At 36.2% G+C, this 115,343-nt stretch carries 118 protein-coding genes, 4 pseudogenes and 4 riboswitches (1 of these 126 running past the window's edge); of the genes and pseudogenes, 82 read left to right on the top strand and 40 right to left on the bottom strand.

Annotated elements, in window-relative coordinates; translation table 11 throughout:
* The first annotated feature begins 156 nt into the window (after window positions 1–156).
* Window positions 157–579 carry an acyl-CoA thioesterase gene (locus BAOM_RS15220; protein WP_127761004.1) on the top strand — a complete coding sequence of 141 codons (423 nt, stop codon included), beginning with the start codon at window positions 157–159 and terminating at the stop codon, window positions 577–579.
* A 782-nt stretch (window positions 580–1,361) separates the two neighbouring features.
* On the opposite strand, the gene BAOM_RS15215 is transcribed toward BAOM_RS15220, so the two are convergent.
* A complete protein-coding gene (locus BAOM_RS15215) occupies window positions 1,362–2,609 on the bottom strand; it encodes an RNA-guided endonuclease InsQ/TnpB family protein (RefSeq protein ID WP_127761003.1) in 1,248 nt (415 codons plus the stop codon).
* Between the two features lie 392 nt (window positions 2,610–3,001).
* Here BAOM_RS15215 and BAOM_RS15210 point away from each other — a divergent pair, with 392 nt between their 5' ends.
* Window positions 3,002–3,310, top strand: a complete 309-nt coding sequence (locus tag BAOM_RS15210; protein ID WP_127761002.1) for a Rieske (2Fe-2S) protein — start codon at window positions 3,002–3,004, stop codon at window positions 3,308–3,310.
* A 24-nt stretch (window positions 3,311–3,334) separates the two neighbouring features.
* Window positions 3,335–3,532 carry a hypothetical protein gene (locus tag BAOM_RS15205; RefSeq protein ID WP_127761001.1) on the top strand — a complete coding sequence of 66 codons (198 nt, stop codon included), beginning with the start codon at window positions 3,335–3,337 and terminating at the stop codon, window positions 3,530–3,532.
* 118 nt (window positions 3,533–3,650) lie between these two features.
* Here BAOM_RS15205 and BAOM_RS15200 read toward each other — a convergent pair.
* Window positions 3,651–4,400: pseudogene (locus tag BAOM_RS15200) on the bottom strand (FUSC family protein).
* A gap of 363 nt (window positions 4,401–4,763) precedes the next feature.
* On the opposite strand from BAOM_RS15200, the gene qoxA reads away from it, so the two are divergent.
* From qoxA to qoxD, 4 genes are read left to right on the top strand one after another with little or no spacing between them, the layout of a single operon-like run.
* A complete protein-coding gene (qoxA, locus tag BAOM_RS15195) occupies window positions 4,764–5,681 on the top strand; it encodes a cytochrome aa3 quinol oxidase subunit II (protein ID WP_127761000.1) in 918 nt (305 codons plus the stop codon).
* Window positions 5,682–5,731: 50 nt separating this feature from the next.
* The gene (gene qoxB / locus BAOM_RS15190; protein WP_127760999.1) at window positions 5,732–7,681 is read left to right on the top strand and encodes a cytochrome aa3 quinol oxidase subunit I; all 1,950 of its coding nucleotides are present in this window, start codon (window positions 5,732–5,734) and stop codon (window positions 7,679–7,681) included.
* The gene (gene qoxC / locus BAOM_RS15185) at window positions 7,678–8,280 is read left to right on the top strand and encodes a cytochrome aa3 quinol oxidase subunit III (protein ID WP_127760998.1); all 603 of its coding nucleotides are present in this window, start codon (window positions 7,678–7,680) and stop codon (window positions 8,278–8,280) included. Before qoxB ends, qoxC begins: the two co-directional genes overlap by 4 nt.
* On the top strand, window positions 8,277–8,564 hold the full coding sequence (gene qoxD / locus BAOM_RS15180) for a cytochrome aa3 quinol oxidase subunit IV (RefSeq protein ID WP_127760997.1): 288 nt from the start codon (window positions 8,277–8,279) through the stop codon (window positions 8,562–8,564). The genes qoxC and qoxD overlap by 4 nt, the downstream gene beginning before the upstream one ends.
* Window positions 8,565–8,709: 145 nt before the next feature.
* On the opposite strand, the gene BAOM_RS15175 is transcribed toward qoxD, so the two are convergent.
* A complete protein-coding gene (locus BAOM_RS15175) occupies window positions 8,710–9,582 on the bottom strand; it encodes a LysR family transcriptional regulator (RefSeq protein WP_127760996.1) in 873 nt (290 codons plus the stop codon).
* A 121-nt stretch (window positions 9,583–9,703) separates the two neighbouring features.
* Here BAOM_RS15175 and BAOM_RS15170 point away from each other — a divergent pair, with 121 nt between their 5' ends.
* Window positions 9,704–10,918 (top strand): MFS transporter, encoded by a 1,215-nt coding sequence (locus tag BAOM_RS15170; RefSeq protein ID WP_127760995.1) that lies wholly within the window; start codon window positions 9,704–9,706, stop codon window positions 10,916–10,918.
* A 322-nt stretch (window positions 10,919–11,240) separates the two neighbouring features.
* On the opposite strand, the gene BAOM_RS15165 is transcribed toward BAOM_RS15170, so the two are convergent.
* Entirely contained in the window at window positions 11,241–12,287 is a 1,047-nt protein-coding gene (locus BAOM_RS15165; RefSeq protein WP_252282528.1) for an FUSC family protein, read from the bottom strand.
* Between the two features lie 268 nt (window positions 12,288–12,555).
* Between BAOM_RS15165 and BAOM_RS15160 the strand changes: the two genes are divergently transcribed.
* Entirely contained in the window at window positions 12,556–13,470 is a 915-nt protein-coding gene (locus BAOM_RS15160; protein WP_127760994.1) for a DMT family transporter, read from the top strand.
* A 296-nt stretch (window positions 13,471–13,766) separates the two neighbouring features.
* On the opposite strand, the gene BAOM_RS24555 is transcribed toward BAOM_RS15160, so the two are convergent.
* On the bottom strand, window positions 13,767–13,919 hold the full coding sequence (locus BAOM_RS24555) for a hypothetical protein (protein ID WP_164853255.1): 153 nt from the start codon (window positions 13,917–13,919) through the stop codon (window positions 13,767–13,769).
* Between the two features lie 198 nt (window positions 13,920–14,117).
* Here BAOM_RS24555 and BAOM_RS15155 point away from each other — a divergent pair, with 198 nt between their 5' ends.
* The 12 genes from BAOM_RS15155 (at window position 14,118) to BAOM_RS15100 (ending at window position 23,098) form a co-directional block, all read left to right on the top strand.
* Window positions 14,118–14,768 (top strand): hypothetical protein, encoded by a 651-nt coding sequence (locus BAOM_RS15155; protein ID WP_127760993.1) that lies wholly within the window; start codon window positions 14,118–14,120, stop codon window positions 14,766–14,768.
* A 204-nt stretch (window positions 14,769–14,972) separates the two neighbouring features.
* Window positions 14,973–15,152 carry a hypothetical protein gene (locus tag BAOM_RS15150; protein ID WP_127760992.1) on the top strand — a complete coding sequence of 60 codons (180 nt, stop codon included), beginning with the start codon at window positions 14,973–14,975 and terminating at the stop codon, window positions 15,150–15,152.
* Between the two features lie 58 nt (window positions 15,153–15,210).
* Window positions 15,211–15,411, top strand: coding sequence for a hypothetical protein (locus tag BAOM_RS15145; protein ID WP_252283547.1), 201 nt, complete (start codon window positions 15,211–15,213; stop codon window positions 15,409–15,411).
* 19 nt (window positions 15,412–15,430) lie between these two features.
* Window positions 15,431–15,817, top strand: a complete 387-nt coding sequence (locus BAOM_RS15140; RefSeq protein WP_127760990.1) for a hypothetical protein — start codon at window positions 15,431–15,433, stop codon at window positions 15,815–15,817.
* A 299-nt stretch (window positions 15,818–16,116) separates the two neighbouring features.
* A complete protein-coding gene (pxpA, locus tag BAOM_RS15135) occupies window positions 16,117–16,881 on the top strand; it encodes a 5-oxoprolinase subunit PxpA (RefSeq protein ID WP_127760989.1) in 765 nt (254 codons plus the stop codon).
* Window positions 16,882–16,977: 96 nt separating this feature from the next.
* A complete protein-coding gene (locus tag BAOM_RS15130; protein WP_127762586.1) occupies window positions 16,978–18,138 on the top strand; it encodes an NRAMP family divalent metal transporter in 1,161 nt (386 codons plus the stop codon).
* Between the two features lie 70 nt (window positions 18,139–18,208).
* Entirely contained in the window at window positions 18,209–19,000 is a 792-nt protein-coding gene (locus tag BAOM_RS15125) for a putative hydro-lyase (protein ID WP_127760988.1), read from the top strand.
* Window positions 19,001–19,023: 23 nt separating this feature from the next.
* A complete protein-coding gene (gene pxpB, locus BAOM_RS15120; RefSeq protein WP_127760987.1) occupies window positions 19,024–19,770 on the top strand; it encodes a 5-oxoprolinase subunit PxpB in 747 nt (248 codons plus the stop codon).
* Window positions 19,767–20,744, top strand: coding sequence for a 5-oxoprolinase subunit C family protein (locus BAOM_RS15115; RefSeq protein WP_127760986.1), 978 nt, complete (start codon window positions 19,767–19,769; stop codon window positions 20,742–20,744). The genes pxpB and BAOM_RS15115 overlap by 4 nt, the downstream gene beginning before the upstream one ends.
* Window positions 20,745–21,185: 441 nt before the next feature.
* Window positions 21,186–21,392, top strand: a complete 207-nt coding sequence (locus BAOM_RS15110) for a Fur-regulated basic protein FbpA (protein ID WP_127760985.1) — start codon at window positions 21,186–21,188, stop codon at window positions 21,390–21,392.
* 138 nt (window positions 21,393–21,530) lie between these two features.
* The gene (locus tag BAOM_RS15105; protein WP_127760984.1) at window positions 21,531–21,857 is read left to right on the top strand and encodes a hypothetical protein; all 327 of its coding nucleotides are present in this window, start codon (window positions 21,531–21,533) and stop codon (window positions 21,855–21,857) included.
* A 488-nt stretch (window positions 21,858–22,345) separates the two neighbouring features.
* A complete protein-coding gene (locus BAOM_RS15100; protein WP_127760983.1) occupies window positions 22,346–23,098 on the top strand; it encodes an IclR family transcriptional regulator in 753 nt (250 codons plus the stop codon).
* Window positions 23,099–23,293: 195 nt separating this feature from the next.
* Here BAOM_RS15100 and BAOM_RS15095 read toward each other — a convergent pair whose 3' ends face one another.
* Both BAOM_RS15095 and BAOM_RS15090 read right to left on the bottom strand, forming a co-directional pair.
* On the bottom strand, window positions 23,294–23,956 hold the full coding sequence (locus tag BAOM_RS15095; protein ID WP_127760982.1) for a DNA alkylation repair protein: 663 nt from the start codon (window positions 23,954–23,956) through the stop codon (window positions 23,294–23,296).
* A 280-nt stretch (window positions 23,957–24,236) separates the two neighbouring features.
* Window positions 24,237–25,148 carry a LysR family transcriptional regulator gene (locus BAOM_RS15090; RefSeq protein WP_252282526.1) on the bottom strand — a complete coding sequence of 304 codons (912 nt, stop codon included), beginning with the start codon at window positions 25,146–25,148 and terminating at the stop codon, window positions 24,237–24,239.
* Window positions 25,149–25,730: 582 nt separating this feature from the next.
* Between BAOM_RS15090 and BAOM_RS15085 the strand changes: the two genes are divergently transcribed.
* Together BAOM_RS15085 and BAOM_RS15080 are read left to right on the top strand one after the other, a co-directional pair.
* Window positions 25,731–26,324, top strand: coding sequence for a hypothetical protein (locus BAOM_RS15085; RefSeq protein WP_127760980.1), 594 nt, complete (start codon window positions 25,731–25,733; stop codon window positions 26,322–26,324).
* Window positions 26,325–26,553: 229 nt separating this feature from the next.
* A complete protein-coding gene (locus BAOM_RS15080) occupies window positions 26,554–26,829 on the top strand; it encodes a YqhV family protein (RefSeq protein WP_127760979.1) in 276 nt (91 codons plus the stop codon).
* Between the two features lie 157 nt (window positions 26,830–26,986).
* On the opposite strand, the gene BAOM_RS15075 is transcribed toward BAOM_RS15080, so the two are convergent.
* Window positions 26,987–28,660, bottom strand: a complete 1,674-nt coding sequence (locus tag BAOM_RS15075) for a ribonuclease J (protein WP_127760978.1) — start codon at window positions 28,658–28,660, stop codon at window positions 26,987–26,989.
* A 164-nt stretch (window positions 28,661–28,824) separates the two neighbouring features.
* On the opposite strand from BAOM_RS15075, the gene BAOM_RS24550 reads away from it, so the two are divergent.
* The 3 genes from BAOM_RS24550 to BAOM_RS15065 all read left to right on the top strand — a co-directional run bounded on the left by BAOM_RS24550 (window position 28,825) and on the right by BAOM_RS15065 (window position 30,576).
* Complete coding sequence (locus tag BAOM_RS24550; RefSeq protein ID WP_164853254.1) at window positions 28,825–28,965, top strand: hypothetical protein; 141 nt, start codon at window positions 28,825–28,827, stop codon at window positions 28,963–28,965.
* 368 nt (window positions 28,966–29,333) lie between these two features.
* Entirely contained in the window at window positions 29,334–29,861 is a 528-nt protein-coding gene (locus BAOM_RS15070; RefSeq protein ID WP_127760977.1) for a sigma-70 family RNA polymerase sigma factor, read from the top strand.
* On the top strand, window positions 29,854–30,576 hold the full coding sequence (locus BAOM_RS15065) for a DUF3600 domain-containing protein (RefSeq protein ID WP_127760976.1): 723 nt from the start codon (window positions 29,854–29,856) through the stop codon (window positions 30,574–30,576). The genes BAOM_RS15070 and BAOM_RS15065 overlap by 8 nt, the downstream gene beginning before the upstream one ends.
* Before the next feature lie 315 nt (window positions 30,577–30,891).
* On the opposite strand, the gene BAOM_RS15060 is transcribed toward BAOM_RS15065, so the two are convergent.
* Window positions 30,892–32,319, bottom strand: coding sequence for an IS4 family transposase (locus BAOM_RS15060; RefSeq protein WP_127762585.1), 1,428 nt, complete (start codon window positions 32,317–32,319; stop codon window positions 30,892–30,894).
* Window positions 32,320–32,554: 235 nt separating this feature from the next.
* Here BAOM_RS15060 and BAOM_RS15055 point away from each other — a divergent pair, with 235 nt between their 5' ends.
* The 4 genes from BAOM_RS15055 to BAOM_RS15040 all read left to right on the top strand — a co-directional run bounded on the left by BAOM_RS15055 (window position 32,555) and on the right by BAOM_RS15040 (window position 35,219).
* A complete protein-coding gene (locus BAOM_RS15055) occupies window positions 32,555–32,926 on the top strand; it encodes a PadR family transcriptional regulator (protein WP_127760975.1) in 372 nt (123 codons plus the stop codon).
* A complete protein-coding gene (locus BAOM_RS15050) occupies window positions 32,878–33,648 on the top strand; it encodes a VanZ family protein (RefSeq protein WP_127760974.1) in 771 nt (256 codons plus the stop codon). The genes BAOM_RS15055 and BAOM_RS15050 overlap by 49 nt, the downstream gene beginning before the upstream one ends.
* Window positions 33,649–34,186: 538 nt before the next feature.
* A complete protein-coding gene (locus tag BAOM_RS15045) occupies window positions 34,187–35,050 on the top strand; it encodes an SPFH domain-containing protein (protein WP_127760973.1) in 864 nt (287 codons plus the stop codon).
* Window positions 35,051–35,063: 13 nt separating this feature from the next.
* On the top strand, window positions 35,064–35,219 hold the full coding sequence (locus BAOM_RS15040; protein WP_127760972.1) for a type II toxin-antitoxin system antitoxin: 156 nt from the start codon (window positions 35,064–35,066) through the stop codon (window positions 35,217–35,219).
* Between the two features lie 139 nt (window positions 35,220–35,358).
* On the opposite strand, the gene BAOM_RS15035 is transcribed toward BAOM_RS15040, so the two are convergent.
* From BAOM_RS15035 to BAOM_RS15020, 4 genes are all read right to left on the bottom strand, one after another.
* Window positions 35,359–36,237, bottom strand: coding sequence for an IS3 family transposase (locus BAOM_RS15035; protein WP_127759246.1), 879 nt, complete (start codon window positions 36,235–36,237; stop codon window positions 35,359–35,361).
* Window positions 36,238–36,245: 8 nt separating this feature from the next.
* Complete coding sequence (locus BAOM_RS15030) at window positions 36,246–36,536, bottom strand: helix-turn-helix domain-containing protein (protein WP_127759245.1); 291 nt, start codon at window positions 36,534–36,536, stop codon at window positions 36,246–36,248.
* A 327-nt stretch (window positions 36,537–36,863) separates the two neighbouring features.
* Window positions 36,864–37,880 carry a DUF4179 domain-containing protein gene (locus tag BAOM_RS15025; RefSeq protein ID WP_127760971.1) on the bottom strand — a complete coding sequence of 339 codons (1,017 nt, stop codon included), beginning with the start codon at window positions 37,878–37,880 and terminating at the stop codon, window positions 36,864–36,866.
* Entirely contained in the window at window positions 37,877–38,446 is a 570-nt protein-coding gene (locus tag BAOM_RS15020; RefSeq protein ID WP_127760970.1) for a sigma-70 family RNA polymerase sigma factor, read from the bottom strand. The genes BAOM_RS15025 and BAOM_RS15020 overlap by 4 nt, the downstream gene beginning before the upstream one ends.
* Before the next feature lie 587 nt (window positions 38,447–39,033).
* Here BAOM_RS15020 and BAOM_RS15015 point away from each other — a divergent pair.
* The 3 genes from BAOM_RS15015 (at window position 39,034) to BAOM_RS15005 (ending at window position 40,788) form a co-directional block, all read left to right on the top strand.
* Window positions 39,034–39,744: a class I SAM-dependent methyltransferase gene (locus tag BAOM_RS15015; RefSeq protein ID WP_127760969.1), complete on the top strand. Its 711-nt coding sequence runs from the start codon at window positions 39,034–39,036 to the stop codon at window positions 39,742–39,744.
* A 92-nt stretch (window positions 39,745–39,836) separates the two neighbouring features.
* Window positions 39,837–40,220, top strand: a complete 384-nt coding sequence (locus tag BAOM_RS15010; protein WP_252282523.1) for a nucleoside 2-deoxyribosyltransferase — start codon at window positions 39,837–39,839, stop codon at window positions 40,218–40,220.
* A gap of 70 nt (window positions 40,221–40,290) precedes the next feature.
* Window positions 40,291–40,788 carry a kinase gene (locus tag BAOM_RS15005; protein ID WP_127760968.1) on the top strand — a complete coding sequence of 166 codons (498 nt, stop codon included), beginning with the start codon at window positions 40,291–40,293 and terminating at the stop codon, window positions 40,786–40,788.
* 491 nt (window positions 40,789–41,279) lie between these two features.
* Here BAOM_RS15005 and BAOM_RS15000 read toward each other — a convergent pair whose 3' ends face one another.
* The gene (locus tag BAOM_RS15000) at window positions 41,280–41,630 is read right to left on the bottom strand and encodes a winged helix-turn-helix transcriptional regulator (protein WP_127760967.1); all 351 of its coding nucleotides are present in this window, start codon (window positions 41,628–41,630) and stop codon (window positions 41,280–41,282) included.
* 124 nt (window positions 41,631–41,754) lie between these two features.
* On the opposite strand from BAOM_RS15000, the gene BAOM_RS14995 reads away from it, so the two are divergent.
* Complete coding sequence (locus tag BAOM_RS14995) at window positions 41,755–42,381, top strand: nitroreductase family protein (protein ID WP_127760966.1); 627 nt, start codon at window positions 41,755–41,757, stop codon at window positions 42,379–42,381.
* Between the two features lie 317 nt (window positions 42,382–42,698).
* Window positions 42,699–43,660: pseudogene (locus BAOM_RS25580) on the top strand (threonine ammonia-lyase).
* Between the two features lie 212 nt (window positions 43,661–43,872).
* Here BAOM_RS25580 and BAOM_RS14980 read toward each other — a convergent pair.
* Both BAOM_RS14980 and BAOM_RS14975 read right to left on the bottom strand, forming a co-directional pair.
* Window positions 43,873–44,751 carry an IS3 family transposase gene (locus BAOM_RS14980; RefSeq protein ID WP_127759246.1) on the bottom strand — a complete coding sequence of 293 codons (879 nt, stop codon included), beginning with the start codon at window positions 44,749–44,751 and terminating at the stop codon, window positions 43,873–43,875.
* An 8-nt stretch (window positions 44,752–44,759) separates the two neighbouring features.
* On the bottom strand, window positions 44,760–45,050 hold the full coding sequence (locus tag BAOM_RS14975) for a helix-turn-helix domain-containing protein (RefSeq protein WP_127759245.1): 291 nt from the start codon (window positions 45,048–45,050) through the stop codon (window positions 44,760–44,762).
* Between the two features lie 315 nt (window positions 45,051–45,365).
* Here BAOM_RS14975 and BAOM_RS14970 point away from each other — a divergent pair, with 315 nt between their 5' ends.
* From BAOM_RS14970 to BAOM_RS14960, 3 genes are all read left to right on the top strand, one after another.
* Window positions 45,366–46,661: an IS110 family RNA-guided transposase gene (locus tag BAOM_RS14970; RefSeq protein ID WP_127760413.1), complete on the top strand. Its 1,296-nt coding sequence runs from the start codon at window positions 45,366–45,368 to the stop codon at window positions 46,659–46,661.
* A 497-nt stretch (window positions 46,662–47,158) separates the two neighbouring features.
* A complete protein-coding gene (locus BAOM_RS14965; protein WP_127760965.1) occupies window positions 47,159–47,539 on the top strand; it encodes a VOC family protein in 381 nt (126 codons plus the stop codon).
* A 337-nt stretch (window positions 47,540–47,876) separates the two neighbouring features.
* Entirely contained in the window at window positions 47,877–48,263 is a 387-nt protein-coding gene (locus BAOM_RS14960) for a DUF192 domain-containing protein (RefSeq protein ID WP_127760964.1), read from the top strand.
* Between the two features lie 352 nt (window positions 48,264–48,615).
* On the opposite strand, the gene BAOM_RS14955 is transcribed toward BAOM_RS14960, so the two are convergent.
* Window positions 48,616–48,837 carry a hypothetical protein gene (locus tag BAOM_RS14955; protein ID WP_127760963.1) on the bottom strand — a complete coding sequence of 74 codons (222 nt, stop codon included), beginning with the start codon at window positions 48,835–48,837 and terminating at the stop codon, window positions 48,616–48,618.
* Window positions 48,838–48,884: 47 nt separating this feature from the next.
* Between BAOM_RS14955 and BAOM_RS14950 the strand changes: the two genes are divergently transcribed.
* Together BAOM_RS14950 and BAOM_RS14945 are read left to right on the top strand one after the other, a co-directional pair.
* Entirely contained in the window at window positions 48,885–49,340 is a 456-nt protein-coding gene (locus tag BAOM_RS14950; protein ID WP_373995302.1) for an ArpU family phage packaging/lysis transcriptional regulator, read from the top strand.
* 173 nt (window positions 49,341–49,513) lie between these two features.
* Entirely contained in the window at window positions 49,514–49,828 is a 315-nt protein-coding gene (locus BAOM_RS14945) for a hypothetical protein (RefSeq protein WP_127760962.1), read from the top strand.
* Between the two features lie 365 nt (window positions 49,829–50,193).
* Here BAOM_RS14945 and BAOM_RS14940 read toward each other — a convergent pair whose 3' ends face one another.
* A complete protein-coding gene (locus BAOM_RS14940) occupies window positions 50,194–50,379 on the bottom strand; it encodes a DUF8096 family protein (RefSeq protein WP_127760961.1) in 186 nt (61 codons plus the stop codon).
* A 133-nt stretch (window positions 50,380–50,512) separates the two neighbouring features.
* Here BAOM_RS14940 and BAOM_RS14935 point away from each other — a divergent pair, with 133 nt between their 5' ends.
* The 3 genes from BAOM_RS14935 (at window position 50,513) to BAOM_RS24755 (ending at window position 52,240) form a co-directional block, all read left to right on the top strand.
* Window positions 50,513–51,049 (top strand): hypothetical protein, encoded by a 537-nt coding sequence (locus tag BAOM_RS14935; RefSeq protein WP_127760960.1) that lies wholly within the window; start codon window positions 50,513–50,515, stop codon window positions 51,047–51,049.
* On the top strand, window positions 51,033–51,350 hold the full coding sequence (locus tag BAOM_RS14930; protein WP_218973843.1) for a hypothetical protein: 318 nt from the start codon (window positions 51,033–51,035) through the stop codon (window positions 51,348–51,350). The genes BAOM_RS14935 and BAOM_RS14930 overlap by 17 nt, the downstream gene beginning before the upstream one ends.
* 521 nt (window positions 51,351–51,871) lie before the next feature.
* Complete coding sequence (locus BAOM_RS24755; RefSeq protein WP_028543322.1) at window positions 51,872–52,240, top strand: DUF6713 family protein; 369 nt, start codon at window positions 51,872–51,874, stop codon at window positions 52,238–52,240.
* A 398-nt stretch (window positions 52,241–52,638) separates the two neighbouring features.
* On the opposite strand, the gene tnpC is transcribed toward BAOM_RS24755, so the two are convergent.
* From tnpC to tnpA, 3 genes are read right to left on the bottom strand one after another with little or no spacing between them, the layout of a single operon-like run.
* Complete coding sequence (gene tnpC, locus BAOM_RS14920; RefSeq protein ID WP_127760959.1) at window positions 52,639–54,228, bottom strand: IS66 family transposase; 1,590 nt, start codon at window positions 54,226–54,228, stop codon at window positions 52,639–52,641.
* A 41-nt stretch (window positions 54,229–54,269) separates the two neighbouring features.
* Window positions 54,270–54,626 carry an IS66 family insertion sequence element accessory protein TnpB gene (gene tnpB, locus BAOM_RS14915; RefSeq protein WP_127760958.1) on the bottom strand — a complete coding sequence of 119 codons (357 nt, stop codon included), beginning with the start codon at window positions 54,624–54,626 and terminating at the stop codon, window positions 54,270–54,272.
* The gene (tnpA, locus tag BAOM_RS14910) at window positions 54,623–54,943 is read right to left on the bottom strand and encodes an IS66 family insertion sequence element accessory protein TnpA (RefSeq protein WP_127760957.1); all 321 of its coding nucleotides are present in this window, start codon (window positions 54,941–54,943) and stop codon (window positions 54,623–54,625) included. Before tnpA ends, tnpB begins: the two co-directional genes overlap by 4 nt.
* Window positions 54,944–55,167: 224 nt before the next feature.
* Here tnpA and BAOM_RS14905 point away from each other — a divergent pair, with 224 nt between their 5' ends.
* The 7 genes from BAOM_RS14905 (at window position 55,168) to BAOM_RS14875 (ending at window position 60,023) form a co-directional block, all read left to right on the top strand.
* Window positions 55,168–55,656, top strand: coding sequence for a DUF2243 domain-containing protein (locus tag BAOM_RS14905; protein WP_127760956.1), 489 nt, complete (start codon window positions 55,168–55,170; stop codon window positions 55,654–55,656).
* Window positions 55,657–55,687: 31 nt separating this feature from the next.
* Window positions 55,688–56,470, top strand: a complete 783-nt coding sequence (locus BAOM_RS14900) for a cytochrome c oxidase assembly protein (RefSeq protein ID WP_252283543.1) — start codon at window positions 55,688–55,690, stop codon at window positions 56,468–56,470.
* A gap of 148 nt (window positions 56,471–56,618) precedes the next feature.
* The gene (locus tag BAOM_RS14895) at window positions 56,619–57,383 is read left to right on the top strand and encodes a carbon-nitrogen hydrolase family protein (RefSeq protein WP_127760954.1); all 765 of its coding nucleotides are present in this window, start codon (window positions 56,619–56,621) and stop codon (window positions 57,381–57,383) included.
* 272 nt (window positions 57,384–57,655) lie between these two features.
* The gene (locus BAOM_RS14890; RefSeq protein ID WP_127760953.1) at window positions 57,656–57,883 is read left to right on the top strand and encodes a YozE family protein; all 228 of its coding nucleotides are present in this window, start codon (window positions 57,656–57,658) and stop codon (window positions 57,881–57,883) included.
* A 268-nt stretch (window positions 57,884–58,151) separates the two neighbouring features.
* Window positions 58,152–58,859 (top strand): hypothetical protein, encoded by a 708-nt coding sequence (locus BAOM_RS14885; RefSeq protein ID WP_127760952.1) that lies wholly within the window; start codon window positions 58,152–58,154, stop codon window positions 58,857–58,859.
* 65 nt (window positions 58,860–58,924) lie between these two features.
* Complete coding sequence (locus BAOM_RS14880; RefSeq protein ID WP_119118782.1) at window positions 58,925–59,095, top strand: YozD family protein; 171 nt, start codon at window positions 58,925–58,927, stop codon at window positions 59,093–59,095.
* 169 nt (window positions 59,096–59,264) lie between these two features.
* Window positions 59,265–60,023 carry a sporulation protein gene (locus BAOM_RS14875; RefSeq protein WP_127760951.1) on the top strand — a complete coding sequence of 253 codons (759 nt, stop codon included), beginning with the start codon at window positions 59,265–59,267 and terminating at the stop codon, window positions 60,021–60,023.
* A 607-nt stretch (window positions 60,024–60,630) separates the two neighbouring features.
* Here the strand turns inward: BAOM_RS14875 and BAOM_RS14870 are convergent.
* A complete protein-coding gene (locus tag BAOM_RS14870) occupies window positions 60,631–60,789 on the bottom strand; it encodes a DUF1540 domain-containing protein (protein WP_127760950.1) in 159 nt (52 codons plus the stop codon).
* 309 nt (window positions 60,790–61,098) lie between these two features.
* On the opposite strand from BAOM_RS14870, the gene BAOM_RS14865 reads away from it, so the two are divergent.
* Window positions 61,099–61,578 carry a hypothetical protein gene (locus tag BAOM_RS14865; protein WP_127760949.1) on the top strand — a complete coding sequence of 160 codons (480 nt, stop codon included), beginning with the start codon at window positions 61,099–61,101 and terminating at the stop codon, window positions 61,576–61,578.
* A gap of 98 nt (window positions 61,579–61,676) precedes the next feature.
* Here BAOM_RS14865 and BAOM_RS14860 read toward each other — a convergent pair whose 3' ends face one another.
* Genes BAOM_RS14860 through BAOM_RS14850 form a run of 3 tightly spaced genes read right to left on the bottom strand, consistent with a single transcriptional unit; the run spans window position 61,677 to window position 63,536 of the window.
* Window positions 61,677–62,093, bottom strand: a complete 417-nt coding sequence (locus BAOM_RS14860) for a 2Fe-2S iron-sulfur cluster-binding protein (RefSeq protein ID WP_164853253.1) — start codon at window positions 62,091–62,093, stop codon at window positions 61,677–61,679.
* An 8-nt stretch (window positions 62,094–62,101) separates the two neighbouring features.
* Window positions 62,102–62,950, bottom strand: a complete 849-nt coding sequence (locus BAOM_RS14855) for a family 1 encapsulin nanocompartment shell protein (RefSeq protein ID WP_127760947.1) — start codon at window positions 62,948–62,950, stop codon at window positions 62,102–62,104.
* 25 nt (window positions 62,951–62,975) lie between these two features.
* Complete coding sequence (locus BAOM_RS14850) at window positions 62,976–63,536, bottom strand: IMEF encapsulin system ferritin-like cargo protein (RefSeq protein WP_127760946.1); 561 nt, start codon at window positions 63,534–63,536, stop codon at window positions 62,976–62,978.
* Between the two features lie 215 nt (window positions 63,537–63,751).
* On the opposite strand from BAOM_RS14850, the gene deoD reads away from it, so the two are divergent.
* The 3 genes from deoD to BAOM_RS14835 all read left to right on the top strand — a co-directional run bounded on the left by deoD (window position 63,752) and on the right by BAOM_RS14835 (window position 67,241).
* Entirely contained in the window at window positions 63,752–64,459 is a 708-nt protein-coding gene (gene deoD, locus BAOM_RS14845) for a purine-nucleoside phosphorylase (RefSeq protein WP_127760945.1), read from the top strand.
* A gap of 300 nt (window positions 64,460–64,759) precedes the next feature.
* A complete protein-coding gene (locus BAOM_RS14840) occupies window positions 64,760–66,223 on the top strand; it encodes a lmo1851 family serine protease (protein ID WP_127760944.1) in 1,464 nt (487 codons plus the stop codon).
* Window positions 66,224–66,374: 151 nt separating this feature from the next.
* Window positions 66,375–67,241 (top strand): LCP family protein, encoded by an 867-nt coding sequence (locus tag BAOM_RS14835; protein WP_164853252.1) that lies wholly within the window; start codon window positions 66,375–66,377, stop codon window positions 67,239–67,241.
* Window positions 67,242–67,506: 265 nt separating this feature from the next.
* On the opposite strand, the gene mtnK is transcribed toward BAOM_RS14835, so the two are convergent.
* Both mtnK and BAOM_RS14825 read right to left on the bottom strand, forming a co-directional pair.
* Window positions 67,507–68,709 carry an S-methyl-5-thioribose kinase gene (gene mtnK / locus BAOM_RS14830; RefSeq protein WP_306821270.1) on the bottom strand — a complete coding sequence of 401 codons (1,203 nt, stop codon included), beginning with the start codon at window positions 68,707–68,709 and terminating at the stop codon, window positions 67,507–67,509.
* Between the two features lie 83 nt (window positions 68,710–68,792).
* Window positions 68,793–68,920: riboswitch (SAM riboswitch) on the bottom strand.
* Between the two features lie 84 nt (window positions 68,921–69,004).
* Window positions 69,005–69,787: a carbon-nitrogen family hydrolase gene (locus tag BAOM_RS14825; protein WP_127760941.1), complete on the bottom strand. Its 783-nt coding sequence runs from the start codon at window positions 69,785–69,787 to the stop codon at window positions 69,005–69,007.
* Between the two features lie 100 nt (window positions 69,788–69,887).
* On the opposite strand from BAOM_RS14825, the gene BAOM_RS14820 reads away from it, so the two are divergent.
* A complete protein-coding gene (locus BAOM_RS14820) occupies window positions 69,888–71,072 on the top strand; it encodes a pyridoxal phosphate-dependent aminotransferase (protein WP_127760940.1) in 1,185 nt (394 codons plus the stop codon).
* Between the two features lie 113 nt (window positions 71,073–71,185).
* Here the strand turns inward: BAOM_RS14820 and BAOM_RS14815 are convergent, their stop codons facing one another.
* Window positions 71,186–72,160, bottom strand: a complete 975-nt coding sequence (locus tag BAOM_RS14815) for a DMT family transporter (RefSeq protein ID WP_127760939.1) — start codon at window positions 72,158–72,160, stop codon at window positions 71,186–71,188.
* An 8-nt stretch (window positions 72,161–72,168) separates the two neighbouring features.
* Window positions 72,169–72,828, bottom strand: coding sequence for a GntR family transcriptional regulator (locus BAOM_RS14810; RefSeq protein ID WP_127760938.1), 660 nt, complete (start codon window positions 72,826–72,828; stop codon window positions 72,169–72,171).
* Window positions 72,829–72,970: 142 nt separating this feature from the next.
* Between BAOM_RS14810 and BAOM_RS14805 the strand changes: the two genes are divergently transcribed.
* A complete protein-coding gene (locus tag BAOM_RS14805) occupies window positions 72,971–73,897 on the top strand; it encodes a CobW family GTP-binding protein (protein WP_127760937.1) in 927 nt (308 codons plus the stop codon).
* A 58-nt stretch (window positions 73,898–73,955) separates the two neighbouring features.
* Here BAOM_RS14805 and BAOM_RS14800 read toward each other — a convergent pair whose 3' ends face one another.
* Window positions 73,956–74,201: a DNA alkylation repair protein gene (locus BAOM_RS14800; RefSeq protein WP_127760936.1), complete on the bottom strand. Its 246-nt coding sequence runs from the start codon at window positions 74,199–74,201 to the stop codon at window positions 73,956–73,958.
* 302 nt (window positions 74,202–74,503) lie between these two features.
* Between BAOM_RS14800 and BAOM_RS14795 the strand changes: the two genes are divergently transcribed.
* The 5 genes from BAOM_RS14795 (at window position 74,504) to BAOM_RS14775 (ending at window position 79,132) form a co-directional block, all read left to right on the top strand.
* Window positions 74,504–75,457, top strand: a complete 954-nt coding sequence (locus tag BAOM_RS14795) for a YncE family protein (protein WP_127760935.1) — start codon at window positions 74,504–74,506, stop codon at window positions 75,455–75,457.
* Between the two features lie 6 nt (window positions 75,458–75,463).
* Window positions 75,464–76,156, top strand: coding sequence for a response regulator transcription factor (locus BAOM_RS14790; RefSeq protein WP_127760934.1), 693 nt, complete (start codon window positions 75,464–75,466; stop codon window positions 76,154–76,156).
* Window positions 76,149–77,558, top strand: a complete 1,410-nt coding sequence (locus BAOM_RS14785) for a sensor histidine kinase (RefSeq protein ID WP_257467363.1) — start codon at window positions 76,149–76,151, stop codon at window positions 77,556–77,558. Before BAOM_RS14790 ends, BAOM_RS14785 begins: the two co-directional genes overlap by 8 nt.
* A 22-nt stretch (window positions 77,559–77,580) precedes the next feature.
* Window positions 77,581–77,967, top strand: a complete 387-nt coding sequence (locus tag BAOM_RS14780; protein WP_127760932.1) for a FixH family protein — start codon at window positions 77,581–77,583, stop codon at window positions 77,965–77,967.
* A gap of 409 nt (window positions 77,968–78,376) precedes the next feature.
* Window positions 78,377–79,132, top strand: a complete 756-nt coding sequence (locus BAOM_RS14775) for a CAP domain-containing protein (protein WP_127760931.1) — start codon at window positions 78,377–78,379, stop codon at window positions 79,130–79,132.
* 55 nt (window positions 79,133–79,187) lie between these two features.
* Here BAOM_RS14775 and BAOM_RS14770 read toward each other — a convergent pair whose 3' ends face one another.
* Complete coding sequence (locus tag BAOM_RS14770) at window positions 79,188–79,652, bottom strand: Hsp20/alpha crystallin family protein (protein ID WP_127760930.1); 465 nt, start codon at window positions 79,650–79,652, stop codon at window positions 79,188–79,190.
* A gap of 157 nt (window positions 79,653–79,809) precedes the next feature.
* Window positions 79,810–81,168 (bottom strand): MATE family efflux transporter, encoded by a 1,359-nt coding sequence (locus BAOM_RS14765; protein ID WP_127760929.1) that lies wholly within the window; start codon window positions 81,166–81,168, stop codon window positions 79,810–79,812.
* Window positions 81,169–81,321: 153 nt separating this feature from the next.
* Between BAOM_RS14765 and BAOM_RS14760 the strand changes: the two genes are divergently transcribed.
* A complete protein-coding gene (locus BAOM_RS14760) occupies window positions 81,322–82,395 on the top strand; it encodes an undecaprenyldiphospho-muramoylpentapeptide beta-N-acetylglucosaminyltransferase (protein ID WP_127760928.1) in 1,074 nt (357 codons plus the stop codon).
* Window positions 82,396–82,451: 56 nt separating this feature from the next.
* Window positions 82,452–82,592 carry a YflJ family protein gene (locus tag BAOM_RS14755; RefSeq protein WP_127760927.1) on the top strand — a complete coding sequence of 47 codons (141 nt, stop codon included), beginning with the start codon at window positions 82,452–82,454 and terminating at the stop codon, window positions 82,590–82,592.
* A 138-nt stretch (window positions 82,593–82,730) separates the two neighbouring features.
* Here BAOM_RS14755 and BAOM_RS14750 read toward each other — a convergent pair whose 3' ends face one another.
* The 4 genes and pseudogenes from BAOM_RS14750 to BAOM_RS14735 all read right to left on the bottom strand — a co-directional run bounded on the left by BAOM_RS14750 (window position 82,731) and on the right by BAOM_RS14735 (window position 84,858).
* Window positions 82,731–82,898: a site-specific integrase gene (locus BAOM_RS14750; RefSeq protein ID WP_127760926.1), complete on the bottom strand. Its 168-nt coding sequence runs from the start codon at window positions 82,896–82,898 to the stop codon at window positions 82,731–82,733.
* A gap of 385 nt (window positions 82,899–83,283) precedes the next feature.
* Window positions 83,284–84,099, bottom strand: coding sequence for a nickel import ATP-binding protein NikE (nikE, locus tag BAOM_RS14745; RefSeq protein WP_127760925.1), 816 nt, complete (start codon window positions 84,097–84,099; stop codon window positions 83,284–83,286).
* A pseudogene (locus BAOM_RS25625) lies at window positions 84,086–84,265 on the bottom strand (hypothetical protein); the annotation flags it as partial. The gene nikE and the pseudogene BAOM_RS25625, both read right to left, overlap by 14 nt.
* Window positions 84,211–84,858, bottom strand: coding sequence for an MFS transporter (locus BAOM_RS14735; protein ID WP_353737953.1), 648 nt, complete (start codon window positions 84,856–84,858; stop codon window positions 84,211–84,213). The gene BAOM_RS14735 and the pseudogene BAOM_RS25625, both read right to left, overlap by 55 nt.
* Before the next feature lie 247 nt (window positions 84,859–85,105).
* A riboswitch (cobalamin riboswitch) is annotated at window positions 85,106–85,287 on the bottom strand.
* A gap of 175 nt (window positions 85,288–85,462) precedes the next feature.
* On the opposite strand from BAOM_RS14735, the pseudogene BAOM_RS25575 reads away from it, so the two are divergent.
* From BAOM_RS25575 to nikC, 4 genes and pseudogenes are all read left to right on the top strand, one after another.
* Window positions 85,463–85,588, top strand: a pseudogene (locus BAOM_RS25575) (hypothetical protein); the annotation flags it as partial.
* A 455-nt stretch (window positions 85,589–86,043) separates the two neighbouring features.
* Window positions 86,044–86,232, top strand: a riboswitch (cobalamin riboswitch).
* Between the two features lie 158 nt (window positions 86,233–86,390).
* A complete protein-coding gene (gene nikA / locus BAOM_RS14725; protein ID WP_127760922.1) occupies window positions 86,391–88,022 on the top strand; it encodes a nickel ABC transporter substrate-binding protein in 1,632 nt (543 codons plus the stop codon).
* Window positions 88,023–88,058: 36 nt separating this feature from the next.
* Window positions 88,059–88,997, top strand: coding sequence for a nickel ABC transporter permease (gene nikB, locus BAOM_RS14720; RefSeq protein ID WP_127760921.1), 939 nt, complete (start codon window positions 88,059–88,061; stop codon window positions 88,995–88,997).
* A complete protein-coding gene (gene nikC / locus BAOM_RS14715; protein WP_373995301.1) occupies window positions 88,979–89,830 on the top strand; it encodes a nickel transporter permease in 852 nt (283 codons plus the stop codon). The genes nikB and nikC overlap by 19 nt, the downstream gene beginning before the upstream one ends.
* A gap of 524 nt (window positions 89,831–90,354) precedes the next feature.
* Here nikC and BAOM_RS14710 read toward each other — a convergent pair.
* The 4 genes from BAOM_RS14710 to BAOM_RS14695 form a co-directional block, all read right to left on the bottom strand.
* Window positions 90,355–91,038, bottom strand: coding sequence for an LrgB family protein (locus tag BAOM_RS14710; RefSeq protein ID WP_127760919.1), 684 nt, complete (start codon window positions 91,036–91,038; stop codon window positions 90,355–90,357).
* Window positions 91,013–91,408 carry a CidA/LrgA family protein gene (locus BAOM_RS14705; RefSeq protein WP_127760918.1) on the bottom strand — a complete coding sequence of 132 codons (396 nt, stop codon included), beginning with the start codon at window positions 91,406–91,408 and terminating at the stop codon, window positions 91,013–91,015. The genes BAOM_RS14710 and BAOM_RS14705 overlap by 26 nt, the downstream gene beginning before the upstream one ends.
* A gap of 160 nt (window positions 91,409–91,568) precedes the next feature.
* A complete protein-coding gene (locus BAOM_RS14700; protein WP_127760917.1) occupies window positions 91,569–92,123 on the bottom strand; it encodes a GNAT family N-acetyltransferase in 555 nt (184 codons plus the stop codon).
* Window positions 92,124–92,414: 291 nt separating this feature from the next.
* Window positions 92,415–93,197: an undecaprenyl-diphosphate phosphatase gene (locus BAOM_RS14695; RefSeq protein WP_127760916.1), complete on the bottom strand. Its 783-nt coding sequence runs from the start codon at window positions 93,195–93,197 to the stop codon at window positions 92,415–92,417.
* A gap of 209 nt (window positions 93,198–93,406) precedes the next feature.
* Here BAOM_RS14695 and BAOM_RS14690 point away from each other — a divergent pair, with 209 nt between their 5' ends.
* The 15 genes from BAOM_RS14690 to trhA all read left to right on the top strand — a co-directional run.
* On the top strand, window positions 93,407–93,724 hold the full coding sequence (locus BAOM_RS14690; protein WP_127760915.1) for a DUF4870 domain-containing protein: 318 nt from the start codon (window positions 93,407–93,409) through the stop codon (window positions 93,722–93,724).
* Between the two features lie 152 nt (window positions 93,725–93,876).
* A complete protein-coding gene (locus BAOM_RS14685; protein WP_127760914.1) occupies window positions 93,877–94,677 on the top strand; it encodes a hypothetical protein in 801 nt (266 codons plus the stop codon).
* 93 nt (window positions 94,678–94,770) lie between these two features.
* Window positions 94,771–95,349 carry a beta-class carbonic anhydrase gene (locus BAOM_RS14680; RefSeq protein WP_127760913.1) on the top strand — a complete coding sequence of 193 codons (579 nt, stop codon included), beginning with the start codon at window positions 94,771–94,773 and terminating at the stop codon, window positions 95,347–95,349.
* 317 nt (window positions 95,350–95,666) lie between these two features.
* On the top strand, window positions 95,667–96,650 hold the full coding sequence (gene dapF, locus BAOM_RS14675; protein ID WP_127760912.1) for a diaminopimelate epimerase: 984 nt from the start codon (window positions 95,667–95,669) through the stop codon (window positions 96,648–96,650).
* Window positions 96,651–96,918: 268 nt separating this feature from the next.
* Window positions 96,919–97,830 (top strand): spermidine synthase, encoded by a 912-nt coding sequence (locus BAOM_RS14670; RefSeq protein WP_252282476.1) that lies wholly within the window; start codon window positions 96,919–96,921, stop codon window positions 97,828–97,830.
* A 400-nt stretch (window positions 97,831–98,230) separates the two neighbouring features.
* Window positions 98,231–98,333, top strand: a riboswitch (SAM riboswitch).
* Between the two features lie 110 nt (window positions 98,334–98,443).
* Window positions 98,444–100,291 carry a bifunctional homocysteine S-methyltransferase/methylenetetrahydrofolate reductase gene (locus BAOM_RS14665; RefSeq protein ID WP_127760910.1) on the top strand — a complete coding sequence of 616 codons (1,848 nt, stop codon included), beginning with the start codon at window positions 98,444–98,446 and terminating at the stop codon, window positions 100,289–100,291.
* Window positions 100,284–103,733, top strand: coding sequence for a methionine synthase (gene metH / locus BAOM_RS14660; RefSeq protein ID WP_127760909.1), 3,450 nt, complete (start codon window positions 100,284–100,286; stop codon window positions 103,731–103,733). The genes BAOM_RS14665 and metH overlap by 8 nt, the downstream gene beginning before the upstream one ends.
* Before the next feature lie 234 nt (window positions 103,734–103,967).
* Entirely contained in the window at window positions 103,968–104,732 is a 765-nt protein-coding gene (locus tag BAOM_RS14655; RefSeq protein ID WP_127760908.1) for a polysaccharide deacetylase family protein, read from the top strand.
* A gap of 63 nt (window positions 104,733–104,795) precedes the next feature.
* Window positions 104,796–105,563 carry a dioxygenase family protein gene (locus tag BAOM_RS14650; RefSeq protein WP_127760907.1) on the top strand — a complete coding sequence of 256 codons (768 nt, stop codon included), beginning with the start codon at window positions 104,796–104,798 and terminating at the stop codon, window positions 105,561–105,563.
* 349 nt (window positions 105,564–105,912) lie between these two features.
* On the top strand, window positions 105,913–108,765 hold the full coding sequence (locus BAOM_RS14645; protein WP_127760906.1) for a 2-oxoglutarate dehydrogenase E1 component: 2,853 nt from the start codon (window positions 105,913–105,915) through the stop codon (window positions 108,763–108,765).
* Window position 108,766: 1 nt separating this feature from the next.
* The gene (gene odhB, locus BAOM_RS14640) at window positions 108,767–110,032 is read left to right on the top strand and encodes a 2-oxoglutarate dehydrogenase complex dihydrolipoyllysine-residue succinyltransferase (RefSeq protein ID WP_127760905.1); all 1,266 of its coding nucleotides are present in this window, start codon (window positions 108,767–108,769) and stop codon (window positions 110,030–110,032) included.
* 218 nt (window positions 110,033–110,250) lie between these two features.
* The gene (locus BAOM_RS14635; RefSeq protein WP_127760904.1) at window positions 110,251–112,071 is read left to right on the top strand and encodes a PTS fructose transporter subunit IIABC; all 1,821 of its coding nucleotides are present in this window, start codon (window positions 110,251–110,253) and stop codon (window positions 112,069–112,071) included.
* A gap of 537 nt (window positions 112,072–112,608) precedes the next feature.
* Entirely contained in the window at window positions 112,609–113,883 is a 1,275-nt protein-coding gene (gene ltrA / locus BAOM_RS14630; RefSeq protein ID WP_127760129.1) for a group II intron reverse transcriptase/maturase, read from the top strand.
* 228 nt (window positions 113,884–114,111) lie between these two features.
* Window positions 114,112–114,627: a cell wall hydrolase gene (locus BAOM_RS14625; protein ID WP_252282472.1), complete on the top strand. Its 516-nt coding sequence runs from the start codon at window positions 114,112–114,114 to the stop codon at window positions 114,625–114,627.
* A 113-nt stretch (window positions 114,628–114,740) separates the two neighbouring features.
* Window positions 114,741–115,343, top strand: the 5' portion of a protein-coding gene (gene trhA, locus BAOM_RS14620) for a PAQR family membrane homeostasis protein TrhA (protein WP_127760903.1). 42 nt of this gene lie beyond the right edge of the window; the window shows 603 of its 645 coding nt (coding positions 1–603); the start codon lies at window positions 114,741–114,743; the stop codon falls past the right edge of the window.

Here is a 115,343-nt window from a genome sequence, read left to right as displayed (position 1 = left end):
TGTAGAATTAACTAAAACACTAGATTGAGAAGCGGCAACGCGAAATGAAGCTAGAGAATTGATAGACATTTAAAATGTAAGAATATTACCAAATCTTAAATAGAGGAATTTTTACAGTAGAGATGATGACTTAAAGTATAGAGGAGATGTTGAAGAATGGTCGTAGAGTATTCATTTAGAGTAAGGTGGGGAGATACGGATGCTGCGGGAATTGTGTTTTATCCTAATTTTTACAAATGGATGGATGAAGCCACGCATGAGTTTTTAGCCGCTATCGGTTATCGAACTTCTACCTTATACGCTGAACAGCAAGTCAGTGTCCCGCTGCTTGAAGCAAATTGCCAGTTTAAGAGTCCGTTATTGTTTGAAGATAATGTGACCGTTCACAGTAAAGTCGTGGAATTGCACCAAAAAGTGTTCAAAATAAGCCATACGTTTTTTAAAGAGGAAAAAATCGTCGCGGAAGGGTATGAAGTTCGCGCTTGGACATCGTTTAAAGAAAAGCCAAAGGCTTGTCCAATTCCAAATGAAGTACGAGAAAAAATGATGCCTGAAAATGCTGAGATAGTGCAGGGTTAAAGCATACGTTGAAGCCATGTTAGAAGCAAGGTAAAGGTATTTTCAGATCGTATCATTTCTTTTATGATTACATTTTTATAAGATAAACAAAGGGAAGGGATGTCTAGCATTAATTTGTGGACATTCTTTTTAAAATAATAAATAGAATCTCAAGTTCTCATTAAGTTTAAATAGCTTTAATTGAAGAGAGTGGAATGACGCAGGAATAGTCTGTAAATTTTGTAAAACGTTTAACAGCTATTTTATGTAAGGAAGTCAATAAAAAGATCATGAGGTTTTCGCCTTTACCTAGAGCGGAATGATGCTCGTTGAAATACAGGGGAATGTAACTGTTGAGAAAGTACGAGAAAAAACGGAAGTGTAATTTTTAGGTTCTTCTGAACTGATAGTTGTAAACTAAGAGCAACTGGAAGAGATTATATTATGATAAGAACAGTTATTTTAGATGGTGCACGAACTCCATTTCGTAAGTTTGGAGTAGCACTATCGTCAATTTGATTTTGGAGGATAAGAGAATTGTTATAAAGAGAAGAGAATCTATTCCTAATATTAGGGAATAGCGATTCTCTTCTTTTTGATTTAGATAATTTTATATGAATCCGCATCTGTTAATTATCCAAAACCATACAATTACTTCCTGACCACTCCCACGGCTGAAGACAGTGGGGTTCTTTCTCGCAAACATTCCACTTGCAAACTTCCACAGGAAGGTGCAGGGGTGAAACTTGGGCGAGCAACTTTTGAGAGAAAAACAGTCTTTCAAAAGGGCAAGGTCGGTGCCACTACGCCATTCGACTGGCGATACTTGGTTCTTTCTTCGGTTTATCCTTTGGATGTTTCGTTTTTTGTCTGATTTCTTCAGACAAAAAGCGTTTGTACCAAATCGGTTGTTTGAATAGGACCGAATAAAGAGATTGGACTGCCATCGTATGTTTTTTACGGGCAATATTTTGTGCTCCGTTTACATCACGATGGATTTCTGTTTTATGAACAGAACAAATAAAGTGTCTTCCTTTCGCTTGATGTCGTCCGTTACAAAACGGACAATCTTGAGAGGTGTAGCTTTCTTCTGTTTCCTCTACTTTTATCCCCATCCATGCAGCTTTATAGGTGAGTTTTTGTTTCATTTTCCCTTGGTTCCACAACGACAGTTGTTGCCTTCTGACTTTACTCGTTTTTTGTTTCTTTTTCTCGTTCTTCTTTGTCCATTTTTCAATGCCTGATACATTGCCTATCACGAAATGTGTAACTTGTTCTTCGACTAAAAAAGAAACGACTTCTTTTGTAGTTTTATGTTCCAACTCTTTGAGTTGATTTTTACTAGTTTGACGAATGCGGTGTTTGGCTTGTTTATACTTTTTCCATTGATTAGAGCCTTTTTTACAACGAGACATCTTTTTACTTAACTCCGCCAATACTTTCGCTCGGAATTGAGAGATACTACGCATGGCTCGTCCTGAAACAAGAAGAGCCTTGTTTTCTGTCGCGACTGCCACGGCATGAATTTCTCCTAAATCAGCACCAGCCACTTTTTTATCAAACGATGATAGATCCCTTTCAGGGACTTGCACAGTATAACAAAACCAATAGGCACCGTCTCTCCATACAATTTCTGCGTAGTTACATTCGTCTAACGGTTCCTCCGAAAGATTAGGAAGAAGAATAGCCTCATTTTTCTTTGGGAATTTTTCGTTCCAATTCTTCTTTTTCTTTTTAGTCAACAATTCAGGAAGTGAAAATCCGTAGGATGCCTTTTTTATCGAGATGGTATCTTTGGTTATATCCATCGATGCTTTTTTTAATGGGATGCAATAATAGTATTTTCTTCTCCACGGATACTTCGCTTTTTTATCCGTTTTTCGAACAGATTGAATCTCTGTTTTACTTAACCACTTTTTACGAGAAACATAATAAGAAGTCGCTTCTCGAACGATATCATTCCATACAGAAGCTGCTTCTCTCTGCATCATTCTTAATTCTTCATATAGATATTGCTCATAGGGAATACGAAATGAATGTGTGACAAACATGTTTTTTCCTCCTCTCTTGTTTTCTATACAACCATTTTACAAGAACACCAGTTCTTATTACAAGAAATACACCCACAACACGAAAAAATCGAACCATTAACGTGTCACGAGACACGCCTGGTTCGACCTCTCTATCATCCCACCTCTAAAGAAGTGGGCTTTCTCGTTCGGGAAATCTGTAAATGGGCAACGAGTTCTGAGTAATTTCTTTTATGGATAGTTGCAAAATTTGCGAGTATTTATTGTTTTAAATGGAATATTAAAGAGCAGAATAGGTGTTTTGTAAAGGGAACGATTAAAGTTGGGAACAAAGGATTTAATGTATTTAAAACTTTTTTAATACTGTAATAACCAATTGTTTTGGAAGAACAGAACCAATTAAGAGGTGGATAATGGCTTGGATAAAAGTAGCTAATACGGATGATGTTAAACAGGTTGGCGACATGAAGGAGATTAATGTAAGCGAACAAAGTCTAGTTCTATTTAAGATAGAGGAAGGTCATTTTGTTACTTCTAATCTTTGTACGCATAGAAAACAGTATTTAACAGATGGTTCAGTAGATGGAAGTGCAGTGAATTGTCCAAGGCATGGCGGAAAATTTGATATCAAAACAGGGGAGCCATTGGCTGGTCCATGTTATACAGCTTTAGAGACTTACCCTGTTGATATTCGAGATGACGAAGTGTGGATTAATATATAAAACTAGGTGGAGGTAATCGTAACGATGGATAAACAAATTTGGTTCAAAGATTTACATGATTTAGATCTTGAAGATTTAGTTCAATTAAAATGGAACATTCGTCAGGGATTCTTCCCTGATGCAGACTGGCACCAAAAGCCAACTTCTCAGAATCCTGAAGGTATTACTATGGACGAATGGTTGAGCACTCTTGAGGAGGAATTTGTCAGACTAGGTATTTAGTTTTAATAAGAGATTGATGAAGATGAAAAGGATAAAGATAAAAGCAGTGTAATTTCGAATTGTGAAATCCACTGCTTTTACATCCATTTACCTTCTAGTTATCTATGTTTTTCCTCAACTATTTAATCCCAAGCATTCTCTTTTTCCTCATTTTATCTAGGTTCTCCTTTTTATATTTTTTGTAAAGACAAATCAAATACCAAAAAACGTATTCGGTTACATCTGAATTCCGTAGGAATATATGCTTTCTTATTTCACGTTCTTCATCAAATAGCTTGTATTGTTCTTCTAATCTTAAAATATCGCTTTCTAATTGTTTTGGTTGATCCTGAAATGACTTTTCTATCATCTCATTAGAAATAGCCGTTCGCATGAGAAGCGACATATTTTGAAAAACAGTATGAACTTTCTCTATATAATGTTTCTTGTAATTCGATGGGAGAATGAAAATATTCACTAATAGGGCGGACGTTATACCAATTAAAATAATTCCAAAGCGATACAGAGCATAGATTAAATCCTCATTTCCGTGTGCACTCATAATTGCGAGTACGGTAACTAATGTAAGTGAATTGGTCTCCTCCATTTTTAATTTTAAACTTATTAAAATGACAATAATCATAACAAGACCCATGGCAAACAGATCATTTCCGAGAAAGTGCAAAGCGATTAATGCAATAATGGCACCTAAGGTATTAGTTTGTACTTGATTCTAGATATGTTTCCATGTTCGGTAAATCGACGGTTGGATAGTAAAAATAGCAGCTATTCCAGCAAACACCGCTGATTCAAGATTAAATAAAGAACAAATATATAAAGCGAGTGTAACAGCAATTCCTGTTTTAATAACTCGTGGGTCTAACTTCACAATGCTCAAATCCTCCGTTTCAGACGAAAGTCTAATTCAAATCTTCTTGACTTTATAAATTGTCATTTCCAATATACGTCTTAACATCAATTTTTTTATTAATTTTGGATTAATATTTCCTTTTTTGGTAATGTGTGTTTTTAATGGATACGAAATAGAAGAAATAGATGTAGCTCAAATGAAAAAGACTGTCCCTAATAGTCATCGAATAGTGATGGCATAAAGGTTCAGTCTTTTTTTTGTTTTCTTTTTTGATATTGGCTTATTTTCCAATATAAACACAGATAACTTCATTTTTTGGGATAACTTCATTTTTTCAGGATAACTTAGAAATAAAATCTTAAACAAGAGAGGAGTACATGTATGAACATAAAATGGTCTTTATTAGTTATTTTCTTTGTCATAGTCACTGTACTGACTGGCTGTGACCCACTAATGGTTCTAGATCCTAAAGGACCTCAAGCCCAAACGCAAGCTAATGTGATTTGGATATCTATTGCAATAATGTCAGTTATTACTATTGTTGTTTGTGCATTTTTGGTTTTTGTGTTGGTAAAATATCGTGACTCTAAACTACCTAAAGATTATGAACCTCCTTACATTGAAGGGAATCACCTTGTTGAGTCAATTATTGTTGGGGTTCCAATTTTAATTGTCATTTTCTTCTCGGTAGTTACTATCATTTCCAACAATAAAGTAGAAGCCACTCCAGAGAAATACAAAGGGCAAGATCCATTAGTAATTTACGCTTCAACATCTGATTGGAAGTGGCATTTTAGTTATCCGGAGAATGGGATAGAAACTGTGAACTACCTGTATATTCCGACAAAACGACCACTTGAATTTAAACTGTATTCATTTGGGCCTATCACGGCTTTCTGGGTTCCGCAGCTAGGCGGCCAAAAATATGCCATGGCCGATATGGTAACTACATTGCATTTAGCTGCTGACGAAGAAGGTGAAATGATGGGGAGGAATGCAAACTTTAGTGGAAAAGGATTTGCGCAAAATATGTTTCATGTCGAAGCTATGTCACAAGCTGAGTTTGATGACTGGGTAAAGGAAGTTAAAGACACAGCAGAGCCTATTACGGAAGCAAAGTTTAATGAATTATTGAAACCTGGTTATACGGGACAATTAACGTTTACCGGAACACATTTAGGCTTTTCACCAGCTCCTGAACATCACCACGGTTCAAAAGATTCTAATGAAGATGTAAATGATGAATATATGGAGCATGATCATGAGTCAAGTAATGAATCAGCACACAATTATGAATAGTTTCTTGGCTTACCGCAAGAAAAATATGTTTAGAAAGGAAACACAAAAGTATGGGTTATTTCGCTAAATTTGCTGTACCTCATCCTAGTCCCGCAATTTATGCATCAATGATAGCCATTGGTGTGACAGTGTTTTTGGTTATTTTTGGTCTGACTTACTTTAAAAAATGGATCTACTTGTGGAGTGAATGGATAACAACTGTCGATCATAAAAAAATTGGTACTATGTATCTAATATCTGCTTTGTTGATGTTATTTCGTGGTGGGGTAGATGCTCTGATGATGCGCACACAAACTGCCGTACCAGATAATAAATTATTAGATTCACAACACTATAATGAAGTTTTTTCAGCACATGGGGTTATTATGATTATCTTTATGGCCATGCCGTACATTATGGCTTTTATGAACATTGTAGTACCCTTACAGATTGGAGCTCGAGATGTAGCATTTCCACGTCTAAATGCTATCAGTTTTTGGTTGTTTTTTATGGGTGCGATGCTATTTAACATCTCCTTTGTAATTGGTGGTTCGCCTGATGCAGGGTGGTCATCCTATTTTCCGCTTGCAGATAATGAATTTAGCCCGAGTGTTGGGACGAACTATTATATGATTGCTATTCAGATAGCTGGAATAGGTACATTAATGACAGGGATTAACTTTATCACGACTATTCTTAGAATGAGAGCACCTGGTATGACATTAATGAGAATGCCAATGTTTACATGGTCTGCTTTCGTTACAAGTATTATTATCATTTTTGCCTTCCCTGTATTAACAATAGCGCTGCTTATGGGAACAATGGATCGTCTATTCGAAACCAAGTTTTTCGCAACGACTGATGGTGGTATGGATATGTTATGGGCGAACCTATTCTGGGTTTGGGGTCATCCTGAAGTATATATCCTAATACTTCCTGCATTCGGTATTTTCAGTGAGATTATCCCAACTTTTTCGCGACGCAACATATATGGCTACAAATCCATGGTTATCTCAATGGTTGTAATCTCTCTCTATTCATTTTTTGTTTGGACTCATCACTTTTTCACAATGGGCCAAACGGCATATGTTAATAGTATTTTCTCCATCACAACGATGGTTATTGCTATTCCAACCGGTATTAAGATTTTTAACTGGTTGTTCACGATGTGGAAAGGACGAATTAGGTTTACCGTGCCTATGCTTTATTCAATCGCTTTCATCCCACTTTTTACAATCGGTGGAGTGACTGGGGTTATGCTTGCGATGTCGGCAGCGGATTATCAATACCATAATACAATGTTTTTAGTAGCTCACTTCCATAATGTCATCATTCCAGGTGTAGCATTTGCCGTGCTTGCTGGCAGCACTTACTACTGGCCGAAAATTTTTGGTTTTATGTTAAATGAAAGGATTGGGAAATGGGCGTTTTGGTTTCAAACTATTGGTTTTTCCTTAGCTTTCTTCCCTATGTATATCACTGGTTTAGATGGACAAGCACGTCGGATGTATACGTATTCTGAAGCAACTGGATATGGACCATTAAATTTTGTTTCCTTTATAGGGGCGGCTTTTATGGCCATCAGCTTTGTATTAATCGTGTATACCATTTACTACAGCATTCGTCATGCTCCAAGACATGTTGGCGGTGATCCATGGGATGCACGTTCTCTTGAATGGGCTACTCATAATCCAGTACCTGAGTATAACTTTGCTATTATTCCGCAAGTGGATTCAAGGGAACCATTTTGGGATGCTAAATACAAAGGACATGAATTATTCAAAGGTGACTATAAGAAAATTCATATGCCTAATAATAGTGGCGTACCGTTTATCATGTCTGCTATCTTCTTTGTGTTTGGATTTGCGTTAGTATTCAGTATGTGGATTCTGGCAGTTATTTCGTTAATCGGTATCTTTGTTTGTATGGCCCATCGTTCATTTGAGATTGATCATGGACATTATATTTCTGTAGAAGAAATTAAAGAAACAGAAGTGAAAATGGGAGGTAATCATAAATGAAAGTAGATCACTCGCAGCCTCTTGAATATAGTACGGAACAAAATCGTTTGAATATTTTAGGCTTCTGGATTTTTCTTGGTGCTGAAATTATGCTCTTTGGAACACTTTTTACATCTTATTTCACATTAGTGGACCGTACAGGTGACGGTCCTACCGGGGTAGAAATTTTTGAAATCTTCCCCGTACTTATGGAAACTTTCTTGCTCTTAACAAGTAGCTTTGTCATTGGACTCGGCATTCATGCTATGCGACTTGGAAACAAGAAGGCTATGTTAACGTTCTTTGCCATTACCCTTCTCCTTGGACTAGGATTTTTAGGCTTTGAAATTGATGAGTTCATTGTTTATTATCACGAAGGAGCTACCCTGCAAACTAGTGCCTTTACATCGATGCTCTTTACAACATTAGGAACGCATGGGGCTCACGTTACACTAGGATTTTTCTGGGGATTATTTATTATCATCCAGGTGGCAAAGCGCGGGTTAACGCCTGAGACGGCCAATAAATCATTTATTTTCTCTCTTTACTGGCATTTCCTGGATGTTGTCTGGATTTTTATTTTTACCTTTATCTACTTGGAAGGGATGACACGAGTATGAGAGAATTATTTCCAGCCAAACAGGTATGGGGCTTTATATTGTCACTGGTCTTGACGGCAGCGGCCCTTCTAGTTTATTTCTTCAATATGTCGAGAACGATAGGCATGACGATTTTTATCGTGACAGCATTTATACAAGCATCTGTTCAACTCGTTGTGTTTATGCATGCTCGTGAAACAGATGATAGCAAATCTATTTTCGCGAATATATATTACGCCTTACTTATTGCCTTAGTGACGATTTTCGGTACACTATTATGTATGCTTTGGGGTTGGAAATACTGATCGGATGTATCGAAGGGGACCTCTATTTGCCACAGCGGGAAAAGAGAAGTTGGATTTTGAAAAATATAGTATGAAAGAAGCGTTCATTAAGTACAATTGTTACTTGATGAACGCTATTTGAGTTAGATTAAGGGTTCACTCTAAATTAAAACATTTCTATTATACAGGTTCGAAATAAATCTGCTGATGGTGATAATGTATGTCCATTTAACCAGGCGATGCCTATTTCCCTATGACAATATGGTTCAGAAATTGAAATTTGTTTAATCTTATCCGAGCTGATTCCATGAAATGCTGGAATAATGGTAACTCCAAGCCCAGATGAAACAAGACCCGCCAGAGTGGAAACGTCTTCTCCTTCAAATTTTATTCGCGGAGTAAATCCTGCTTTTTCACAAAAGTTGTTAATGACCCCTCTCATCCCTAGTCCTTTCTTAAAGCTAATAAAATTGTCATCGGATAATTCACTAAGAGCTACCGAAGACTTTGATGCGAACCGATGGTTGGCAGGTACATATAAGAATAGCTCCTCATCCATTAATGGATGCCATGTAATATTTGGATTATGCTCAAATGAACTAATCAGACATAAATCAACTTCTCTGTTGAGGAGCTGCTGAATGCTGCTTAATGTTTTGTTCTGATAGAGTTGAATTTCCACATGGGGATATTGCTTGTTAAAACTGCTGATTATTTCAGGCAAAATAGTTATGCCTAATGTTTGTAGAAAAGCAAGCGAAACGTTTCCTGTATAGGGATTCTTCAACTGATTAATCTCCTGGATGCCAATCGAAATCTCATTTAATCCACTTTCAACTCGTTTCAAGAAAAGTCGCCCAAACTTATTTAGCTGAACGGAACGTCCAGTCCTCTCAAAAAGTGTGACTCCAAGTTCTTCTTCTAATTTATGAATAGAACGGCTGAGGGCAGGTTGAGAAATTGCTAACAGCTCTGCCGATTTTCTAAAGTGTTCTGTTTTTGCGACTACACGAAAATATTCAAGTTGCTGCCACTCCATTTTATACGCTCTCTTTCTTATTGATAATGAAAAGGTATCATTTTCATAATTATAATGCAATAGACGTTATCCTTATTTAAGAAGTACACTGAATGTAGATAAAAATAAGGAGAGGTTTTTTATGCAATATATCGAATTTGGCACCCCTGCATATCGTCGGATCTTCCTTAGCATGCTGTTAGGAAGTACCGTTACTTTTGCGATTTTGTACAGTCCTCAACCGTTAATTCATATCTTTTCCAAACAATTTAATATATCGCCATCAACGTCAAGCTTAACGATTTCCTTTGCAACAGTCGCACTGGCAGTTAGCATGCTGTTTATTACAGTGTTTTCAAATGCTTGGGGTCGAAAGAAAATCATGGGGATATCTTTACTTTTCACATCACTAGTAGGCATTTTAGCTTCTTTCAGCCCCAATTTTGAAACTTTGATTTTTTTACGAATATTACAAGGAATTGCTATGGGTGGCTTTCCGGCTATCGCTATGACCTATTTAAGTGAGGAGGTTTCTCCAAAGCATATTGGGCGAATCATGGGTATTTATATAGGTGGTTCTGCTTTTGGCGGTTTTTTGGGGCGGATAATTGTCAGTACATTAACTGATTTTTTCTCATGGCATATAGCTCTTTTAGTTTTAGGGTTATTTAGTTTAATAGGCAGCTTGTTGTTCTGGATTTATTTGCCTGAATCCCAAAACTTCAGAAAGGCAAACCTTTCATTTGGTAACTGGGCAACAGGAATATCAAGCGGTTTAAAGAATAAAAGCTTATTTTGTATTTATGGAATAGGTTTTTTATTAATGGGTGTCTATGTATCCTTATTTAATTATATTGGTTTTCCCTTATCAAAACCCCCATATCATTTAAGTCAAACCGCGATTGGCTTTTTATTTATTTTTCAATTGACTGGATCATGGAGTTCGTATCTTTTTGGGAATCTTACAGAAAGATATTCACGTTCTCGTTTGGTGAGTGGGGCTATTGTCATGGCTTTGATTGGCTCTTTGATGACATTATCAAGTAATATCTTTCTTCTCATTATAGGACTCATCCTATTTGCATCCGGATTCTTTGCGGCTCATAGCATAGCAAGTGGCTGGATAGGCATCATTTCACACCCTCGTTCAAAAGCATATGCTTCATCTTTATACTTATTGTTCTATTATATTGGATCCAGTCTAATTGGTTGGTTTGGCGGAGTATTTTTAAGCTATTTTGGATGGAGTGGAGTTATTTTTATGATTTGCGGGCTATTAATCTTCACTAGCTTACTGGTAATTGTAATAAGTCAATCCCTTCGTTTATCACGGATGGAAGCGGTTCAAACGTCGTGAACAGTATGAAAACAAATCCAGAGCATACTTCTCTTAAAAATCAGCGTAAGGAACGTGCTTAATTGAAAGAAAGGAAGTGTCAAGCACAGTAAAAAGAATAAAGGGGAGGAGTAAAGTGGAACGTTAAAAAACATATATTCCTATACTAAGTAGGGATATATGTTTTTTAATTCTTCAATATTCAATAGTTAATCAAATAGCAGGGGAATCAGTCTATAGTCTAATAATTCCATTGGTATATTATAAGTGATTCTTTCAGACGTGTATTCAGAAGATGCTTTTATATTATCATTCATCCGTTGTTTAATCGAGTTTTTTAAAGTTATTTTAATTTTTTTATATATTGTTCAACTAGACGATTCAACCGCTCAATTTGAAACGCATAATTATAAATGGATGAGCCGATTACAGCGAGTTGGATTTTTTGTTTATGGTCTTCGTTATAAGAATAAATAACTTTTTCTAAAAAGGAAATTGTTTGCCCCATAATATCGCCTTCAAGTTGGGGTTCATCAATTTTTATTTTTCCATCGTACTTTAATAAAAAAAGTTCATGATACTTGATTAAATGTTCTAAGTGTTGGTCAAATAACAAATTTTCTTCTGTGCTTGGTTTACTTTGAAAATAAAAGGAGTCAATATTTTCTAATACAATAAATCCTTGGTGAAGGGATTTAAGCATTTGCTTGAACACGACAATTTCGCGTAAATTCATGTTATTTAATTTTGCCATTTTTTCACGTTCTTCATCAAATAGCTTATATTGGTCTTCTAACTTTAAAATATCATTTTCTAATTGCTTTAGTTGATCTTGGAACGATTTTTCTGTCATTTCATTGGAAATAGCCGTTCGCATGAGGAGTGACATATTTTGAAAAATAGTATGAACTTTCTCTATGTAATTTTTCTTGTAATTGGGTGGAAAAATAAAAATATTCACTAATAAAGCTGATGTCATTCCAATTAAAATAATTCCAAAGCGATGCAAAGCAAAGCTCAAATCCTCATTTCCGGGTGCACTCATGATTGCGAGTACGGTAACTAATGTAAGTGAAATGGTTTCCTCCATCTTTAATTTTAAACTTATTAAAATTACGATGATCATAACAAGACCCATGGCAAACGGATCATTCCCAAGAAAATGCAAAGCAATTAGTGCGATAATGGCACCGAGGGTATTTGTTTGCACTTGGTTCCAGATATGTTTCCATGTTCGGTAAATCGATGGTTGGATTGTAAAAATGGCAGCTATTCCAGCAAACACCGCTGATTCAAGGTTAAATAAAGAACAAACATATAAAGCAAGTGTAACAGCCATTCCTGTTTTAATAACTCGTGGGCCTAACTTCACAATGCTCAAATCCTCCATTTCAGACGCACTCTTTAATCTCAATGATATGGTTTCATAAATTATCCTTTCAAATATACGGTGTAACCTCGACTTTTTCAATTCCTTTTGATAATAAGATTAATATTTCTTTCTTTTTCATTTATTGAAATAACAGTTTGCATTAAATAGTTAAGTAGATGTAAAATAATGAGCGTTTTCCTTGTTTTTACAGGAAAGTTCAATCAATATAGTATTACAAATTATATTTTTCTAAAATATTAGTAAGCTTAAAGGGGAGACGGACAAAATGATAGAACTATCACGTAAAAAAATGATTATATATATGGCATGTCTCGTTCTAATATGGGGACTATGCTGGCCGATTTACAAGTTTACGCTTTCTTATACCCCACCTCTTTTATACGCTGGGATGCGCGCTCTTATCGGGGGAGTATTATTGTCTATTTTATGTTTTCCAAAAAGAAAAAGCATAAGATGGAGTGAAAATTGGCGTATCTATTGTGTTTCTGCGTTATTCAATACTGTACTCTTCTTTGGACTTCAAACAATTGGTTTAATGTATTTACCAGGAGGCTTGTTTTCAGTCATTGTGTATTTACAACCGGTGCTTATCGGGATTTTTGCATGGATTTGGTTGGGAGAAACAATGTCCGCTATAAAAGTTATCGGTCTTGTTATTGGTTTTCTAGGTGTAGGAGCTGTAAGTATAGGCGGAATTTCTGGACAAGTTTCACTTTTAGGTCTCGCATTAGCTATGATTACTGCTATTAGCTGGACTTTGGGTGTCATTTATGTGAAAAAAGTAAGTCCTAAGGTTGACTCCTTGTGGCTAGTAGCTCTACAGTCGGTATTGGGGGGAGTGGTGCTGACCGGTATGGGATTAGGGGTTGAAAGTTGGTCAGACATTGTTTGGAATAGCACCTATGTATTTGGATTAGTTTTTGGATCAACTTTAGGCATTCCTGTTGCTTATATTCTTTACTTTAAGTTATTAAATTCTGGTGAAACTAGCAAAGTAGCTTCCAGTACGTTTCTTGTACCACTTATCGCGGTATTATTCGGGACTTCATTTTTAGGAGAGCCCTTTACACTTTCCCTTTTTGTTGGACTTATTTTAATCGCCAGCAGCATTTATTTAGTGAATCGTCCGAAGAAAAGTGAACCAGAATATAAACATACAACTCTCCAGGAAAAAATATGATCTTGAATTACATACTGGTATAAGAGTAATAAACAGAGATGAGCAAAGGTTTAGTCAAAACGAGGCTAAACCTTTGCTTTTTATTAAATTCCATCATACTTTTGCATACCTACAATAAAAAACAACGTCTTCGTTTTCGTCGTTAGTGCTCTCGGCAGCGGCGGAAAGTTATCATACAGCTAAACTGCATTTTGGCACAACTGCCAACAAAGATTGTTTTACGTAATAGCAGCAGTATGGTTTTAGGGAGAATAAATTACTTCAGTCAACTTCCATCCCACATAAGGTTTACTTTTTTAAGTCAATTTTGTTTTATTGCCATCTTTTTGTCCTACGGTTCCAGCTGGAACACGGTTAGCTTCAGATGGCATACTTTTATTAGGCTCGCCACTTATAAGGTCACTAGTAATGTTCAGGTTGTTATTAGGGGATTTTTGTCCTTTCTGCATGAGAGTTCCTCCTTTCTAATGAAAACGTTTATATTATTCCGCTAATTGTGCAGCCTTAAACAAAAAAGTTATTCCATAACCTTAACATGTTCTATAAGGGGAAGGATAAATTGCCCAAGTTTACAATTAATTAAATAGGAAGCCTCGACGTTAAAAGCTCATAATAAAGATGATTACATGAAAAGGGTGGAATCTTATATGTCTTTAGAATGGTTTGACAGAGTGTGTAGCGAATTAGAGGATAGCCTCGATTCAATTTGTGATAAGTATGATGAAAATGGTGGAATGACGATAGAACGCGGGGCAAAGCATCCGAGAATCGAGTTTTTTATTGAAAATGAAGGTGTTGAAAGAGAATATTTTTGTACGCTTTTTTTCGACCCGCATAATGAAGAATTCTATATCGAATCTTTTGAACCAGACCTTGGTCAGGCTAGTAAGGTCGTGCTAGCTGACATAGAAGATATTATTGATGCCGTTCATGAAAGCTTCCATATGTATTTGGAAGACGATAGCGTAGAAGAGGTATTTGTAGATGGGGAAGAGCATTTCTACGAATCAGATGAGGATGAAGTAGCAGAACTGTTTGAGGAAATTGATGTAGAATGGGAAACTCCTGAGGTGACTGCTTATTTTCTAGAAGATGAAGTAGAGGTGACCTATCAGTTTGGAATTGTCCAAGAAACAGGAGATGGTGTACTAAAACGAATCAACCGTATTTGGACGGACGATGAAGAGATGTTAAAAGACGAAACAAACTTTATTTTTAGTAAGGAAGAAGCAAGCACAATTATAGCGATGATTGCTAGCCATATGGACTCATTAAGCACGATGGATTATCATGATTAAACTAGAAAAGGCTGCCCCAAAAAATTTATATGTTTGGGGCGGCTGTTTAGATATTTAGTAAATAATTTTTGAAAAGCATAATCTCAATCATGTCGAGCTAGAAATGTTATTTGCAATTTCATGAAGTAGCCTTTCTTTTTGATAATACATATTTTCCACCTGTATGTAGACACTATTTCTATCCCTATATTTGGAGGTTCTAATATGGAGAAAGAACATTTAGGTACATATTATGATGAATCGAATTTAAGCATGAAAAGAAAGGCTAATGATAAAAGGTTGGATATAAGTTCAACAGGATATGGATTAGAATCTGTTTCAAACGAAACAAAAAAAGATACATTACAGGAATCAAGAAATAGAACTTCTTCTAGAGAAGAATAAGTATGTTTAAGCATCTAAAAATTTCACGGAGAAGAAGGAGGTTTTGTAGTTGCAGGATATGACTATTTATGTGAAAGAAGCAGTAAATGAACAGCCTATTCAAACATTAGAAACAATTCTTGTACAAATGAATGGTATTGAAAGAGCTTTAGTAGACATCGAGGATGGGGAAGTAAAGATTACTTACAATGAAACTCAGATTAATCAGGAAAAAATCAAACAAAGGATTCAACAGCATGGATTACATCTTTCAGAATAAAAAAACTAGGTAGGTTCATATGGATCAAAACAGGGAGAATGTAGTGGAAGTTATAAATCCCCATTTGAAACTGCGTATAAAAAAAGAAGTGGAAGGCCTACAGTTCATTAAAAACTTTCGATCTGCCACTGCGGAAGAATGGTATGTTTTCCTGCCGGGATTTAAAGACTCGCAAACGGGTGGTGCAGCAGGAAAGGTGATTATCCATTATAACTTGTACGGCAATCGGGATGTATTTATCAATACAACGATTATTTTTGATGCTAGGGAATTATATGTTTCACAGCTGCATCCACTTGTTTATGCGCTTTCCGATGAAATCGTAAATCGTCTCGTGGGTTACGCTGATACGCTGCTTTCAGTCCATGCCGGAGAGAACTCTTATCAGGCAGAGTATAAAGCCTAATATAATTGATGCTTTTAAAGAGATAAGAGAGAATTTTGAGGAGTATGTGGATCTAGTCTACTAGCTCCTTTTTCTTTTTTATTTGAAGACATTTTATGAGAAAAAGAAAGTATATGTAATGTTATATAACAAAAAAATATTGTTGAAATGAAAAACCCGTGATAAAATAAAAATGTTCCGAAAATTGATACATAAATTCCGAATTTCGGGAAAGTGATTTAATGAAAGGGAATTATTAGGTTTTATAGTAATCAACACGCTTTATTATTTGAATTTTTAATAAATGGGAGGGGTAATCTATGAATACAGTTGATTTGAATTGTGATTTAGGAGAGAGTTTTGGAGCATATCAAATTGGGAACGATGAAGAAATTTTAGATTATGTAACTTCAGTGAATGTTGCTTGTGGATTTCATGCGGGTGATCCAACTGTTATGAGAAAAACGGTACAGCTTGCTTTAGAGAAACAGGTCAAAATTGGTGCTCATCCTGGTTTACAAGATTTAATGGGTTTTGGTCGACGAAATATAAATATTTCATCACAGGAGGCTTATGATATTGTCGTTTATCAAATTGGTGCTTTAAATGGTTTTTTGCAATCAGAAGGTGGTCGTATGCAGCATGTTAAGCCGCATGGTGCATTGTACAATATGGCGGCAAGAAACAAAGATTTGTCTATGGCCATTGCTGAAGCGGTCTATAAAGTAAATCCTGAACTCGTTTTATTTGGCTTATCGGGAAGTGAATTAGTACGAGCTGGACAAGCTATTGGATTACAAACGGCTAGTGAAGTGTTCGCAGATCGAACATATCAACAAGATGGTTCATTAACTTCTCGAAATGAAAAAAATGCATTGATAGAAAATGATGATGATGCTGTTGCACAAGTTATTCGAATGGTTAAGGAAGGGAAAGTCTTGTCACAGCAGGGGACCGATGTAACTTTAAAGGCCGATACGATTTGTATTCATGGCGATGGGGCACATGCCTTAAGTTTTGCACAACATGTGAAAAAGTCTCTAGAATTATCAGAAATTACAATTAAGTCTATTTTGAAATATTAACAATCATCAGAGAGGAAGATTCTATTGGAGCAAAGAAAACAAGCACCTTCACAACAAAATCCTTCTACTAAGCCAAAAATTAACTGGACTTTATTAATGGGCGCAGCATTTCTGATGGCAACATCAGCCATTGGTCCAGGTTTTTTAACTCAAACAACCGTTTTCACTCAAAGTCTTGCAGCAAGTTTTGGATTTGTTATTCTTGTTTCCATTATTCTTGATATTTTTGCTCAAACAAATGTATGGCGAATTATTGCTGTCTCTGAGAAAAGGGGACAAGATATTGCTAACATGGTTTTTCCTGGACTAGGTTATGTTCTTGCGGCGCTTATTGTAATAGGGGGACTTGCATTTAATATCGGGAATATAGCAGGAGCTGGACTTGGTCTAAATGCGCTGTTGGGAATCTCTCCAACAACTGGAGCCCTCATTAGTGCAGTCATTGCCATATTAATTTTCGTTGTAAAAGAAGCTGGAAAAGCGATGGATCGTTTTACACAAATTGCTGGTTTTGTCATGATTGGTTTGATGATATACGTTGCTTTTACAACAGCTCCTCCAGTTGGAGAAGCTGTTGTGAAAACGTTTACACCAGATAAAATTGATATTATTGCAATCGTTACATTAGTTGGTGGAACAGTAGGTGGCTATATTACATTTGCTGGCGGACACCGTTTGCTCGATGCTGGAGTAAAAGGTGTAGGGGCATTACCTGAAGTTACGAAAAGTTCGGTAGTTGGTATTTTAATTACTTCGGTCATGCGAATTGCTTTATTTTTAGCCGTTCTTGGTGTTGTAGCTAAAGGTTTGCCAATTGATCCAGACAATCCACCTGCATCGGTGTTTCAGCTTGCTGCTGGTAATATCGGTTATAAAATATTCGGGGTTATTATGTGGTCCGCAGCCATTACATCAGTAGTAGGTGCTGCATATACGTCGGTTTCTTTTGTTAGAACATTTAGTGAAAAAATAAATCAAAAAGCAAACTGGATTATTATTGGCTTTATCGTTGTTTCAACTCTTTCTTTCGTAGTAATTGGGAAGCCTGTCAAAGTACTAATTTTAGTAGGGGCTCTTAATGGATTGATTCTTCCAATTGCTCTTGGAACACTTTTAATTGCTGCATATAAGAAGAGCATTGTTGGAGATTATAAGCATCCACTATGGTTAACAATATCAGGTATATTTGTAGTAATAGTTATGGCATTAATGGGTGGTTATACAATCGTTACTCAATTACCGCTATTATTTAAATAAGACGATTAGATTGAATAAATAAGACTGGCAGTTTTTTTAGACTGCCAGTTACTTATAGGAGAGGGATAATATGATGAATCTTGCACAAGCAACGCCGGCCGAACTTCGTGCCCTAATTCGTGATAACCAATTGATTAGACCAACTGCAGGAATGGCAAATGGGTACGCTCAAGCGAACTTAGCTATTTTGAAAAAAGAGCATGCTTTTGATTTTTTACTATTTTGTCAGCGTAATGTGAAAGCTTGTCCTCTTCTTGACGTAACGGAAATTGGTTCTCCGATTCCTAAATTTGCTGCTCCATCTGGTGATATACGTAAAGATATTCCAAAGTATCGAATTTACAAGTATGGTGAATTAGTGGAGGAAGTAACGGATATTACAGATTATTGGGAAGAGGATATGGTGGGCTTTTTAATTGGCTGTAGTTTTACCTTTGAACATGCATTATTAAATAATGATATTTCCGTTCGACATATTGAAGAGAATTGTAATGTTCCTATGTATAAAACGAACATTTCATGCGTAGAAGCAGGAATATTCCATGGGAAAATGGTTGCGAGCATGAGACCAATTCTTCAAAAAGATGTTGTAAGAGCAGCGCAAGTTACTTCTCGTTTTCCGGCTGTTCATGGTGCGCCAATTCATATTGGAGATCCTAGTGCAATTGGTGTGGCTGACATACATCAGCCTGATTTTGGGGATGCAGTAACGGTTCGTGAAGGGGAAGTACCGGTGTTTTGGGCTTGTGGGGTTACTCCTCAATCAATCGCAATGGAAACAAAACCTGCGATTATGATTACTCATGCACCAGGACATATGTTTATTACAGATATTCGTGATGAAAAACTAGGGGTTTTATAACTAATTAGAAAGAGAGGAGCTCTATGTTGGGAAAGCTTTTGAATACAACTGGTTTTACATTATCTCCATTAGGCGATTCCGCAGTAGTCGTTACATTTGGGAACGAAATAAAATATGATATTCATAAAAAAATAAAAATATTTATGGAGTTACTAGAACATGAACCGTTTGTTGGATTTGTAGAATGTGTGCCTGCTTATACTAATTTAACTGTTTTTTATGACCCTCTTGTTGTTTTTAATGAACAAAAACATAACGAAGCTGGAATCTCTCCTTATGAGGTAGTTTGTTCAAATATTAAAAAGAAGTTACAGCAGATAGAGACGAATAAAAAGATGACCCATCGAACGGTGTCCATCCCAGTATGCTATGGAGGCGAGTATGGGCCGGATTTGGAATATGTAGCTCGCTATAATCATTTAACGACTGATGAAGTTATCCGTATTCATGCAAGCGGTGAGTATTTAGTTTATATGATTGGGTTTGCACCAGGATTTCCGTTTTTGGGAGGGTTATCAGAAAAGATTGCCACGCCTAGACGTTCTTCACCAAGAACAACGATACCAGCAGGAGCTGTTGGAATTGCTGGCATGCAAACGGGAGTTTATCCTATTTCAACGCCTGGTGGATGGCAATTAATTGGACAAACTCCGCAAACACTATTTTTACCAAACGAAAATCCCCCTAGTTTATTACAAGCAGGAGATATTGTGAAATTTTACCCAATTTCTTATGAAGAGTACAAAGAAATGAAGGAGGAGAGACGGTGAGCCTACGCGTTATCAAACCGGGATTATTAACAACGATTCAAGATCTTGGCAGAAAAGGGTTTCAAAAACACGGTGTGATTGTAAGCGGGGCAATGGATACATATTCCTTACGTATTGCAAATTTGTTAGTTGGTAATCAAGAGGGAGAAGCAGTCCTTGAAGTGACACTAATGGGTCCGACTTTTAAAGTAGAAGAAGACTGTGTAATCGCGATTACAGGCGGTGATTTATCACCTACTATTGATGACCGAACGGTTCCAATGTGGAGACCTATTTATGTGAAAAAGGGAGCTATTCTTCGATTTGGACGATGTAAATCCGGCTGCCGTGCTTATTTGTCTGTTGCGGGAGGATATGCTATTTCGGAAGTGCTGGGTAGTAAAAGCACGTATTTAAGAGGCCAAATGGGAGGCTATAAAGGAAGAGCTCTACAAGTAGATGATGTTGTTCCTTTTAATGGACATTCTACTATGCTAAAGCATGAGTGGACGGAAAGTTTTCTTGCTGCAAAGTGGTTTGTTCATGCAAAAGAGTTTTTGCCGAGTCGCATCCCAGTTATTCGTTTTCTTGCTGGAAGCCAGTACGAATATTTTACAAACTCAAGTAAACTTCAGTTTGTAGACAGTTTGTTTAAAGTTTCAAGTCAATCAGATCGTATGGGATATAGAATATCAGGTCCTGCATTGGAGCTACAGCATAAACGTGACATCTTGTCTGAAGCTGTATCAAATGGTTCTATTCAAGTCCCTCCAGATGGAAATCCTATCATTCTACTTGCTGATCGCCAAACTACGGGAGGGTATCCTAAAATTGCTCAAGTGATTACGACAGATTTATCATTAATCGGGCAGTTGAAACCTGGAGAATCTATTCAATTTTCACAAGTTACATTAAAAGAAGCCGAGCAGTTGTATATTCAAAAAGAACAGAAGTTAAAACAATTGAAGGTTGCGCTATCATTGGCTTTACAGTAAAAGAAAGTACTCCAGGAGTGCTTTCTTTTTTGTAGCGCGTCCAGCGTAGGTACAGTCTATAGGGTGAACAATTATTCTTGATCTAAGAAGAGTATATCTTGAATTTGTGCACTAAATTTTAATTCGTACTTGAGCTATATGTTTAATTTTATTAAAATAAAAAAAAAGGAAGTTTTTTCGTCCACTAGAGACTTTAATTCTTGGCTATTTTCATGCTTAAGAGTTAAAGTCTTTTATATTTAGAGGAAGGAATATGCAATAAGTTTTAGTTTTCGTGGAGATAAGCTCGGTAACATGATTAAAAATAAAGAAAATGGTCGTTTTGTAGGGAAAATAGTGGTTTATTATTAAATAGTTAGTCAAAATTTTTTGTTAAAATCATACTTTTTTTATATGTTTAATAAACTTTTGGGTAATGAATTTATAAAAGGAGTGATATGTGTGGGAAATGTTCTTAGGAAAGCCGTGGAAGATAGACGAAAAAAATTAATAGATAAACTGATTGCTTTTAAAATATATAAAAAAGGTGATAAACATCTTTTTGAGTTATCACTAACAGAACTAGAAAATGAATATAGAAGTTTTCAATCACATTGTCATCCGCATAGTGATTTTGGTTCTATAAAATGGACTTGTAAAAAGTCATGATATGTAGGTAGTAATCTCGCTCGGTTATTCTAATCTTTATATGCTCTGGTTTCTTCAGAATAGATGGGAACAATAGAAAATTCCATTAAATGAGTAAATGGCAATTAATAAAGGAGAGAGACTGAAAGGGGAAGTTTTATGAACATTAGCGAGGCCCAATTATCGGTAAATGATTATTTAGATTTATACTTATATGCGGAAAGTATAAATGACCAATTGTGGAAACAAGAAATTGTAGAAAAATTACAAAATTCCCGTAATGAAATCAGAAAAGAAATCCAATCCTTTGGGTTTAAACCTCTTTTGGAAAAGTATAAACATATTAATGAAGAAATTCGCATCATTTATCAGCAGTTGCGAATTTATTCTTCTAATGAGTATTTATTGGAAGAGTTTTGGAGACTAAAACAACAGCGTGTTTTATTAGGTCTCCAGATTCAGTCGGTCAAACATCATTCTCCATAAATATAAGTCCGCGCAAAAAATCTTTGTGAGTGTATTCGGGGGGAGGAAAATCCAAAAAAGATAAAGAGAAACAAGGCTTGAAACGTCTATTAACAACTGTGTTTGTATTATAATTAATTTGATTATGTTAATCGAAATGACTTTCAAAAAATTTTGTTGAAAGTTTCTTGGGAGTAGAGAAATATTAAGGATAATAAAAAGGATGGATTTTCCCTCCTTTTTTGTTGTGCGCCCAAGCATGGTGCAGTCTATAGTGTGTGAGTGCTGAACTGTAAGTACGGTGGTGTGAGAGGTCGGAGGTTAATCTCTGACCCGATTCCTTTTATCTTCATAAGAGATGGAACTTCGCTTAATTGAAATCCAATGTTCCTCTTTTGTTTATAATGTTTTATAGTAATGGTAGAAAAAGAATAAAGTTTCTTTTATATATTACATAGTTGTAGCGGATGTTTAAATTTTTTAACACTTATCAAGAAGGGAGATATTTTATGCAAGCACATAACAAAACCGTTGTAAAATCCATGCAAATCCTCACTCTTTTCTTGAATTATCCCAAACTCACTTTTAATGAAATGATGGAACTTTCTCATATTCCGAAAACCTCTTTACATCGTATGGTGGGTTCGCTTGAAGAAATGGGATTTTTAACAAGAGATGAAGAAGGTTATTACTCACTAGGACTATTGTTCTTACAGTTTGGTCAATTAGTGGCGGAGCGTTTGGATATTCGGACAATTGCACTTCCCATTATGAAAGAACTTCGAGATGATGTTGAAGAAGCAGTGAATCTTATTATGAGAGATGCAAATGAAGCCATGTATATTGAAAAAATAGATACGTTGCAGCCTGTACGTTTATATACTTCAATTGGAAGGCGTTCGCCGCTGTATGCAGGGGATTCTCGAATTATACTCGCTTATTTGCCTGAAGAAGAGCGTGAAGCTTATATAGAAAATATAGAATTAAAACCAATTGCGATGGGGACAATAACAGATAAAAGTGTGCTTCGTCAATCATTAGAGGATGCGAGAAAAAACGGTTACACCATTACTTCATCTGAATTAGAGAATTATACAAAAGCTATAAGTGCACCAATCTTGAATAATCAAAATCAAATTGTAGCTGGTATTAGCATAGCGGGAATTGATGCACGTTATCAAGAAGACCGCTTGCCGGAATTAATTCAAAAAGTGACGAATGCAGCTAGACAAATTTCCTTAAAGTTGGGTTCTCAAATGTAAAACAGTAGAACGGGTTGGATTAATCACAAACGAGATAATTAGATGAACATTGACTAATGTACAAGAGAGTAGCCCAAAGTAATATCCCAGTCATTTTCTAAACAGAATATACTTCAAAACTGTTGAAAAATAAAGTTCAATAGTTTTGAAGTATATTATTTTTTAAAAAATCATACTGCATGTTTAGGATGTTACTTAGTATAAATATTTGCTTCCTTCTCGGATGCTTAATTTTGGAAGCTCGTGGGATTCAATAAAGGCTTTAACAGACTCAGGGTTTGTTTTTGAATATTCCCTAAGTGCCCAGCCGATTGCTTTTTGAATGAAAAACTCCTTACTTTCTTTATTTTGCACAATATAGTCGTAAAGAAGTTGTGCATCTGTCTTTTCTTTATATTTTAATTGGAAAAGGATTGCTGCTCTGTTGAGCCAAAGATGGTCTCCGTAAGCCCAGCCTTCAATCGTTTGAGGGATAACTTCTGGAAAGTTAGCCGCAATTTTTCCAATCGGTTTCGGTGCCAACACATCAACTGAATCCCACCACGATTTTGTAGTAACCAGCTTTTCAAATAATGGAAGATGATTCTTGTCTAACTTGTTGATAGACCGTTCGATATAGTCTAGAGCGGCGTACTGGTATTCCCTCTCTTCTAACTCCCATAAAACTTCAATAAAATCCGTCTGAAAACTTTCCTTTAATAGGCCGCTTTTTTGAAAAAATTCTTTCATGAGCTCCCTTCTTCTAGGTGTTTTAATACCGAGAAAAGGGAAGTGATTCTTCATATACTTTTGCATTGGAATAGCATTTTCTTTATTTCTATTTGCTTCAAATAAATGAACTAATAAATCAATCTTCATTTGTATGCTCCTTTTAGGATAACGAGAATGTTTGATGACCAAATTCTTTGTTTCTATTTTAAATGGAAAATCCATTTAGAAGAACATGAATTAAATGAATGTACAATTTGTATTTACAGGACATAGAAGAAAAAAGGTAGAATTAGAAAAATTCAGAGAGGCTGCTTAGTCTTATCTAAATTTTTTTATAGAAACGAAACCGTTGCAGAAGCAAGGCAGAAGAAAGTATATGGAGCAACGGCCTTTGCTCGGTATTCAATCGGGGAAAGGCCGTTGCATGCTAAAACTGCATATATTTTTCCTTTGTTATTTGTAAGAAGGCAATGGCTGCAGGTGGCAGTGTGGCCTCTTTTTTATAACTAATAACGACTTGGTTTTTAAAAGTTGGATTTCCGAGCGTGTAAAGGTTGGATTCTATTTTTATTTGATCACGTGTTACGACGCATTCAGGGATAATTGTAATACCCACACCTTTGTTCGCCAGTCTAAATGCATTTTCAATATTATTCGTTTCGAGAACTATATTTGGTTGAATGTTGTAGTGTTCTAAAATGTGATCCGTTAAACGACGCAATCCAAGTCCTGGTTTTAACAAAATAAATTTTTCTTTGTTTAAACAAGAAGGGTGGAAGGGTACATGCATTGGCTGCTTATGATTCTTTTCGTATAAGGCGTGCCCTGGCGGTATGACTACATATATATTTTCTTCATAAAGGCGTTCATAGACAAGCTCTGTATTTATGATCGGCAACATATTTAAGCAAATATCAATTGTATTTTGAAGAACTAATGACTCCATTTCGGCAGCGGACGCTTCTTCTAGTTCAATTTCAATTCCTGGATACTTTTTCATGAAGTGTGGAAGAAATTTATACAGCGTATGTGAAGCTAAAATAGGATTGATGCCAATTGTTAACCGCCCTTTTTTTAAATCAGAAATGGCTTCAATTTCATGTTTCATTTTCATATACGTATTTTCAATGTCTTTCATATAGGAGATGTATCGTTCACCCGCATATGTCAAAGTTAAAGGTGTCACTTGACGATTAATTAACTCTACACCGAGCCCCTTTTCGAGGTTCTTAATAAACTTACTTAAATACGGTTGCGAGATAAAAAGAGCATTTGCTGCTTGCGAAATACTCCCATATTCTACAATTGCTTGCAAATAGTCTAATGATAAATCTTTCATAATTCCTAACTCCCTAATGTTGCTATAACTTTTTAGTTATAGTAAGATGCCCAAATAAATAGTAAATATCCATTCGATTACAGACGAAAATGTGAAAGAATGCATAAATTCTATATTTAAATAAAATTAAAATATAAGATATAAGATAACTTTATGGTTATAGCAATGATAAGGAAACAAGTATTATAAAAATCGACAATTTTATAACATAATCTGAAACGTACAAAAGATTCAACTTTCGATAACACTTCACAAATTGTACAGGGAGTTTAGGGGAGTAGTATGGGTACCTTAGGCATTATTGTTGCAATCGTACAAAATTAATTAGAAATCAATTACCAAAATTAGCAGAACAAGATGATACAACAGTGGAAGAAGCGCATAATTATCACATCTTAGGTAAACAAAAGGTATCCGAGCGGGAACGCTCTGGATGCCTTTTATACTATAGAAGTAACCTATCATCGGAATTTAGACATGCACTTGAATGCTTATCGTTCTTTGCTTCTTTATTTTTGACTGGTTTCTAAAAAATTTGATAGAATGGGGGAAGTTTAAATTACATAGTAAAGGAAGAGACATTTGAAAAATTCAGTTAAAATCATCCTGGCACTTTCACTAGTTGTTGTAGTTTTTTTACTATTTATCGTTTTTAAAGGAATTAACAACTCTAATGAAAAGATTGAATCGTTAGAAATACCAAAAGAAATGAGTTATTTAAAAGATACGAAAAAACTATACGTTGTTAAGGAATACAGTGTTAAGAAAGAACGATATATTCAATACGAACAAAATTATATTGGTAAATCTCAAGAATTTAATACGTGGTTTGGTGCGGAGACCTTTTTAGAAACAGAGAATGAAGAAGGGTTATTTTATAGCAGTGACAAGGTGTTAGCTTACCCAGTAGAAAAAGGAGAAAAATGGACTGTCGATTCTTATACTTTTACTATTGAATCTGTAGATAAGACGATTACTACTCCAGCTGGTACTTTTAATGACGTAGCAGCGGTAAAAACCATTGAAAAAGGTGTAGAAGAGTACAGTGTCACATACTTTGCAAAAGGTGTCGGTCAGATTTTAAGGGAATCAGTTGATGCTAATGGTAAAAAGACTATGAGATTTGAACTGCAAGAAATTAAGGAAACAAAGTCTGAAGAGGATGCAGCTCAATAAGACGAATTTAAAAGATATAATCACAATAAAAGCGTAAATTCATATATGAATTTACGCTTTTATTGTGTGCTTAACAGGGAGTAAAATTAGAGATTATCTGCTCCTGTTAGTTTACATTTATAATGAATGACAAAGGTTTTGACATGTCAGTAGGAAATAGTACTTGTCCTGAATTCCAAACTACAGCATAGAATGATGTAGAAAGGAATCTTTATCCAAGGAGGGTACTATGTTTACAGTAATTGAAAAAGCGGTACTGATTATGGGAACATTACGATTTCTTTCCGCAAGTATTGAAATGGTTGCGGCAATGCTTATATTTAAATTGAATGATATTGAAAAAGCGTTAATCATTAATAGCTCATTAGCTATGGTAGGACCTATCATTTTAGTTGTAACAACAACCGTTGGATTAATAGGTGTTGCTGAAAAACTATCCTTGTTTAAAATATCGTGTATTTTTTTAGGGGTCGTATTAATTCTTGTTGGAATAAAAAGTAGATGATGGTGAGGTCGTTAGTTTCAGTTTGTTTTCTGAAAAAACATCGTCTTGCTTGCTTTCTACATAATGAAGAGGCATCGCTTCCTTAATTTTTTACCTATCCATTTTATGTATCCAATACATAAAATGGATAGGTAGCTGTAATGACAGCCAGTTCTTATTAAACTTCGATAATAATCGGAAGAATCATCGGCTTTTTCTTTGTTTGACTATATACATATTGTCCAACGGCTTTTTTAATACTTTGTTTCATTACATTCCATTGATATCTATTCGCTTCTTGTAAGTCGTTAACAGTTGTTTTAACAAGTCGATTCACTTCTCTTAGAAGTTCCTCAGAATCTCGTGCATAGACAAAGCCGCGGGAAATGGTGTCAGGGCCAGAAATGATTTTTCTTTCCATTTTACTAAGAGTAACTACAATGACTAGCATGCCATCCTCAGAAAGCTGTTTACGATCTCGTAACACGATATTCCCAACGTCACCAACACCTACACCGTCTACATAAATATTCCCAGAAGGTATCTTTCGAGTTTGACGAGCAACTTGGTTGTTAATGTCAATGACATCACCATTATTAATGATAAATGTATTTCCTTGCTTCACGCCAACTGATTCAGCTAATAAACGGTGATGATGCAGCATCCTAAACTCGCCATGAATTGGAATGAAATATTTAGGTTTCATTAGCGTAAGCATCAGCTTTAATTCTTCTTGATAGGCATGTCCAGAAACGTGCATGCCTGTTACACTTCCTGATCCGTAAATCACGTTAGCCCCTAATTGATATAAGTTGTCTACAATACGCGAAACACTTCGTTCATTTCCCGGTATCGGACCTGCCGCTATAATAACTGTATCCTGAGGTAGAATGTCTACATCTCGATAATTTGAGCTAGATAGACGGGAAAGGGCGGCCATCGGCTCCCCTTGGCTTCCTGTGCATAGGATAGCTACCTTTTCAGGAGCCATTTCGTTTATTTGCTGCGCTTCAATTAGCATCCCATCAGGAACTTGTAAATAACCACGTTCCATCGCGACAGAGACGACATTCACCATTGTTCGACCAAGCAATGCAAGCTTTCGATTTGTCTTTTGTGCAGCATCTACTACTTGTTGAAGGCGATTAACATTAGAAGCAAAAGTAGAAATAATGACTTTCCGCTCGGCTTTCCGGAAGGCTTCTTCAATATGGCCGCCTACAAGTTGCTCCGATGGAGAAGACCCAGGGCGTTCAGCATTCGTACTTTCGGATAATAGAACTAACACACCTTGTTTGCCGATGTCAGCCATTTTATGAATATCCGTATACTGATTATTCACAGGAGTTAAATCGAATTTGAAGTCCCCAGTATGGACGACGACTCCTTCCGGTGTATGGAAGACAATGCCTAGACAATCGGGGATACTATGGCTAGTTCTAAAAAAGCTTACACCGGTCTGCCCAAAATCAAAATGTGAATCTTCATCAATTTGAATCAATTTGCTATCTCGCAGCAGTCCATGTTCTTTTAATTTTAATTCAATTAAACCAAGTGTAAAGCGTGTAGCATAGATGGGTACATTTAATTCTTTTAGGAAGTAAGGGATTCCCCCTATATGATCTTCATGTCCATGTGTAACAATTAACGCTTGAATTTTATCCTTATTCTCTTGTAAATAAGTAATATCAGGGATGATTAAATCGATGCCTAATAAATCTTCATTTGGAAATTTAGAACCGCAATCAATGATAAAGAGATCGTTTTCATATTGAATCACATACATATTCTTACCAATTTCATTTACGCCCCCTAAGGCGAAAATAGATAATGCATTCTCTTGCATAGTCATATTTATATCCTCCTACTTTCAATCGTTATTCTTACTATTTCCTTTTACAATTCTTTTATAAATGACAGTGGATATAATTTATGAAAGCTACGCAAGCTATGGCTAACTTCCATATTGCAGCACTAAATAGGAAAGCATGAAAGACAAGGAGAGTGACAGGTTGAATGAAGGAAATACATCAAACAAGATATTGTGAAACTTGTGAAAAGGAAACAGAACATGTCGTAAGAGAAGATGCAACGGAAATAAGTTATATGTGTAATGAATGTCACCATGAACAAGAGATTATTAAAAACTTTTTTTAGCAATCATTTAGGGACAAGACGCCTCTTTTGCAACTACATATTTATACATGATTACCCCTATCTAATAGTTAAAGTAGGGTGATAATAAAATTGTTTAATTTACAATAAAGTCATTTAAAAAATAATAAAGTTGTTTAAAGAAATGTGAGTCATTCTATTCAACAAACGGGCCATTTTCTTGAATAAGGGAAGGAATTATTAGAAAGTGAATAGAAGCTTTAAGTTATTTAATTAACGTTGCAGTTAAAGAATAATGTTATTAAACAAGGATATTTGTCCTTGTTTTTTTTGTTAAAAAAAATAAAAAAATTTAAGCCAAATGAAGAGTAAGTTTGTCTAATAAATGTAAGCAAAAAAAGAGAGGGTGAATGACCATTATACGTTTAGTAAAAAAAGCTCAAAGAGGAAATGACAAGGCCTTTTTAAAGCTTTTCCAACAATGTGAAGAAGATATTTATCGAATGGCTTATGTATATGTGAAAAATAAAGATGATGCTTTAGATGTAGTCCAAGAAGTGGCATATCAGTCATTTAAAAAGATAGATACCTTGAAAAAACCGGAGTATTTTAAAACATGGTTGATGAAAATTGCGATGAACTGTGCAATCAATTTAGTTAAAAAGAATAAAAAAGTGGTTCTACTAAATCCAGAATTTGAAGAATTCGTCGGTTCAGATGATGAAGACATTCCTCTTTCATTATCATTACAAGAGTTAATGGATACTTTGCAAGAGGATGAAAAAAGCGTTATTTTAATGAAGTTTTATAACGACAATACATTAAAAGAAATATCTGAAGCACTAGAAATACCTCTTGGAACTGCTAAATCAATATTATATCGAGCATTAGATAAACTTCGTAAAAATTATAAAAAGGAGGCTGGTTATTATGAATAATAATTTAAAACAAGAGTTAGCTAAAATAGAAATTCCAATTGAACTTCACGAAAAAAGTAAAATAGGTGTAAAAAAAGCAAAATCAGAAATGGAAAATAAGATAAAGAGGCACGTAAGAAAACGTTTAGTCTCAGCTATTTTAGCAGCAGCATTGCTAATTCCGACTAGTGCTTTTGCTTATCAATCCATTTTGGCAGATGGATTGTATGGATCATTTGAGAATCTCAAAAAACATGTAGCAAGCTTAACTATGGATGGTTATATGACTTTTAATGCAAAATTATTGCAAGCAAAAGGAGAATTAGGAGAAAAAGAATATGAGAAATTTAAAGAGTCTTTGCATGTAATTACTGATGCTAAATTGAAGTATGGAGACAAGTATGGGAATACTGATTTTGATCAAGTGCCTTCTAAACAAAAAGCTGAGATTAAAAAAGCCTCGATGGAATTACAACCTTATTTTGATAAATTAAACGGATATGCATCAAGTCAAGAAATCTTAGATTCTAGAGAATATGAACTGTACATTGAAGCTCTCATGACATACGAAAAAGTGTTAGCACAGGGGAAAGTAGATACAAGTAAAGGTCCCGTAGAGGTAGAAAAGCTTCCTAAAGAACTTCAGGGGGAATTTCAAAAAGCAAAGGATTTTATAGAATATGTAAGCAACAAGCAGCAAACAATAAAAGAACAAGAACACACTTTTCATAAATAGATATCACAAACGCTGAGCAACACAATATTAGTAAAAATGGATCTTCGATTGGAGATCCTTTTACTGATTATTTAATTAAAACCCCACTTGTTCAATTTCTAATAGGGCTCGTTTTAAAGTATTATCGTTGCAGAAAAAGCAATATTTATTTTTCAGTAGTGCTTAACGTTGTAAATCCGCATTTTCCTGATTAGACCCCATGCCCATCAAGTTAACAAAGTAAATTTCTAGATACGAAGTGATCCTTGTTTCAAAACGAGCGAGTGATAGAAAAGTAGGCATGCCAAAGAAGCCTATTAAAATGTGATTTTTTCGCTAGGCAGCTTGTCTATGCTTCACTGTCGTTTCATACACAACCCCTAGAATATCAAAGACGGTCATCTTCTTATACCGATGACATTTACGACCGTTCTTTTTTAGCAGCTGATAAAGGCGATGCAGAATGTTCAAAAGTTCTTCTGTGCCAGCTGCTATCGCTTGAAACAGTAACAGAAAGTAATCTTTAATCATATAAATCGCTTTGTATTCACTCAGCTCCTGCTTTTTCTTTTCAAGCAGAAGCTGTCGCATTTGAAACATCGTAGAAGAACAGAGGAGAATGCCAATGAGTTGTCCATATAAATGGCACTCTAGGCGTTCTCTTTTGATATTCTTACATTCGTCAATTTCAAAGAGTGACTTCCATGTTTTAAACAAAATCTCAATCTGCCAACGAAGTGAATATAAGGAATGCACGTAGTTCGTCGGTACTTCTTCTAACGACGTGTTCGTGATATATACATTTATGCCCATTAAACGTTTACTTTTATCCTTCATGACAATGCCTTTCTTCTTTTCACGTATCGCTTGGTTTTTCATGCGTGTTTGCGTTTGATCGTCGGTTAAACGATGGATAATGGCACGTGCTGGAAGCTTCTGATTTTGACCAATGTATGTCTCGGGGACTTCCAGCGTTTCACCAGGGGTTAGATCAGACATCATTTGTGTCATATCAAGCTGGATGTATTCAGTTTGCTTTTTTAACGTGCCGTTGTTAAAGTATTCTGGCTTGGGATTCTTGACATAAATGCGTGTATTCAGCTTCAATCGGGAGATATAGTAAGCCTCTTTATCATGAATGGCTTGTAAGTCTCCTAAATCGAAGTAGCCAAGGTCACGTAAACATAAATCGCCCGCCTCTACATTTTCAAGGCAGAGGGTACCGTATGTTTTATCATTATTCTTACCTGGTCCAAGCTGCACGTTGAGAAATTGACCACTCAATAAATTATATTCCAATTGGATCTTCACCCCTGCCGTGTTACTACTCCCTCCTGAACCCTGATAGTCAGTGGCGAAATTAGGTAGTTGAAACACTGTCGCATCTAAAATACGAATCCGATTGAAAGTAGAAATCATGTATGCAGGAAGCGATTGATTAGAACAGAGTTTTTGCGTGAGAAGAGAGGTAAAAACTTCTCGAAGAAATGCGACAGCTGCCGGATTAAAGCGTTGATTCAATCCTTCAGGGCTCATCAGTACTCCAGTGGAAGTTTCTAAACGACTGCACAATTGTACAAGTGACGTGCTAGCGATTTCCTGACTGAGCCATACGCAAAGGGCAAGGAGTTCGTTTGCTTGATATTTGCTGGATCGCCGTACAAAGCCGACTCGTTTGGCGATGTCTTGTAGGACTACTGAAGATAAAAGGGATTGTAGCTCTTGTGCAAAAAGATTCAGTTCATTTGAAATGATAGAATTCATCAAAAACGCCATCCTTTCTCGTAAACTTCTTACGATAAGCATAGCGTTTTTTCATTTTGAGGGTATGATTTTAACTTCGCTTGATGAATATGGGATAGGTTCCCTTACATCAAGGGTAGTAACTTTTAATTTGATTAAACTTTATGAAAAGCTAGATCATGAGTGAACAAAAAAATTTTAACTATCACCTTGTAATACGATGTAGTCAAATATTTAATAAGAGCGAGGTGAGTTTATGGATAAGGAGATTATGAAAGGAAGTATTGATATTTTACTTCTTTCCATTGTGAATACAAGGGACATGTACGGATATGAGATGGTAAAAACATTAAAAGAAAATAGTAATGAACTTTATAATATGAGCGAAGGTACCTTATATCCTGCTTTGAAAAGATTAGAAAACAAGAACTGGCTCCAGTCATATTGGAACAATCCTGAAGCTGGTGCTAGAAGAAAATACTACCGTATTACAGATGACGGTAAAAAAGAGTTGGAGAGAAAGTTACAAGAGTGGAAAAAAGTAAATAACTTAATAAAAGTATGTTCGGAGGGTATGGCTTGGATAAAAACATTGAAACCTATGTTAAACAAATTGTTAGTGAACTAAATTGTAGTGAGAAAGAAAAAAGTGAAATAGCTGAAGAAATGAAAGATCATCTACATTTATTAAAAAGTGAGTACATAGAGCAAGGTTTTTCAGATGGAGAAGCTACGCAAAAAGCATTACAAAGCTTTGGCGATAGAAAAAATATAAAAGAAGGATTTCAATATTCTTTATTTCCATATTACAAAATTTTCAAAGTAGGAACATGGGTATTATTTGGTTTATATTCTTTTATCTTACTCTGGAATTTAATATTCATAAGAATTTTAGACCGAATCATTAATTCTAGTAATCCTAATTATTTTAACCGATACTTTTGGTTCCCAGAAGACTCCAATAAGTTTTTTGATATAGAAGTATGGAAACTTAATTCCAACATTATCCCGTTCCAAAATACTTATGAATATATGGTTGGTTCTGATAGATTTAACTTGGATATTATACTTCATAATACATTAGGAAATATCCTGATTTTTGTGCCTTTAGGCATTTTTCTACCTATTTTATTTAAAAAATATAAGACATTCTCGAAAGTTTGTATAAGCAGTATCCTTATTACTACTACAATTGAAGTTTTACAATTTTCCCTTCAAATTGGTCAGTTTGACATAGACGATATAATTTTAAATACGACGGGAGGTATAATGGGTTATTTTATTTTGAAATCTATAACAAAAATCCTGAACTTCACCAAGTGGAATGTGTTTCAAAAAACGACAAGTTAATTATTAATCGGTTTTTACGATCTTTAAGGAGTATAACCACACGCCCCTCAAGTTAAAGTTCAATAGCTCCCCCAAAACAATAAAACAAGCTTTATTGTAAGAACCAAGCTTATTTTATCATTTTGGGGGTAATTGTTTTTCTTAGCTTGATGGCTATGTGATTAGACCCCTTATTCAACAAACGGGCGCTTTTCTTTAATAAGGAAGTGCTTTTTTCATTATAGGGCCATTTAATGAAGCAAAACCATTATATAAAACTGGGTAATTAGGTTGAAATATGGCGGACTTTGTAAAACATTGAACTTAAACTAAACGAACGGTCAGGTTTTTTTTAGTTTTGTACTTCAAAAACGGATCCGTCACGCTTACAAGCGGTCTTTAATTATAAAAAAATACGTTTTTGACTGCTCGCTACTTTAAAGTGCTTTTCTTCAATAAAAATTACTGAAAAATAAACAAAAAATATATTTACTTTTTTAAAAAATCTCCGTATGATGATATAAAAGTGATATCACTTTTATATCATGGAGGGGTTAGTATGAAGGAAAAATCAATTTTTAAAATGAATGGTTATGCAGCACTTGTCATTGCACTAGTGTGTATTGTTGGTGGAGCTTTCTTAGTAATCAACGCCCTATCGGTCGGAGGAAAAGTAGGCGGGCTCGTGGTTTTCATTCTAGGCCTAATTATTGCCACAAGTTTAACCATAGTGCAGCCAAACCAAGCAAAAGTATTGACGTTCTTTGGTACGTATATTGGTGTCATTCGGGACCAGGGATTGTGGGCAACGATTCCTTTCACTTTCAAACGAAGAGTATCGTTGCGTGTGACGAACTTTACGAGTGAACGGCTAAAGGTAAATGATTTAGAAGGAAATCCAATTGAAATCGCTGCAGTGGTGGTTTATAAAGTAAATGATTCAGCTAAAGCATTGTTTGATGTTGAAAACTATGAAAAATTCATTCAAATTCAAAGTGAGACAGGGATTCGTCATATTGCAAGCAGATATGCCTATGATTCGTACGAACATGGGGGCGAAAACACACTAACTCTAAGGCAAAATAGTGATGAAATTGCAGAGGTTCTTGTTCTTGATTTACAAAAGAGACTGGATGTTGCCGGTGTCGATGTTATTGAAGCCCGGATTATGCATCTTGCCTATTCTTCAGAAATTGCCGCTGCCATGCTTCAAAGACAACAAGCGAATGCCGTTTTATCTGCTCGTAAAGTGATTGTCGACGGGGCAGTGGGGCTTGTAAAAGCAGCGATCGTTCAGCTTCAAGAACAAGAAATTGTCGATCTGGATGAAGAGAAAAAAGCACAGATGGTTAATAACCTGATGGTTGCGATTGTTTCTGAGAAAGGAACACAGCCTATTATCAATACAGGAAGTATCTATTAAGGTTGTGTCGTAAATGAGTAAACGAAAAGCATTTCCACTGCGGATCGATCCAAAACTTTATGAAGTCCTGGAAAAATGGGCGCAGGATGAACTGAGAAGTGTGAATGCCCAAATCGAGGTCATCTTAAAAGAAGCGGCAAAAAAAGCGGGAAGAATCAAAAAAGAATAACATCTGTTGTCAGGCACCTGCTTTCTAAATATCTATTACTTGTGAATAAGGTGTAAAATTTTATTAATCTTCCGTAATCGGGCGCTTATCCTTGAACTGATCTGACCCCTGTCAAGTAGACATAAAAAAATAAGCGCAGTTAAGAAGCCTGACTTCTATATTCGATAGGAGTCAGGTTGTTTAGCTTGGTTTGAAACCTTTCGTGGTTATAAAAGTGAATGTAGTCTTTAATAGCCCTTCTAACCTCTTGTGAAGTTTTAAAAGTATGCAGGTTAAAACATTCTGTTTTTAAATGACTAAAGAAATTTTCCATACTAGCGTTATCCCAACAGTTGCCCTTTCTAGACATACTAGCTTTCATTTTATTTCTTGTGAGTAGCTGATTATAGTTATGGGAAGTGTATTGGTATCCTTGATCACTATGGAGAAGGAGTCCCTTTACATTCCTTCCTTTTATGGCTTTTTTAAGAGTATCCAAGACTAGTTTATAATCATTACGTCTACTAATTTGGTACGCAACAACTTCGTTATTATATAGGTCTTTGATGGCAGACAAGTATAGTTTCTGTCCATTGAAAATGAGGTACGTAATATCCGTTACCCACTTTTCATTAGGGCGAGAAGCGTAAAAGGATCTATTTAAATAATTATTCGAGATAAGATAAGGTTCTTTCTTACCGTAATAAATTCGTTTCTTCCTGATAATTGCTTTAATACCTAGCTCACTTAGTAACCGTTGAACTTTTTTGTGATTAATATGAATATCATAGGTCCTCTTTAACCAAATTTGTATTCTTCTATAGCCATAGATGCCCTTATATTTCTGATGACATTCTATTATTTTCTGCTTTAGCTTCTCATCCTCTATCTGCTTTTCCGAAGGTAATGCTTTACGCTTTATCCACTTGTAGTATCCACTTCTTGATACTTTAGCTAGATGACAAAGTAGCTGTATAGAGTGAGCTTGTTTAGATAAATCATTAATGATTGGAAATAGAATACTAGGTTTTAGATTCATTCCTCCTTTCACATCTTTAAAAGCTTTTTTAATAGTTCATTCTCAGCTTCTAATCGCTTTATTTTCTGTTGGGTATTTTCAAAGGTAGATGAAGAGACTCTACTAGACCCACTTTTTCTGCCACGTTTTTCTCTAAGACCAACCATCCCATCTTCACTAAACTGTTTAACCCATCGTTGTATGTTTTTTCGATGAGTGTTTAATTCTCTGGAAACGGCTGCATAATTCTTCTTTTGATGAAATAAATCCACTGCTTTTTTCTTGAATGATATATCATAAGTCTCTGCTTTTTTCTCCATAAAAAATACCCCCTTAATAATAGACAGATTAATGCGCTTTTTAAAACGTGTCTACTATAAGGGGAGCATACCAGAACAAGGGTAAGCGCCTATTTTTCATTATAGGGCCATTTAATAGAGTAACGCTTATAAAAAAGAACAGTGGCAGGATAATGCCATTTCATGGAGCAAAATAAGAAATTAGAGTAGAGAATTACAAATTTATTTTAGTAAAGAGAACTGTAAACTTGAAATATAGAAAGATTGAACAAAACGGTATGCCAAAATAAAAATAATCACAGAAATAGGCTGAATTTTCTATTGTAAGAACTCAGCCTATTTTCAATTTTATTTTAGGTCTATACGTATTGGATCCATTTCTTTTGTTTCTAGTCCTTTACCTGAGCCAAGAGAAAAGTATATAACTGGTACAATCGTTAATGTTTTTGCATTTGGATCAATTGATTTAATCGTACTACTCCATTCAAATGATAATCCATTGTCACGGCTAGTACCTCCATTACCATCAACACTGTAGCTATTTCCTAAATTATCTTGTACATTTTTAATTTCTACTGTTACTTCTGGCCATTCGTCTAGAATGTGTTCATCTACAAATTGTTCGTATTGAATAACAGTCGATAAATCATTGGTTTCATAGGAACTAATCACAACTGAAACGCCATGATCTGTAACGGATTGATTCACAACTTCTTTTTTGTTTTCTAAAGATTGAACTTCAAATGCGAAATGCCAATCACCCGTAACAGATTCATTTGTTTCCATATTTACAAATGCCTCCGGTTCCCAACTAATTTCAATATTATCAGGTTTATTCCCATTAAAATGAGGTGTTATTTTTTCTGTTCCTACATAAGTTGTTTCCCTAACTTTTTCAATTGTACCCGTTGCACCCATTCCCTCAGCCCCTTTAACATCAAAGGATGCAGACATATAAGGATTTGTCCCTAAATCTTTATTAGTTTCAATTGCATAGGAAACCGTAATGGAAGATCCATCATATACAGCATCCTCAATCATGACGGATACACCATTACTTGATTGAACTTGTGAAATATCTGTTGCAACTTCAGCAAAGTTGCTATTATAAGAGTTTTCATCTATAAAGTAACCCATAATATTATTGATAATTGGAATCTGAGATGCGAGTGACGGTACAGCAAAACTGGTAGCAATCGTGGCTCCAATTGTAATCGTTACTGCCACCGCAATATACTTATAAGCCTTTATTTTCTTCTTTGTTCCCAATACGTACTGTTTAACACGTTTTTTTTCAAATTCACTGACTTCCACAGGTTCTATTTCATCAATATTGATATCAACTAACTTTTTATAGTCGTTCATATAATAAACTGCTCCTTTAATTTAATATTTTTCGCTAATTTTTTCTTTCCACGATACAATCGATTATCGACTGCTGATTTTGTTAAATGCAGTGAAGTAGCAATTTCACTATTATTTAACCCTAAAAAGTATTTCATAATAAAAATATCGCGATCTAATTCATCAAGTTTACTAAGTTCAAAAAGTAACTCACTTCTTTGTTCACGTTCTAATATGGATTTTTGTAAATTCGAATGGGTACTAATTTGTTCGAGTTCATCAAGGTGTTTTTCACGTGCCGCTTGCTTTTCATAGACACGATAGTAATCGATTGCTTTATACTTCGTAATTATGCCAATCCATTTTTTGAAATCTACTTCTTCGCCATTAAATTGATGGCTGTTTTTCCAAACTTCTAAAAACACGTCATTGATACAGTCATCGACTGAATCACGTTTACCAATTGGTTGTAATATTTTAAGTGCAATGGCTTTGACAAAGGGCATATACTCATCAATGACATATTCCAGTGCATCTTCTTTTTGCTTTTTTAAACGTTTAATAAAATTTTTATTAGAAACGGTCATATATTCTTCTCCTTCATTTATTGAAAAAGCTCTTTCACTAACTATAACGGAGTGACCATCGTGATATTCGCAACTATTTTAGATTTTTTTTATAAATAGAATAGTAACATTGATAGTGTTATTTACGGGAGTGTTCTTCAAAAAATTGTAAAAAAATCAACGACTTCTAAATGTTACTTCACATAAGAAGGCATAAGTTGAGCTCTATGTATTACTGGAGTAGGCATAAGGAAGCTATTGTAAGGCATTATTAAGGGGTAGCAATTTAAACATTTCTACTCCTTTGTTTTTTATTAGTTATGCAAGTAAAGGGTGGCAAATACGGAAGATTATTATTCTGTTAAAGGGCGCATTTCCAGAGTAGGGATTTGCTGTTGATTTAAAATAAAGACTGATTATTTATAAAAAAGATCGATAATTTAAAACAAAGTTTGATCAAACCCTGTATTAATATAGGGTTTTTCTTTTAACCCTTAAACCCCAACTGTATTGTTCAATTAAAGGGCCATTTAATGGAGGAAGGAATATTAATTTCAAATATAGAATGTAAAACGATGAAATCATTAATTATTCAGGAGAGAAACGCATTGAACAGAATAGAATTTATCAGAAATGAAGAGAAGAAATATCACGATTATTGCTATGAAAACTATAAATTATTTGAAGAAGGTTCTTGGTTGTACAAACCAGTTAAAACTGTTATGGATTTATTACCTTTATTTGGTGATAAAGAGAATATGAATGTCCTCGATTTAGGCTCAGGAGTTGGTAGAAATAGTATTCCAATTGCTGAAGCAATAAAAGGTAGGAACGGCAAAGTTGTTTGTGTAGATTTACTAGACTCGGCATTAAATAAGTTAAAAGAATATATCAAGAAATATAAAGTCGAGGAAGTAATACGATTGGAAAAAGCTGATATTGGGAACTTTGGAATAAAGCAAAATAAGTATGATTTAATTATTGCGGTATCAACATTAGAACACGTTAAATCAGAAGCAGTTTTTGACGAGGTAATTCAACGAATGGCAAAAGGTACAAAAAATAACGGAATAAATTGTCTCATAGTAAATTCTGAAGTTGAAGAAATAAATTTAGAAACAAACGAGAAACTACACGCACTAATGGAGTTAAACCTTTCGACAGAAATTATGCTAAATAAGTTATGTAGCCTTTATTCAGGATGGGAAGTATTAATGACAATAGTGAATCCATTAGAATACGAGATTACACGAAGTGATCAACCTATATTACTAAAAACCAACGCTATAACATATGTAGTAAGAAAAAATATTGGATAGTTTTTTAGCTAACGGAGCGCAAGAGCGAAATAAGAAAGTTGTTTCGACAGCTCTTTTTCTAAGGGAGTTTTTCAAAAGGGGACTATAAAAATATGATGAAATTTTATATTGCATCTAGCTTTAAAAATATAGATAAGGTTAGGTATGTTAGTAAAAAGTTAAAAGATAAAGGATTTATTCATACATACGATTGGACAATTAATAAAAACATTACAACCTTAGAAGAATTAAAGGAGATCGGTCAAGAAGAGAAAAATGCAGTAATGGAATCTGATTTTGTTGTTATTGTATTACCAGGAGGAAAAGGTACTCATATTGAATTAGGTATTGCACTTGGTCAAGGTAAGAAGATTTTTCTTTATTCACCAGATGGAGCAATAGACAACTTTGAAACAACGAGTACTTTTTACCATTTACCGGATGTAGAGAAATGTTATGGGACACTCGATGATTTATTGAATAAGATTACTATCTAAAAAAATGCTTATTTATAAAAAATGGAAGATTCTATAAATAGAAGGCAATTAGGATGCGTAGGGGGAGAATATGGAATCTAAGCTAATTATCATACGAGGAAACTCTGGGAGTGGAAAAACAACGACTGCGAAAAGTCTTCAAAATCATTTTGGGCATGGAACGCTATTGGTTTCTCAGGATGTCGTTCGACGTGAAATGTTGAAGGTCCACGATAGAGAAGGGAACATTTCAATTGATTTGATTCGTCAAATCGTAGAATATGGTAAAGATAAATGTGAATTTGTTATTGTGGAAGGAATCTTGTATAAAAGTCGTTATGGTGAAATGCTGAATAACTTAATCCAGTTCTATAACCAAAAGACATATACTTATTATTTTGATTTATCCTTTGAGGAAACAGTCATACGTCACAACTCTAGTTCTAAAAAGATGGAATTCGGAGAAGATTCTTTACGTGCCTGGTGGAATCCAAACGATTATCTTAGCGTGGAGGGAGAAACAATACTGACTAATGATATGTCACAGAACGATGTATTGAAACTGATTTTAAATCAACTGCAAAAGTAATTATTTCGATTGGTTTGAAATACTAATGTTCTTATTCTATCGGGTGCATTGCTTTCAATAACGATCTTCCGTAATCGGGCGCGATTGTTGAGCAAGAAGTAAAAGGGCGATAAATATTATACATGACTAATATGTATCGCCCTTTATTTTTTATGACTTTTTACAATTTAGATCTTGATAAATTCAAAAAGTTTAACCGTTTGTAAAAAAGTTTGATCAAAATCCTGTACTGAAAAGTATAGGATTTTTCTTGTTTAGGAATCGGGCAATTTAATAGAGCAATTAATAATAGACTCGGTTTATTACCATATCAACAATGTATAGAATCATTCATAAACAATAAAAAACGAACAAATGCCAAACCATTGATCCATATGGGTTTGGCATTTTTAGTAACTTCATAAAGTTTCGATTTGTTTACCTGCTGAATAAGTTATTTTTAATAATTGTCTTTGAAATTATAAGTGAGAACCATTAGGTGAAATTTAGGTTTAATTATGATCACAACAAATTTGTTGATCTTTATCTATACCTTTTATAATTGCATACTTATTACCCCATTCACACATTGTGTTTAATACTGGTACAAATGATCTTCCTAGATCAGTTAAGCTGTATTCTACTTTTGGTGGTACTTCTTTAAATATTTCTCTTCGTACAAGGCCATCTTTTTCTAACTGTTTCAATTGATCTGTTAAGACTTTTTGTGTAATTCCAGGTATTAATTCGTAAAACTCTTTTGTCCTTACTGATTTTTGACTCAAGAAAAAGAGTATTAAACATTTCCATTTTCCACCTGCAATGTTCATAAAAATGTTGATTCCAGTATTATAGATAACCATGTGCTTTCTCTCCTAAATAGGCACTTAAAAGTGGCTATACCACATTTTTGTGCGTTATTTTCTTATTTATTATTGCTTACTATAATTAAAGGCGCAATAAATAAAAATTTTGGAGTTGATATTAATGAGTGTGAAAAATATTTTGGAAAAAAGACGTTCAGTTAGACATTATGATTCAAGTTATAAAATAAGTTCAGAAATTCTAACCTCAATAGTTGAAAGTGCAAGTAAGTCACCTAATGGGAATAATATTCAAGCTACTCGATACTTAATTATTGATGATCCGGACTTAAGAAATTTATTACTGCCTATAGCTTTTAATCAACAACAAGTGATAGAAGCTTCAACTTTAATTGTTATGTTGGGTGATTATCAGGCATTTGACAAAGGTAATATTATTAAGATACATGAAGAAGGCTTTCAAGCAGGTTATTTTGATGAATCGCTAAGAGATTATCTAGCGAATGCTGCAATAAATTATTATGAAAATAAATCAAAAGAAGATCTAAAGCTAGAATTAACTAGAGATGTAAGTCTTGCGTCAATGTCATTAATTTTGTTAGCAAATGAAGCTGGTTTTGACACAATTACTATGTCAGGCTATGATTCTAAGAAATTAAAAGACATCTTAAATATTTCTGAAAGGTATTTAGATGTTATGCTGATAGCTATTGGTAAAGGTACTAAAGCCGGTCATAAGACCGTAAGGCATAATGTAAATAAGGTAATGTATAGAAACACAATAATTTAGTGTTCTCATAGTATCTGATTATGTAAAATAGGCAGACAAAGAAATATGTTAAATAGAAAATGATCAAACTTTTTAATAAAAACCAAACTAAAATCTAATGAAGAAGAAGCTATTTTGATCAATCTTTTTTTAAAATGGCTTCTTTTATTTATCGTAAAATATGGATTTGCAAGGTATTTTTGATCAAACTTTATTTTAAAGCTACACCTAATGCTTTAGACATACGGCCTCATAGATATGCATTTTAAGTTGTTTATAAGTAAAATAATAGTGATTTAAATAATAGGTACATAGAAAAAGAAACGAGGTTATAATTAATGGAATTATTTATTTCTGAGATTATTCATGCTAAAAATCGCATTAGAAATCATATTATCGAAACACCTTTAGTTTTTTCGGATAGCATGTATGACCAACTATCTTCAAATGTTTATTTTAAATTAGAAAATCTCCAAAAGACGGGTTCTTTTAAAGCAAGAGGTGCACTTAGTAAAATTTCAACATTAAACAATCAGGACAAAAGTAAAGGAGTTATCACAGCCTCCTCTGGTAACCATGCACAAGCAGTTTCCTATGCAGCTTCTATATTTGGTACTTCTGCACTTGTAGTCGTACCAGAAAATACAGTACAAGCAAAAATAAGTGGTATTCAAAAATTTGGTGGGGAAATTGTACAGTATGGTGTTACCTATGATGAGGCAGAAGAGTATGCGGTGCAATTAGCAAAGGATACGGGCAGAACATTTATTCATGCATTTGATGATGCTGTTACAATGGCTGGTCAAGGTACGATTGGTTTAGAGGCTATGCTTGAAAAACCAAATTTTGATGTCATTTTAGTGCCAGTCGGCGGTGGGGGCTTCTGAATGGGATTGCTACTGCTGCAAAAACGATTAATCCAGACGTGCAAGTAATCGGTGTACAAAGCGAGGCCTCACCAGCATGGCATGAATCATTTATGGCTGGAAAAATGGTTGATGTAACTTATCAAACTTCAATCGCTGATGGGATTTACGGTGGCATTCATGAAGCCCCTTTACAACTTGCTTTTTCAAGAGTAGATGGAAGTATTTTAGTTAGTGAAGAAAGCATTTCATATGCGATGAAATGGATGGCGACAAATCATCGTTATATGATTGAAGGCTCAAGTGCTGTAACAATTGCAGCGTTATTAGAGAATCAAGTTCCAGATGTTGCTGATAAAAACGTACTCTGTATCATTACTGGTGGTAATGTGGATTTCTCTTTATTTATGAAAGTGATGAAAGCACATAAATAAAAAGATAGATTGTACATCTTAATTCAATCGAATGCTTATATGTTTAAAATTTTATCATTTAAAATAATAATCAAAAACGGGATACATTGCCGCGATATGCTATATTTATCTCAAGATCTTTGATATATATAGCATAAGGCTTGTTCAACAATCGGGCGCTTTTCTGTAAATGATCTGACCCCTGTCAAGTAGACATAAAAAAATAAGCGCAGTTAAGAAGCCTGACTTCTATATTCGATAGGAGTCAGGTTGTTTAGCTTGGTTTGAAACCTTTCGTGGTTATAAAAGTGAATGTAGTCTTTAATAGCCCTTCTAACCTCTTGTGAAGTTTTAAAAGTATGCAGGTTAAAACATTCTGTTTTTAAATGACTAAAGAAATTTTCCATACTAGCGTTATCCCAACAGTTGCCCTTTCTAGACATACTAGCTTTCATTTTATTTCTTGTGAGTAGCTGATTATAGTTATGGGAAGTGTATTGGTATCCTTGATCACTATGGAGAAGGAGTCCCTTTACATTCCTTCCTTTTATGGCTTTTTTAAGAGTATCCAAGACTAGTTTATAATCATTACGTCTACTAATTTGGTACGCAACAACTTCGTTATTATATAGGTCTTTGATGGCAGACAAGTATAGTTTCTGTCCATTGAAAATGAGGTACGTAATATCCGTTACCCACTTTTCATTAGGGCGAGAAGCGTAAAAGGATCTATTTAAATAATTATTCGAGATAAGATAAGGTTCTTTCTTACCGTAATAAATTCGTTTCTTCCTGATAATTGCTTTAATACCTAGCTCACTTAGTAACCGTTGAACTTTTTTGTGATTAATATGAATATCATAGGTCCTCTTTAACCAAATTTGTATTCTTCTATAGCCATAGATGCCCTTATATTTCTGATGACATTCTATTATTTTCTGCTTTAGCTTCTCATCCTCTATCTGCTTTTCCGAAGGTAATGCTTTACGCTTTATCCACTTGTAGTATCCACTTCTTGATACTTTAGCTAGATGACAAAGTAGCTGTATAGAGTGAGCTTGTTTAGATAAATCATTAATGATTGGAAATAGAATACTAGGTTTTAGATTCATTCCTCCTTTCACATCTTTAAAAGCTTTTTTAATAGTTCATTCTCAGCTTCTAATCGCTTTATTTTCTGTTGGGTATTTTCAAAGGTAGATGAAGAGACTCTACTAGACCCACTTTTTCTGCCACGTTTTTCTCTAAGACCAACCATCCCATCTTCACTAAACTGTTTAACCCATCGTTGTATGTTTTTTCGATGAGTGTTTAATTCTCTGGAAACGGCTGCATAATTCTTCTTTTGATGAAATAAATCCACTGCTTTTTTCTTGAATGATATATCATAAGTCTCTGCTTTTTTCTCCATAAAAAATACCCCCTTAATAATAGACAGATTAATGCGCTTTTTAAAACGTGTCTACTATAAGGGGAGCATACCAGAACAAGGATAAGTGCTCATTTTTCATTTTAGGGCCATTTAATTGAGCAACATCTTTAAAGTAAATTCGGTATATATGTTAATATTTAGAAGAGTTTGTGAAGAGATGTACTTAAAGTAACGGGGCAGCATTCCTGTAATAACTGAAAATGCGGTTTGAATGAAAAAAGACCTCTTGATAAGATGAATGTGTCCTGAGCTGGCCAGCTAAAAAGGACAAAACATCTACTCGGAGGTCTCACCATGAATTATAACCAAAATCATAAAATAGCTCAAATTACACCTAAAACCTTAGTAATCGGTATTGATATTGCGAAACATCATCATGTAGCTAGAGCACAAGATTATCGTGGAATGGAGCTAGGATCTACTTGCTTTTTTGATAATACCCAAGAAGGATTTAGGACATTTATTAATTGGATTATTCAAATAAAAGAGTCTTGCGAAATGGATTCTGTCATTACTGGAATGGAGCCAACTGGCCATTATTGGCTTAATTTAGCTCATATTCTAAAGGAGGAACAGATTAAGTTCGTAACGGTCAACCCTTTACATGTCAAGCACAGTAAGGAGTTAGACGATAACTCTCCAACTAAAAATGATGTAAAAGACGCGAAAGTCATTGCACAACTAGTCAAAGATGGTAGATACGCTGAACCAACCATACCACAAGGGGTTTTCGCGGAACTGCGTGTGGCTAAGAAATTACGCGATCTATTAAATGTGGACTTACAAATTGTGCAGGGACAGGTACACAACTGGCTTGATCGATATTTTCCAGAGTTCTTTACCGTTTTTAAAAGTTGGGAGGGAAAGGCAGCTCTTCATTTATTAAAACTTGAAGCGTTACCTCATGAGCTAGTGAACTATACAGAAGAAGAATTACTCGATTACTTAAGGCAAGAAGTGAAGAGAAGTATAGGAATAAAGAAGATTCAATCCTTAAAAGAAGCAGCCAATCGCTCGATTGGCATTCGTCAGGGTGCCATGATGGCTAAAATGGAATTAAGATCATTAATTCAAAAATATGAACTCATTCAAGCCAAGTTCGAAGAGCTTGACCATACTTTGGATACACTGCTTCAAGATATTCCAGGCGTTGATCAAATGTTAGAGATAACAGGAATTGGACGCGATACAGTGGCGGGTTTCTTCGCTGAAGTAGGGGATTTGAGTGAATATAATCATCCTCGTCAAATAACCAAACTGGCAGGACTTAGCTTAAAAGAAAATACATCTGGAAAGCATAAAGGGAGAACCACGATTACGAAACGTGGACGTAAGAAATTACGAGCATTATTATTTCGGGCATCTATGATTCTAGTAGCGAAGAATAAAGCCTTTAAAGCCCTACATCATTATTACACAACGAGACCTGACAATCCGTTGAAAAAGATGCAGTCTTTAATTGCTTTGTGTAATAAGCTTATACGCATTCTCTTCTCCATTGGGCAGAAACAGTTTGTGTTCCAGGAAGAGAAGATGTTGAAGGATATCCCTCATATGCATGCATTTATTCAAGAACCAATAGCAGCTTAATCACTATAAAACTGACTTTTGACAAATAGATTTGGACGGTTGAACAGACAATATCAGCATGGGATTAGTCGGCAACGCAACTAACGTAAGGACATAGATCCTGTGGGGCAGCATGACCGACATCCACCTTATGGAAAGGTTGAACGAAGGAATGTAGGAGCGTAGACTCTGTGAGACTTGGGAGGGTAGACCCCCGTAAGATATGTGGACATCCATTGGTGCGTACATACCTATTCATCCAACTTCTTGAAATTAACCGAAGGTTGGCTAGTTTCTTGCGCTCTTTTTTTTCGTAAACTGCTTGATTGTGTTCTTTTCGTACTAATCAAATCTATAAGAGTAAATAAGTTGGATAGAAATATTGAGAAAAACTGAGTATTTAAGAGATAATTGTTTGTTTATTGAGGGAGGTTAATTGAAGAAGGATTTCTACTTCCCAACAAAGAATATTAATTCAGATAGTAAAAACAGTCTTCTTATAAGGGAGTGAAAGGAATATGTTTAGTAAAGTCGGTCAAATTATGTTGTATGTCAATAACCAAGATGAGGCAGTAAAATTCTGGACAGAAAAATTAGGCTTTACTGTAGTAGCTGAAGAGAACAACAATCAGGGATTGAGATGGATTGAAATTGCTCCAAAAAAAGGTGCAGAAACAAGCCTCATTCTGCACAATAAGGATTTCGTTTCTAAAATGTCTCCCGAATTAAATCTCGATACTCCCTCTTTAATGTTTTTCACGGAGAATCTCGAACAATTACACAGTGACTTATTAAATAAACAAATTACAGTCGGAGAGATTGTAAATATGCCATCTGGTAGAGTATTTAACTTTGCAGATAATGAAGAAAACTATTTTGCAGTAATGGAAAAAAAGTAATTTCCTAAACAATGAGTTGTGAGCTACAGATAAGGCTACCAAATCTAGGTGGCTTTTTTTGTTATGTGAAGGAAAGATTGTGAAGAATTGTACTTCAACTAACAGGGGCGATTCTTCAATAAGAAAGATTGCCCTTTTTTATTGAACAAACGGAGTTTAGTTGAACAAATCTTTTTATATATTGTTGCTGTGATTATTGAAAGCAAAGTATTAAATTTAAAACCATAGAATAAGTATTAAAAGTGAAAAAGAGATTGCCTAGTTATTTTTTCTTCTTGTTTTCGTTTTATCTCCAAATTTCTTTCCTGCTTATTATAATAAGCGAAGGTGAGTGAACATGAAAAATAGAATAAAAACAAAAATGATAAAAATACTCAGTGGAAACAGGGAAATTAGATTAACCGTTCAAGTTGCAGATACTCAAAAAAAAATAGAAAAGGGCTTAATGTTTGTTGAAAAATTACCTGAAAATGAGGGGATGTTATTTGTGTTTTCAAGAAAAATATATGGTGGATTTTGGATGGAAAACACATTAATCCCTTTATCTATTGCTTTTCTTGATTCAGATGGGGAAATTCTAAAGATACTGGATATGGAGCCTTGTAAAGGGAATAAATGTCCTATCTATGATCCAAAACTTTCTTATCATTATGCAATTGAAGTGAATCTTGGATGGTTTGAAAAGAATCAAATCGAAGAAGGGGATTATGTAAAGTTTGATTGAATTCATCTTACCTCTAAGAACTAGGGATGAGGTTTTTGTTAATGGATATTTATATATTACTGAAAAGGTTGTGAAGAAATGTACTTGAAGTAAAAGGGGCATTAGTTTAATAAGAATTAAGTGATATTATGAGTGGGGTCAGATTTTAGTTATTCCATTAAAGGGCGCGATTGTTGAATAAAACTTAGATTTTTAAACAACTATATTGTTATATTTTTAAGTACCGTGAATTATCTTATATCGAAAATTAAACAACTATATTTTAACCCCGTCTTAAATTTAGAACGGGGTTATGCTTGTTTTAGGTTTTAAAATTAAATCACTTTATTCTCACTTTACAGCAGTCAAGATGTTATTTATAATTTTCAATTAGTTTTATATTTTGATAAATAGATTTACTTATCATAGCATCCTTTATTTCATCTATAATCGTTTCAAGATCTTTTATACATTTTTCTATATCATCGAATGTTTTAATTAACGCCTCCCCCATGTATTCTATCTTATAGAATTTTTCATGTTTATAAGTAAGCGTTCCTCCTGAACAACTAGATATGGAAGATGCAGCAGTCAAACATTAATCTTTTCGCCCTGGGTTGCGGCTCAGGGTGTTCCTGAGAAATGGGGGATATGATGACCTTTGAATTACCTGAATTAGATAGAAAAGCGACACAAACGGCTGTAGAAGCTGAATTGGAGAAATATCGCTTATATAAATACTTAATTTTTGAAGAACGTGAGGCTTCTATAACGGCAAGTCCAGAGGAACGCTTTCATGGGCCAACTAATCAAACCAGTGATCAAACAGCTTCTATTGCTATTTATAATGCGGATCAACAAAGATATCGAAAGGCATATTGTGAGCGTGTCGAATGGGCTGTTCGCCGATTACCAAAAATGGAACGTTTTCTGATTGAAGAACGGTATATGTCTGAGGATGCAGAATATACTTCAGATTATCAGGTGTACTGTTTCAAATTTCAGCCAGCTATATCGGAAAAAACTTATTCAAAGATACGATGGAAAGCTTTTTATAAACTGGCTTTGAACCTGAATCTTGCTATTACGAAGAGATAGGTGATGAAGGAAATGGAAATTAAAGAAATGCTCAAAAATATCATTTGGCATATAGAAACAAACTGAAACATATCGAGAGATAAAAGAGTACTAGATGATGTTCTCAGCTCATTGAAGAACATGGCTAAAACACCGAAGTAACAGCACAGTTCGAAGAAAAGGAGGTGTATCTAATGAATGAGAGAAAGATTTATTTGGCTAATGGTGACGTACTAATTCGAACGGCTAAAGGTATTTACTTTAGACAGAACGGGGAAAACGGAACGCCTTTGCTTATTGACCAAGAAGAAGGAGAACTCTTAGCCTTTGGCACAGCTGAGCAGTTATTAATTGCTGCTAAAACAATCAATAAAATAATTAGTGTATATGAGAAGGCGTTAGAACAACTAAATGAAATGGCTGTTTATTATTCAGAAAAGGAAGAGGCTTTAAATCCAGATAAGGTTAGGGACATAGCAGCAAAAGCATTAAACAGACCAGAAAATTAACAGCGCAGTTCAAAGAAACGGAGAAATAATTCCTAAAAAAACTCGAAATTATTCCTAAAAAAAGTCGGGAATAAATCGTGTTGTTAGGATTTATACATGTTAAATTTATATCATCGAGAATAAAGCAAAGGGCGGCACAATGTGTCGTCTTTCGGTATTCTTTGCAAGTTCTGTACCTTGTAAAGTAGACATAAGTTAAATTATTCTTGTATCTGCTTTAGAAAGTATATCTTTATTATGATTAGGTTATAATTGAGTCAAACGGTAAAAAACCCCAATGTATAATAAATCGTGGAGCGCTGAAAGCACTTGGTGTGGAACCCAGGTGCTTTTCTTATGTTCAAAAACCCTATCGAGTGACAGGGTTAAATAGATTTCATCATGCCACAATGACGGCACTTGCGTAAAAATATATAGTTCTTTACTGAGCTTTCAAATTGAGCATTACCGCAATTGTCACAACGACCACTGATTACATCAGGATACTCTTTATAATCGTAAACGATGCTTGTATCATACCCTTTTAGTTCTTTTGAAGCTTCTTCAGACAACTTAGATCACCTTCTTTTATTCAATTAGACAATGATACCATTAATCATAGATTCATCAAGCGACTAGCGATTATTTGCAGGAATTCAGCTCCTGGTGTCGAATTGAATTCTAGATTGAAAGGGTGATTAGACTTTGAAAAAAGAGATGGACGCAGAATTTATTGAAAGACTATCAAAAATAGCAACTGAAGTCGAAGCGAGAGTAGAAAAATTTAATAAAGATATAGATGATCAGAATATTATGTACGTTTTAGTAAAGGCTCATCTTTATATTGAATATGAGCTTGAGCTAATACTTCTAGAGTATGTGGAAAAGCCTGAGTATTTAAAAATTCCTAAAATGACCTTCGCTCAAAAGGAAAATTTAGTGTTTGCTTTAGGAATAGTGCCTGATGCAGAAAAAAAATCACTTAATAATTTTAATAAAATTCGTAATAAATTAGCCCATAACTTAGATTACAAATTCAACGAGGAAATTTTAGAAAAAAATATTATTGGGCAATTTAGTTCTAAAACTAGGACTGACTATGAAAAAAACCTTGGCTTCTATTGTGGAAAGTACGGAGATGGTTTAGATGGTAAGTTACGTTGTGCCATTTCAATTATTTGGAGTAATTTATTAGAAATAAGAATAATTCCTTCGGATATAAGAAGTGAATTGGAAATATAGATGGGGAAGCATCCGAATAATCAGGTGTGCTTTTTCTGCATTCGTAAAGCTGGGATTAGATAGAAATGAATTTGAAAAAGTAATGGCAATTTATTTTGGAGAAGTGGTTGTACAAAATAATAAAGATGCAAAATGGGAAGTAGAGGAATACCCTTTTGTACCTGGAAAATACATCTTTGGAGTAAGTAAGGGATTTGGGAGTATGTCTTTAGGTAATGGGTTTATTGACCATTATAAAGAACCAAGTAATAAAAGAAGAAACTCTTTGTTTAGAATGTACAATCATTACTTTAATGATTGAAACGATATTTCTTCTTCAACTAACAGGGTGCGTTTGTTTCATAATAATAAAGTTGTTTAAAAACGTCAGTCATGCTATTCAACAATCGGGCCTATAATTGAATAAAACTCCCGGAAAATACTAGATAATTATGTTATTATTGTATGAAATGTGAAGGAATATACTTAAACGATCGGAGCAGGTTAGCAAAATGGGGATTGTTTAAAATCAGGAGGTTTTTACGTAATGTCTGCTAAAATTGTAGCTTCAATAATGATGGTTATTAACGCTATATTTATATCTACTTTAGTTGATAATTGTTCCGCGAAAATAAAGTTGTAGACTGTGAAATAAAGTGTTAGACTGGCGGCCAGTCATTCAACTAACAAGCAGTTAAGCTTAATATATAGTGGTATGGGATTTCAAATAATCAGGACATGGTTTTCCAAATTGTGATAATGTTGTGTTCGATTTGTATTTTGATCTCTTTATTTATTTGGGTGTAGTAACATAAAATAATAAAATTGTAGGTGGTTTTTTAAATGCCGGATCTCTTGCTTGTGTTATTCTTGATAAACTTATCTTTATTTCTCTTGCACGAAATGGATGCGATAAGACGTTCTGAGTGGAGATTGTTTATCGTGCTTAAGGATATGGAAGATTCTAAAGCTTATAAAGTATTCACATTTATTCACCTTCCTCTTTACACAATAATACTCTATTTACTTTTTAGTAAATATCAGACAGTTACTTTTTGGGTCCTAGATTTATTTTTAATCATACATGCAATCCTGCACCTATTTTTTGAAAAGCACCCCCGTAATGGATTTAAAAATACATTTTCAAGAACAATTATTTATCCAATGGGAATCCTTGCGGCTATTCATTTAGTATTACTATTTAATAACTGAGTACCAATAATATCAAAGACAAAGATGTTTGATTCGATAGCAATATTAAAACTCAAATGATAAAGAACTGACGACTAAGCTAACAAGAAAACGATTGTTTAATAAAGCAGAGGCAGTCTAGGACTTTATTTTCTCGTCCAAGGCTGCCGATTGTATTTTAAACAAGTGAGTCTAATACTTAATTTTCAAAAGATGCCGATTTCCAAATCAAAAATCCTCATAAGATCAACATCTCCGGTCTAATACTTTATTTTCTTTGAACAATAATATCATAGTTAGTTTAACTTTTTGGATTTTATCTGGTATGTCTATCTTCTATTTGTTCTTTGAAAAAGACAAGAAATCAGACGTAAATGTCAAGTAGCCCCAAATACACGATGAAAATTGTGTTTTCGGGACTACTTTTTGTTTGCTTCCCTTTTTATCGGCACCTTGCATATGGAAGGTAAATCCGTTGACCAAGGTAAGACTTTATCTATTTCTTCTTTATTCGTTACATCCATATTTGGTAGCGTTTCAAATAAATAGCGAAGATAAGGATAAGGACTTAAACCGTTCTCTTTTGCCGTTTCAACGACACTATACATGATGGCGCTCCCTCTAGCACCTCGCGGTGTATTCGAGAACATCCAATTTTTTCGACCGATCACAAACGGTTTAATGGAACGTTCACTTCTATTATTATCGATTTCTAAATGGCCATCCAATAAAAAAGCTTCAAGATGATTCCATTGATTCAAACAATAAGTGATGGCTTTTCCTAGAGAGCTTTTGGGTAGGACTCGGTCTTTTTGTTCATGAAGCCATGCCGAAAAAAGGTCCAGAATGGGCCTGCTTTTTTCCAATCGCTGTTCATATCGTTCTATAGGGTCGACATGTTTTAGCGTTCTCTCAATGGAGTATAGTTGATTACAGAAATACAACCCTTCGCTCGCCTTCACCTTTTTTCCCTTCTGTGAATCAGGTAAAGCCTTTAAGGCTTCATCAAACTTACGTCTGGCATGCGCCCAACATCCCACAAGGGTGACATCCGGTACTTGATTGTAACCATTATATCCATCCACTTGTAGATATCCTTGATATCCTGTTAAAAAACGTTTCGGATGTTCACCTGCTCTTGTTGGTTGATAGTCATAGAGAACAATGGAGATGTCATCTCTCCCTGTACGATATAACCACAGATAGGACTTGGTAGTTGCGGCACGACCAGGTTCACGTAAGACTTGGAAGGTTGTTTCATCCGCATGAAGGATGGTTCGAGTAAGTAGATGCTCATGCATCCTACTATATAAAATCGCTAACCAATGATCCGCCCCGTATAATAACCAATTTCCCATCGTTTGACGTGATAAGTAAATTCCCATTCGCTCAAAATGCTTTTCATGCCGATATAGAGGCAATCCTTCTACATATTTTTGCGTCATAATATATGCCATGATGGACGGAGAAGCGATACTTTTTGGAAAGGCAGGAGCCGGCATTTGGGCAGTCACAATCGGTGTGGATATCTCATCTAATTCACACTTACGGCAAGCATATACATATCTCTTATGTTCCGTCACCTTTACTTCCGCAGGAACAATCGTCAGTTCCTTACGGACTTCTACACTCATCTCATGTAAAGCACCACCACAGCACGAACAAACCTGTTCCTCGTCAGCCAAACGATATTCAATCGTTTCGATAGGAAGGTTTTGGACGGACTCATCCCTATGACCGCGTTTCTTTTTACGACGATAGGTGATGGTTTCAACAACTGGTTCGGGTACTTCGGTATCACTTTCTTTCTCAGCCTCATTAAACAGTTCTAGAGCGAGTTGATTTTCCGTTGTTTTTTCGCTAGACGTACCAAACCGTTTTTGTTGGCTAAGACGAAATTGTTCTTCGTACCATCTCACTTTTGCCGTGAGTTCTTCTACTTGAGCTTGAAGAGATTCAATTGTAGGTTGATTTTGATGAGAGGATGTTGTTTTCATAGATGAATCCATTCGACAAAATGAATCAAATCCCTTCTAAATATATAAATTTTTCATAGGATTGTTCTCGCATATACGGCTTGATGCCCTTGTTTTTGTTCAAATGAAAATCCATCAAGAAGCCATCTCAGTTGCCTTCTTGATATGGTAAGTGGCACATTTGGATGTTTAGTTGGCCAGTCAAACTTTCCTTTTTCCAATCTGCGATAATGCAACCAAAACCCATTATGTTCCCACACGAGAATCTTTAGTTTATCGCGTGAGCGATTGCAAAAGACAAATAAACAAGAAGAAAAGGGATCTAAATCAAACTCTTCCTTCACAATGGCTGCCAGTCCATCAATAGATTTACGTAAGTCTGTAGCTCCTTGTGCGATACATACCCTTTCAATGGCTGTTTCTAGTATCATAGTTGTTTTACCGTCTGCATCACTTGTAAAAGCACTTGTGGAGTAAATGGTGTATCTATTTCAATTGTAGCTTCCTTAAAATGAATGCGGATGGTGGTATGTATTTTTTCTTCTATTGGAGGGATATTCACAGATACCCATTTTGTGCGTGTACTTTCAGTTGGACGATCAGCTTGAGGTGATAATTTCTTGAGCCAATAATATAGCTGATGAATCGGCAGGTTCTGTTTTTGACACCAAGCAGCTTTTGATAATCCACTTTCTTTGAAATCTTGGATGTGAGCTTCCCATTCTTTCTTTATAAGGCGCTTTTTCATAAAAAAAACCTCCACATGTATGATGTAAGGAGATTATCTCATGAGCTATTTACAAGTAGTAGGTGGGGAATATTTGACGCTTACAAAGTAGGGGATTTTCCTGTTTGTTAATCTGAGATAAAAGTGAGTGTACAATGTTATGTACTATATACAATTGGGCTAAACTAGAACATATGTTAGGGAATAAGTGGGGGATGATCTCTACAAAAAGGAGGGTACTATCTATGGCTGATTATGTTACAAAAAATCGATTTATATACTCAACACGTAATTTATGGTCAGGCTTTCTATTTGGTCTTGGTTTAGTGGCTTTTTTTGATGAAGTGGTTTTTCATCAACTCTTGCATTGGCATCACTTTTATGACAAATCTACAACTTCTATCGGACTTGTCTCAGACGGTTTATTTCATGCTTTTAGCTGGTTTGCAACAGTCGGTGGGTTGTTTATGCTTGCTGACCTTCGGAGACGCCATGCATTATGGTTCACTAGGTGGTGGGGAGGCTTATTTTTTGGTGTAGGTATCTTTCAACTATATGATGGAACTATTCAACATAAGGTCATGCGGCTTCATCAAATTCGTTATAACGTAGATATCTTTCCTTATGATTTAACTTGGAATATTATTGCTCTTGTTCTAACTATAATTGGCCTTATTTTAATTACTCATACACAACGTATCCAAAAATCAGAAGAGAGTGTTTCACATGAATAGTCATAATCACTCCTATGTCTCTACTACTCCTATGTCTTATACAAATGGAGAGGGAATTCAGTTTGTTTTGGCATTCCTGTTTGTACTAGCATTTGTTATGTATATCGTTGCTGCGATTCAATCAAGTCGTCGTTATAAGACATGGCCATTCTATCGGATTATCTTATGGAGTTTTGGGATGGTCTTAGCCTTTTCGGCAGTTTTCGGCCCTTTAGCAGCACGTGCCCATAATGATTTTACTGCACATATGATTGTTCATTTGCTTTTAGGAATGCTTGCACCACTTTTGCTTGTGTTAGGGGCACCTATGACTTTACTATTACGAACATTGAATATATCCTTAGCAAGACGTCTTTCGCGTATACTAAAAAGCCGACCTGTATGGATATTAATGAATCCTATTGTGACCTCTTTTCTTAATATTGGAGGGCTATGGATACTTTATACGACGGATTTATATATGATGATGCACAATAATCCCTTTTTTCATATAGTGATTCATTTGCATATATTTTTAGCTGGCTACATATTTACTGCGTCTATGATTTATGTTGATCCAACCCCGCATTCATTTAGCTTTGTCTACCGTGCGTTGGTGCTTGTGCTCGCTTTAGCTGGTCATAATATTTTATCTAAGTATATGTACGCTCAACCACCTAATGGTGTACCCCTAGCTCAGGCGGAAATGGGCACCATGTTAATGTATTACGGAGGGGGGGTTGTTGACTTTATTCTCATCTGGATATTTATGTCGCAATGGTTTAAAGCAACACGACCTCAAGCAGTTATCTTTAATGAAAACGCCGCTGAATAGCAGGCGTTATTTTTATGTTATTCTTTTATATTCGTATAACGTAGAACGAAGAGCAGCCAGTCAAATTTATTTTTTAATGTATGAAATAGTTCCCTAGTTTAAAATAGTAGTAGTTTCAGTAAACGTTTTATCGAATGGAGTGACTATATTGAAGAGAGTAAAGATTGCCCTATTGCATTTACTGCCGATTGCAGGGGATATAAGATATAACCAAGAATTGATTGAACGTTCTGTAAAGCTTGCGTCCAATAAAGAAGTAGACTGGATTATTACGCCTGAGCTTAGTGTAAGCGGATTACAATTTCGGCACAAGATTGGAGTAGATTGGATTGAACGTCAACCCAATTCATGGATGAACAGTTTTTGTCAATTAGTAAAATCTATCGATACAACAGTCTTTCTAGGTAGTCCTGAAAAAGGGGAAGATGGGAAGTATTATAATTCAGTATTTGTGATTGATTCAAATGGTCAAATAATAGGGAAGCAAAGAAAGATTAATGTTTTATCGGATGGTTGGTCTACAGCCGGTAAAGTGATTGAGCCGATTACAATAGATGATATACATGTAGGGATTATGATTTGTGCAGATGCCTATACAACCAATGTTGCTGAGCGATTATGTCAGAAAGGTGCAGAAATCATTATAGCACCGGCTTCATGGGGACCAGGGTTACATGGTCCGAATGGAGAGTGGGAGCAAAGGTCCGTTGAGACAGGATTGCCTATTATCGTTTGTAACCGTACTGGAGAAGATGAAACCGTTAGTTTTTTGCAAGCGGAAAGTTCGCTTATTAAAAATGGTGAACGAATTTTCACTCATCAATCCAAACAATCAGCTATTATCACGTTTGAATGGAATCTAGAACGACAACAATTACATTCCGCTCAGGTAGAGGTTGATTATATAGAGTAAGAGACTGAATCCAATGATTAAAAGTAATTGGATGTTTGGCTGACAACAATTTTATTAGTTAATAATAACCTATAGAATGGAAAGGTTTTTATATAATGGCTATGCTGAAAGATGTGTGTAACCGCGGTTTCAAATGATGCAAGGATTAATAATTATGATTTATAAATTTCATATAACGGTAATTTTGGAGTCAGGTTAAAAAGTGTAGACGTGCTCTGAGAGTTTCGATATAGTAAAGCAACAATCATCTATTTGAAGAGTGGGGAATGAATATGAAGTCGTTTTATACATTTCTAATGACGTATCGACAACCGAAAGAGGTTGATGCAATTACTAAATTTGCTAATCATGCTTTTTTGGATCATAGTTTTCCAAAGCAATCGGTTGACTATGATGAGCTAAGCCGCTATTTAGAAATGAATGTGGATTATTTAGAAAGTATGTCTGTTTTTGATGAGGCATGGGATATATTCATGCAATCCGAAGAAGGGCTATGGTGAAATGTCCTATAGAGGAAGAGCCATTTTAAAAACCTCTTCTTACTATGGCAGATGAGTAATTTGGCATCGCTTTATGTTAAATGTGCTGAACTCTCTATCGTAATTACGAAGAAAGCGCAGTCTAAAGGTTGAAAGCACAATCTTTAGATTGCGCTTTCTTTATGTGTAATTTGGGAGAATGCCTACCTTTTTCTATTAACGTCTATCCTTATTGAAGCATATACTTTAGTAATTACTCGGTAGGGGACCATTTGAGGAGATGTCGCTGATGGGAAAGAAAAAGGAGCCGAAGTTTAAGGTTGGTGATACAATCATCATCAAAATGTATGGGACAGTCGGTAAAATCACAGATGTAAAGTTTCTCGATGGTACTTATGTATATGAAGTAAACTACAGCGATGGACTTTATGTGGAGAGTACCCTGGAGCATATTGATGATTATGATGGAGAAATTGTTTTTGAGAAGGAACAAATTAATATTGAATATAAATTTTTATTAGGCGATTTAGTACAAGTCGATGGGTATGAGTACGATTACTTTAAAATTGTTGGTTATCGGACAGAGATTTGGCGGTATAAAGACAGCGCTTGGGAAGATGTCATTTACGAATTAACGCGAATTTCTGATGGAGAATGGCTTGAAGCGCATGAAGAGGAAATGACATTAATAGCCGATGCTAAGCGAGCAGAAGCGATTATTCAAAAATTAGAGATATTATACTCCGCACATAAAAAAGAAAAAGAGCAGCCGAAGCTAAATAATCCTCGTAAAGGTGAGAGGAATAAGAAAATGACAACTAAAGAGCAAAAACAACATATTGATGGCTTGTTAGATTTATATAATGATTATAATCGATTATTTAAAGAATTTGGTGATGATGAATATCAGCATATTATGAATATTGCTCTTGGGAAAATTCGTAGAGCAGCTGAAGAGTTGTACCCAAATCGTAAGAAAAAGAAAACGAACTCTTAGAAATAGTAATTTTATGAATATTCGTTTAGCAATTATCATAGAACTTGTATGGAGGGGGCGATGGTATGCGAGAAATTGAGGTTATTATTGATACAGAAGAAATTGCAGAATTCTTTTTTGTAGAATTGCTGAAAAGAGGTTATGCTCCAACAGAGTTAGAAGCCGAAGATCTTGCTGACATCACATTCGATTATTTAATCCAAAAGTGCATCATTGATGAGGAATTAGAAGAATAATCGATACCGAATTCCTTACTTTTCATAGAATACTTGACGGCGGAGTAATCCGTCGTTTTATATTGAGGTATCCATTTGACACAGTTTTCTAACAAACGACTAGACATGCTTTAGAAGTATTCATTTATAATAAAGATAGTTTATATTCTATAAAATAGGAGTGATGAGGATGTCGGTTTTTAATAAGATGTTAGCGAGTATAGGCATTGGCAATGCAAAAGTGGATACGAAGTTGGAAAAAAGTCAATATACGCTTGGGGAAACAGTTTCAGGAATCATTGACGTTCAAGGTGGAACAGTTGAACAGAAAATTGACGAAATTTATTTAACGCTACATACGAATTATGAAGTGGAAAACGATGATCATACGTATCAAAAGACAGCGACCATTAACCGGTATTTACTCACTCAACCTTTCGTAATTGGACCAAATGAAACGAAAGAAATCCCTTTCAGCTTTCAACTTCCATTTGAAACACCTCTTACTTACGCAAAGACAAAGATTTGGATTAAAACAGGAATGGATATAAAAAATGCCATCGACCCTACAGATCAGGATTATATTAGAGTCGTGGCCAATCCACTAATTGATTCTGTTTTACATGCTGTAAAGGAATTAGGGTTTCGATTGCGAGAAGTGGATTGTGAGGAAGCTCCTTTTCGTTTTCGTACATATGCACCTTATTTTCAAGAATTCGAATTTGTACCGGTTAGCGGAGCCTTTCGCGGCCGCTTAAAGGAGCTTGAATTCGTATTTTTTGTGAAAAACGAACAGGCGTTAGAAGTATTAGTCGAATTGGATCGTAAGTCTCGTGGTTTTGCTGCGTTGTTTGGCGATAGTGAAAAGAATGTTCGTTTATCTTTAACAAGTCATGATATTCCGAACATGAAGCATAGAATCAATGATTTTTTAATTCGATATATTTAATGGTGAGAAAAACCCGATTCATTCGGGGTTTTCTTTATTTTAGGTTATGTTAAATGATATTGATAAAAAAACTCCTTTTGTGAAAAATTGTTATTAATAAATCGATGTAGTGACTTCATATACATATACAGTTCTAAAAGGGGAGGGGAACATGATATGTTAATGGTGTGTCACAAGCATGTTAAGGAAGGATTAAAACGTCTTACTATTCCTCATGTGAAAAAAATCAAAGATTGTCACTGTTCTTGTCTGTATTGTAATAGAAAAGCCGAAATAAAAATCTTTTATTCTATGCCTTTTTTTAATATGAAAAAATTCTATGAACATGAATAATGAAGGGTAACCTCAAAATGGTTACCCTTAGAAAATTAAGCAAAAGCCTCTGGTATGAATGTTTTGCAATCTGTTTCTTCACTGATTGGAGATTGGATACTTGTTTGCCCTTATGACTTACAAAGAACATCTGGAGCTGTAGTATCACACCTCATGTTATCGTATAACATATTCGAGGTCATTGATACTTACTTTATTTTTTGAATGTAACATAGAAGATTTGATAGCAGAAAATGAAAGTTGTTGTTAACTGATGAAATCTTAGAGGTATTTTTTATGAACTAGAAGGTTCAAAGGTTTTACAGCCTGTTTCTTCAATTTCAGATGTTTGTCTCTTCTCAAGGTTTCCTACATAAATTAAATCAGCCGCACATTTATTTCCTTGTTCCCAGTTTTTACAGCTATTTACCTCGCATAATACGCCATGTGCCATATTATTCACCTCCTTTCAAAGTGGATGTAATCTTTTAAGATTTCAGTTATTACTTATTCTCTCTTATTCCCTCAACCCCTTCTTGATTCTTACATTTTTTTACATAAAAAGTTATGATAACGCAATGGACTGTTATTGTATAGGAGGATAAAGGAATGATACAAAGGGGCTAGCGGAGTTTATTGGTAAAGATAAAACTATGTTGGAAAGAATCCTATGTATCATGAATAAATATAAATTGACAATGATTCTCATTATCTATAAAATTGAAAGTAGACATATATCAGATATTTTTTCGGGAGGAACAACATGATTAACATGCTATATGGGTTGAAAGATATTCATACTGTTATTTCAAATCACCGTAAAATAGGCGGAGCCGCAGAAGCAGACATGATAAGATTAACTTCTGGTGAATCTTATCAAAATCCTGTGTTTATAAATGTTGATATCTCCAAAGGTCACTATGTTTCCGCATGTTTTATGGATGAAGAGGGAACAAACATTATTGCACATGTTGATCAAATCGCTGTAATAAAAGGGTTGCAGCATAAATTGATTTGTCAGCTGAATAATATGCATGTGAAACAATTATTGCTGCAGGATACCATGCAATACTTACAAAAATTATGTGACGTAAATGCCGGTTTCGTTACCCATACTTTTAAGCAAGAAGCGTTAAAACTTGTCAGGGATATTAGTATAAAAGAATTGAAAAACCACAATATTGTCCTTCCATTCCCACTTGAAGAAAAGTTAATTCATATAAACAAACGCTTATTTGCATGAAAAACAAGGTCCTATAAGGAACCTTGTTTTTTTGTACGATCAGAATTTATATGAAGCAGACAATAGTAAAGATGCGAGAGCTCTCAAATCTATAACCTTTACGTATATCGACTTTCGCTATTAAGGCGACAAGTTTGTTTTTCTAATAAAGGAATTTCTGCCTGGCAAGCCAATCGAAGACCGTTGTTTAACGTTTTCTTTAGCTTTTTTTGCTCTTTTTCATTTGGCTCGGATAATCCAGGACCATCCTCAATAATTTTTACTGTACATAATCCACAAGTTCCTTTTCGGCATTTATGTTGCAATGCCTTTCCCTGGCTTAAAGCAACATCTAGTAATTTCCCTTCCTCAGGCTGAATTTCAAATCTGTTTTCATGTTGCTGAACAATGATGTTGTTACGGGTGCAAATTTGTCGATCAGATGTATCAGGTTTTGTAAGTTGCTTTTGGATTGTACGCTTTTGAATTATACTTCCTGGAATAAGGGAGCCGACAGTCCATGCTCTTCTATTCATTGATACCATCAAGTCTCAGGGTCTTCCAGCGTGCAAATCGCGGATGGGCGTTTAATTCGTAAAACAACTGTTTCATAAACACGAAATGGATGATTCATTCCTTCTTCTCCCAGGTGAACTGTATCGAAGTCCTCTGACACGGCAAGATCCAAATTGTTTTTCCCTGTATTGACAAGAACTCCCGTTTTTCCTTTTAAAACTGGTGATTGGAAGACCCCATCTGTAACAAGTTCCCGAACATGTTCAATTTCAAGAACGTTTGTATCCTTATGTACACGATGCAATAATGAATATAGCTCTGGTGAGAGCACAAGGGCAAACGGTCCATTATGCTTCATCTCAAGTAATTTATTCCTTGCGTCCACTACATCCTGAAAGGCATTCCCTGATTCATACCAATTTCCAAGTAATTGTGTCAACCGACCTTTAACATTCATAAGTCCGGGAATTTCAAATTCCTTTGACCCATGAAAAATCATCTGATCTTCTAATAAAGCAACATCACGGGCTGCATTTGCAGCTACTGAAAAATCTATCGGGATGTCTAACACTTTCGCCTGCTCCAGATCACGCCAGTATAAAACGAAATCTTTATAAAGCAATGGGATGGTATAATTTACTCGTTTGCTAGATTCAATATTCAGATCAAATGATCCCTGGAAATCCATTTTTGCTTCATAGTTTTCCATAAAAATATCATTAAAAATGCTTTGCATTCCTTTTCCAAGAGGACCGTACAGTTCGATAAAACGGCGTCCAACTAATTGCCTTCTTGCCGAATCAATTACCGTTTGATCTAATTGTGCGAATTCTTGATCTGTTAGCGGTGAATCTGGAAATAATTCGTACTTACTCATTCTTCTTTCCTCCTTTTTCTATTCCTTACAATAAACTTCCCACAGTAAATCCTTTTTTTCTTTTAGACTGGGTAACTACTGTTGGAGAAACAGGCCGGTCTAAATGATCATGGTGTTCATCATGATGCGCATGTGGGTCAACGTAGTCATGGTCAAATCGTGTATTGATTTCATTTAACAATTCTTTGACCTGTTGATAATCTCGATATGAAACAACTCTCAGTTCGTTTAATAGAGTACTTCGTTCTGTATCAGTAAATCGAAAAAGTGCTAAATCAAGGTGCTCAACGAAATTATGTAATCCGAATTTTTCCAGGTTTAATTCTTGCAAAAGGCGATTGAATTCATTGTTCGTGGGTGTGAAATCTTTCTCGTCTTTTTCTTGTTCGAATTTACTTATTAGTGGGATAAGTTCTACTAAACGCGATAGTCGTTGTTCTTCCTCTTCGTAAATATGATGATAATACAGCCTTTCATGATCATCGCTGGCATTTTGAATGACAGGATTCAGCATATTCATAAATTTTTCAATTGCATCTTTGGTCGTAGTGAAAATTTTGAAAAAAATCTTCAGTTCCTCTTTCAATTTCTTATCCTCCTAATGATTTGTATAATTTCCATTATTATCCTATCGGGGTGAATCTTATACCTTTTTTAGATATTAAAATATTGTATAGGGTGTTTCTACTTTTAGGGGGAATTTTAGAAAGGTAACATTAACGAGGCACATATTTTTTTACGTAAGAATTATATGTTATAGTATGTAAATGGATAATTTTTTCATTAGAGGAGGATATAAGAATGAGTGTACATATTGGAGCGGCGCCAAATGAAATTGCCGAAACGGTTCTTCTTCCAGGAGATCCATTGCGTGCGAAATATATTGCTGAAACGTTTTTAGAAGATGCTAAGCTTTATAATGAAGTGCGAAATATGTTTGGCTATACAGGAACCTATAAAGGAAAACGTATTTCTGTTCAAGGGACAGGCATGGGCGTTCCTTCAATTTCTATTTATGTGAATGAATTAATCAGTAGTTATAATTCTCAAAAATTAATTCGCGTTGGTACAGCTGGTGCGATTCAAAAGGATGTAAAGGTGCGCGATGTGATTTTAGCGATGAGTGCTTCGACTGATTCACAAATGAACCGCTTAACGTTTGGCGGTATTGATTACGCACCAACAGCGGATTTCGATTTATTGCGTAAAGCGTACGATGCAGGTGTGGCGAAAGGGTTACAGTTGAAAGTAGGAAATGTGTTTACAGCTGATCATTTTTATAATGATAATAGTGATTTAGAGAAGTGGGCGAAGTATCAAATATTAGCAATTGAAATGGAAACGGCTGCTTTATATACATTAGCTGCAAAATTTGGTCGTCAAGCATTGTCTGTTCTTACGATCTCTGATCATATTTTAACAGGAGAAGAGACGACAGCTGAGGAACGTCAAACAACATTCAGTGATATGATTGAAGTAGCGCTCGAAGCTGCGATTCAGGAAGCGTAAAATTTTTATTCTACACTTAACGGGTAGTAAAGACTCCCACTAATGAAAGTTTTACTTTATAAGGCGAGCATCTATAAATAGCCTTAACTTTGCTTTGTTAAGTGCGATTTTTATAGTGCTCGTTTTTGTTTAATCAGGATTTATAGCTGTTAATATAAAAGTTTTGATACCTAACCGTTCTAAAGGCACGCGGTGTTTATAAGCGCTGCTCGTAACTTATAATTTCCGTTTCACAATAAAACTGATAAAATAGGGGTATTGTTATACATAGCAGTGATACATGAAAGTGGTGAAGCATGAATGCAAGAGGAAAACAAAGAACATCGAGAAGAGAAAGATTCAGGAAGATATTTCAAAATTAAAAAGTTTCCCTTGATTATGGGGGGGTTTTTGTTAATCTTCTTAACGGCAGGTATTACAACGGTTGCTCTCACATTTGGGGATAAAAAAGTGCAATCTATCGCTCCGAGCCAATATCCTCAATTTGAAAAATTGTATTCGACGTATGATACGATTAAAAAGGAATATTATCAGGAAGTTGATGATGAAAAACTCGTAAATGGTGCGATTGCAGGTATGCTTGAAGGACTGGAAGATCCATATTCTACTTATATGGACCAAGAGGAAGCAAAAAGCTTCAATGAAAGTATTTCTTCTTCCTTTGAAGGAATTGGTGCTGAAATCCAAGAACAAGATGGAAAAATTATGGTTGTGTCACCTATTAAAGGATCACCAGCTGAAAAAGCAGGTGTGAAGCCGAACGATATCATTATGAGCGTGGATGGTAAAAGCATAGAAGGCTTAAGTTCTACTGAAGCGGTTCTGAAGATTAGAGGGGAAAAAGGGACAAAAGTTGAGCTGACGATTTCTCGAGAGGGAGAAGCGAAGCCCGTATCGATTACAATCGTCCGAGATACAATTCCAGTTGAAACCGTCTATTCAGAAATGCTCGACGATGGGATTGCGAAAATTGCTGTGACAAGCTTTTCAGAGCATACAGTTGATGAATTAAATACGGCTCTTGATGAAATGAGCAAGAAAGATATGAAGGGTTTAATTTTAGATTTACGCGGTAATCCTGGTGGACTTTTACCAGAGGCTATAAAAATGGCCAGCATCTTTGTGCCAAAGGGCGAAATTGTGCTGCAAATCGAAGATCGTAATGGAAATAAAGAGATTCATAAATCGGAAAACGATGGTGAGTTCACATTACCAGTCGTTGTGTTAATTGATGATGGAAGTGCGAGTGCCTCTGAAATCGTAGCCGCAGCGGTGAGTGAATCAGCGAACATTCCATTAATTGGCGTGAAGTCATTTGGTAAAGGAACTGTACAAAATGCTCAAGATTTCAAAGATGGCTCGAATTTCAAATTCACTTCTTATAAATGGTTAACACCGGAAGGAAATTGGATTCATAAGAAGGGGATTAAGCCAGATATTGAGGTCAAGCTGCCCGATTATGCAAGTCTTCCTTATATTTCACCAGATGAGGCTTTAAAAGTATCGGATGCTTCAGCAGAAGTGAAAGCAGCTGAAGATATGTTAAAAGAGCTTGGTTATAATCCGGGAACGGTTGATACGGTCTTTGATGAACAAACAAAAGCAGCCGTAGAAAAATTCCAGCAGGATCATAAGTTGAAAGTAACAGGTATCATGGAAGATAAGACGACGGTTACATTAATGCAAGAACTACGCGACAAAATTTTGAAGAATGACACGCAAGTGAAGCGGGCTATAAAAGAGTTGGAAAAAGAAATAAAATAAAGTAAAGTGCAATTTCACTTAGCGAGGATCTCGCTATTAAGGTGAGGTTAAGGGGAAGCTTAGTAACGCTAAATCAGTTACTAAGCTTTTCTGTATTAGAAGGAGGGCTTTTGGGGAAAATATGGATAGTTTTGAAGCCGAGGTGACGATAATGAAAAGAAAGGTATTGTTAATTTGTGCACTCTTTACGATGTTAGCTGGTTGTGTGGCTTCACCTATACCTAATACAGAACGAAACCAACATATGGATTCGAAAAAAGAAACGGCCAAAACATTTCTTTTAATTGGTGTGGATTCTCGCGGAGAAGAGGATTCGCGTGCAGATGCGGTCTTGCTTGCCCGTTATGAGCCAAAACAAGGGCAGATTAAGTTAGCTTCTATTATGAGAGATAGTTATGTGAAAATTCCAGGGTATGAAAAAGGATATCATAAAATTAATGCGGCTTATTATTATGGTGGAAGCGAGTTAATGAAAAAAACGATTTTAGAGAATTTTAACATCAACGTAGACCATGTTGCAGTCATTGACTTTCAAGGATTTGTTAATATAGTGGACTTAATTGCACCAGACGGGCTTACCGTAGATGTTAAACCAGAGATGATTTCAGATATGAGCATTGCAGCGAGCAGTGGAGAAAATGTGTTGCATGGGGAGCAGATTTTAAAGTATGTTCGTTTTCGTCATGATAATGAAAGTGATTTTGGTCGTGTTGAACGACAGCAAGAAGTGTTGGTGCAGTTAAAAGACCAGTTAATTCAGCAGCTGTCTAATGTGGATGGAATTGTTGCTTTACCAGGGATGATTGAAGAAGCGCTGACATATGTAGAAACAGATATTGGAATGAAAACGATGTTTGTATTAAGTTCCCAAGCGATGTTTCATCCTGTTGATTCGATTAAGACGTTGCGCATTCCTGTTAATGACAGCTATACAAACGAAATGTATCCGCATGCTGGTGCCGTTTTATCTATAGACTTTGAGAAAAATCAACAGGCTTTACAGGAGTTTTTTGAGTAAGTCTTGTTACATGAGATACGTGTATAACTACGATATTTTCGCGATAACGTATCATCTATATAAAAGAGGCTGCCTAAGCAGTCTCTTACTACATGATTTCATAAAACGGAGGATATTATAGCGATAGTTCAGACTAATCATTCTATTTCCTATATGGAATAAAGATTAATACCTCTCGTAATGCTTGTTGATTTAAAAGGGTAATATAGGAATCATTTCATTACACCAAGCAAGACAAAGTTGTTTGGGTCATAGTCAATCTTTTTTAAAGAGTTGAATAGGAAGAGCGAGTTACTTGTTTTACTAATTCAATAACAGTTGGAATATCCAGTGTGCTGCGATTTTTTACTAAGTGAGTTCCAATGATAAGCGCGTTTGTTTTAACGTTAATTCGTTGGTCCGTATTAGCAATTCCATCTAAATCAATTACAGGTGAAAGGTCGCTTGCTCTTCTAATTAATTCCCAGCCAGCAAACCCAAAGCTGTCTGCTTTCGCTTTTTGTAAAACATAAGATAATAGGCCATCAATGTTTTTAAATTCATCACGACTTTCATTGCTCCATAATGTTGAATAAACGCCTGTAAAAGTTGACCAAAATGTCTGAATATGAGAAAGAATACTCTCTTGATCCGCTTCTTCACGTGTAACAGCTTGGAAAAGGAGATTAGAAATAAATTGTCCTGTATCAAAGCCGATTGGACCATAGAAGGCAAATTCAGGGGCGATGACTTTTGTTTCGCTTTCGCTTGCCAAAATGTGTCCTGTATGTAAATCGCCATGCACTAGAGCTTCTTGTTCACTTATAAATATTTTTTTCAATTTTGCCACTTCTAGTTTTAATTCATGGTCGTTCCATAACGTTTCTACAATCTCGGATAATTCCACTTCATAGTTGGTTGGTGTATGCTCAAAGAATGGGCCGGTAAAGATGGAACTTTCTATAATTTTACACAGTTCTAGATTCGTGAAGGCACGTGCGATTTCTTTTTTTGTCGTTGATTCTAAGTAATAGTCGGATGTGTAAAATAAAGTTTTGGCTGCATATTCGCCAATATGTTGTGAAATAAGAGGATAGCTTTTGCCTTCAATAAGGCCAGTGCGAGCAATCTTTACATGTGATAAGTCTTCCATGACCGTAATGGCAAGCTGTTTATCTGCATAATACACTTTTGGGACATATTCGCGGCAATAGCTTCCGAATGTAAGTAAGGCATCTGCTTCAATAGCTGCTCGTTTTAATGTAAGCGGCCAGCTTTCACCTAGCACTTTTGCATAGGGAACGGCTTGTTTAATAATAACCCCTTTATTAGTTGCGTTATCTGCGACATGAAAAACATAATTGAACGTGCCAGCTCCAATTTTGTGGCAAGTTAATGTCGCGTCCTTATCTAATAATTCTAGCTTTTGTATGAGTGCAATCGCTGTTTCATTCGTTAATAATTCGAACGAGCCTTGTGTTTGTGTCAATATAATCCCTCCAGATTATCGTTTAGGCAAGTAAAAAAGCCTCTTTCGATTTAAGAAAGAGGCTTTGAAATGATGATTCAAACCTCTTATCTTTCAGAAAGAATTCTTTCTGATGGAATTAGCACCGTGCCTTGCGGATTATTTCTCCACATATTGCGGTCGGTTGCTGGGCGTCATAGGGCCATATCCCTCAGCCTGCTCTTGATAAGAGAACGTATATTTTTCATTTTTAATAAATTATAGTTAGCTTGGAAAAATAATAACAATATTCTTAAAACATTGTCAATATAAAAAATTAATAAAATTCCGGACGTCGGTCGGCAAACACAGGAATTTTATTACGCACTTCGCGTACTTTAGTAAAATCAATAGTTCCTGTTAAGATTTCGACCCCTTCACCTGCTTCATTAATAATCTCACCCCATGGATCAATGATTAATGAATGTCCGGCAAATATGTTATTCGGATCTGAACCTGTTCGATTAACGGCTACAACATACGCTTGATTTTCAATTGCACGGCTAATTAACAGCGCGCGCCAGTGATCTAATCGAGGTTTCGGCCATTCTGCTGACACAAACAATACTTCTGCTCCTTTTGTAGTATGTGCACGAAGCCATTCAGGGAAGCGGATATCGTAGCAAATGAAGCTCGCACATAGTTTGTCATCAAATGTAAATAAACCATCCCTTTCACCAGGTTGCAGGAAATGATGTTCATCCATCAATTGAAATAAGTGAAGTTTATCGTAATCTTTGACGAATTCTCCTTTATTATTAATCATAAGCATTGTGTTATAAATGCCGTCGTTTGTTTTTTTTGCGATGGATCCTCCAACGAGATGTACGTGATATTTCTTGGCGATTTTTTGTAAAAATGAAATCGTTTCTTTTGCTTCCACGTCGGCGATTTCTTCTAAGCGTGTTAAATCATACCCGGTAGTCCATAGCTCTGGTAAAATGAGGACATCCGGCTTCGATTGAACAGCCTGCTCAATGAGTTGTTCTGCTGCTGTATAGTTTGTTTCCGGTTTTCCAAAAGCAATATCCATTTGAATACAGGCAATGTTCCAGTTCATAATTTATACCTCCACAGTTTGAAAAAGTTCTTTACAACATTATCATAAACATATATCATTTTTGATTATAATTTCAAGAAATTTCAGAGAAGGTGCACGAATGTTTCAATTTGAACAATCCGAATTATTAAAAACATTACCGAAACAATTTTTTGCCTCGCTTGTTGCAAAAGTTAATAGCATTCAAGCTCAGGGACATGATGTCATTAATTTAGGACAGGGCAATCCAGATCAGCCAACGCCAGAACATATAGTGAAAAGTTTACAAATAGCTGCAGAGAAACCGTTGAATCATAAATATTCTCCGTTTCGCGGTCATCAATATTTGAAGGAAGCGGCTTGTGCTTATTATGAAAGAGAGCATGGAGTAGTGTTAGACCCTAATACAGAAGTTGCGATTTTGTTCGGCGGAAAAGCAGGGTTAGTAGAGCTTCCACAATGCTTATTAAACCCAGGTGACACGGTACTCGTTCCAGACCCAGGCTATCCAGACTATTTATCAGGTGTTGCATTAGCGAAAGTAAAAACAGCATTTATGCCACTGCTTGAAGAAAATTACTTTTTACCTGATTACGCAAGCTTAGACCGTGAAATTGTTCAACAAGCGAAAATGATGTTCCTTAATTATCCGAATAATCCAACAGGTGCAAGTGCTACGGCTGAATTTTTTGAGCAGACGGTTGCAATTGCGAAAGAACATTCGATGTGTGTTGTGCACGATTTTGCTTATGGAGCGATTGGTTTCGATGGAGAAAAGCCGCGCAGTTTTTTACAAACAGAAGGGGCAAAAGATATTGGGATTGAAGTATATACTCTGTCTAAAACATATAATATGGCAGGCTGGCGAGTAGGTTTTGCTGTTGGGAATAAAAGTGTGATTCAAGCACTGGAACTGCTTCAAGATCATCTATATGTAAGTTTATTCCCTGCTGTTCAAGAAGCGGCTGCAACAGCATTACTTGAGTCACAAGATTGCGTCCGTGAATTGGTGGCAACATATGAAGGGCGCCGTCGTGTGTTTATCGATGGGCTACGTTCAATCGGTTGGAACGTAACGGCACCGAAAGCTTCGTTTTTTGCTTGGCTTAAAGTTCCAGAAGGGTTCACTTCGGAGAGCTTTGCAGATTATTTATTAAATGAAGCTCACGTTGCCGTTGCACCAGGAAATGGCTTTGGTCAATTTGGTGAAGGCTATGTCAGAGTTGGGTTACTTACTTCTGAAGAAAGACTTCAAGAAGCTGTGAAACGAATTAAAGCGCTAAAGTTATTTACCATTAAACAATAAAAGCTATATACCTAATTTTTCTTATGGTGAACAACAAGCTTAATAGAAGAGGGGCACCCCAAAAATGGGTGCCCCTTTCTGCTTTAATCTATAGAGCATTTCATCGATTTGCCTTATGATTTCGCGAATTGATTGTTTGTAAGTTTCGTTGTTTTATAATGTGATACATAGCTATGGAGAATCATGCCCATAACAATGATGAACATACCAGTCCATGATAAAAGGGAAGGGAAGGCTGTCGATAGCAATAGGACTTCTCCAACAACTGTGAACAAAACTTCAAGCGATTGAGTCGCTTCAACAGCAGCTAGTTTTTGCATATTCCCCCTGACTAAATCAGTCGCTTGAAAGAATAGTACGGTCGCTAATACGCCGGAAGAGATGGCAACGAGCAAAGATTGAGTCGTTTGTTCAATACTTGGTACACCTACTGTAAACAGGCCATAAAGAGAAAGGATAAACCAAAAAGGCAGACTTGCTAATGTCATGCCTAATACTCGTTGATAGGCATCTAAACGTCCGACACAAAGATCCATCATTTTTCGATTTCCTAGCGGATAAGCAAAGGAGGCAATAATGATGGGGATAATTCCTAGTAATACGTGTTTTAACGAAATAGAGCTAGCGTGTTCGATTTGCATGAGAGCAATACCGAGTAAAATAATAAGCGACATCAATAATCCACGAACCGGTATTTTTCCTCTTGCTTTTTTGGAACCATTCGGTGTTGTAACTGTTAAAAAGAAAAGTGGTGCGAGCAAGGAACCAGAAATAATCGTAATTTGCCATGTGCTTGCAGTTAGCCATCCTGGTGCGAATGCTGCAGCAAAGCAAATCGGTGCATAAAATAACCCAAACCCAATAGAGGACCATAAAATCCACTGCCCCCAATGTTCTTTCATATTTTGAAAGAGGGGGCGTATGTTTTTTCTAGCGATGACAATTGCTAATAAAAAGGGAACCATGAAAAAGTATCGTAGTGAAGCGCTCCAAATCCAACTTCCCCCCGATAATTCCATTGCTCGATTTAAAATAAACGTTACGGAAAAAAAGAATGCTGCACAAATACCTAATATAATTGGACGCATCGGACACCTCAATCTTCCTGTGGATGTAGTAATGTTCGAAGACTTAACCAGTTTTCCTCCACAAGACTAGCAGCCGTCTCGCTATCTTTTTGGCGACAAGCTTCAATAATTTTTTGATGCTGTTCGAATGATTGAATACTTTTTTCAGAATTAAATTGTGCGATTTCTAAACGTTGAATTTTGGGAACAATCGGTTCAAGTGCTCGAATGATTTCTGGGTTGCCAGCAACATCTAAAAATACATTATGAAATAATTCATCTGCTTCGATTGCTTTAATAATATCTTTTTTCTGTGCGAATTGTAGCAATGTTTTATTCGTATACTCTAATTCATCAATATCTGATTCTTTCAATAATGGAACCGCTAAACGCGCAGCTAAAGCGTGTAGCGCTGCTATTACCGTTACGCCATGTTTTGCCTCCTCTATGTTTAATGAAGCGACCCGAGTTGAAGACCCAGGAATAGATTCTACCAGCCCTTCGTCTTCTAGCCGTTTAAGGGCTTCGCGAACGGGAGTCCGGCTAATTCCAAATTCCTCTGCTAATTCTTTGTCATTAAGACGCTGCTCAGGTTGCAGTTCAAGCAAGGTAATCGCTTTTTTTAACGCAAAATATACTTCATCACGAAAGGACAGTCGTTTAATTGGTTTAAAAGTATCATTTTTCATAAAACCAATATATCGCATTTTGGTTTTATTTACAATATTTATCATAAGAATACAATAGACTATGCTGCTAGCACTTTGGTGGAAATATGATACACTTTGTACGATAAAGTTTATTTTTGTGAAAGATAAGGAGCAGAGTACAATGAAAGAGACAGAAGTATACATATTAGGTGGTTTTCTTGGAAGCGGGAAAACGACATTATTACGAAATATTTTAAAGCAAGAAAATGAAGCAGGTCGAAAAGTAGCTGTATTGTTGAATGAGCTTGGCAGTGTGTCGGTGGATAGTGGACTCATTGACGATGATGTTCCATTAAAAGAGCTATTTGGCGGCTGTATTTGCTGTACGATTCAAGATAAATTGGAAGTGCAGCTTCATGAATTATTAACAGAAAATGAGCTGGAAGCAGTTTATATTGAAACAACAGGTGCAGCTCATCCGGTTGAAGTATTAGATGCGATTATGTCTCCGCTTTTTGCTGAGAAACTCACTTATAAAGGCATCATTACAGTAGTAGATTTATTAAGATGGCGAGATCGCGAGCAGTTGTCCCCACAACTGCGTCAACTGTTAGTAGAGCAAATTCATCATGCGGATTTTATTTTGCTGAATAAAAAAGATTTAGTGACTGAAATGGAGGCAGCTCAGCTTCTGTATTCGATTCAAGCTCTCAATGGGGATGCAGTATGCTTATTAACGGAGCAAGCGGAAGTGTCCATTGCTTCGCTTCAGCAGTTAAAAAGAAAACAAAGCCATCCACATCAAGAACTTGATGTGAATCACCATTTACATTTAAGCGCTATCGTTTATTCGTTTGAAGGAGCTATTAAGCAAACGGACTTTGAAGAGTGGATGAGAAGCCTTCCTGATACCGTTTATCGTATGAAAGGATACGTAGCTTTTACTCATTCGCAGTATCCATACTTATTTCAATATTCGTATGGCATGCCCATGTTAATGAATGAAATGATGAAGATGCCGCTTAATATCGTGATTATCGGTGAAAATGTGCAGAAAGAGCAGCTTATTTCTGAGTTGAAGGAGTTAGAAAGAAAGGCGAAGAATTAAACAATAATAAATTTGGTATGACTTTTTGAGGCTGCCCTTTGGGTAGCCTCGTTTGAAGTTACTGGCTGCGCTCACCAAATGCAGCAAATGTTTTTTCATCTTCAATTAAACCGCAAGCAGCGCATTGAACGCGTACGTCAGGACCATTATAAGCAAGATGAAAAGGTTCGATCGTGTCATTTGAGTATTGGGCAACGATTTCACCAGAACGTGGATCTTTTTTAATCGGTGTAGCTATTTGCTGAATAAGGTTAAATCGTGATTTATTAGTACGGCAATTTGGGCAACAATAAACTTGAGACATGCACATGCACTCCTTTTTGATTGTAGTATTTCCTCTCATTATGTTGAATATACCGCGCGTATCGATAGAGAAAAGAGATGATATAATTGAAAGAGAATGAATGCAGACAGGATGAGTTATTAACTTCACACTTTTTTCACAACTTATCGGTACAATGTAGCGTAATCATCGTTTTGTTCCAAATCTAATAGCAAGTTAACAAGAGTGTGAAGAAGATAGATGAAAGGGACAAGTGCTCGTATTAGTTTAATAATCATCAGTGGGGATGCAGAAAACCCCACTGTTATAAAGGAGCTGATAAAATGAAGCAAGTACTTTTTCTTTTATTTGCTGCTTTACTGCTTACTGGGTGTAACAGTGTGACTTATCCGAAGATTGAGCACGATCAATCTTTTATTGCAACGGTAAATATTAAAGATACGAGTCTTACTTTTTTAGATGAACAGTATAAACATTTGGCCGATTGGGATCTCAGTATCCCTTTTATGGGCGGACTGCTGCTCCAAGATGGAGATACGTTGCTGCTTTATGGAAAAGATATGGATTCGATTGAAGTGTTTTCATTAGAGAAAGGAAAACAAATCGATAGCTGGGAAGCGAAAAAAGGTATTGTTAATATGAAATTGCTTCAGGATGGAAAGAGTATTGCTGCGGTGAATCAATCTTTAAACAATGTTTCTTTCTATAATGAAGAGGGACGAATAGAAGATCAAATTAAAGTAGGTAAAAGCCCGATGATGCTCCTTCAAGATCATCAGCAATTATATGTAATGAATTTTGGCGAAACAAAATTGTCAGTTATTAATTTACGTACAAGAAAAGTAGAAAGGGACTTTGTTATTCAAGCGTCTTCCACAGGTGCCTTATTAAGAGAAGAGCAGCAAGAGATTTGGCTTGGCGGTCATGGGATGGGAGCGGAAATGGAGGAAAATGTCCATGTTTATTCAACGGAAACAGGAGAATTAAAACGAACGTTAAATACGCCGATAATGCCCATTAATATTATGGAGAATGCGGCTGGTATTTTCATTTTAAGTCATGGTTCAAACGCTCTTTACAAAGTAGATGAAGCGTACAAGGTTGTGAAGAGTACGACAGTTGGGGTCAATCCATTTGAGATGACGACTGTTCATGATGATATATTGATTGCAGGATATGATAGCGATGAGCTCTATGTGATGGATTCAAAGTCTATGAAGGTAAAACAAACAATTAAGGTAGGCAAAGGTCCGTTTCAAATGATTAGCAGGGAGTAGATGTGCATGAGTGATTATACCATTTTGGTCGTTGATGATGAAAAAGATATGCGAACCTTGATAGAAATGTATTTACTCAATTCTGGATATCACTGCCTTCAAGCACAAGATGGAGAAGAGGCTATTCGCTGTTTGGAACACGCAACAGTAGACTTAATCTTATTAGATATAATGATGCCGCAAAGAGATGGCTTTTTAGTTTGTGAACAGCTGCGGCGAAAATCTGATGTACCGATTATTTTTGTTAGTGCTAAAGGAGAAGAGTGGGATAAAGTGAAAGGACTCAAGCTTGGAGGAGATGATTATGTTGTTAAGCCATTTAATCCAGGTGAATTAATGGCTAGAGTAGAAGCAGTGTTAAGAAGAACAGGTAAGAAAGCAACATTATACACGGAGCAAGATGTGGTGAGGCTGGGGAAAATTGAAGTGAATCAGAAAGCAAGAACGGTGACAATTAATGGCCAACTGATTAATGTAACCTTAAAGGAATTTGACTTGTTGCTTTTTTTGATGCGGCATAAAAATCAAGCACTCAGTCGGGAGCAATTACTAGAACATGTATGGGAGGGGAGCTATGGTAGTTCTTTACGAACAGTGGACACTCATATTAAAACATTAAGAATGAAGTTAAAGGAAGCGGACTATATTCAAACGGTATGGGGAATTGGTTATAAAATGGGAGATGAGCATTTTGCGTAAAATCAAATCTTTATCATTTAAGCTCTGGTTCACCATTATGAGTGCCGTTATTCTATCTGTTGTCTTTGCGTATTCTCTATCACAATATTATTATAAAAATTTATATGTTGAGAAGGTAAAGAGTGATCTTATTTATGAAGCTTCTTTACTCGCTGCTGATTATGCAGGAGGTAAGATTACGGAAGAGTATAAGCGAAATATTGAATGGTTTAATAGCAAAAATGAAAGTGAAACGTTCGTTGTGAATAATCCCCGGGAATTAAGTGCGTGTTTGCCGTTTGATATTGATTATAATACGTTGATTTCTGAAGAAGAGCGACAAATGCTTCTTGAAGGAAAGCCCATTGAAAAAGAAGGCTATGAAGAACGATTTGAAAAAAATATAGTAGCGGCCATTATTCCGCTAACCGATGGAGACCGATTAGAAGGAATTATTTATACCTATATTCCTGTTAACTCGATTACCGATTTAATTCATGAGTTTGCAGTTAAATGGATTGTGGCTGCGATTTTATTTATGCTCATGGTTATGCTGCTGACAACAAAATGGTTAAAGAAGCTGATTCATCCGATTCGTGATATGGAAGTAGCAGCACATCAAGTATCTAACGGTGATTATTCGATACAAGTTCAAGTTACAAGTGATGATGAAGTAGGTCAGCTTGGCCATGCTTTTAATAAAATGGCCCAATCGATTCATTTAGAAGAAGAAAGAAAAAGAGAGTTTCTTGAAAATGTCTCACATGAACTACGAACCCCATTAAGTTATATAAAGGGCTATACACAAGCCATTCTTGATGGTGTTATTAAGGATAAAGAGGAAGAAAGAAAATATCTTCAACTGATTTCGAGGGAAACATTGAGGATGCAGCATCTCGTTGGTGATTTAATGGAGTTAACAAAAATGGATCGTAAGCAAGTTATGTTACAGGAATCCCCGATTGCTTTTGCTCAGTTTATAGAGGATTTTGTGGGAAAGTATGAACAAGTGATTCAGGACAAGCAGCTACAGTTGCAAATCGAGTTAGATCCAGATCCTATTATTATGGGGGAAGAGCGAAAACTTGAACAAATTCTTCAGAATGTATTGGATAATGCGATGCACTACACGAATGCAGGTGGAGTTATTTCTATTATATTAAAGCAGAATAAAGAAACATGTGAGTTAAGCATTGCTGATACAGGCAGAGGTATTCCACAACAAGATCTTCCTTATATTACGAATCGTTTTTATCGTGTGAATAAGGCAAGAAGTCGTTCAGACGGTGGTTCGGGGCTAGGATTAGCTATCGTTAAGAAACTAGTAGAATTACAAAAAGGTGAACTAAAGATAGAAAGTGAAGAGGCTGTTGGTACGAAAGTGTATGTAATATTTCCAATGATTCAAAGTGAGTGGTTGTAGACTAAAGCAGGGGGCATGACGAATGAGAAAAATAATCGTTTTATTTTTAACTGTTCTTATTGTCTTAGTTGGATGCGGCAAGGAAGAAGAGGAGCAGCTTCCAAAGATGTTACATGTAGAATTAGAGATAACTCCTGAACTAGCAAAAGTGAATGAAACGGTTATCTTTCAAGCAAAAGTAACATATGGAGATGAAATCGTTACAGATGCCGACGAGGTAAGCTTTGAAATTTGGCGTGAAGACGAGGAGGAAAGTGAAACGATTCCTGTCAAGCATAGTCAAGATGGCGTGTATAAGCTTGAAAAAACATTTAAAGAAGAAGGAACATATTATGTATATGCCCATGTAACCGCACGAAACTTGCATACAATGCCAAAACGAGAATTTGTAATTGGAGCAAAGAATTAAATAAGAGAAGAATAAAGTAAAGGGTCTGGTATAATACTAGATCTTTTTTGTTACGGTAATTGTAAAATAGTAATTTTTCTCGTAACTTTGTAACATTATAGTAAAGAATGTTACAAAAAGCTGGGGAATAGAAAAGTGTCAATATTGATTTTTTAGAAGGTTATGGAATAAGACAAGAAAAACTACCATTGACAGAGAAATAGAGAACGAGAGAATAAAAATGAAAAAAACATTTAAATGGTAGTATTACTAAGGGGTTGCATCGTTTAAGAGCAGGAGAGAAATCATTTAATGCTCTTTCCTTTTGATCTGTTAATCTTTTGGAAATGGCTGGTCGTATTGTTACAAAAAAGCCATGATATGATGATTCCAGAAAGCCAAACAACAGATTGACTAGGAGGAAATACAAATGAAAAAGAAATTAATTCTATCAACAGTAGCCGCAGCCGCAGTCATGTTCTCAGGAGCTGGATTCAATCAAGCAGAAGCAGCACAAGTAAATTGTCAACCTACTAAACAGTTCACATATAAAGTAACATCACAGGAAGATGCACAAAAGTTCATTCAACAATACTTTGCTAAGTATGGTATTAAAGTACAAGGAAACGTAATTCAAGCACCAGTAAAACAATCAACACCAACACAACAAGCGCAACAGCCAACACAAGCAAAACAACAAGCACCAACACAACAACAAGTACAAAAACCAACAACACAACAGCCAACAACAAACAATAATGCTACTGCTGACACAAACAAATCAACAGCAGCTGAAACAAATACTTCAGTAAGTGCTTTTGAAAAGAAAGTAGTAGAATTAACAAACGCTGAACGTGCAAAACAAGGGTTAGCTCCACTTACATTAGATACAGAGTTAAGCAAAGTTGCTCGTGCTAAATCTCAAGATATGAAAGATAAAAACTACTTTGATCATAATAGCCCAACGTACGGTTCACCATTTGATATGATGAAATCATTTGGTATTAACTATAAATCAGCTGGTGAAAACATTGCTCAAGGTCAAACAACACCTGAGCAAGTTGTACAAGCTTGGATGGATAGCCAAGGACACCGTGAAAATATTATGAATTCAAGCTTTACTCATATTGGAGTAGGCTATGTAGCTTCAGGTAACTACTGGACACAAATGTTTATTGGAAAATAAGATTGCTAGATTATAAGAATCGAGACCCCCAAACAGCTTGATAGTTTGGGGGTTGTTATAGTTCTGAAATATCTATTTCCGAGTAGTTCAAATCGGAATGCTTTTGAAATCGGATTTCTAATATATTGTCTTTATATTGAACGAATGTTCCTTTTTTTCGGACAAGAGCCGGTAAGGGGATGTTATGCTTATCTCCTTCGTTTGGGATATCATGGATTATCGATTGGTTGGAAGTATGGTAAATTTTCATTTGTTTAAGCCAGCTTTCATCTTGAATCGGAATTCGAATATAGATAAATGAATGGGTTTCTAGTACATTTGCTTGTAGTGGATTTTCTGCTGTGCGGGTCCCGCTCTCTTTTGCTTTAACAGCTCCTTGATTCATCACGTCTTGCATATTGTTGGGCATCACTTCTGTGAAAACTTTCTCGATAAAGGATTGAACATCGTTTTGCTGCAAGTTTTTTAAGAAGCTGTTTTGATTTTTGGAAGATGAGAAAAGGCTGCTGAAGGGAAACATATTGAATTCCTCTTTTCGTCAATAAAATAGTTACTTATGCAAAATATGTTATGCACAAGATGGGCGGAATGTTCATCGTTTATAGATTTGACTATGTTAAAAAATACCTCTTCTTCAAGCAATGATTCTGATCTATTGCTTGAAGAAGAGGTTATTTTTAGGAAGCTTTTTGAAGGACATTCGTTCGTTGAATGAACCTTAGTCTTGTAGCGAGGCCAATTGCCCCAATCGCTAATCCCGCAATTAATCCAATCCAGTAACCATCAGGTCCCATATCGAAAAAGTTAGCGAGTGTGTAACCAATGGGTAATCCAAGTATCCAATAAGAGAGAAGAGACATGAAGAAGGTAATGGTGACATCTTTGTATCCTCGTAAAATCCCTTGAATTGGAGCTTGAAGAGCATCTGATATTTGGAAGAACATTGCATATAGTAAGAAGTGAGTCGTAAGCGTTATAACGGTTTGATCTTGTGTATAAATAGAGGCAACTGATTCTCGGAAAAAGAACAGCACGGTTGCACAAAGTAAAGCCATGGATAAAGCCATCGTAATTCCAATAAGACTATATTCACGAGCATCTTTCAAGCGTTTTGCGCCTACTTCAAAGCCAATAACAATCGTTAAAGCCATTGAAATACTTAATGGTATCATATATAACAGTGAAGCAAAATTCATAGCGATTTGATGAGAGGCAATGGTCACGGTATCATATTCACTCATCAGTAAGGTTACAGCAGAAAAAATGCTTGTTTCAAAAAACACAGCGAGACCAATCGGAATTCCAATCTTTAAGAATGAGCTCCATTCTTTCCATGAAATGCGGTAAAACTTTTGAAATACGTTATAGACGGCAAATGGATGAATGCGTATGACGACGATAATGGCCACAATAGCTATGATCCAATACGTAACCGCAGTTGCGTATCCAGAACCAACACCTCCTAATTCCGGAAGTCCCAATTTCCCGTAAATAAGCATATAATTTAATAAAATATTAATTGGTAAGGCTCCGAGTGTAATAAGCATCGATACTCTTGTTTTTCCAAGTGCATCAATGAAAGCACGCAATGTATCATAAATAAACAAGGGAATGATTCCAAATGAAAGTGCCACAAGATAGTCATGAGCAATTTGATGAACATTTGCCTCTAGATCCATCATATTTAAAATGGGATTAACCGTAAATGTACCGACAGTTAAAACCGATAATGCAATAGCAACGGATAAATAAAGGGCTTGTATAACAGAAAAGGGAACAGAGTTTGTCCGTTTAGAGCCGACCAATTGTGAAACAACAGGGGTCAACGCAATGAGCACGCCCCCTAAACCCATATAAACCGGTGTCCATAAAGAACTTCCAATAGAGACACCTGCAACATCTACGGTATGATATTGTCCAGACATCATAATGTCAAAAAAAGTCATTGCATATAATCCAAGCTGAGTAATGAGAATTGGAATTAATAGGTGAAATAATTGGCGAACTTTTGCTGTTTTATTAAATGTTTGATTCATTGATGTACCTCTAGTTCAAATTTTCCACAATGGAAAAATTATATCATACGTCTGTCATGGAAATGAAAAGAATTTGATTTTTCTTTTTAGTTGGTGAATGGTTCAGGTGTGGTATTATGGAAGGTAAGTTCTTTTGGTTGGAAGGTGAAAACATTGACAAAAAAAATCGTGTTTACCGGCGGAGGTTCGGCTGGACATGTATCTGTAAATACAGCAATTATTCCTGAATTTATTAAAAATGATTGGGATATTACGTATATTGGCTCTGAAAAAGGGATTGAAAAAACGATTATTGAAAAAGAATTCCCTAATATTCGTTATGAAACGGTATCTGTTGGAAAACTGCGCAGATATTTATCGGTTGAAAATTTAAAAGACCCATTTCGTGTAATTAAAGGAATCTTTGATGCACGTCGAATTTTAAAGAAAACACGACCAGATTTTATTTTCTCTAAAGGGGGATTTGTGTCTGTTCCAGTTGTGCTTGCAGCTAAAATGCTTAAAATTCCGATTTTTATTCATGAATCCGATTACACACCAGGTTTAGCGAATAAAATCGCGATGCCATTTGCTTCAAGAATTTTTACAACGTTTGAAGAGTCTAATGCCCATTTGCCGAAAGAAAAAGCGTTATATATCGGCGCTGTATTGCGCGATGGTATTTTTGCGGGAAATGGAGAAAAAGGAAAGCGCTTTTGTGGTTTTACTAGTAATAAGCCAGTCTTGCTCATTATGGGCGGGAGCTTAGGTGCTGTCCGCATTAATCATTTGATTACAAAGCATCTTGAGGAGTTGCTTCGCCATTACCAAATCATTCACATTTGCGGTAAAGGAAATGTTGAGGAGTCATTGAAGCAGCCAGGATATGCTCCGTTTGAATATGTGCACGAGGAGCTATTCGACTTATTAGCAGCGGCAGATGTTGTTGTTTCACGTGCAGGATCTAATTCAATTTTTGAGTTTCTTGGCTTACAAAAACCGATGCTGCTGATTCCACTAAGTGCAAATGCTTCTCGCGGCGATCAAATTTTAAATGCGGCGAGCTTTGAAAAACAAGGATTTTGTCAAGTGATTCAAGAGGAAAACTTGAGTTTTGAACAATTTGAGTCAACGCTTGATCATTTATTGAAGGAGTCTTCGACGTATCGCGCGAAGATGGAGCAGAAGCGCCCATTTAAAACAGGACCCGAAATGTATCAATTATTACTAGATTTAATGAAAAAATAAGCATGTATCTAGTTTCTCTAGCATATGTTGTTCTAAATGCTAGAGGAGGAATAGAAATGGCTTATCAATATTCAAAAGGTTGGTTTATTGCGGAATTAAAGAAGATGGGGATTAAGCATCATCCGGTAGAGCGTCGAAAGCTAGAGCTGTATAAGACGTATGTGTTGCGGAATTTATATAAAGAATTGCAAAAATAACCAAGTAACAGGTTCGGGCCACTGAGGTTCGATATATAGATATCATTGGATATCAAATAGTGTCAAAACCCTTGAAAATCAAGGGTTTTTTCTTTTTGGCTATTTCAATTAATTTCATCGAATCGTATTCAACTGTAGTCAAATATTGAGGTACTTTTCAAATTTTTGCATAGCCTTTGCTTTTGCTTTTTTTGTAACGTGTGCATAGATATTCATTGTGGTTTGTACATCAGTCTGCCCTAATCGATCCTGTACTTCTTTAATGGCTGCACCAGCTTCCAACAATATTAAGGAGTGATTATGCATGTGTGACTCGAACCATAATCTTGCCGAATTGGCAATGATATGCTTCAATATACTTTAGGCAATAGTATACTTCAATCTATTTGTGTATATGTGGTAATTAAATTTGCCACTGTTAATCGAATGACGTACTTTCATAATTTGCTTCAATAAATTTAAGGGTAAATCAGCAAATTCAAAGCCATTTTCTTTACCTGTAAGGGCTAGCTTTATACTCAGCCTCTCAACCAAGATGAACCCCGATTTCTCTATACTTTAAAATTAATCTAAACATCGAAAGCCACATGAAATAAAATCTATTCTATATAAAAACAACGAAAGACCGATGATTTTTCATAGATCTTTCGTTGATAAAGTTGTTTTCAACAATGTAGAAGGCATACCTTTCTTATGGACGTTTGTTGCTACGGATTGTGCGACTACTTGGATGCTCGGCTAATATGGCACTGCGTAATTGATGAACAACGGGGTGAACAGAAGTAAAAAACTCACTAGGATTATTAAAGACTTCCACAAGTTGTCCTTTTTCTAAAATACCGAGCTGATCCGCTAGCATATGCGCGGCTTTAATATCATGTGTAATAAAGAAATAGGTCAAACCGAGTTCCTTTTTTAGGTTATTTAAAAGCTCTAAAATGAGCGTTTGATTGACCATATCCAGGCTGCTCACTGGCTCATCTAATACGATTAACTTCGGCTTTAGAGACAGCGCACGTGCAATGTTAATTCGCTGGAGCTGACCGCCGCTGAATTCATGTGGGTATTTTATTAAATCCCTTTTGTTTAGACCAACGTGTTCAAGTAGTTCTATAATTGAGCGTTTTTGTTCCGTAGCAGAAAGCTTCTCATAATTTCTGAGTGGCTCGGCAATAATCTGTTCGGCTGTCATGCGCGGATTCACTGATGAATACGAATCTTGAAACACAACCTGCAAATCACGGCGTAACTGGTGCTTTAATTTTTTATCAATTGTATAAAGGTCATGTCCCATAAATTGTACAGATCCTTGTGTTGTTTTTTCTATACCAAGCATAATTTTCCCAATCGTACTTTTCCCAGCGCCGCTTGAACCAAGCATTGCAAAGCAACTGCCTTCGTCAATTGAGAATGAAATATCGTTTAATACAGTACGTTTATGATGGGGCTTAAACATTGAATTCGTCTTATAAGTGTGAGAAATTTGTTTTACGTCAAGAAGACTCATATGAAACCTCCCTTGTAGATGGGTTTATGTGTAAAGTAGGGCGTGCATCAAGCAATTGCTTTGTATATGCATGCTGTGGTGAATCGAATAAATCAAATACATTTGCTTGCTCTACAAGATGACCATTCTGCATAACCGCGACGTAATCAGCCATTTCTGAGATAACAGTTTATTTGGAGCGCTAAAAAAACTTTCTTTTACGAGTTTAAGAGAAAAGGGCTTGAACTCTATTTTCGTTTCTTCAAATGGTGTTCTAAATTGTAGAAGTAGTGGTAGCAGCGCAAGAATGATGACCAATACATAAATGGCTTGCATATCCGACCATAAATACAGGGCTAGTGCAGGTCCGTACAATCCTGGTAGCACCGTAGAAAGTGAATACATGGCCATCCCTTGTCCACGATCCTTATCTCGTAAAATATCTGTAATCCCGATTTGCATCGACATAGAGAAGAAGGCTGTGACCACACCTTGGAGTGATCGAACAGCATACAAGCTATCCACTTCTAACCAGACATACAATACTAGTGCTAGTGCATGAACAATGAGTAACGTCCACATCACTTTTTTAACACCATATTTAGCAATCATTTGTCCAGCAAATGGGCGTAAGAACATACAAACAAACATGTAGAGCCCCATCATGATTCCAATCTCAGAGGTTTTAAAGCCATAATGCTCTGCCTGTAGAGGGAAAATTACAGTCAATACGGAATTAGCTGTAAAGAATAGCATCGATAGCAAATAGAGCTGGATCATTTTGAAGCTTATAGGTTTTACGTTCAACGGCTGCTCCTCACCTATTTCCCCTGATACTTGTATAGTTCCTCTTATTGAATTTTTGCTTCACTATTATCGATTCTCCTCTCTATTTCTTCACATCCCCATGCAATAAAAAACAGCTCCTACACAAGGTAGTAGCTGTGAAAACGATTCTATGTAAAAGTACATATTTGTACAAGTCATGCAAGTGTTCTAACATCTCCCTATCCTCCGTAGGTTTTTTCGATGTTGTAAATCACTGGCAGGTCTCCTGACTTATGATTATCACTAAACTACACCTTCCCGTCATTCGACAGTGGTTATTTGTAGGTAGCTCTCATTTACAGTTGCGGGACAGTACCGGACTTTCACCGGTTTCCCTTTTAAGCCAGATTAAACAATCTGGCACCAGCATTACATAATATTCGATTATGGAGTGCTATATCACACTTCACATATGTGTCAAGGTTTTCTAGTTGTTCCTTTAACACCAATATTTCCACTTACCGCGCTATAGCTTGGCGATCTAGACATTACTTCTGAAAAAACTGACTAAAATATCTAGTGTAATCAAAAGTTTCTTACTAGTTATTCTGTGGGTAATCCTGATTGCGGTCTTAAAACAAGAAAAATAGATGAAACATTTGCTGCTCTTAAGAGAATGGTCGATATCGCTAAGATCTTGAGGGAGCGTTACAAGCAAGAAGTTTTGAATGTGATTAACTAAGTTCGCATTCCAGTCTCCTTTAAAGAAGCTAATTCGAACAAGGTGATGGATGGATTCTTTTTGATTTTGGGCAAATTTCGCCTTTAGGTGAAGTTGCCTTTTTTTATCTATTATCACTGTAATGCTACTAACAGTTCTTATGTATTATGTTTCATTCCAAAAAACATCAGGATCATAATTTGATATAGCATAAATTTGCAATAACGAATATAATTTGTGATAGGTAAACTTTTTTTGATTTCATTTCCATGAAGTGAATATTTCCATTTTGAGAGAACATGTGTAATTTCTTTCTTATTTACTGTATTTCGTTTATAGATAGGGTTAGTGGCTGAATTTATCAAAAATTACTTAAGGTTGAAACTAATAAAATATAATAGTTTACAAATGATTTTCACTTAATCATGTTCAAGCTAGATAAGCTTTATATTTCATTATGAAGATAAAGAAAAATTTCATATGGTATTGGAATGGGTGTATTCGTTTAATTGCGAATACTTAAATGGGAAGCCGGTGCAAAATCCGGCACGGTCCCGCCGCTGTAAAGGGGAGTCCTATGTATAAGAGCCACTGGATAATATCCGGGAAGGCGCATAGAGATGATGAACCTAAGTCAGAAGACCTGCCCGTTCTAGAAATGCTGTTAAACCTACGGGAGATAGGGAGGTATTAGAGTGCTATGAAGACGAACTTGTTCTGAAGCTATAGGCATTTCTGACCTGATAAATTCTGGTTAGGAATGCTTTTTTTGTAGTTTATATTTTATCGAATAATTAAAATTTGTAATTGAAGGTGAGAAAATATGCTTTTAAAAAGATCTAATTTATTTCGTTCATTTGTTGGACTACTAGTAATGTTCACAATCTTTGTTGCTGGTTGCAGCAACACAACAAAAGATCAAGAAAATGCGTCAGATAAAGAAAAAACAAAAGTTGTTACTTTTTCTTGGCCGGGAGATATTGGTGACTTAAATCCACATACTTATTTTCCAAATGAATTTTTTTCCCAGGCTATGGTATACGAACCTCTTGTTTATTACGGTGAAGGTGGAGAAATTCAGCCTTGGTTAGCAGAGAGCTGGGATATATCGAAAGATGGAAAAGAATATGTATTCCATTTGAGAAAAGATGTTCAATTTTCTGATGGTTCGCCATTTAATGCTGAAATCGTTAAGAAAAACTTTGATACGGTTTTAGATAATCGTAAACAACATGAATGGGTGGAATTAATTAATCAAATTAAAAGTACAGAAGTAGTCGATGAATATACATTTAAACTTACTTTAAATAACTCGTATTATCCGACTCTTCAAGAACTAACTTATGTCAGACCTTTGAGATTTGTGGGCGAAGCTGCTTTTCCTGACAGTCAAAATACATTTAAGGACGGACTCAAGTCGCCGATTGGTACTGGTCCATGGGTATTGACCGAATATAAGAAAAATGAGTTTGCTGTATTCGAAAGAAACGAACAGTATTGGGATACTAAACCTAAAGTAGATAAGGTAGTTGTTAAAGTTATTACGGACGGCGAGTCTAGAGTATTAGCTTTTGAGAAAAAGGAACTTGATTTTATTTTTGGTAACGGCGTCATCAGCCAAGATTCATTCCAATTCTTGAAGAATTCTGGAAAATATGAAACCAAATTGTCAGAACCTACAGCTACAAGAACGCTGCTTTTTAACACAAATAACGAAGCTACTAAAGATCGTAAAGTTCGGTTAGCTCTCAACCATGCTTTTAATAAACAGGCTGTTATCGATAATATTTTTTATGGTATGGAAGAAAAGGCTGATACTTTATTTCCACCTGTTTTGGATTACACAAAGATTAATGTAGATCCTTATGAATATGATGCCGCAAAAGCAGAACAGTTATTGGATGAGGCTGGATGGAAAAAGGTAGAAGGGAAACCATTTAGAGAAAAAGACGGAAAAGAGTTGCAACTGGAACTTCTATTTAATAGTACAGACAACATTCAAAAGTCAATCGCAGAATTTGTTCAAGGTGATTTTAGAAAACTAGGGATAGATATTAAATTGATTAGTCAGGAAACAAATACTTTTTGGACAACCGCATTTGAAGGTAAGTATGATTTATTATTTACATCAACATGGGCTGTACCGTTTGACCCGCATTCTTATTTAGCTGCTATTACGACAGATTCGGAAAATGGAAGTCCAGATTACACTGCTTTACTAGGGTTACCTAAAAAGAAGGAACTAGATCAAAAAATTAAGAAAGTATTATTAACTACAGACGAAAAAGAGAGAAAAATGTTATATACAGATATTTTAACGACCTTGCATGAACAAGCTGTTTACTTACCAATATCTTATCAGTCTAATGTAGCCGTGTATCATAAAAATATTAGCGGGGTAGATTTTTTACCTCAAGAAGTTGAGGTGCCTTTAACTTCAATTGATGTTAAATAAATTGAGTATAATTAAAAACAACTTAAGGAGTACTACATGGGTTGGTTTATTGTTAAGCGTCTCACAAGTTTAATTCCAATAGTATTAGGAATCTCATTCATCACTTTTATCCTGATTTATTTAATTCCTGGAGATCCAGCAGTAGCCTACTTAAGGATGTCTAATATTCCACCTACGGATGAGGCCGTAACAGCCCTTCGAGTTGAGCTTGGATTAAATGAGCCATTATATATCCAGTATTTAGAATGGTTGGGGAAAGTGTTGCAATTGGATTTAGGAATGTCCTATGTATCCAAAAATGCTGTATGGGACGAGATATTGTTGCATTTATTTCCAACGATTCAATTAACAGGTGCTTCGCTTATCTTTATTGTTGTTATTAGTCTACCTATAGGAATAATTTCGGCTATTTACAAGGGGAAATTTGTTGATCAGTTTAGTAGAATAGTTGCCTTTGTAAGTGTCTCTATGCCTTCCTTTTGGTTTGGATTTCTTTTGATCTATTTATTATCTGTGAAATTAGATTTATTTCCTGTATTGGGGAGGGGAACTTTGGCTCATCTAGTGCTTCCCTCCTTAACGCTTGCTTTTGGTTATATAGGTACGTATATGCGATTGCTTCGGGCTAGTATGCTGGAAAACTTGAATGAGCCATTTGTTATGTATGCTAGAGCAAGAGGCTTGCGTCAAAGGTTAATCGTTAGCAGGCATGTTTTAAAAAAGTCCTTATTGCCTGTGATAACTGGACTTGGGATGAGTTTAGGGAACATGCTAGGCGGAGCGGTAATTGTTGAAACAATTTTTGCTTGGCCTGGCATGGGACAATTATTTGTCACATCTATTCTAAATCAAGATTATCCAATGATTCAGGGGTGTGTATTATTTATGAGCGTGATTTTTGTGGTCTGTAATCTTCTTGTGGATATTATGTATTCTTTCCTGGATCCCCGTATACGATGGGAAGGGGAGAAATAAGAGTGTTACAAGACGTGAAACGAAAGCTGTTATTACATAAGCTCATGATGATTAGCAGCATGATTATTTTATTCATGATGGTATTGGCTCTTTTTGCTCCTTTTTTTGCTCCTAATGATCCGAACTTGATTGATATTACGCAGAAACTGCAAGGACCTTCCTCCCAGTTTCCATTAGGTACTGATCATTTAGGGAGATGTATATTGTCTCGATTAATCTATGGAACACAAATCTCATTGGGAACAGCATTCCTTGTCATGGGATTAACGATGATGATAAGTATCCCGCTTGGTATTTATGCGGGTTTTAGAGGCGGTAAGGTTGATTATTTCTTCATGAGACTATGTGATACTCTCATGGCATTCCCAAGCTTTCTTCTATCCTTAGCTTTAATTGGAGTCCTAGGAACGAGTCTTAGTAATTTGATTTTGGCCATGGTGCTCGTTCAATGGGTTTTTTATGCTCGTGTTATTCGAGGGATGGTTCTTAGTGTAAAGAAGCAAAACTTTGTCTTAGCAGCTAAAATATGCGGGACACCAAGGCTCATTATTGTCATTAAACATATTTTACCTACCATTATCTCTCAAGTTATTGTATTAGTCTTTATGGACATAGGGGGAGTTATTTTATCTATTTCTGGCCTATCCTTTCTAGGCCTGGGCATACAGCCGCCGGAGGCAGAATGGGGAATGATGATTAATGATAGTAAGCCATTTTTTAGAAATAATCCTTCATTGATGCTGTACCCGGGGATGATGATCTTCATCGTTGTGATTGCTTTTAACTTGTTTGGGGAGGCCTTAAGGGATGCTCTAGACCTAAAAAAGGAATAGAAGGGAAGATGGCTTCTCCTCTTTTAACCGTAAAAAATTTGAATGTAGTCGTATCAACACCCCGTGGTTGTCATATTGAACTTGTAAAACCTTATTAAATCAATACTTTGACTGTTATTTCGCCCCCCGGACACGGGGCTCTAATCTTATCTACTTAAGTTTAAAAGATAATAAAGAGGATTATTAAAGTTATCAATTGTAATTTAATTTCGAAAATAAGGGAACTCTGCTCAATGTTGGAATTACTTTTATTGGTAATATTCAGCACTTACAATAACATGAATAATGATATGATTAGAACTAAAAAATTTTAAGGTCTGTATCCCCTTGCCTCCGATAACGTATTTTTTATCAATCGTAGTCAAAAACGTATTCAAAGAAATTTATAACAGACAAAATAGCCTTTTAAATGCTGGTATGACGTAATTTCCTATACAAACAGGTTCGGCTCACTGAGGTTCGAACCTGTTTGTATAGGTGATGTGTATCCTACGCTTAAAGCCCCCACTGATACAAGTTTCACTTTATAAAAAAGAATAAAACACAGGGAAACAGAGAGCGATTATAATACCAGCAATTGCCATCGCGACTCCAGCTACTGCTCCGGTGAATTCACTTTCTTGGGCAGCGTGAGCAGTACCAAGACCGTGGGCAATTGTTCCGTATGCAATCCCGCGAGCAAAAGGCATTGTGATATGGCACTTATCCATAATCCAAGGAGCAATCATTGTACCAAGAATGCCTGTTATAAGTACAAAGGCGGCCGCTAAATTTGCGTCCCCTTCATATAACGACATAATCTCAACGGCAATTGGGACCGTAACTGATTTTACAGCGAGTGCTTGAATCAGGTTTAAACCGAAAGAGAAAAGTTTAGCAATGGTGATGGCGATACATAAAGTGACGGCCAAGCCAAGAATAATGCCACTAATCGCTGGAATGGCATATTTTGCGACAATCGCACGATTTTTATAAAGTGGTACAGCTAAAGCGACTGTTGCGGGTCCGAGAAAATATGTGATGATGTCTTTCGCTACTACATAGTCTTCGAAATGTAAGTTGCTGATAAGTAAGGTTGATATGATAGCAACCGTACATAAAAAAACAGGTGTTGTCAGAGGTGATGGATATTTCATATATATTTTCTTTGCTAATATGTACGCAATAATGGTGATGCTGATGCTATAGATGGTGATGAACGTTTCCATGCTGTTTGACTTCTCCTTTCTGTGCAAGCTTTTGTACGGTTAATGCAGAGACGATAAAACCAACGATTAGACTGATGCCCAGAACAAGTGCTAAAGCCCATCCATAGCGGAAGAATAAAGCACCTAATGTCATTAAGCTAACGGCAATCGGGATAAAGAAAAAAGCGAGATGCTTGACAAAGAAGCTAGCTGTGAAATCCACCCATTCCAGCTTTATGACATTTGTTTGAAGCAGGATAAATAATAAGAGTATCCCAATAACGTTTCCAGGAATGGGTAAATGGAAGAAATCTGTGCATAAGTAACCAATTTTACAAATGGTAATAAGCACTATCAGTTGAATGATAAAAAGAAATCCTTTTTTCATCATAATTGAAACAAATCCTTTCGATTTTTTTGGAAAAATGTTCAAGTGATGTGTTTATTATACGAAAATATCATTATGATGAATAGAGTAATAATCAGAAAAGATTAACTTTTCAGTCAATAAATAAATCCCTTTACACAAATGGTAAAGGGATTTAAGTGCACTATGCCTCCATAAGATGTTGATCATTGTCATCATTTTGTCGAAGGATATGCAGCGTGTATAAATCTTTTGGAATTTCGAAAAGATCGAATAAATCTTCATTTTGGTTAATTTGTTCATATAATGCTTTTCTTGTTTCGTTTACTTTTATCGCATAAGGGAGTTTCTCAGCTGCCTTTAAAGAGCGAATATTTTTTTTGCGAATGCGCATAAATACGGTCTCTATACCAAGTTCAAAAAAGATTTCTTTAAAGAAAGCCTCTTTTGCAAGGGTATTATAGCCTTTTCCATGGAATGGTTTACCTAACCATGTACCGAGAAATCCTGCACTATTTTCCACATCATATAGGGAGATGCAGCCGATCGGATTATCCCATTCATCTAAAATTGTTCTTGAAATTAGTTCACCAGCTTCTTCAGCTTCAATCGTTTGCTTTGTAACAAAAACGTACTCTTCATAAGAATCTACTTTTTGGCGTACGAAAGGGAAGACATCTGGATGCGACATTAAATCATAAAGAGACGAACAATCAACAAACTCTCTTTTCTTTAACATTTCCATCCCTCCGCTTTGAGGGCAGTTCTATAGCGTAGCTGCCGCCCACCCTCGAAATTTTTTAAGTCGTTCATCAAAAAATTTCGGGGTGGGAATCGAACCCACTAGAACCGGGAAACCGGTGGCGCACCATTTGCCTTCCCTATTTTTATTGTCAGAAATATAATATGCTCTACCTTGCTATAATACTAAAAAAAAATGCATTTGGATATAGTAATTTTGCCTATTTTTTCGACTAAATTTTGTTATTTTTATTTTATGCAAACGATTGTTTTAATCATGCGTTTTTATTCAAAATTTTCCGGTAAATTGGAGGGATAAAATGAGGATTCCAAGAATCCAAACATATACGGCAAACCACTTTAACGATTGTTTTTTTAAGAAATCAATCATCCAAACAACAGCTATATACCCAAAGACTGCTGAAGTTAACGTACCGATAAAAAGAGCCATAAACGAAAGCCGCTCCACTTCTCCAGTGAAAATAGGCTTCATTTGAAACACAATGCCGCCAGCGATTGCTGGAATCGACAGTAAAAAGGAGAAATAAGCAGCGGTGGAGCGGTCGAGTTTACACAACAATCCAGCTGCAATTGTTAAGCCTGATCGAGAGAGGGCAGGCATGATGGCAGCTGCCTGAAACGTACCGATTATGAACGCATCTTTTACGGAAATTTGCTCTAATGTTTTCGTGCCACCCTTTCTTGCATCTGCGAACCATAGAATGAGACCAGTAGCAAGAAACTCCCAGCCGATGGTCACACCTGACTTCGAAAGTGAATCAAACCAATCTCCAAGTAAGACACCAGCAAATACTGCAGGAATCGTTCCAGCAATGAGTAACACAGTCATTTTTGAAAATGGCTTTTTGATGATGGAAATGATTTCTTGCTTATAGACAACAAGTAGAGCAAGCAATGTACCAATATGAAGCATCGTATCTAAGAAAATGCCTGCTTCATCTAAATGAAATAGGTGCCGCCCTAAATATAAATGTCCTGTGCTGGAAATCGGTAAAAATTCAGTCAACCCTTGAATGATGCCGAGAATGAATGCTTGAAATTCATTTAACAATTGAATTCACCTCAGGTAAAAGTAGTAAGGACAAACACTAATTATCTGTATGCAAGTCTATGTCCAAAGATGTGCAGCATTAAGCGATATATTCGGAATTTCTAGTGCATATGTTAAAAAACTCTGTATAAAATGATGAAAAATGAAACCGTTTCTATGTTTATGCGTATAAATAGATATAGTATGGAATGAGAGAGGAGGAATGACAAATGGTTACGCAAGATGAAAAAGTATTTGCTGTTCTTATTTATGTTATTAGTTTATTTTTTCCGCTTCTTGGACCGCTCATTATTTGGTTAGTAAAAAAAGATTCACCGTATATTGATTATCATGGCCGAGAGTATTTTAATTTTCTTATCTCCTACACGATTTATGGAATAATTGGAGCACTTCTTGTTTTTGTTGGAATTGGCGTATTGATTCTGCCTATTTTAGGGGTTGCGGCGTTTGTGTTTACAATCATTGCGGCGATACGAGCCTATGAAGGAGTCGAGTATCGAATTCCACTTATTTTTCGAATTTTATAAGTCATGAAAAAGGAATCTAGCTGATGTTTGTCTAGATTCTTTTTTTGTTAGGCTTTGTTATAGGATACTGTTGATTTTTGTTAAAGGGAATTAAGGAATGGATAGCGAAATAACAATATAGAGAGTATGAATCTTTAGTCAAGGAGCTAATTATGAATATTCGAGAGTATTATCAGAAAACAGCTAAAGCATGCTTTTGCGTTGCTTGGATTTCCCTATTGTTAGCGATTATTTTTTTTGTTTGTCATCTTTTACAATTATTTAAAGGGGATTTATTAATCTTTGTTATTCCGATCATCATTTTTAGTGTGCTTCACTTCTTTTATTTTCGAACCTATGACAAAAGGGTAGAAAAATTAGGGGATAAGCCGATGCAAACAAGTGGTCAGTTATTAAGCATAGACCATGTATTAGTCGTTTTTATGCCTGCACCAACATTGCGTATGCTGTTATTTGATTCGAAAGGTTTGCTTCTTGGAGAAGTTCGCGATCAAAATATGCGCTGGTTTATGTGGTTGATTCCGAACGTCGTTTCACTGCTATTGCCCAAGCGATTTATCTTATTGGATAGCGATGGACAAGTTAGGGCAAAATATCATACTCGAGCAGGGTTAACGAATTCGATGACGATTTATAATGCCGATGATGAAATAATTGGGGGTTATCGAGAAAATTGGAAGGATTCACTAATTAAAATTAAAGGGATAATCTATAAAGGAAATCAGAGTGAATGGATTGCAGTAGAATCAAAGGCAAATCTTTACTCTTTACAGCTTAAAACAATAGATAAGAAAAATGTCGCCTCCTTTCAAGAAGGCTGGATGCCGGTAGAGTGGGCTAAACGATTTGAATTAAATACACCGATTATTACCTTTTCTTCGATAATTACTGAACAGGAGAGAGTCATTGTTTTAGGCTTTTTAGCCGCTGTATTACATCACCGTGATCATTGAATATCTGATTTAAAACAGAAGTGTAGTCAATTTTATGAATATTTGATATAATGTATAGATGAAATTACATAGCTAATCAGGAGATGACAATAAATGAGTTTGTTAAATGAAATTCTTGACTATAATGAAAAGTTTGTTAATGAGGGGGAGTACACAAAGTATCAAACTACTAAATACCCTGATAAAAAAATGGTGGTTATTAGTTGTATGGATACTCGTCTTGTCGAGCTGCTTCCAAAATCTATGAACGTTCGTAATGGTGACGTAAAAATTTTAAAAACAGCAGGAGCTATCGTTTCCCATCCATTTGGAAGTGTAATGCGTAGTATTCTTGTGGCTGTTTATGAATTAAAAGCAGATGAAATTTATGTGATTCCGCATCATGATTGTGGAATGGCAGCCGTTAATACAGATGAAATGATTAAGAAAATGGTTAATCGTGGTGTTCCAGAAGGTACGATTTCAACAATTGAAAATTCAGGAATTGATATTAAAAATTGGCTTCGCGGATTTGACGATGTGTATGAAAGTGTAAAACATAGTGTGAATTGTATTAAAAACCATCCACTAATTCCACAAAACATTCCTGTTCATGGGTTAATTATCGCTCCAGATACTGGGGAATTAGAAGTGGTTGTTGACGGATATAAAGAATTAGAAAACGTTAAGTAAGGTGCTTGAGGGACATGCTTTGTTTCCTTCTATAATTATTGTAAGGCTTATTAGTTAAATAATAGGGGCCATTTGTGGCTTATTGCGTGCGAAGCTTTGGTTTCGCACGCTTTTTAGTTTTTGAGAAAGCTGCCATATCGCACCATAGTTAGTTACAAGGCTTTGTTATACAATACTGTTGATTGTTGGCTTATTTGCGTTATTAACAAAGCCATTTGTAAAGAAGATTCCTACTGACACAATTCAACTGAAAATGCTATGATAGGATTAAATGTAGTGTTTTTAAGTATTCAACAGGATAGGATGGATGAGACAAGATGATTATTGATTTATTAAAAAGCCATGGCTCAGGTAATGATTTTTTCATTATTGATGAATTAACGACGGATCTTTCTTTTACAGAAGAAGAACGCCGCCAATTAGCACTAGCATTATGTAATCGTGATAGTGAATTAGGGGCAGATGGTATTTTATTCGTATTAAAAAGCGAGCGTGCTGATGCAAGAATGCGCGTGTTTAATGCAGATGGATCGGAAGCATCTATGTGTGGGAATGGGCTGCGCTGTGTAGCTCGCTATGCAATTGATACGCTCGGTAAAGAGAACTTAGTTATTGAAACGATGAAAGTGGATTTAGAGGTTGAAAAGGTAGATGATGTATATGAAGGGATCCCAACGTTTAAAGTGGAAATCTCACCGGTAAGCTTTGATGTTAAGGATTTGCCGCTTGTGATTGAACAAAGCGAATTACAAAACGAACGATTGCCAGAATTACATGATACGCTTCTTTTTTCGGCGTTAGCTGTACCAAATCCACATTTAGTTACGATTGTAGATAGCGAAATGATTCATTCTGATGTTCAGGAAGTATTAGCAACAAAAGTAAATGGACCGAATGAGCTTTTCCCAGATGGAGTAAATGTAAGCTTCGTAAAACAGTTAGAAGAGGGACATATTTATGTCCGTACATTCGAACGCGGTGTTGGCTTTACAAACGCATGTGGAACAGCGATGTCAGCTTCAAGCTTAGTAACATGCTTAAATGGTTTAAATCAGCTTGAAAGTGATATTTCCGTATTCAATAATGGTGGTAAAGTGAAATGTGTTGTTCATAAACGTGATAATCAATATTCCATTGACTTGATTGGGAATGCTACAAATGAATACAAAGCAACAATTGAAGTGGATTTAAATTGTCCAGAGCAATTTAATGTGCTGACAAAAGAAAGTTTTGATCAAGAAATTACGCTATATGCGAAGCTTAAAGCAGACGTACAAAGCTATTTAAAAGAAGTGTTATAAATAAGAAAGGGCGTTTCCGAATAACATCGGAACGCCCTTTTTTTGTGGATAGATAGTGGGTAAAGCGCTTTTTGACTTTAATATCAAGAACAATACAGTTGCTAGATAAAGTCACATAATATAATTGAAATTTATTTATAAGAATCTCATTAATTTTGCTTTGTTTAAGTAGCCTTATTTTCTCTAAAGGATAAGGCAGTTGAGGGTTTTAGGAACTTCTATCTTATTCACAGAATAATATTTATAATAAAGACAAGGAGTGATGTGTATGGATCAACCGTTTGAATTGCATGGCGATTCTATTAGGGATTATATCTGCAAGGATGAAGAACCTGAAGGTGACTATCGAATTTTACGAACATTTAAAACCCCCACCCAGCGGATTGCCCTCGTCGATTATATTGGTGAAATGTTGATTTATAGCAATGGTGACGTCATGTTTGGCACAACAGATGGTGAGAGTATTTATGCAGAAGTGATGGTACACATTCCAATGGCTGCTGCACGCAAGCGGAAGAATGTTCTAATCATCGGTGGGGGTGGTGGAGTAACGACCCGCGAGGCCCTTCGTTATTCTGAAGTGGAGAAAATTACTACCCTCGACATCGACGAAGTGATGATAGATTTCGGTAAAAATTTGGAGGCTTTGGTACAATTTAATCAAGGTTCATTGAATCATCCTAAAGTTCAGGTCGTAATTGAAGATGGCAGAAAGTTTGTCGAGAAAGCCGGGGAAAAGTGGGATGTTATTATTATCGACCTTCCTGAGCCAACTGACAAATGTCCTGAGCTTTCCCGTCTCTTCAGCAGGGAGTTTTACAGCTTCTTGAAAGACCGTTTAGAACCAGGGGGTGCAATCTCTGTGGCTTGTTCCGCTTTTCCCTGGATGCCTGAGTACTTTTGGAGTATACAGAAAACCCTCAAAAAAGCTGGTTTCTATGTACTGCCATATCACAATTTCGTCGCGAGAGACGGAGAGGATTGGGCGTTTTGTCTGGCTACAACGTCCCCTGTTAAAGCAAATGATTTACGTATGTTAGTTCCAACACAGTACCTGTCACTTGAACGGCTAACAGATATGTTTTATATGCCGTTTCATTTTGTGAACTTTAAGAATAAAGGCAAAGTCCAAACAGACAGCAATACGGTGTTGCTTGATATTGTAAATGAAGCTGATTGAGTTGAACTTTATCATTTTCTATTTGGCCCCCAGCGTGTCCCCCTCAAGCTAACAATGTAAATGACTAGATACGAAATGATCTTTTTTCAAAACTAGCGAGTGCTAAAAAAGTAGACAAGCTAAAGAAGCCTATTAAAACGCAATGTTTTTCGCTAGATATTTTGTCTAGGCTGCCTCGCTATTTCATACACAATTCCTAGATTAAATAAATAATTAAAAAAAATACAAAAAAAGGTAAAAGACGAATATTGTTCGTGATTTGTCTCTAATTCTTAGTTATTTTGTTTGAAAAATTCAAAAATTAACTAGAAGGTATTGAATTTCATCATTGTTTCATGTAAATTAAGAATAATTATATTGTAATTTAATTTGAAATGTTTAGAAAAGTTTATATAAATCAATCTTATCGAGAGAGGTGGAGGGACTGGCCCGATGAATCCTCAGCAACCAGCTGTGTAAGCTAAGGTGCTAAATCCAGCAAGCGGGCGCTTGATAGATGAGGAGAATGTTTCTTATGAAAACCTTCTTCTTTTATTAGATAGAAGGTTTTTTCTTTTTCTTACACCATTGAAATAAAGCAGAAACTGAATTGTTTTTGGGAAAGGGTGCACATATGGAGTTTCGTAAAGAGCTAAAGCAAAGAATTTTAATTGGGGAAGGAGCAATGGGGACACTGTTGTATTCCCGTGGCATCGACCATTGTTATGAAGAATTAAACTGTACAGAGCCTGATCAAATTGAAGCGATTCATCGTACTTATTTGGATGCGGGTGCTGATATTTTACAATCGAATACGTATGGGGCGAATTTTCATAAATTAAAGCGCTATGGATTAGAAGATCAAGTGAGTCAAATCAATCGTCAAGGAATTGCGATTGCTAAAAAGGTTGCGCAAGGGAATGCGTTTGTGTTTGGAACGATTGGTGCTTCTAGAAGTATTAGAAAATCTGATTTAAGTTTAGAAGAAATTAAACGTAGTTTCCGTGAACAGCTATATAGTTTACTACTTGAAAGTCCTGATGGATTATTATTCGAAACATATTATGATTTAGAAGAATTGGAAACAGTGTTGCAAATTGCAAGACAAGAAACGAATATTCCGATTATTACAAATGTAACGTTGCATGAACTTGGGAATTTACAAAACGGTGTTCAGTTAAATGAAGCATTTAAGCGCTTAGAACAATTAGGTTCAGATGTAGTTGGGCTTAATTGTCGCTTAGGTCCGCACCATATGATTCGCGCTTTAGAATCTGTTCAACTTCCAAGCAATGCTGTGCTTGCAGCGTATCCTAATGCAAGTTTACCAGATTATGTGGACGGCCGATTAGTGTATGATGCGGCGCCGGAATACTTTGGCTCAAGTGCGCTTCAATTACGTGACCAAGGAGCATCCATTATTGGAGGATGTTGCGGTACGACACCGCAGCATATTACAGCAATGAAAGCAGCTGTTTGTGATTTAGCTCCAATCGTTGAGAAAAAAATGCAAGTAACGAAAGTGGAAACAATTGAAGTTCGGGAACAAGATCGCACCCCTGCTTTATATGAAAAAGCGAAAACAGAAAGAACGATTTTAGTAGAGCTAGATCCACCTAAGAAACTGGGAATCGAAGAGTTTATGAAAGGGTCTAGAGCTTTGAAAGAAGCTGGAGTTGATACGATTACGTTAGCGGATAATTCGCTCGCTTCCCCTAGGATTTCTAATGCAGCGTTGGGTATGTTAATTAAATCACAGCTTGATTTAAATCCGCTTGTGCATATTACATGTCGTGATCGAAACTTAATTGGATTACAGTCGCATTTAATGGGCCTACAAACCTTAGGATTAAATGAAGTATTAGTTATTACAGGAGATCCTTCAAAAATTGGCGATTTCCCGGGTGCAACATCTGTGTATGATTTATCTTCTTTTGATTTAATTAGTTTGGTTAAGCAGTTCAATGAAGGACTTTCGTATTCTGGACAAAGTCTTGGCCAAAAGACGAATTTTAAAATTGCTGCGGCTTTTAATCCAAATGTGAAATATTTAGATAGAGCGGTTCAACGAATGGAAAAGAAAATTGAATGCGGCGCTCATTCATTTTTAACACAGCCGATTTATTCCACTTCACAGATTGAAGAAGTATACGAAGCAACGAAGCATTTAGAGACACCTATTTTTGTCGGCATCATGCCGTTAACTAGTACCCGTAATGCCGAATTTATTCATAATGAAGTACCAGGAATTAAGTTGCCAGATCATGTTCGCCGGGCAATGGCAGCAGCAGGTAATGACCCAATTCAGGCGCAAAAAGAAGGTGTGGCAATCGCACGAGAACTTGTGGATGCGGCAATGGATAAATTTAAAGGTATTTATTTAATTACTCCATTCCTTCGTTATGAAATGACGGCGGAGTTAACGCGCTATATTAGAACGCTTGATCAAACAAAAACATCTGAGGTGGCAGCATATGAGTAAAAAGTCAATTAACGAACAACTACAATCAAAAATTCTATTACTGGATGGCGCAATGGGTACGATGCTACAAGCCGAAAATTTAACAGCTGAAGATTTTGGTGGAGAACAATATGAAGGCTGTAATGAATATTTAACGCTGACTCGTCCTGATGTGATTCAAAAAATCCATGAAGCGTATTTTGCTGCAGGTGCCGATATTGTTGAAACGAATACATTCGGGGGTACGAGTATTGTTTTAGATGAATACAATCTAGGTACACTTGCTTACCAGTTAAATAAAGAATCAGCAGAAATCGCTGTAAAAGCGTGTGAAGTATATTCAACAGAAGCTTGGCCAAGATATGTGGCAGGTTCAATGGGGCCAACAACGAAAACACTATCAGTTACAGGTGGAACGACTTTTGATACATTAAGAGAGTGTTATGAAGAGCAAGCCCTTGGATTAATTGATGGAGGCGTCGATTTACTTCTCGTTGAAACATGTCAAGATATGCTAAATGTAAAAGCTGCTTTTTTAGGCATTAAAGGAGCCTTTGAGAAGAGTGGTAAGGAACTCCCGATTATGATTTCGGGAACGATTGAGCCAATGGGAACGACATTAGCTGGTCAATCCATTGAAGCGTTCTATCTTTCTTGCGAGCATATGAAACCAATTTCGGTCGGTTTAAATTGTGCGACAGGTCCGGAATTTATGATCGATCATATTCGGACATTAGCGGATTTATCAAATAGTGCGGTTAGCTGTTATCCGAATGCAGGGCTTCCGGATGAAGAAGGACATTATCATGAATCTCCAACTTCTCTTGCTGAGAAAATGAAGCAATTCGCAGAAAAAGGCTGGGTCAATATTATCGGTGGTTGTTGTGGGACGACACCAGCGCATATCGAAGAGTTATCGAAAGTGCTTCAAGAAGTTCAGCCGAGACAACTTCCAGAGCAGCCGCATAATCATGCTGTTTCTGGGATTGAACCGTTGATTTACGATGATTCAATGCGTCCGTTATTTGTCGGAGAACGTACGAATGTCATTGGCTCACGCAAATTTAAAGAATTAATACGCGATAAGAAGTTTGAACAAGCGGCTGAAATCGCCCGTGCTCAAGTGAAAACTGGAGCTCACGTTATTGATGTTTGTTTAGCAGACCCGGATGATGATGAATTAGGTAATATGAAAGCATTTGTTGAAGAAGTGGTTAAAAAAGTAAAAGTACCGCTCGTAATTGATACAACAGATGAACTTGTTTTAGAGCAAGCGTTAAAGCACTCTCAAGGTAAAGCCATTATCAATTCGATTAACTTAGAAGATGGAGAAGAGCGATTTGAGAAAATTGTTCCTCTTATTCATAAATATGGAGCGGCTGTCGTTGTCGGAACAATTGATGAAGAAGGTATGGCTGTTGATGCAGAACGTAAGCTGGAAATCGCTAAGCGGTCTGTAGATTTGCTCGTGAATAAATATGGATTAAATCCACGTGATTTAATTTTTGATCCACTTGTTTTTCCAGTTGGGACAGGGGATGAACAGTATATTGGATCAGCGCTAGAAACGGTAAAAGGTATTCAAGCGATTAAAGAAACGTTTCCAGATTGCTTAACGATTTTAGGAGTATCGAATGTTTCGTTTGGTTTACCACCGCGTGGCCGTGAAATTTTAAATGCAGTATTTATGTACCATTGTACAAAAGCAGGTCTTGATTATGCGATTGTCAATACAGAAAAATTAGAGCGTTTTGCTTTGATTCCAGAAGAGGAAGTGAAGTTAGCAGAAGCGCTTCTATTTGAGACTTCGCAAGAAACATTAGCGACCTTTACTGAGTTTTATCGAGATAAAAAAGTTGTGAAAAAGGACAATATGGCCAAGCTTCCATTAGATGAGCGTTTGGCGAATTATATTATTGAAGGAACAAAAGAAGGACTAATTGAGGATTTAGACAAGGCGCTTGCTCGTGGCGATGCGCCATTGGATATTATTAATGGTCAACTAATGAAAGGAATGGCTGAGGTAGGTCGTCTATTTAACGATAATCAGTTAATTGTGGCTGAAGTGCTTCAAAGTGCTGAAGCGATGAAGGCAGCAGTTTCTCATCTTGAGCCATTAATGGAGAATTCAGAAGACAGCGCGAAAAAAGGGAAAATGTTAATAGCCACTGTTAAAGGGGACGTACATGACATTGGGAAAAACTTAGTAGACATTATCCTATCGAATAACGGATTTGAAGTGATCGATTTAGGAATTAAAGTAACCTCCCAGCAAATTATTGAAGAAGTCCGTAAGCATGAGCCAACGATTATTGGTTTATCGGGCTTGTTAGTAAAATCGGCCCAACAAATGGTATTAACGGCGCAAGATTTAAAACAAGCGGGTATTGATACACCAATTTTAGTAGGTGGAGCAGCCTTATCACGTAAGTTTACTGATTTTAAAATCTCTCCAGAGTATGATGGACCAGTTCTATATTCAAAAGATGCAATGGATGGACTAGCTGTTGCCAATGTGTTGCATGACCCAGCGCAAAAAGAAGTATTTTTAGAAGAAAACAATGAGAGACGAAATAAAGCGATTGCTAATGCAGCGATTGTAGCGACGATGGAAAAACCGGAACGGAAAAAAGCTGTTGCTCCAGCGATTTCTGCTGCACCGGTTAAAGTGCCGCAAGATCTTAAACGACATGTTCTCAAAGATTATGCGTACGATGTCGTTCAACCATATATTAACCGTCAAATGTTAATTGGACATCATCTCGGGTTAAAAGGTAAAGTAGCCGAAATGATTAAACAAGGAAATGAAAAGGCGATTGCGCTGAATGATTTAGTTGACGAGTTAATTGGATTTATTAAAAACGATGAAGACTATGGATTAAATAGTGTTTTTCAATTCTTTCCTGCTCAAAGTGATGGAGATAAAGTATTAGTTTATAATCCAGATAATCATGAAGAGGTATTGGAAGAGTTCGACTTTCCAAGACAAGCAAGCAGCCCTAATTTATGTTTAGCTGACTTTTTGAAGCCTGTATCTTCAGGAGAAATGGATTATGTTGGTTTCTTTGTCGCAACAGCAGGTCGTGGTATTAGAAAATGGGCGGAGAAATGGAAGGCAGAAGGCGATTTCTTAAAAAGTCATGCGATTCAAGCACTTGCTCTTGAAACAGCAGAAGGCTTTGCTGAAAGAGTGCATCAGGTGATGAGGGATGCATGGGGCATTAGTGATTCAATCGATATGACAATGAGAGAGAGGTTTGCTGCTAAGTATATTGGACAGCGTTTCTCGTTTGGTTATCCTGCATGTCCTAATTTAGAAGATCAAGAAAAATTATTCCGATTATTAAAACCAGAAGATATTGGTGTTCAGTTAACGGAAGGTTGTATGATGGAGCCAGAGGCTTCTGTATCAGCTATTGTTTTTGCCCATCCAGAAGCACGCTATTTCAATGTAGAGAAATAAATTCTATTAGGCAGCGGCATAAAAAACCGCTGTCTTATTATGTATGAAAAATAATGAATGGTGTATTTTATGTAAGAAGGTTGCGTCGTTTAGTTTAAGGCTCTGTTAAACAATGTTGTTAATAACATGATTTTTGTTTTATTTTACCTTTCAGCAAAGCTGCCAGGTGAAATGATTCGAAAATTAATAACATCCTTATAAGGGAGCCTTGTTCAAAAGAAAGGACTGTTTCTTATGATAAAAACATCTATTCGTATGTTGTTAATTTTAATTAGTTGCCTAGTTGTATGTATGGTTTTTACTATAGAGTCTGGATCAGGGCAGACAATTCCGGAGGAGTTAGATCCACTCATAAAGTCCAATCAGTCATTGAAGAAGGCTTATTTGACGTTCGATGATGGACCTTCGACAAATACAATGAAGATACTGGATATTTTAGATCGATATCAAATAAAAGCTACTTTTTTTGTGATGGGAAATAAAGAAGCCTATGCGGAGAAATGTTATCGAGAAATCGTTGCAAGAGGTCATTCGATTGCGCTGCATTCTTATTCTCATGATTATAATGTCATTTATCGTTCAAAAAAAGATTTCTTTCAAGACTTAAAAAGATTAGAATTATTACTAAGCGCCAATTATGGAGTTAAAACCCATTTTGTCCGCCTTCCAGGGGGATCCGGTAATCAACTTATGTATCGAGCAGCTACGAGACCTATTATAAAAGGGATATTGCAGGAGTTAACAGATACTGGGTATGTGTATGTAGATTGGAATGTGGATTCAAAAGATGGAATAAGTCCGTTAACGAGTCAGCAAACCATTACCCAAAATGTACTGAGTAATGCGAAGCATCATAAGCAGGCTATTATTTTACTACATGACATCAATAGTATGAAAAATACTGTAAAAGCTCTTCCAACAATTATTGAAGGATTAAAGGAAGAGGGGTATATATTTGATATAATTGATGAAACGACGCCTCAAATACAGTTTAATTAAATGGAAACGCTTTAATTAACAGCAATAATTGAATGACCTTTTAGAAAGGAACAGTTTGTTAGTATGAGACCTTCACTATTTTTATCCCATGGGACACCATGGCTAACAATCGAGGACAATCGATATACGGAATTTTTAAAAGAATATGTCGCTCAACATGAAAGGCCAGATGCGATTGTTATCATTTCTAGTCATTGGAATAGATGCGATCAGGCTGTTTCTGCTGTCAAAAAACATGATATTAGTTGTGATTTTATTGGCCATCCGGATAAGGTGACACAAATCACCTATCCGGCAGCTGGTAATATCGAGCTCTCTGATCAAGTTCTTACTCTATTATCTCGTGTAGATATATTTGGAGAATTTGATGAGAATAGACCGCTAGATTATGGAAGTTGGGTGCCGCTACATATTATGTATCCAGAGGCTGATATACCGGTTGTTTCGCTATCGATTAATCCAACCTTATCTTTAGCAAAACAATACGAAATTGGTAAGTCTCTTGCTGCATTAAAAGAGGAAAATGTATTAATTATTGCAAGTGGTGGAATTGTATATAATTTGGATCATATTCAGTATGAGATGAATGTTGTTGAAGGCTGGGCTATTCGATTTGTTGAATGGATAGAGGAGCACGTTATGAATTGGAATTTAAAAGCGCTGTTTCAGTTTCAAGAAGAGGCTCCTTTTGCTTTTGATGCAGTGCCGAACATTAGTGAATTGATTCCGCTAATCATTGCAATGGGAACCGGAGATGAACAAAGAACTCCTACGTTGTTACATCGAAGTTTTCAATTTGGGAATGTTAGTTTATCGGCTTTCGAATTCTAGTAAAATGACTAGAAAAAACAGCTATTTTAAGAGTTAAATATAAAAAAAGAAAAATCTTTTTAAGTGAAAAAATAACGTAAATAAGAAAAAAAGTTTGTTAAAGGCGAAATATGACGAATTAAGCAGATTTATAGGTTTTGAGAGTTATTTTTGTTCGTTTTAACCTTTGGATATTTCCACAAAAACATGTTAATATAACATCTGAAAACGTTTTATCCTTAATAATTTTTACAGTTTTATGACAATTACTTTTAAATCTTAACTTATTTATACTGTCATACGAAATAGAAATTTGGGGATGGATAAAACGATAGTAAAAAATTATGAGAGAAATTTGGGGGTTTACGAGATGACCATCAAGGATGCTAAGGCATACGACTCATGGAAAGCTTTTTCAGGTCCAAACCTTGGGTATGTAATAGGACAATATGACTTATTCCAAACAAACCCGGAAGAAGTTGATCCTGAACTGAAAAACTTTTTCGAAATCGCAGGTCCTCCTTCACTTGACGCTACAGTAGGAGCTGCACTTGCAAATTCAACAGTACAATCAGCTGGAGAAGTTCTTCCAATGAAGAAAATTATGTCAGCTGTCAAATTAGCGGAGAATATTCGTACATATGGACACCTTGCAGCGAATATTTACCCGCTAAAAGATATGCCTCTGAATACAGAGCAAATTGAATTTAAAAAATTTGGTTTAACAGAAGCCGACTTAAGAAAAATTCCGGCTGATTTAATCTGTCCACAAGCGCCTGCAAGCGTGAAAGATGGATATGAAGCCGTTGAATATTTGAAACAATTGTATACGCAAACAATCGCTTTTGAATTCCATCATGTCAGTGATGTAGAAGAACATGAATGGTTGAACGAAATGGTTGAATCACGTCAAATGTTCCCAACTTTGACAAAAGAGAAAAAAGCAGCATTGCTTAAACGTTTGAGTGAAGTAGAAGGCTTTGAGAAATTCCTTCACCGTACATTTGTTGGTCAAAAACGTTTCTCTATCGAAGGGGTAGACCCATTAGTTCCAATGTTAGATGAAATGATTTCTGAAACAGTACAACATGGTACATCGAATGTAAATATTGCGATGGCTCACCGTGGTCGTTTAAATGTACTTGCTCATGTACTAGATAAACCTTATGAAATGATTTTCTCTGAGTTCCAACATTCACCTAATAAAGATTTAGTTCCTTCAGAAGGATCAATCGGTGTAACATTTGGTTGGACAGGGGACGTGAAATACCATTTAGGTTTAGATCGTCAAGTTACAAAAGAAAGTACGAAAAAAGTAAGACTTACACTTGCAAACAACCCAAGTCACTTGGAAGTTGTTGGACCAGTTGTAGAAGGATACTCTCGTGCAGCTCAAGAAGACCGTACGCAAAAAGGGTACCCACAACAAGATGTTTCGAAGTCTCTTGCTGTGTTAATTCATGGGGATGCAGCCTTCCCAGGGGAAGGTATTGTACCGGAAACATTAAACTTAAGCGGACTAAAAGGATATCAAGTTGGTGGGACGATTCATATTATCGCCAACAACCGAATCGGTTTTACAACGGAAAGTGAAGATTCACGCTCTACAAGATATGCAAGCGACATGGCTAAAGGATTTGAAGTACCGGTTGTACATGTAAATGCAGACGATCCAGAAGCTTGCTTAGCTGCTGTGCATCTTGCTGTCCTATATCGTGAAAAATACAAAAAAGATTTCTTAATCGACCTAATTGGTTACCGTCGTTTCGGTCATAACGAAATGGATGAGCCGTTAGTAACTCAACCGCAAACATATGCATTAGTTCATAAACATCCAACACAAAAAGAACTTTATGCAAAACAACTGATTGAAGCGGGAGAAATCACAGAACAAGAAGCAAAAGCATTAGCAGAACAAGTAGATGCTAAGCTTTTAGAAGCATACAACAAAGTATCTGGAAACAAACCAGAAGAAAAATTTGAATTAGATCCACCAGCAACAATTGCTAATGGTCTGCCTAAAATTTCAACTGCTGTTTCAACAGAAGAGCTTGTAGAAATTAATGAGCAGCTTGTTGCATGGCCAGAAGGATTTACACCTAATAAAAAATTAGGAAAAATTCTACAACGTCGTCTAGACTCATTTGGTGAAAATGGAAAAATCGACTGGGCACATGCCGAAACATTAGCTTTTGCATCTATCTTAAAAGACGGTACGCCAATTCGTCTAACTGGACAAGATTCAGAGCGTGGTACGTTCGCACAACGTAATATTGTTCTTCATGATAGCGTTACTGGTCAAACATATTCACCACTTCATACAATCGAGTCTGTTAATGCATCATTTGCGGTTCATAACAGTCCGCTTACGGAAACAGCAGTTCTTGCTTTTGAATATGGTTACAATGTATTTGCACCGGAAACACTAGTATTATGGGAAGGCCAATTCGGTGATTTCGCGAATACTGCTCAAGTTATTTTTGATCAATTCATCGCAGCAGGTCGTGCGAAATGGGGTCAAAAATCAGGTCTTGTTATGCTATTACCACACGGGTATGAAGGACAAGGTCCAGAGCATTCAAGTGCTCGTCTAGAGCGTTTCTTACAATTAGCTGCTGAAAATAACTGGACAGTAGCAAACTTAAGCTCTGCAGCGCAATATTTCCATATTCTTAGAAGACAAGCTAAGACTTTGGAAAAAGAAGAAGTACGTCCACTTGTTATTATGGCTCCTAAGAGTATGTTACGTAATCAAGTGATGGCTTCTGCACCAGCGGAATTTAGCTATGACGAATTCCAAACATTCGTTGAAACAAAAACATTAGGTCAAAATCCAAAATCAGTAGAGCGTATCGTATTTGCTTCTGGTAAATTAGCTGTTGAGCTACGTGATAAAGCGGCTACTCAAGAAGATACAGACTGGTTACAAATTATTAGCCTAGAGGAAATTTATCCATTCCCATTCGAAGGCATTCAAGAAGCACTGAAAAAATATTCTAAACTTAAAGAAATCGTATGGGTTCAAGAAGAGCCTAAAAATATGGGCGCATGGACGTTTGTTGAGCCTAGACTTAACGCAGCAGCACCGAATGGTCTTACTGTATCTTATATCGGAAGAAAACGCAGATCTAGTCCATCCGAGGGAGATGCACTTGTTCATAAACAAGAACAAAATCGTATTATCGCTCAAGCACTTACGCGCAATCTAGAGGGGGAAAAATAAGATGGCTGAAGTAAAAGTACCTGAATTAGCAGAATCCATTACGGAAGGTTCGATTGCACAATGGTTAAAACAACCTGGTGATCGTGTAGAAAAAGGAGATTATATCCTTGAACTTGAAACGGATAAAGTAAACGTTGAAATTATTTCAGATTACGCTGGTACACTTACAGAGCAGTTAGCTGAAGAAGGCGATACAGTTCTAGTTGGTCAAGCAGTTGCAACAGTTGATGAAAGTGGTGCAGCGGCAGCACCAGCAGCGCCAGCTCAAGAAGCAGCACCAGCACCAGTTGCTGAAGCGCCAGCAGCGCCAGCTCAAGAAGCAGCACCAGCACAAGCTCAAGGTGCACCAAAAGAAGACGCAGTACCAGGACAAGGTGTAATCGCTTCTCCAGCAGCTAGAAAATTAGCTCGTGAAAAAGGAATTGATTTAAACGCTGTACAAGCTGTTGATCCACTAGGACGCGTACGTGTTCAAGACGTAGAATCAGCTAATAATGCACCAGTTCAAGCAGCGCCTGCGGCAGCACCAGCACCAGCTAAAAAAGCTGCAGCACCAGAGGTAAATGACGATCGTGTAGAAGTTATTAAAATGACTCGTCGTCGTCAAACAATTGCGAAACGTTTAGTACAAGTACAAGCTGAAGCAGCGATGTTAACTACTTTCAATGAAGTAGACTTAAGTGCAGTTATGGAATTACGTAACCGCCATAAAGATGCGTTTGTAAAAAATCATGATGTTAAACTTGGTTTCATGTCATTCTTCACAAAAGCAGTAATCGGTGCATTGAAACAGTACCCATTATTGAATGCTGAAATTCAAGGCGACCACATCTTGAAAAAGAACTTCTACGATATCGGTGTAGCCGTATCTACAGAGGAAGGTCTTGTTGTACCAGTTGTTCGCGATGCAGACCGTAAAAGCTTTGCTGAAATCGAAAAAGATATCTCTGACTTAGCTGTTAAAGCACGCAACAACAAATTAGGTCTTTCTGATCTATCTGGCGGTACATTTACAATCACAAATGGCGGAACATTTGGTTCTCTATTATCAACACCAATCTTGAATGCACCTCAAGTTGGTATCCTTGGTATGCATACAATCAAAACACGCCCAATCGCTGTTGGAGATAAAATCGAAAACAGACCAATGATGTATCTTGCATTATCTTATGATCACCGTATTGTTGACGGTAAAGAAGCTGTTGGCTTCCTTGTAGCCGTTAAAAATATGCTTGAAGATCCAGAACAACTTCTTCTTCAAGGGTGATTAAATGATTTGGAAAAACCCTCTGTCATTTGACAGAGGGTTTTTCGTCTTAATAAATTTTTTTACTCCACACTTAATAGGGCAGTAAGATTTTCACTGATGGAAGTTTCACTTTATACACAAAACTGTAAAAATTTAATTGCTATGATATTAGATTGGTTATGCGTATTCTGATATGATAAAAAGGGAGGATGCGAGGAAGGATGTAGTAAAACGGAATGAATATAACAGATTTAATTAAAGCAGATACAATTATTATGGATCTACAGGCTACATCGAAACGAGCTGTTATAGATGAGTTAGCGAACCAATTAGGAGCTGTAGATCGAGTAATAGATGTTGAACAGTTTATTGCAGCACTTTTAGAGCGTGAAGAACAAGTGACTACAGGAATTGGGGATGGAATGGCTTTTCCACATGCTAAATCAGAAGCTGTGAAACAGCCGGCGATTTGCTTTGGTAAATCCGAACGAGGTGTTGATTTTCAGTCGCTTGATGGAAAGCCTGTTCATTTGTTTTTTCTAATTGCGGTTAATGAACAGGGAGAGATGGATTATCTCGACACACTTTCTACCTTAACGACTTTTTTATTAGATGAACAATTTCGGACACAATTAATGAATGCAAAAACGAAGGAAGAGGTCTTAACTTTGTTTCGGGCAAAAGAATACGAAGCAAAGAAGGCATCAGCGAAGAAGATTCTCGCTGTAACCTCTTGTCCAACAGGCATTGCTCATACATATATGGCTGCTGATGCTTTAAAGAAGAAAGCAGAAGAGCTGGGCATTGATTTTAAAGTTGAAACGAACGGCTCAACAGGTGTTAAAAATGCCTTAACAGCTGCAGAAATAGCAGATGCAGCGACGATTATTATCGCTGCTGATAAACACATAGATATGAATCGTTTTCGTGGAAAAAGAGTAATTGTTGTGCCTGTTGCAGAAGGAATCCGACATCCAGAAGAACTGCTGAATCGTGCGGTATTAGAAGAAGTTCCGATTTATCAAGGTCATGAAGAGATTAAATTTGCGACGAAAGGATTCTTTATTTATAAGCATTTAATGAATGGTGTTAGTAATATGCTGCCATTTGTTGTTGGCGGTGGAGTGTTACTTGCTTTGTCGTTTATGTTTGGCGTGAATCCTGATGATCCAAATTATCACCCATTTGCAAAGGCTTTAAATGATATTGGTGGAAGTACAGGAGCCTTTTTCTTACTTGTTCCCGTACTTGCGGGGTTCATTGCTAGCAGTATTGCCGATCGACCCGGATTTGCTCCTGGAATGGTTGGAGGCTTACTTGCAGCTAATGAAGGAGCGGGTTTTCTCGGTGGACTTGTAGCTGGTTTTCTAGCAGGCTACATTGTTCTCTTGTTGAAGAAATGCTTTGTTTTTTTACCTTTTTCACTACAAGGAATTAAACCTACTTTGCTCTATCCGGTATTTGGGGTCTTAATTACTGGTCTATTTATGATTTTTATTGTAAACGAGCCAGTAACAGCAATCAATGAGGCGTTAACTGTTTGGTTGAAAGGGCTTTCTGGGACCAATGCAATCATGCTCGGTATGATTCTTGGAGCGATGATGGCGATTGATTTAGGGGGTCCGCTCAATAAGGCGGCATTTACCTTTGGGCTGGCCGCAATCGAAGCGCACAGCTTTGGACCACAGGCGGCGATTATGGCGGGAGGGATGGTCCCTCCACTTGGAATTGCTATGGCGACAACTCTCTTTAAAAATAAATTCACGGAAACAGAAAGAAAATCGGGTATGACCAATTATCTTTTAGGTGCTTCTTTTATAACAGAAGGAGCGATTCCTTACGGAGCAGCAGATCCAATACGTGTTATTGGGAGCTGTACCATTGGAGCGGCTATAGCAGGTGCACTAACCATGCTATTTGAAATTACATTGCCTGCTCCGCATGGCGGAGTATTTGTTATTCCTCTTGTGAATCATCCATTACTGTATTTAATCAGTATATTGATTGGTTCGTTCATTACAGCATTGCTATTAGGTATATGGAAAAAACAATTATAGATGATGCAAGGAGCTACTTTATGATAGCTCCTTTTCTTTGTGTGCCAGGCATGGCAACTATCTAGGTGGTGAAAGTCCACTGTGGGGGTACACATCGACCAACCACTAAGGAAGCGCAAGGTACTTATCGTGAGGTAAGGGCTGGAGGAAGCGTGGAATAAAATCTTGGCTCGACGAACAGAAATCTGATACTAAGGCTCTATAAAGGGATGAGACTCCAAAGCAAGTCAAAGTCCAAAAGGTGTGCGTAACTTTGTAGAGTAAATCAGGCGAGTAAAAGAGGAAAGATAGTTGTCTTACCCTGGGAGGTCTTGCGGATGTACAGGAGTACAGTCGAAAAAGGTTAGCCGCAAGAAGTCAGCAGAAGCCATAGTAATGAAACCATTCATGAAGGGCTGAACAATTTATAGTGTTTCAACGCCACGAATGCGTAAGTGACGTACTCCGAATGTGTTAATGGTGAAAGTATGAGCGTATCTCAAAGAATAACCAAAATGGGGCTATCACTTACTACGTGAGAAGGAAGGAGAAACGAGTGTGGAACTTTTAGAACAGATTCTAAGTAATCAAAACATGAATGAAGCTTACTTGCGTGTTTATAAAAATAAGGGTGCAAGTGGTGTCGATGGAGTAACAGTTGATGAACTAAAGCAATATCTGAAAGAGAACAAGGATGAACTGCGCCAGCGCATCAGAACAAGAAAATACCAACCACAAGCTGCCTTACGAGTGGAGATCCCAAAAGAAAATGGAAAGATGCGCAAATTGGGAATACCAACAGTAGTGGATAGGGTCGTTCAACAAGCCATTCATCAAGTACTCAGTCCGATATTTGAAAAGCAATTCAGTGAATTCAGTTACGGCTTTAGACCGAAAAGAAGTTGTGAGATGGCTATTATAAAAAGTTTGGAATTTCTGAACGATGGACATGACTGGGTTGTGGACATTGACCTGGAAAGATTCTTCGATACAGTCCACCACGATAAGCTCATGCGAATCATATCTAATACAATTGATGATGGAGATGTCATTTCTCTAATAAGGAAATACTTAGTCGGTGGAGTTATGGTGAATGGAAAATATGAAGAAACACCAATTGGAACTCCGCAAGGAGGAAACCTCAGTCCGTTATTGAGCAATATTATGTTAAATGAACTCGATAAGGAACTTGAGAATAGAGGACTTCGATTCGTAAGATACGCAGATGACGCTCTCATCTTTGTGAAAAGTGAGAAAGCGGCCAATAGAGTGATGGAATCAATCGTGGGATTTATAGAAAAGAAATTAGGGTTGATAGTCAATGTAGAAAAGAGTAAAATCTCCCGTCCAAAAGATTTGAAATTCTTAGGATTTGGATTTTATTACGATTTTAAGAATGAGAAATATCAAGTAAAACCCCATCTCACATCCATACAAAAACTTCAAAGGAAGCTTCGAAAATTAACAAAGCGAAATTGGAGTGTTCCGCTGGACTACCGAATTCTAAAACTAAAACAAGTCATACTTGGGTGGGTTAATTACTTTAGAATCTCGAATATGAAAAAAGCGATGACTGAGATAGATAAGAAGCTTCGCTCCAGAATTAGAGTGATCATCTGGAAGCAATGGAAGGTAGCGAAGAAACAAATCAAATCGCTTGTCCAATTAGGGATTCCAGAGGAAGAGGCGAAAGGATTAACTTTCTGTCGAAAAGGTTATCGGTACATCGGACTATCAAAAGTTGTTCAAAGAGCAATCTCAAACAAAAGACTAAAGCAGAGGGGGCTTCCCTCTGCTTTAGAACATTATCTAAAAGTACACACTGTAATATAAATTGAACCGCCGTATACGGAACCGTACGTACGGTGGTGTGAGAGGGGCGAAAATAGTTAAATTAATTTCCCTCTACTCGATTTTATCTTCTATAAAAATTTGAAGAAAAACACGGTTGCAAATAGCTTTTTGTATAATAATTCCTTGTTTTCCTTGGTAATATTTTAGCCCTGAATTCTCTCTTTAAGTTTGTTATTCTAATTAAGGAGCTAAACGAGGAGGGATACAATGAAATACACGTATATAATGTCATTTATTGTGACAGCTATTATTGTTGTTTTAAGTCTTTTCACTCCACGCGAAATGCCGTCGAATACAATATCCGCTATAGAAAAAAAACCTCATATACAATCCAATAAAAATGAGAGCAATCAGTTCTCCGAACCAATAAAGAAAGAAGAGAAAGAATTATTAGCAAGACTTGTTCACGCAGAAGCAAAGGGTGAACCATATCAAGGAAAAGTTGCCGTTGCCACGGTTGTGTTAAATCGTGTAGAGCATGAGGATTTTCCAGATACGGTTCATGACGTAATTTATCAAAAGAATCAGTTTCAACCAGTGGCGAATGGCCATATCAACCAAAAGCCAAGTAAGGAAGCTGTTCAAGCCGTGGATGACGCTTTGGAGAATCATGATGAATTAACGGATGCTCTTTACTTTTGGAACCCAAGTATTTCAGATGTTGAATGGATGAATACACTGGATGTTGTAAAAGTGATTGGGGATCATCATTTTGCAATTTAAATGGAGAAGAGAAGAACCGTTTGCACAGTTTAAGACGTTGTGTTTACGGTCTTTTTTATGTAGAGTTTTTGGATGCATAGGGTATAATAGGGAAAAGAAGGAGGGTTTGTATTATGGCAAATACTCATGTGTTTACCCGAAAAGAAGAGCTTGTGAATGCTATCACACATGGAATTGGTGTGTTGCTTAGCATCGCAGCTTTAGTATTTTTAATTATTTACGCTGCACAGCAAGGGACGGCTTGGCATGTTACCTCTGCCACCATTTATGGGGTGTCAATGCTCCTGTTATATGCTTCCTCTACGCTTGTCCATAGTTTTCCTGAGGGGAAAGTAAAAGATTTGTTTGAAATCTTTGACCACTCTGCTATCTATATCTTTATTGCAGGAACGTATACGCCGATTATGTTGCTTGTTATTAAAGGGGCACTTGGCTGGACATTGCTAGGTATCGTGTGGGGAGTAGCTGTTGTTGGTGTAGTGTTTAAAGCCTTTTTTGTGAAAAAGTTTCTTTTTATCTCAACGATTTTGTATATTGCTATGGGATGGCTTATTGTCATTGCTTGGGAGCCTTTAACAGCTACCTTACCATCAGCAGGTATTCAACTTCTTGTTGCAGGAGGCTTATTGTACTCATTTGGGGCAATATTTTATGTATGGCGAGCTTTTCCTTTTCATCATGCGGTATGGCATATTTTTGTATTAGCGGGCTCTGTC

This window comes from Peribacillus asahii (assembly GCF_004006295.1).
Lineage (GTDB): Bacteria > Bacillota > Bacilli > Bacillales > DSM-1321 > Peribacillus > Peribacillus asahii_A.
The sequence above is the reverse complement of the archived record's forward strand: the minus strand, read 5'-3'. Positions and strand labels throughout refer to the sequence as shown.

What these genes read in the sequence shown, in the direction of transcription:
- BAOM_RS15105 (WP_127760984.1), top strand. Translation starts at nt 21,531, where the DNA reads ATGAACATTAGCGAGGCCCAATTATCGGTAAATGATTATTTAGATTTA.
- BAOM_RS14700 (WP_127760917.1), bottom strand. Translation starts at nt 92,123, where the DNA reads ATGTTAAAGAAAAGAGAGTTTGTTGATTGTTCGTCTCTTTATGATTTA.
- BAOM_RS14885 (WP_127760952.1), top strand. Translation starts at nt 58,152, where the DNA reads ATGGGAAAGAAAAAGGAGCCGAAGTTTAAGGTTGGTGATACAATCATC.
- BAOM_RS24550 (WP_164853254.1), top strand. Translation starts at nt 28,825, where the DNA reads ATGAAGGAAATACATCAAACAAGATATTGTGAAACTTGTGAAAAGGAA.
- BAOM_RS14810 (WP_127760938.1), bottom strand. Translation starts at nt 72,828, where the DNA reads ATGAAAAATGATACTTTTAAACCAATTAAACGACTGTCCTTTCGTGAT.
- qoxD (WP_127760997.1), top strand. Translation starts at nt 8,277, where the DNA reads ATGAGAGAATTATTTCCAGCCAAACAGGTATGGGGCTTTATATTGTCA.
- BAOM_RS15000 (WP_127760967.1), bottom strand. Translation starts at nt 41,630, where the DNA reads ATGGTTATCTATAATACTGGAATCAACATTTTTATGAACATTGCAGGT.
- BAOM_RS15130 (WP_127762586.1), top strand. Translation starts at nt 16,978, where the DNA reads ATGGGCGCAGCATTTCTGATGGCAACATCAGCCATTGGTCCAGGTTTT.
- BAOM_RS15220 (WP_127761004.1), top strand. Translation starts at nt 157, where the DNA reads ATGGTCGTAGAGTATTCATTTAGAGTAAGGTGGGGAGATACGGATGCT.
- tnpC (WP_127760959.1), bottom strand. Translation starts at nt 54,228, where the DNA reads ATGGATTCATCTATGAAAACAACATCCTCTCATCAAAATCAACCTACA.
- BAOM_RS15125 (WP_127760988.1), top strand. Translation starts at nt 18,209, where the DNA reads ATGATGAATCTTGCACAAGCAACGCCGGCCGAACTTCGTGCCCTAATT.
- BAOM_RS14790 (WP_127760934.1), top strand. Translation starts at nt 75,464, where the DNA reads ATGAGTGATTATACCATTTTGGTCGTTGATGATGAAAAAGATATGCGA.
- BAOM_RS14900 (WP_252283543.1), top strand. Translation starts at nt 55,688, where the DNA reads ATGTCTTATACAAATGGAGAGGGAATTCAGTTTGTTTTGGCATTCCTG.
- dapF (WP_127760912.1), top strand. Translation starts at nt 95,667, where the DNA reads ATGATTATTGATTTATTAAAAAGCCATGGCTCAGGTAATGATTTTTTC.
- BAOM_RS14705 (WP_127760918.1), bottom strand. Translation starts at nt 91,408, where the DNA reads ATGATGAAAAAAGGATTTCTTTTTATCATTCAACTGATAGTGCTTATT.
- BAOM_RS15170 (WP_127760995.1), top strand. Translation starts at nt 9,704, where the DNA reads ATGCAATATATCGAATTTGGCACCCCTGCATATCGTCGGATCTTCCTT.
- BAOM_RS14835 (WP_164853252.1), top strand. Translation starts at nt 66,375, where the DNA reads ATGAAAAGAAAGGTATTGTTAATTTGTGCACTCTTTACGATGTTAGCT.
- BAOM_RS14755 (WP_127760927.1), top strand. Translation starts at nt 82,452, where the DNA reads ATGGCTTATCAATATTCAAAAGGTTGGTTTATTGCGGAATTAAAGAAG.
- BAOM_RS14795 (WP_127760935.1), top strand. Translation starts at nt 74,504, where the DNA reads ATGAAGCAAGTACTTTTTCTTTTATTTGCTGCTTTACTGCTTACTGGG.
- BAOM_RS15155 (WP_127760993.1), top strand. Translation starts at nt 14,118, where the DNA reads ATGTCTTTAGAATGGTTTGACAGAGTGTGTAGCGAATTAGAGGATAGC.
- BAOM_RS15210 (WP_127761002.1), top strand. Translation starts at nt 3,002, where the DNA reads ATGGCTTGGATAAAAGTAGCTAATACGGATGATGTTAAACAGGTTGGC.
- BAOM_RS14690 (WP_127760915.1), top strand. Translation starts at nt 93,407, where the DNA reads ATGGTTACGCAAGATGAAAAAGTATTTGCTGTTCTTATTTATGTTATT.
- qoxB (WP_127760999.1), top strand. Translation starts at nt 5,732, where the DNA reads ATGGGTTATTTCGCTAAATTTGCTGTACCTCATCCTAGTCCCGCAATT.
- BAOM_RS15160 (WP_127760994.1), top strand. Translation starts at nt 12,556, where the DNA reads ATGATAGAACTATCACGTAAAAAAATGATTATATATATGGCATGTCTC.
- BAOM_RS14880 (WP_119118782.1), top strand. Translation starts at nt 58,925, where the DNA reads ATGCGAGAAATTGAGGTTATTATTGATACAGAAGAAATTGCAGAATTC.
- BAOM_RS14670 (WP_252282476.1), top strand. Translation starts at nt 96,919, where the DNA reads ATGGATCAACCGTTTGAATTGCATGGCGATTCTATTAGGGATTATATC.
- BAOM_RS14860 (WP_164853253.1), bottom strand. Translation starts at nt 62,093, where the DNA reads ATGAATAGAAGAGCATGGACTGTCGGCTCCCTTATTCCAGGAAGTATA.
- BAOM_RS14775 (WP_127760931.1), top strand. Translation starts at nt 78,377, where the DNA reads ATGAAAAAGAAATTAATTCTATCAACAGTAGCCGCAGCCGCAGTCATG.
- qoxC (WP_127760998.1), top strand. Translation starts at nt 7,678, where the DNA reads ATGAAAGTAGATCACTCGCAGCCTCTTGAATATAGTACGGAACAAAAT.
- BAOM_RS14710 (WP_127760919.1), bottom strand. Translation starts at nt 91,038, where the DNA reads ATGGAAACGTTCATCACCATCTATAGCATCAGCATCACCATTATTGCG.
- BAOM_RS15205 (WP_127761001.1), top strand. Translation starts at nt 3,335, where the DNA reads ATGGATAAACAAATTTGGTTCAAAGATTTACATGATTTAGATCTTGAA.
- pxpA (WP_127760989.1), top strand. Translation starts at nt 16,117, where the DNA reads ATGAATACAGTTGATTTGAATTGTGATTTAGGAGAGAGTTTTGGAGCA.
- nikC (WP_373995301.1), top strand. Translation starts at nt 88,979, where the DNA reads ATGGGAAGGGGAGAAATAAGAGTGTTACAAGACGTGAAACGAAAGCTG.
- BAOM_RS14770 (WP_127760930.1), bottom strand. Translation starts at nt 79,652, where the DNA reads ATGTTTCCCTTCAGCAGCCTTTTCTCATCTTCCAAAAATCAAAACAGC.
- BAOM_RS14780 (WP_127760932.1), top strand. Translation starts at nt 77,581, where the DNA reads ATGAGAAAAATAATCGTTTTATTTTTAACTGTTCTTATTGTCTTAGTT.
- BAOM_RS14870 (WP_127760950.1), bottom strand. Translation starts at nt 60,789, where the DNA reads ATGGCACATGGCGTATTATGCGAGGTAAATAGCTGTAAAAACTGGGAA.
- BAOM_RS15100 (WP_127760983.1), top strand. Translation starts at nt 22,346, where the DNA reads ATGCAAGCACATAACAAAACCGTTGTAAAATCCATGCAAATCCTCACT.
- BAOM_RS14680 (WP_127760913.1), top strand. Translation starts at nt 94,771, where the DNA reads ATGAGTTTGTTAAATGAAATTCTTGACTATAATGAAAAGTTTGTTAAT.
- BAOM_RS14635 (WP_127760904.1), top strand. Translation starts at nt 110,251, where the DNA reads ATGAATATAACAGATTTAATTAAAGCAGATACAATTATTATGGATCTA.
- nikE (WP_127760925.1), bottom strand. Translation starts at nt 84,099, where the DNA reads ATGAGTCTTCTTGACGTAAAACAAATTTCTCACACTTATAAGACGAAT.
- pxpB (WP_127760987.1), top strand. Translation starts at nt 19,024, where the DNA reads ATGTTGGGAAAGCTTTTGAATACAACTGGTTTTACATTATCTCCATTA.
- BAOM_RS15025 (WP_127760971.1), bottom strand. Translation starts at nt 37,880, where the DNA reads ATGAACGACTATAAAAAGTTAGTTGATATCAATATTGATGAAATAGAA.
- BAOM_RS15090 (WP_252282526.1), bottom strand. Translation starts at nt 25,148, where the DNA reads ATGAAAGATTTATCATTAGACTATTTGCAAGCAATTGTAGAATATGGG.
- BAOM_RS14905 (WP_127760956.1), top strand. Translation starts at nt 55,168, where the DNA reads ATGGCTGATTATGTTACAAAAAATCGATTTATATACTCAACACGTAAT.
- BAOM_RS14965 (WP_127760965.1), top strand. Translation starts at nt 47,159, where the DNA reads ATGTTTAGTAAAGTCGGTCAAATTATGTTGTATGTCAATAACCAAGAT.
- BAOM_RS15095 (WP_127760982.1), bottom strand. Translation starts at nt 23,956, where the DNA reads ATGAAGATTGATTTATTAGTTCATTTATTTGAAGCAAATAGAAATAAA.
- BAOM_RS14970 (WP_127760413.1), top strand. Translation starts at nt 45,366, where the DNA reads ATGAATTATAACCAAAATCATAAAATAGCTCAAATTACACCTAAAACC.
- BAOM_RS15020 (WP_127760970.1), bottom strand. Translation starts at nt 38,446, where the DNA reads ATGACCGTTTCTAATAAAAATTTTATTAAACGTTTAAAAAAGCAAAAA.
- BAOM_RS15045 (WP_127760973.1), top strand. Translation starts at nt 34,187, where the DNA reads ATGAAGGAAAAATCAATTTTTAAAATGAATGGTTATGCAGCACTTGTC.
- BAOM_RS15070 (WP_127760977.1), top strand. Translation starts at nt 29,334, where the DNA reads ATGACCATTATACGTTTAGTAAAAAAAGCTCAAAGAGGAAATGACAAG.
- BAOM_RS15080 (WP_127760979.1), top strand. Translation starts at nt 26,554, where the DNA reads ATGTTTACAGTAATTGAAAAAGCGGTACTGATTATGGGAACATTACGA.
- BAOM_RS14840 (WP_127760944.1), top strand. Translation starts at nt 64,760, where the DNA reads ATGCAAGAGGAAAACAAAGAACATCGAGAAGAGAAAGATTCAGGAAGA.
- BAOM_RS15140 (WP_127760990.1), top strand. Translation starts at nt 15,431, where the DNA reads ATGGATCAAAACAGGGAGAATGTAGTGGAAGTTATAAATCCCCATTTG.
- tnpB (WP_127760958.1), bottom strand. Translation starts at nt 54,626, where the DNA reads ATGATACTAGAAACAGCCATTGAAAGGGTATGTATCGCACAAGGAGCT.
- BAOM_RS15165 (WP_252282528.1), bottom strand. Translation starts at nt 12,287, where the DNA reads ATGGAGGATTTGAGCATTGTGAAGTTAGGCCCACGAGTTATTAAAACA.
- nikB (WP_127760921.1), top strand. Translation starts at nt 88,059, where the DNA reads ATGGGTTGGTTTATTGTTAAGCGTCTCACAAGTTTAATTCCAATAGTA.
- BAOM_RS14865 (WP_127760949.1), top strand. Translation starts at nt 61,099, where the DNA reads ATGATTAACATGCTATATGGGTTGAAAGATATTCATACTGTTATTTCA.
- BAOM_RS14665 (WP_127760910.1), top strand. Translation starts at nt 98,444, where the DNA reads ATGGAGTTTCGTAAAGAGCTAAAGCAAAGAATTTTAATTGGGGAAGGA.
- qoxA (WP_127761000.1), top strand. Translation starts at nt 4,764, where the DNA reads ATGAACATAAAATGGTCTTTATTAGTTATTTTCTTTGTCATAGTCACT.
- metH (WP_127760909.1), top strand. Translation starts at nt 100,284, where the DNA reads ATGAGTAAAAAGTCAATTAACGAACAACTACAATCAAAAATTCTATTA.
- deoD (WP_127760945.1), top strand. Translation starts at nt 63,752, where the DNA reads ATGAGTGTACATATTGGAGCGGCGCCAAATGAAATTGCCGAAACGGTT.
- nikA (WP_127760922.1), top strand. Translation starts at nt 86,391, where the DNA reads ATGCTTTTAAAAAGATCTAATTTATTTCGTTCATTTGTTGGACTACTA.
- BAOM_RS15175 (WP_127760996.1), bottom strand. Translation starts at nt 9,582, where the DNA reads ATGGAGTGGCAGCAACTTGAATATTTTCGTGTAGTCGCAAAAACAGAA.
- BAOM_RS15215 (WP_127761003.1), bottom strand. Translation starts at nt 2,609, where the DNA reads ATGTTTGTCACACATTCATTTCGTATTCCCTATGAGCAATATCTATAT.
- BAOM_RS15040 (WP_127760972.1), top strand. Translation starts at nt 35,064, where the DNA reads ATGAGTAAACGAAAAGCATTTCCACTGCGGATCGATCCAAAACTTTAT.
- BAOM_RS14995 (WP_127760966.1), top strand. Translation starts at nt 41,755, where the DNA reads ATGAGTGTGAAAAATATTTTGGAAAAAAGACGTTCAGTTAGACATTAT.
- BAOM_RS14750 (WP_127760926.1), bottom strand. Translation starts at nt 82,898, where the DNA reads ATGCATAATCACTCCTTAATATTGTTGGAAGCTGGTGCAGCCATTAAA.
- BAOM_RS15075 (WP_127760978.1), bottom strand. Translation starts at nt 28,660, where the DNA reads ATGACTATGCAAGAGAATGCATTATCTATTTTCGCCTTAGGGGGCGTA.
- BAOM_RS15030 (WP_127759245.1), bottom strand. Translation starts at nt 36,536, where the DNA reads ATGGAGAAAAAAGCAGAGACTTATGATATATCATTCAAGAAAAAAGCA.
- BAOM_RS15055 (WP_127760975.1), top strand. Translation starts at nt 32,555, where the DNA reads ATGGATAAGGAGATTATGAAAGGAAGTATTGATATTTTACTTCTTTCC.
- BAOM_RS14945 (WP_127760962.1), top strand. Translation starts at nt 49,514, where the DNA reads ATGAATGAGAGAAAGATTTATTTGGCTAATGGTGACGTACTAATTCGA.
- BAOM_RS14975 (WP_127759245.1), bottom strand. Translation starts at nt 45,050, where the DNA reads ATGGAGAAAAAAGCAGAGACTTATGATATATCATTCAAGAAAAAAGCA.
- BAOM_RS14875 (WP_127760951.1), top strand. Translation starts at nt 59,265, where the DNA reads ATGTCGGTTTTTAATAAGATGTTAGCGAGTATAGGCATTGGCAATGCA.
- BAOM_RS14890 (WP_127760953.1), top strand. Translation starts at nt 57,656, where the DNA reads ATGAAGTCGTTTTATACATTTCTAATGACGTATCGACAACCGAAAGAG.
- BAOM_RS14980 (WP_127759246.1), bottom strand. Translation starts at nt 44,751, where the DNA reads ATGAATCTAAAACCTAGTATTCTATTTCCAATCATTAATGATTTATCT.
- BAOM_RS14960 (WP_127760964.1), top strand. Translation starts at nt 47,877, where the DNA reads ATGAAAAATAGAATAAAAACAAAAATGATAAAAATACTCAGTGGAAAC.
- odhB (WP_127760905.1), top strand. Translation starts at nt 108,767, where the DNA reads ATGGCTGAAGTAAAAGTACCTGAATTAGCAGAATCCATTACGGAAGGT.
- BAOM_RS14650 (WP_127760907.1), top strand. Translation starts at nt 104,796, where the DNA reads ATGAGACCTTCACTATTTTTATCCCATGGGACACCATGGCTAACAATC.
- BAOM_RS14655 (WP_127760908.1), top strand. Translation starts at nt 103,968, where the DNA reads ATGATAAAAACATCTATTCGTATGTTGTTAATTTTAATTAGTTGCCTA.
- BAOM_RS15145 (WP_252283547.1), top strand. Translation starts at nt 15,211, where the DNA reads ATGACTATTTATGTGAAAGAAGCAGTAAATGAACAGCCTATTCAAACA.
- BAOM_RS24555 (WP_164853255.1), bottom strand. Translation starts at nt 13,919, where the DNA reads ATGCAGAAAGGACAAAAATCCCCTAATAACAACCTGAACATTACTAGT.
- BAOM_RS14765 (WP_127760929.1), bottom strand. Translation starts at nt 81,168, where the DNA reads ATGAATCAAACATTTAATAAAACAGCAAAAGTTCGCCAATTATTTCAC.
- BAOM_RS14625 (WP_252282472.1), top strand. Translation starts at nt 114,112, where the DNA reads ATGAAATACACGTATATAATGTCATTTATTGTGACAGCTATTATTGTT.
- BAOM_RS14735 (WP_353737953.1), bottom strand. Translation starts at nt 84,858, where the DNA reads ATGATCCAGCTCTATTTGCTATCGATGCTATTCTTTACAGCTAATTCC.
- BAOM_RS15035 (WP_127759246.1), bottom strand. Translation starts at nt 36,237, where the DNA reads ATGAATCTAAAACCTAGTATTCTATTTCCAATCATTAATGATTTATCT.
- BAOM_RS15010 (WP_252282523.1), top strand. Translation starts at nt 39,837, where the DNA reads ATGATGAAATTTTATATTGCATCTAGCTTTAAAAATATAGATAAGGTT.
- BAOM_RS15060 (WP_127762585.1), bottom strand. Translation starts at nt 32,319, where the DNA reads ATGAATTCTATCATTTCAAATGAACTGAATCTTTTTGCACAAGAGCTA.
- BAOM_RS14805 (WP_127760937.1), top strand. Translation starts at nt 72,971, where the DNA reads ATGAAAGAGACAGAAGTATACATATTAGGTGGTTTTCTTGGAAGCGGG.
- BAOM_RS14820 (WP_127760940.1), top strand. Translation starts at nt 69,888, where the DNA reads ATGTTTCAATTTGAACAATCCGAATTATTAAAAACATTACCGAAACAA.
- BAOM_RS15150 (WP_127760992.1), top strand. Translation starts at nt 14,973, where the DNA reads ATGGAGAAAGAACATTTAGGTACATATTATGATGAATCGAATTTAAGC.
- BAOM_RS14800 (WP_127760936.1), bottom strand. Translation starts at nt 74,201, where the DNA reads ATGTCTCAAGTTTATTGTTGCCCAAATTGCCGTACTAATAAATCACGA.
- BAOM_RS14825 (WP_127760941.1), bottom strand. Translation starts at nt 69,787, where the DNA reads ATGAACTGGAACATTGCCTGTATTCAAATGGATATTGCTTTTGGAAAA.
- BAOM_RS15065 (WP_127760976.1), top strand. Translation starts at nt 29,854, where the DNA reads ATGAATAATAATTTAAAACAAGAGTTAGCTAAAATAGAAATTCCAATT.
- BAOM_RS14950 (WP_373995302.1), top strand. Translation starts at nt 48,885, where the DNA reads ATGGGGGATATGATGACCTTTGAATTACCTGAATTAGATAGAAAAGCG.
- BAOM_RS24755 (WP_028543322.1), top strand. Translation starts at nt 51,872, where the DNA reads ATGCCGGATCTCTTGCTTGTGTTATTCTTGATAAACTTATCTTTATTT.
- BAOM_RS14815 (WP_127760939.1), bottom strand. Translation starts at nt 72,160, where the DNA reads ATGCGTCCAATTATATTAGGTATTTGTGCAGCATTCTTTTTTTCCGTA.
- tnpA (WP_127760957.1), bottom strand. Translation starts at nt 54,943, where the DNA reads ATGAAAAAGCGCCTTATAAAGAAAGAATGGGAAGCTCACATCCAAGAT.
- BAOM_RS15005 (WP_127760968.1), top strand. Translation starts at nt 40,291, where the DNA reads ATGGAATCTAAGCTAATTATCATACGAGGAAACTCTGGGAGTGGAAAA.
- BAOM_RS14685 (WP_127760914.1), top strand. Translation starts at nt 93,877, where the DNA reads ATGAATATTCGAGAGTATTATCAGAAAACAGCTAAAGCATGCTTTTGC.
- BAOM_RS14855 (WP_127760947.1), bottom strand. Translation starts at nt 62,950, where the DNA reads ATGAGTAAGTACGAATTATTTCCAGATTCACCGCTAACAGATCAAGAA.
- BAOM_RS14645 (WP_127760906.1), top strand. Translation starts at nt 105,913, where the DNA reads ATGACCATCAAGGATGCTAAGGCATACGACTCATGGAAAGCTTTTTCA.